Source organism: Pseudomonas sp. R3-52-08 (assembly GCF_003851745.1).
GTDB lineage: Bacteria > Pseudomonadota > Gammaproteobacteria > Pseudomonadales > Pseudomonadaceae > Aquipseudomonas.
In genome coordinates, this window is sequence record NZ_CP027730.1 from 516638 (window position 1) to 631980 (window position 115343).

The 115343-nt window shown below is 61.4% G+C and carries 88 protein-coding genes, 2 tRNA genes, 2 pseudogenes and 1 riboswitch (2 of these 93 running past the window's edge); of the genes and pseudogenes, 59 read left to right on the top strand and 33 right to left on the bottom strand.

Annotation, left to right across the window (positions count from 1 at the left end; genetic code table 11):
- The 4 genes and pseudogenes from mscK to C4J91_RS28045 all read right to left on the bottom strand — a co-directional run.
- Nucleotides 1-317 carry the start of a mechanosensitive channel MscK gene (gene mscK / locus C4J91_RS02235; protein ID WP_124360954.1) on the bottom strand. It extends 3061 nt beyond the left edge of the window, so only the first 317 of its 3378 coding nucleotides appear in the window; its start codon is at nucleotides 315-317; its stop codon lies beyond the left edge, outside the window.
- A 48-nt stretch (nucleotides 318-365) separates the two neighbouring features.
- Nucleotides 366-2108 carry a potassium/proton antiporter gene (locus C4J91_RS02240; protein ID WP_124360955.1) on the bottom strand — a complete coding sequence of 581 codons (1743 nt, stop codon included), beginning with the start codon at nucleotides 2106-2108 and terminating at the stop codon, nucleotides 366-368.
- 227 nt (nucleotides 2109-2335) lie between these two features.
- Entirely contained in the window at nucleotides 2336-3208 is an 873-nt protein-coding gene (locus C4J91_RS28040) for a methyl-accepting chemotaxis protein (protein WP_371850830.1), read from the bottom strand.
- A 30-nt stretch (nucleotides 3209-3238) separates the two neighbouring features.
- Nucleotides 3239-4015, bottom strand: a pseudogene (locus C4J91_RS28045) (MCP four helix bundle domain-containing protein); the annotation flags it as partial.
- Nucleotides 4016-4238: 223 nt separating this feature from the next.
- Between C4J91_RS28045 and C4J91_RS02250 the strand changes: the two are divergent.
- Both C4J91_RS02250 and C4J91_RS02255 read left to right on the top strand, forming a co-directional pair.
- Nucleotides 4239-4469: a hypothetical protein gene (locus C4J91_RS02250; RefSeq protein ID WP_124360957.1), complete on the top strand. Its 231-nt coding sequence runs from the start codon at nucleotides 4239-4241 to the stop codon at nucleotides 4467-4469.
- Entirely contained in the window at nucleotides 4466-4756 is a 291-nt protein-coding gene (locus tag C4J91_RS02255; RefSeq protein WP_057724383.1) for a cell division protein ZapA, read from the top strand. The genes C4J91_RS02250 and C4J91_RS02255 overlap by 4 nt, the downstream gene beginning before the upstream one ends.
- Here the strand turns inward: C4J91_RS02255 and C4J91_RS02260 are convergent.
- Together C4J91_RS02260 and putA are read right to left on the bottom strand one after the other, a co-directional pair.
- Nucleotides 4753-6555 (bottom strand): acyl-CoA dehydrogenase, encoded by a 1803-nt coding sequence (locus C4J91_RS02260; RefSeq protein ID WP_124360958.1) that lies wholly within the window; start codon nucleotides 6553-6555, stop codon nucleotides 4753-4755. The two genes, C4J91_RS02255 and C4J91_RS02260, sit on opposite strands and share 4 nt — an antisense overlap.
- A gap of 287 nt (nucleotides 6556-6842) precedes the next feature.
- A complete protein-coding gene (gene putA, locus C4J91_RS02265; RefSeq protein WP_124360959.1) occupies nucleotides 6843-10796 on the bottom strand; it encodes a trifunctional transcriptional regulator/proline dehydrogenase/L-glutamate gamma-semialdehyde dehydrogenase in 3954 nt (1317 codons plus the stop codon).
- 462 nt (nucleotides 10797-11258) lie between these two features.
- On the opposite strand from putA, the gene putP reads away from it, so the two are divergent.
- The 4 genes from putP to C4J91_RS02285 all read left to right on the top strand — a co-directional run bounded on the left by putP (nucleotide 11259) and on the right by C4J91_RS02285 (nucleotide 16610).
- Nucleotides 11259-12743, top strand: coding sequence for a sodium/proline symporter PutP (gene putP, locus C4J91_RS02270; RefSeq protein ID WP_124360960.1), 1485 nt, complete (start codon nucleotides 11259-11261; stop codon nucleotides 12741-12743).
- Nucleotides 12744-12948: 205 nt separating this feature from the next.
- Nucleotides 12949-14970, top strand: a complete 2022-nt coding sequence (locus tag C4J91_RS02275; RefSeq protein WP_124360961.1) for a type VI secretion system tip protein VgrG — start codon at nucleotides 12949-12951, stop codon at nucleotides 14968-14970.
- Entirely contained in the window at nucleotides 14970-15695 is a 726-nt protein-coding gene (locus C4J91_RS02280) for a DUF4123 domain-containing protein (protein WP_124360962.1), read from the top strand. The genes C4J91_RS02275 and C4J91_RS02280 overlap by 1 nt, the downstream gene beginning before the upstream one ends.
- A 78-nt stretch (nucleotides 15696-15773) precedes the next feature.
- A complete protein-coding gene (locus tag C4J91_RS02285) occupies nucleotides 15774-16610 on the top strand; it encodes a 23S rRNA (adenine(2030)-N(6))-methyltransferase RlmJ (RefSeq protein WP_124360963.1) in 837 nt (278 codons plus the stop codon).
- A gap of 732 nt (nucleotides 16611-17342) precedes the next feature.
- Here the strand turns inward: C4J91_RS02285 and msrA are convergent.
- From msrA to aceE, 4 genes are all read right to left on the bottom strand, one after another.
- Entirely contained in the window at nucleotides 17343-17990 is a 648-nt protein-coding gene (gene msrA, locus C4J91_RS02290) for a peptide-methionine (S)-S-oxide reductase MsrA (RefSeq protein ID WP_124360964.1), read from the bottom strand.
- A gap of 72 nt (nucleotides 17991-18062) precedes the next feature.
- Entirely contained in the window at nucleotides 18063-20756 is a 2694-nt protein-coding gene (locus C4J91_RS02295; RefSeq protein ID WP_124360965.1) for a bifunctional diguanylate cyclase/phosphodiesterase, read from the bottom strand.
- Nucleotides 20757-21059: 303 nt separating this feature from the next.
- The gene (aceF, locus tag C4J91_RS02300; RefSeq protein WP_124360966.1) at nucleotides 21060-22703 is read right to left on the bottom strand and encodes a dihydrolipoyllysine-residue acetyltransferase; all 1644 of its coding nucleotides are present in this window, start codon (nucleotides 22701-22703) and stop codon (nucleotides 21060-21062) included.
- 11 nt (nucleotides 22704-22714) lie between these two features.
- Complete coding sequence (gene aceE / locus C4J91_RS02305) at nucleotides 22715-25360, bottom strand: pyruvate dehydrogenase (acetyl-transferring), homodimeric type (RefSeq protein ID WP_124360967.1); 2646 nt, start codon at nucleotides 25358-25360, stop codon at nucleotides 22715-22717.
- Between the two features lie 383 nt (nucleotides 25361-25743).
- Here aceE and glnE point away from each other — a divergent pair, with 383 nt between their 5' ends.
- Genes glnE through C4J91_RS02345 form a run of 8 tightly spaced genes read left to right on the top strand, consistent with a single transcriptional unit; the run spans nucleotide 25744 to nucleotide 35696 of the window.
- Nucleotides 25744-28683: a bifunctional [glutamate--ammonia ligase]-adenylyl-L-tyrosine phosphorylase/[glutamate--ammonia-ligase] adenylyltransferase gene (glnE, locus tag C4J91_RS02310; RefSeq protein WP_124360968.1), complete on the top strand. Its 2940-nt coding sequence runs from the start codon at nucleotides 25744-25746 to the stop codon at nucleotides 28681-28683.
- Nucleotides 28684-28737: 54 nt separating this feature from the next.
- Complete coding sequence (gene waaF, locus C4J91_RS02315) at nucleotides 28738-29772, top strand: lipopolysaccharide heptosyltransferase II (protein WP_124360969.1); 1035 nt, start codon at nucleotides 28738-28740, stop codon at nucleotides 29770-29772.
- Between the two features lies 1 nt (nucleotide 29773).
- Nucleotides 29774-30835, top strand: coding sequence for a lipopolysaccharide heptosyltransferase I (waaC, locus tag C4J91_RS02320; protein ID WP_124360970.1), 1062 nt, complete (start codon nucleotides 29774-29776; stop codon nucleotides 30833-30835).
- Nucleotides 30835-31959 carry a glycosyltransferase family 4 protein gene (locus C4J91_RS02325; protein ID WP_124360971.1) on the top strand — a complete coding sequence of 375 codons (1125 nt, stop codon included), beginning with the start codon at nucleotides 30835-30837 and terminating at the stop codon, nucleotides 31957-31959. The genes waaC and C4J91_RS02325 overlap by 1 nt, the downstream gene beginning before the upstream one ends.
- Nucleotides 31956-32762 carry a lipopolysaccharide core heptose(I) kinase RfaP gene (rfaP, locus tag C4J91_RS02330; RefSeq protein WP_124360972.1) on the top strand — a complete coding sequence of 269 codons (807 nt, stop codon included), beginning with the start codon at nucleotides 31956-31958 and terminating at the stop codon, nucleotides 32760-32762. Before C4J91_RS02325 ends, rfaP begins: the two co-directional genes overlap by 4 nt.
- On the top strand, nucleotides 32762-33496 hold the full coding sequence (locus tag C4J91_RS02335) for a lipopolysaccharide kinase InaA family protein (protein ID WP_124360973.1): 735 nt from the start codon (nucleotides 32762-32764) through the stop codon (nucleotides 33494-33496). The genes rfaP and C4J91_RS02335 overlap by 1 nt, the downstream gene beginning before the upstream one ends.
- A complete protein-coding gene (locus C4J91_RS02340) occupies nucleotides 33493-34245 on the top strand; it encodes a lipopolysaccharide kinase InaA family protein (RefSeq protein ID WP_124360974.1) in 753 nt (250 codons plus the stop codon). Before C4J91_RS02335 ends, C4J91_RS02340 begins: the two co-directional genes overlap by 4 nt.
- Nucleotides 34245-35696, top strand: a complete 1452-nt coding sequence (locus C4J91_RS02345; protein WP_124360975.1) for a lipopolysaccharide kinase InaA family protein — start codon at nucleotides 34245-34247, stop codon at nucleotides 35694-35696. The genes C4J91_RS02340 and C4J91_RS02345 overlap by 1 nt, the downstream gene beginning before the upstream one ends.
- Before the next feature lie 125 nt (nucleotides 35697-35821).
- Here C4J91_RS02345 and C4J91_RS02350 read toward each other — a convergent pair whose 3' ends face one another.
- Nucleotides 35822-37900: a TonB-dependent receptor gene (locus tag C4J91_RS02350; RefSeq protein ID WP_124360976.1), complete on the bottom strand. Its 2079-nt coding sequence runs from the start codon at nucleotides 37898-37900 to the stop codon at nucleotides 35822-35824.
- 206 nt (nucleotides 37901-38106) lie between these two features.
- Here C4J91_RS02350 and C4J91_RS02355 point away from each other — a divergent pair, with 206 nt between their 5' ends.
- From C4J91_RS02355 to C4J91_RS02380, 6 genes are all read left to right on the top strand, one after another.
- On the top strand, nucleotides 38107-38442 hold the full coding sequence (locus C4J91_RS02355) for a YceK/YidQ family lipoprotein (protein ID WP_124360977.1): 336 nt from the start codon (nucleotides 38107-38109) through the stop codon (nucleotides 38440-38442).
- A gap of 132 nt (nucleotides 38443-38574) precedes the next feature.
- On the top strand, nucleotides 38575-40332 hold the full coding sequence (locus tag C4J91_RS02360) for a carbamoyltransferase (protein ID WP_124360978.1): 1758 nt from the start codon (nucleotides 38575-38577) through the stop codon (nucleotides 40330-40332).
- A complete protein-coding gene (locus C4J91_RS02365) occupies nucleotides 40333-41229 on the top strand; it encodes a GNAT family N-acetyltransferase (RefSeq protein ID WP_124360979.1) in 897 nt (298 codons plus the stop codon).
- Complete coding sequence (locus C4J91_RS02370) at nucleotides 41226-42632, top strand: PIG-L deacetylase family protein (RefSeq protein WP_124360980.1); 1407 nt, start codon at nucleotides 41226-41228, stop codon at nucleotides 42630-42632. The genes C4J91_RS02365 and C4J91_RS02370 overlap by 4 nt, the downstream gene beginning before the upstream one ends.
- Before the next feature lie 86 nt (nucleotides 42633-42718).
- Nucleotides 42719-43867, top strand: a complete 1149-nt coding sequence (locus tag C4J91_RS02375; protein ID WP_124360981.1) for a glycosyltransferase family 4 protein — start codon at nucleotides 42719-42721, stop codon at nucleotides 43865-43867.
- Entirely contained in the window at nucleotides 43864-44745 is an 882-nt protein-coding gene (locus tag C4J91_RS02380; RefSeq protein WP_124360982.1) for a glycosyltransferase, read from the top strand. Before C4J91_RS02375 ends, C4J91_RS02380 begins: the two co-directional genes overlap by 4 nt.
- A gap of 106 nt (nucleotides 44746-44851) precedes the next feature.
- On the opposite strand, the gene C4J91_RS02385 is transcribed toward C4J91_RS02380, so the two are convergent.
- Nucleotides 44852-46717: a bifunctional O-antigen ligase/aminoglycoside phosphotransferase family protein gene (locus tag C4J91_RS02385; protein ID WP_124360983.1), complete on the bottom strand. Its 1866-nt coding sequence runs from the start codon at nucleotides 46715-46717 to the stop codon at nucleotides 44852-44854.
- A 158-nt stretch (nucleotides 46718-46875) separates the two neighbouring features.
- Here C4J91_RS02385 and msbA point away from each other — a divergent pair, with 158 nt between their 5' ends.
- The 3 genes from msbA (at nucleotide 46876) to C4J91_RS02400 (ending at nucleotide 51242) form a co-directional block, all read left to right on the top strand.
- Nucleotides 46876-48681, top strand: coding sequence for a lipid A export permease/ATP-binding protein MsbA (msbA, locus tag C4J91_RS02390; RefSeq protein WP_124360984.1), 1806 nt, complete (start codon nucleotides 46876-46878; stop codon nucleotides 48679-48681).
- A gap of 208 nt (nucleotides 48682-48889) precedes the next feature.
- The gene (hldE, locus tag C4J91_RS02395; RefSeq protein WP_124360985.1) at nucleotides 48890-50314 is read left to right on the top strand and encodes a bifunctional D-glycero-beta-D-manno-heptose-7-phosphate kinase/D-glycero-beta-D-manno-heptose 1-phosphate adenylyltransferase HldE; all 1425 of its coding nucleotides are present in this window, start codon (nucleotides 48890-48892) and stop codon (nucleotides 50312-50314) included.
- On the top strand, nucleotides 50307-51242 hold the full coding sequence (locus C4J91_RS02400; RefSeq protein ID WP_124360986.1) for an NAD-dependent epimerase/dehydratase family protein: 936 nt from the start codon (nucleotides 50307-50309) through the stop codon (nucleotides 51240-51242). The genes hldE and C4J91_RS02400 overlap by 8 nt, the downstream gene beginning before the upstream one ends.
- A 68-nt stretch (nucleotides 51243-51310) precedes the next feature.
- Here the strand turns inward: C4J91_RS02400 and C4J91_RS02405 are convergent, their stop codons facing one another.
- Genes C4J91_RS02405 through C4J91_RS02420 form a run of 4 tightly spaced genes read right to left on the bottom strand, consistent with a single transcriptional unit; the run spans nucleotide 51311 to nucleotide 54696 of the window.
- Nucleotides 51311-52279 carry a metal ABC transporter ATPase gene (locus C4J91_RS02405; protein WP_124360987.1) on the bottom strand — a complete coding sequence of 323 codons (969 nt, stop codon included), beginning with the start codon at nucleotides 52277-52279 and terminating at the stop codon, nucleotides 51311-51313.
- Nucleotides 52280-52320: 41 nt separating this feature from the next.
- Nucleotides 52321-53133, bottom strand: a complete 813-nt coding sequence (locus tag C4J91_RS02410; protein ID WP_124360988.1) for an aldo/keto reductase — start codon at nucleotides 53131-53133, stop codon at nucleotides 52321-52323.
- Entirely contained in the window at nucleotides 53130-54305 is a 1176-nt protein-coding gene (locus C4J91_RS02415) for an FAD-binding oxidoreductase (RefSeq protein ID WP_124360989.1), read from the bottom strand. Before C4J91_RS02415 ends, C4J91_RS02410 begins: the two co-directional genes overlap by 4 nt.
- Before the next feature lie 55 nt (nucleotides 54306-54360).
- Nucleotides 54361-54696 carry a multidrug efflux SMR transporter gene (locus C4J91_RS02420; protein WP_124360990.1) on the bottom strand — a complete coding sequence of 112 codons (336 nt, stop codon included), beginning with the start codon at nucleotides 54694-54696 and terminating at the stop codon, nucleotides 54361-54363.
- A 103-nt stretch (nucleotides 54697-54799) separates the two neighbouring features.
- Between C4J91_RS02420 and C4J91_RS02425 the strand changes: the two genes are divergently transcribed.
- Both C4J91_RS02425 and waaA read left to right on the top strand, forming a co-directional pair.
- Nucleotides 54800-55690, top strand: coding sequence for a LysR family transcriptional regulator (locus tag C4J91_RS02425; protein ID WP_124360991.1), 891 nt, complete (start codon nucleotides 54800-54802; stop codon nucleotides 55688-55690).
- 23 nt (nucleotides 55691-55713) lie between these two features.
- Nucleotides 55714-56991 carry a lipid IV(A) 3-deoxy-D-manno-octulosonic acid transferase gene (gene waaA / locus C4J91_RS02430; RefSeq protein ID WP_124360992.1) on the top strand — a complete coding sequence of 426 codons (1278 nt, stop codon included), beginning with the start codon at nucleotides 55714-55716 and terminating at the stop codon, nucleotides 56989-56991.
- A 123-nt stretch (nucleotides 56992-57114) separates the two neighbouring features.
- Here waaA and C4J91_RS02435 read toward each other — a convergent pair whose 3' ends face one another.
- A complete protein-coding gene (locus tag C4J91_RS02435) occupies nucleotides 57115-58554 on the bottom strand; it encodes a TolC family outer membrane protein (protein ID WP_124360993.1) in 1440 nt (479 codons plus the stop codon).
- A gap of 195 nt (nucleotides 58555-58749) precedes the next feature.
- Nucleotides 58750-58855, top strand: a riboswitch (TPP riboswitch).
- Nucleotides 58856-59003: 148 nt separating this feature from the next.
- Here C4J91_RS02435 and thiC point away from each other — a divergent pair.
- Nucleotides 59004-60908: a phosphomethylpyrimidine synthase ThiC gene (gene thiC, locus C4J91_RS02440; RefSeq protein ID WP_124360994.1), complete on the top strand. Its 1905-nt coding sequence runs from the start codon at nucleotides 59004-59006 to the stop codon at nucleotides 60906-60908.
- A gap of 135 nt (nucleotides 60909-61043) precedes the next feature.
- Entirely contained in the window at nucleotides 61044-62333 is a 1290-nt protein-coding gene (gene cytX, locus C4J91_RS02445; RefSeq protein WP_124360995.1) for a putative hydroxymethylpyrimidine transporter CytX, read from the top strand.
- Here cytX and C4J91_RS02450 read toward each other — a convergent pair.
- On the bottom strand, nucleotides 62302-63048 hold the full coding sequence (locus C4J91_RS02450) for an RsiV family protein (RefSeq protein ID WP_124360996.1): 747 nt from the start codon (nucleotides 63046-63048) through the stop codon (nucleotides 62302-62304). The genes cytX and C4J91_RS02450 overlap by 32 nt on opposite strands.
- A 194-nt stretch (nucleotides 63049-63242) precedes the next feature.
- Between C4J91_RS02450 and C4J91_RS02455 the strand changes: the two genes are divergently transcribed.
- From C4J91_RS02455 to cpdA, 3 genes are all read left to right on the top strand, one after another.
- The gene (locus C4J91_RS02455; RefSeq protein WP_124360997.1) at nucleotides 63243-63860 is read left to right on the top strand and encodes an NUDIX domain-containing protein; all 618 of its coding nucleotides are present in this window, start codon (nucleotides 63243-63245) and stop codon (nucleotides 63858-63860) included.
- Entirely contained in the window at nucleotides 63851-64300 is a 450-nt protein-coding gene (locus tag C4J91_RS02460; protein ID WP_124360998.1) for a DUF1249 domain-containing protein, read from the top strand. The genes C4J91_RS02455 and C4J91_RS02460 overlap by 10 nt, the downstream gene beginning before the upstream one ends.
- A 97-nt stretch (nucleotides 64301-64397) precedes the next feature.
- Nucleotides 64398-65210 carry a 3',5'-cyclic-AMP phosphodiesterase gene (cpdA, locus tag C4J91_RS02465; RefSeq protein ID WP_124360999.1) on the top strand — a complete coding sequence of 271 codons (813 nt, stop codon included), beginning with the start codon at nucleotides 64398-64400 and terminating at the stop codon, nucleotides 65208-65210.
- Nucleotides 65211-65224: 14 nt separating this feature from the next.
- Here cpdA and C4J91_RS02470 read toward each other — a convergent pair whose 3' ends face one another.
- From C4J91_RS02470 to C4J91_RS02480, 3 genes are all read right to left on the bottom strand, one after another.
- The gene (locus C4J91_RS02470; protein WP_124361000.1) at nucleotides 65225-66208 is read right to left on the bottom strand and encodes a M14 family metallopeptidase; all 984 of its coding nucleotides are present in this window, start codon (nucleotides 66206-66208) and stop codon (nucleotides 65225-65227) included.
- An 85-nt stretch (nucleotides 66209-66293) separates the two neighbouring features.
- Complete coding sequence (locus C4J91_RS02475; RefSeq protein WP_124361001.1) at nucleotides 66294-67610, bottom strand: MFS transporter; 1317 nt, start codon at nucleotides 67608-67610, stop codon at nucleotides 66294-66296.
- Nucleotides 67611-67832: 222 nt separating this feature from the next.
- The gene (locus C4J91_RS02480) at nucleotides 67833-68753 is read right to left on the bottom strand and encodes a LysR family transcriptional regulator (protein WP_124361002.1); all 921 of its coding nucleotides are present in this window, start codon (nucleotides 68751-68753) and stop codon (nucleotides 67833-67835) included.
- A 222-nt stretch (nucleotides 68754-68975) separates the two neighbouring features.
- Here C4J91_RS02480 and C4J91_RS02485 point away from each other — a divergent pair, with 222 nt between their 5' ends.
- From C4J91_RS02485 to C4J91_RS02505, 5 genes are all read left to right on the top strand, one after another.
- Complete coding sequence (locus tag C4J91_RS02485) at nucleotides 68976-69584, top strand: YqiA/YcfP family alpha/beta fold hydrolase (RefSeq protein ID WP_124361003.1); 609 nt, start codon at nucleotides 68976-68978, stop codon at nucleotides 69582-69584.
- Between the two features lie 46 nt (nucleotides 69585-69630).
- Nucleotides 69631-71535, top strand: a complete 1905-nt coding sequence (gene parE / locus C4J91_RS02490) for a DNA topoisomerase IV subunit B (RefSeq protein ID WP_124361004.1) — start codon at nucleotides 69631-69633, stop codon at nucleotides 71533-71535.
- Nucleotides 71535-72530, top strand: a complete 996-nt coding sequence (locus C4J91_RS02495) for an esterase-like activity of phytase family protein (protein WP_124361005.1) — start codon at nucleotides 71535-71537, stop codon at nucleotides 72528-72530. The genes parE and C4J91_RS02495 overlap by 1 nt, the downstream gene beginning before the upstream one ends.
- Before the next feature lie 70 nt (nucleotides 72531-72600).
- Nucleotides 72601-74865, top strand: coding sequence for a DNA topoisomerase IV subunit A (gene parC / locus C4J91_RS02500; RefSeq protein WP_124361006.1), 2265 nt, complete (start codon nucleotides 72601-72603; stop codon nucleotides 74863-74865).
- A 173-nt stretch (nucleotides 74866-75038) separates the two neighbouring features.
- Nucleotides 75039-75749, top strand: coding sequence for a membrane integrity-associated transporter subunit PqiC (locus C4J91_RS02505; RefSeq protein ID WP_124361007.1), 711 nt, complete (start codon nucleotides 75039-75041; stop codon nucleotides 75747-75749).
- Nucleotides 75750-75935: 186 nt separating this feature from the next.
- Here the strand turns inward: C4J91_RS02505 and C4J91_RS02510 are convergent, their stop codons facing one another.
- Nucleotides 75936-77462: an AhpA/YtjB family protein gene (locus C4J91_RS02510; RefSeq protein ID WP_124361008.1), complete on the bottom strand. Its 1527-nt coding sequence runs from the start codon at nucleotides 77460-77462 to the stop codon at nucleotides 75936-75938.
- Nucleotides 77463-77595: 133 nt separating this feature from the next.
- Between C4J91_RS02510 and serB the strand changes: the two genes are divergently transcribed.
- Nucleotides 77596-78810, top strand: a complete 1215-nt coding sequence (gene serB, locus C4J91_RS02515) for a phosphoserine phosphatase SerB (RefSeq protein WP_124361009.1) — start codon at nucleotides 77596-77598, stop codon at nucleotides 78808-78810.
- Nucleotides 78811-78926: 116 nt separating this feature from the next.
- On the opposite strand, the gene asd is transcribed toward serB, so the two are convergent.
- From asd to C4J91_RS02530, 3 genes are read right to left on the bottom strand one after another with little or no spacing between them, the layout of a single operon-like run.
- On the bottom strand, nucleotides 78927-79787 hold the full coding sequence (gene asd, locus C4J91_RS02520; protein WP_124361010.1) for an archaetidylserine decarboxylase: 861 nt from the start codon (nucleotides 79785-79787) through the stop codon (nucleotides 78927-78929).
- A gap of 16 nt (nucleotides 79788-79803) precedes the next feature.
- A complete protein-coding gene (locus C4J91_RS02525) occupies nucleotides 79804-80619 on the bottom strand; it encodes a rhodanese-like domain-containing protein (RefSeq protein WP_124361011.1) in 816 nt (271 codons plus the stop codon).
- A 57-nt stretch (nucleotides 80620-80676) separates the two neighbouring features.
- The gene (locus tag C4J91_RS02530) at nucleotides 80677-82212 is read right to left on the bottom strand and encodes an HDOD domain-containing protein (RefSeq protein ID WP_124361012.1); all 1536 of its coding nucleotides are present in this window, start codon (nucleotides 82210-82212) and stop codon (nucleotides 80677-80679) included.
- Between the two features lie 167 nt (nucleotides 82213-82379).
- Here C4J91_RS02530 and motA point away from each other — a divergent pair, with 167 nt between their 5' ends.
- Both motA and motB read left to right on the top strand, forming a co-directional pair.
- Nucleotides 82380-83231, top strand: a complete 852-nt coding sequence (gene motA, locus C4J91_RS02535) for a flagellar motor stator protein MotA (RefSeq protein WP_124361013.1) — start codon at nucleotides 82380-82382, stop codon at nucleotides 83229-83231.
- A gap of 3 nt (nucleotides 83232-83234) precedes the next feature.
- Nucleotides 83235-84254: a flagellar motor protein MotB gene (gene motB / locus C4J91_RS02540; protein ID WP_124361014.1), complete on the top strand. Its 1020-nt coding sequence runs from the start codon at nucleotides 83235-83237 to the stop codon at nucleotides 84252-84254.
- 60 nt (nucleotides 84255-84314) lie between these two features.
- Here motB and C4J91_RS02545 read toward each other — a convergent pair whose 3' ends face one another.
- Together C4J91_RS02545 and rsgA are read right to left on the bottom strand one after the other, a co-directional pair.
- The gene (locus C4J91_RS02545) at nucleotides 84315-84710 is read right to left on the bottom strand and encodes a type II toxin-antitoxin system PemK/MazF family toxin (protein WP_124361015.1); all 396 of its coding nucleotides are present in this window, start codon (nucleotides 84708-84710) and stop codon (nucleotides 84315-84317) included.
- Between the two features lie 285 nt (nucleotides 84711-84995).
- Nucleotides 84996-86027, bottom strand: a complete 1032-nt coding sequence (gene rsgA / locus C4J91_RS02550; RefSeq protein ID WP_005784215.1) for a small ribosomal subunit biogenesis GTPase RsgA — start codon at nucleotides 86025-86027, stop codon at nucleotides 84996-84998.
- A 108-nt stretch (nucleotides 86028-86135) separates the two neighbouring features.
- Between rsgA and orn the strand changes: the two genes are divergently transcribed.
- Complete coding sequence (orn, locus tag C4J91_RS02555) at nucleotides 86136-86678, top strand: oligoribonuclease (protein ID WP_010213620.1); 543 nt, start codon at nucleotides 86136-86138, stop codon at nucleotides 86676-86678.
- Nucleotides 86679-86856: 178 nt separating this feature from the next.
- Entirely contained in the window at nucleotides 86857-87474 is a 618-nt protein-coding gene (locus C4J91_RS02560; protein WP_177412764.1) for a trimeric intracellular cation channel family protein, read from the top strand.
- Here C4J91_RS02560 and queG read toward each other — a convergent pair.
- Nucleotides 87471-88535, bottom strand: a complete 1065-nt coding sequence (queG, locus tag C4J91_RS02565; protein ID WP_124361017.1) for a tRNA epoxyqueuosine(34) reductase QueG — start codon at nucleotides 88533-88535, stop codon at nucleotides 87471-87473. The genes C4J91_RS02560 and queG overlap by 4 nt on opposite strands.
- A gap of 63 nt (nucleotides 88536-88598) precedes the next feature.
- On the opposite strand from queG, the gene C4J91_RS02570 reads away from it, so the two are divergent.
- The 12 genes from C4J91_RS02570 (at nucleotide 88599) to C4J91_RS02625 (ending at nucleotide 102944) form a co-directional block, all read left to right on the top strand.
- Nucleotides 88599-89459, top strand: a complete 861-nt coding sequence (locus tag C4J91_RS02570) for an NAD(P)H-hydrate dehydratase (protein WP_124361018.1) — start codon at nucleotides 88599-88601, stop codon at nucleotides 89457-89459.
- A complete protein-coding gene (gene tsaE / locus C4J91_RS02575) occupies nucleotides 89447-89917 on the top strand; it encodes a tRNA (adenosine(37)-N6)-threonylcarbamoyltransferase complex ATPase subunit type 1 TsaE (protein WP_124361019.1) in 471 nt (156 codons plus the stop codon). Before C4J91_RS02570 ends, tsaE begins: the two co-directional genes overlap by 13 nt.
- Nucleotides 89918-89932: 15 nt before the next feature.
- On the top strand, nucleotides 89933-91354 hold the full coding sequence (locus C4J91_RS02580) for an N-acetylmuramoyl-L-alanine amidase (protein ID WP_124361020.1): 1422 nt from the start codon (nucleotides 89933-89935) through the stop codon (nucleotides 91352-91354).
- Nucleotides 91354-93267 (top strand): DNA mismatch repair endonuclease MutL, encoded by a 1914-nt coding sequence (gene mutL, locus C4J91_RS02585; RefSeq protein ID WP_124361021.1) that lies wholly within the window; start codon nucleotides 91354-91356, stop codon nucleotides 93265-93267. The genes C4J91_RS02580 and mutL overlap by 1 nt, the downstream gene beginning before the upstream one ends.
- Nucleotides 93267-94238, top strand: coding sequence for a tRNA (adenosine(37)-N6)-dimethylallyltransferase MiaA (miaA, locus tag C4J91_RS02590; protein ID WP_124361022.1), 972 nt, complete (start codon nucleotides 93267-93269; stop codon nucleotides 94236-94238). The genes mutL and miaA overlap by 1 nt, the downstream gene beginning before the upstream one ends.
- A gap of 93 nt (nucleotides 94239-94331) precedes the next feature.
- A complete protein-coding gene (gene hfq / locus C4J91_RS02595) occupies nucleotides 94332-94592 on the top strand; it encodes an RNA chaperone Hfq (RefSeq protein ID WP_016976904.1) in 261 nt (86 codons plus the stop codon).
- A gap of 12 nt (nucleotides 94593-94604) precedes the next feature.
- The gene (gene hflX, locus C4J91_RS02600; RefSeq protein WP_124361023.1) at nucleotides 94605-95906 is read left to right on the top strand and encodes a ribosome rescue GTPase HflX; all 1302 of its coding nucleotides are present in this window, start codon (nucleotides 94605-94607) and stop codon (nucleotides 95904-95906) included.
- A 96-nt stretch (nucleotides 95907-96002) separates the two neighbouring features.
- A complete protein-coding gene (hflK, locus tag C4J91_RS02605; RefSeq protein WP_124361024.1) occupies nucleotides 96003-97178 on the top strand; it encodes an FtsH protease activity modulator HflK in 1176 nt (391 codons plus the stop codon).
- Nucleotides 97178-98044 (top strand): protease modulator HflC, encoded by an 867-nt coding sequence (gene hflC, locus C4J91_RS02610; RefSeq protein WP_003188064.1) that lies wholly within the window; start codon nucleotides 97178-97180, stop codon nucleotides 98042-98044. The genes hflK and hflC overlap by 1 nt, the downstream gene beginning before the upstream one ends.
- Before the next feature lie 293 nt (nucleotides 98045-98337).
- Nucleotides 98338-99525: an ATP phosphoribosyltransferase regulatory subunit gene (locus C4J91_RS02615; RefSeq protein ID WP_124361025.1), complete on the top strand. Its 1188-nt coding sequence runs from the start codon at nucleotides 98338-98340 to the stop codon at nucleotides 99523-99525.
- A gap of 54 nt (nucleotides 99526-99579) precedes the next feature.
- On the top strand, nucleotides 99580-100869 hold the full coding sequence (locus C4J91_RS02620; protein WP_124361026.1) for an adenylosuccinate synthase: 1290 nt from the start codon (nucleotides 99580-99582) through the stop codon (nucleotides 100867-100869).
- A gap of 140 nt (nucleotides 100870-101009) precedes the next feature.
- Entirely contained in the window at nucleotides 101010-102944 is a 1935-nt protein-coding gene (locus tag C4J91_RS02625; protein WP_124361027.1) for a methyl-accepting chemotaxis protein, read from the top strand.
- 81 nt (nucleotides 102945-103025) lie between these two features.
- Here the strand turns inward: C4J91_RS02625 and C4J91_RS02630 are convergent, their stop codons facing one another.
- The 4 genes and pseudogenes from C4J91_RS02630 to C4J91_RS02645 form a co-directional block, all read right to left on the bottom strand.
- The gene (locus C4J91_RS02630; RefSeq protein ID WP_124361028.1) at nucleotides 103026-104579 is read right to left on the bottom strand and encodes an iron ABC transporter permease; all 1554 of its coding nucleotides are present in this window, start codon (nucleotides 104577-104579) and stop codon (nucleotides 103026-103028) included.
- Nucleotides 104579-105603, bottom strand: a pseudogene (locus tag C4J91_RS02635) (iron ABC transporter substrate-binding protein). Before C4J91_RS02635 ends, C4J91_RS02630 begins: the two are co-directional and overlap by 1 nt.
- Before the next feature lie 140 nt (nucleotides 105604-105743).
- Nucleotides 105744-105830 (bottom strand) — tRNA-Leu (locus C4J91_RS02640).
- A gap of 153 nt (nucleotides 105831-105983) precedes the next feature.
- A tRNA-Leu gene (locus C4J91_RS02645) sits at nucleotides 105984-106070 on the bottom strand.
- A 225-nt stretch (nucleotides 106071-106295) separates the two neighbouring features.
- Here C4J91_RS02645 and rnr point away from each other — a divergent pair.
- From rnr to dnaB, 7 genes are all read left to right on the top strand, one after another.
- Complete coding sequence (gene rnr / locus C4J91_RS02650; RefSeq protein ID WP_124361029.1) at nucleotides 106296-108929, top strand: ribonuclease R; 2634 nt, start codon at nucleotides 106296-106298, stop codon at nucleotides 108927-108929.
- Nucleotides 108926-109687, top strand: a complete 762-nt coding sequence (gene rlmB, locus C4J91_RS02655; RefSeq protein WP_124361030.1) for a 23S rRNA (guanosine(2251)-2'-O)-methyltransferase RlmB — start codon at nucleotides 108926-108928, stop codon at nucleotides 109685-109687. Before rnr ends, rlmB begins: the two co-directional genes overlap by 4 nt.
- A 307-nt stretch (nucleotides 109688-109994) precedes the next feature.
- Nucleotides 109995-110417, top strand: coding sequence for a 30S ribosomal protein S6 (rpsF, locus tag C4J91_RS02660; RefSeq protein WP_003236224.1), 423 nt, complete (start codon nucleotides 109995-109997; stop codon nucleotides 110415-110417).
- A gap of 28 nt (nucleotides 110418-110445) precedes the next feature.
- The gene (rpsR, locus tag C4J91_RS02665) at nucleotides 110446-110676 is read left to right on the top strand and encodes a 30S ribosomal protein S18 (RefSeq protein ID WP_002551829.1); all 231 of its coding nucleotides are present in this window, start codon (nucleotides 110446-110448) and stop codon (nucleotides 110674-110676) included.
- 36 nt (nucleotides 110677-110712) lie between these two features.
- Complete coding sequence (locus tag C4J91_RS02670) at nucleotides 110713-111606, top strand: hypothetical protein (protein WP_124361031.1); 894 nt, start codon at nucleotides 110713-110715, stop codon at nucleotides 111604-111606.
- Between the two features lie 18 nt (nucleotides 111607-111624).
- Nucleotides 111625-112071, top strand: a complete 447-nt coding sequence (rplI, locus tag C4J91_RS02675; protein WP_003171376.1) for a 50S ribosomal protein L9 — start codon at nucleotides 111625-111627, stop codon at nucleotides 112069-112071.
- 111 nt (nucleotides 112072-112182) lie between these two features.
- Nucleotides 112183-113580 carry a replicative DNA helicase gene (dnaB, locus tag C4J91_RS02680; protein ID WP_003188079.1) on the top strand — a complete coding sequence of 466 codons (1398 nt, stop codon included), beginning with the start codon at nucleotides 112183-112185 and terminating at the stop codon, nucleotides 113578-113580.
- A gap of 6 nt (nucleotides 113581-113586) precedes the next feature.
- Here the strand turns inward: dnaB and C4J91_RS02685 are convergent, their stop codons facing one another.
- A protein-coding gene (locus tag C4J91_RS02685) for a dermonecrotic toxin domain-containing protein (RefSeq protein WP_124361032.1) crosses the window boundary here: on the bottom strand, nucleotides 113587-115343 show its final stretch. 2200 nt of this gene lie beyond the right edge of the window; only the last 1757 of its 3957 coding nucleotides appear in the window; the start codon falls outside the window, past its right edge; its stop codon occupies nucleotides 113587-113589.

A 115343-nucleotide genomic window follows, 5' to 3' on the forward strand; every position in this document is an offset into this window, starting at 1 on the left:
ACCGGAATGATTTTGGTGGCCTTGAGCCGAGTCAGCTCGCGCTGGTTGTCCGTCGTCTGGCGCGGGGCATCTTCCAGCTGGCGCTTCAGGTCTGCCAGGCGCTGCTCGTACTCCTGCTTGTTAGCCAGGAACGTCAGGGTCTGTTGCAGGATGCTCTGCAACGCCTTCATGTCGGCGTCGGGTAGCTTGCGGTCGGGCAGTTTGTCCAGGGTTTGCTGGACAGCGTCGGCGCTGGGTGGGTCGGCCGCGTGAACGGTGCCAACACAAAGAGTCAGGCCCAGCAGGGCAGTGGCGAGAAAAGTGCGCAGGGTTGGCATAGAGACCGGTCGAGCTAGATGAAGAATCGGGGCGTGTGGCCCCGCAGTTTAGAGGAAGAGCCCGGGGCCCGGGCGACTTCCTTCGGGGAATCTGACGCCGACTTTGCCAATCTTGTTCCCGTCCATGACCGCGACGGTCCAGATGGTGTTGTTCCACTCCACCTGGTCGCCCACCACCGGCGCGCCGCCGACTTTCTGAGTGATGAAGCGGCTCAACGGCATGTCCGGGTCGATACCCTCGAGCTTGAGCCCGTACAAGGCCGATACCGCGCCGAGCTGGGCGTCGCCTTCGAGTACGAAGTCGCCGAAGAAGCGCAGGTCGAGGCCGCGTTGCGGCGCCTGGCTGAACAGTTTGCCCAGGGCCGACAAGTTATGTTCATGGCCGATGACGCAGAGCAAATCATCGACTTCCAGCACCGTACTACCCGACGGGTGGAGCAGTTGCTGGCCACGGAACAGTGCCGCGATTCGCGTGCCCTCGGGCATTTTCAACTCGCGCAGGGCGGCGCCGATGCACCATTTCTCTGCGCCCAGGCGGTAGACGAACAGCTCCCACTCGCTGGTGACGTGCACTTCCAGGGCGGCGCGGGAAATCGGCGCCGGGTCCGGCGGTACGGTGACTTTCAGCAACTTGGCCACCCACGGCAGGCTGGTGCCCTGCACCAGCAGCGACACCAGTACGATAAAGAACGCCAGGTTGAAATACAGCTGGGCATGGGGCAGGCCGGCCATCAGCGGGAACACCGCGAGGATGATCGGCACCGCGCCGCGCAGGCCGACCCAGGCGATAAAGGCTTTTTCCCGGCCGTGGAACGCCTTGAAGGGCAACAGGCCGACCATCACCGACAGCGGCCGTGCAAACAGGATCATCCACAGCGCCAAGCCCAGTGCTGGCAGGGCGATCGGCAGCAAGTCATGGGGCGTGACCAAGAGGCCCAGCACCAGGAACATGCCGATCTGCGCCAGCCAGGCCATGCCGTCGAGCATATGCAGGATGCCATGACGGCTGCGCACCGGACGGTTGCCGATCACCAGGCCGCACAGGTACACGGCGAGAAAGCCACTGCCGTGCAAGGCGTTGGTCAGCGCGAAGACGAACAGGCCGCCGGCGATCACCAAGATCGGGTACAGGCCGGTGGCCAGGTTGATGCGGTTGACCATCTGCAGCATCAGCCAGCCGCCGCCCAGGCCGACCAGGCCGCCGATGCCGAACTCGCGGATCAGATGGGTCAGCAGGCTCCAATGCAGGCCGGTCTGGCCGCTGGCGAGCATGTCGATCAGGGTCACGGTGAGGAACACCGCCATCGGGTCGTTGCTGCCGGATTCGATTTCCAGGCTGGCGGTCACCCGTTCGTTCAAGCCCTTGCCGCCCAGCAGCGAGAACACGGCTGCGGCGTCCGTGGAACCAACAATGGCGCCGATCAGCAAGCCCTGCACGATGTTGAGGTCGAACAGCCAGGCCGCGGCCATGCCAGTGAGGCCGGTGGTGATCAACACGCCCACCGTGGCCAGGGACAACGCAGGCCAGAGTGCCACGCGGAAACTCGCCACCCGCGTGCGCAAACCGCCGTCGAGCAGGATCACGGCCAGCGCCAGGTTGCCCACCAGGTAGGCGGTCGGGTAGTTATCGAAGATGATGCCGCCGCCATCGACGCCGGCGATCATGCCCACGGCCAGGATGATCACCAGGATCGGGATGCCCAGGCGCGACGACAGAGAACTCACCAGAATGCTCGCACTCACCAGCAACGCGCCGATCAAGAACAGGCTGTTGATGGTCGTCGCATTCAAAGGCAGTACTCCAGAGCAGGGAAAGACAGGGCGCAAACTGACCATGCAGTCTGCGTGCCAGGGATTCTAACCTGTTGAATTGCTGCGCTGTCAAAAGATCGTTCCCACGCTCAGCGTGGGAACGCCTCATTGGACGCTTCGCGTCCGCTCTTGACGTCGTGACGCAAAGCGTCACCTGAGGCATTCCCACGCGGAGCGTGGGAACGATCAAGCCCCCTCCCACATTTTTACAGCCGGAAGCGGCCCACCATGCCGTTGAGGTCCACTGCCAGGCGCGACAACTCGCTGCTCGCCGCGCTGGTCTGGCTGGCGCCTGTCGCCGATTGCACCGACAGATCGCGGATATTCACCAGGTTACGGTCGACTTCCCGCGCGACCTGCGCCTGTTCTTCCGCTGCACTGGCGATCACCAGGTTGCGCTCGTTGATCTCGACAATTGCCGTGTTGATGGTATCCAGCGACATCCCTGCGCCCTTGGCGATGTTCAGCGTGGATTCGGCGCGCTCAGTGCTGTTGCGCATCGAATCCACCGCATGCTCGGTGCCGGCCTGGATGCTGCCGATCATGCGCTCGATCTCGCTGGTGGACTGCTGGGTGCGATGGGCCAACGCGCGTACCTCGTCCGCCACTACCGCAAAACCACGCCCGGCCTCACCAGCCCGCGCCGCTTCGATGGCCGCGTTGAGGGCCAGCAGGTTGGTCTGGTCGGCCAGGCCACGGATCACGTCCAGCACTTTGCCGATATCGCGGGATTCATTGGCCAACTCACCGATCAAGGTCGCGGTAGCTTGCACGTCGCCGCTCATGCGTTCGATGGCGCTGACGGTTTCCTGTACCAGGTCACGGCCATCACCGGCCGAGGTGGTGGCGTTGCGCGAGGCTTCGGAGGTGCTCACGGCATTGCGCGCGACTTCCTCGACCGCGCTGGTCATTTCGTTCACCGCGGTGGCGGCCTGTTCGATCTCATTGTTCTGCTGGGTCAGGCCACGCGCGCTTTCGTCGGTGACGGCGTTGAGCTCTTCGGCGGCCGACGCCAGTTGCGTGGCGGAGCCGGCGATGCGTTGCAGGGTGTCGCGCAGTTTGTCCTGCATCTTGGCCATGGCGGCGAGCAGGCGGCCGGCCTCATCGTTGCCCTCGACTTTGATCGGGCGCGTGAGGTTGCCTTCGGCCACTTCTTCGGCCGCTTCCAGCGCTTGGGAAATCGGCACGGTGATGCTGCGGGTCAGCAGCCAGGCGAACAACAGGGTCAGCGCGGTGGCGATCACCAGCAGGCCCACGACCATGTTGAAAGCCAGATCGTACTGGTCTTCGGCCTGCTGGTTGGTGTCCAGGGCCATGCTGTTGTTGATTTCCAGCAGGCGGCTGAGCACCGCGTTGACCTGCTCGGAGTTGTTCAGCAGTTCGGTGTTGAGCAGGGCGCGCAATTCGTCGACCTGGTTGGCCCGGGACAGGCTTTTCATGCGCTCTTCGATCTGATGGTACTGGGCCAGTAACCGCACGTATTCATCGTAGGTCGCGCGTTCTTCGCGGCTCTCGATCAGCTTTTCATATACGCCCTGGGCGGTGCGGATCTGCTGGTTGCGCACGTCGAAGGCTTCCAGGGTTTTCTGCTGTACTTCCGGCTCGCGGTTGGTGAGCAAGCGGTACGACAACACGCGCAGGCGCAAGGTCAGCTGAGTGAATTCGTCGAGGGCGCGGATGCTTGGCACGCTGGACAGGGTGATGTCTTCGGTGGCTGAGCGGATCTTGCTCATCTGGTTCAGGGCGAACACGCCCAGAAACAACATCAACGCGCCGATAAACGCGAAGCCGAGGAAAGCCCTCGGGGCGATATTCATATTACGAAGAGACATGCTGGAATCCTGGGGAGAAGCGCGATCCGTGCGGCCATGAGACGGGGTGTGCATCGCGTATCGGCTCTGCGACTAAAGTCTTAAGGGGGCGCGCGCTTTTGTCGCAGCTGACCAGGGGTTGCACGGATTCAGGAACCAGATTGGGTAATTACAGTCACTAAGGCTCGAAAGCGCGGCCCGGCCCTTGAACATCGGGCTGCGCGCCGGGGATAACCCTGGCATCCGAGGTGAATTTTCTTTATCGTCACCGCCCTTTTAAAAAGCCCGAGAAATCAAAATGTTAGAAGCATCCCTCAGCCAACTGGAACAACTGGTCAACGACCTGGTACAGCAGAACCAGGACCTGCTGAGCAGCAACGAATCCCTCAAGGCGCAGCTGGCCCAGGCCAAGGATGAAAACGACAGCCTGCAACTGAACCTGATGGAACAGGAAGAAAAGCATGGCGCCACCGCTGCCCGCATCCAGGCGTTGGTTGAGCGTGTGAGCGCAGGGCCTGTCAGCGCATGAATGAAGGGATAAAGGTCGTTTCGATTCTCGGTGAGGATTACTCGATCAAGGCGCCGGCCGGGGAAGACCAGACCCTGATGCACGCCGTGACCATGCTCAAGGCTTCCCTGGCCACGACCAAGAAAAAGTACCCGACCCTCATTGGTGACAAATTATTGGTATTGGCCGCGCTGAACCTGTGCGCCGAGCAGATCGAAATGCAGCAGGCCCATCAACAGGAACTCGACCGTTACCAAGAGCAAGTCAGCGCCACGGTCGAGGTGATTTCCAAGGCGATCCAGCCTTAGAACCACGCATCCTGCATGCCCAGGCACGTATCGTCGCGTGCCTCCAGAATCGCCAGTTCATGATGGCAGCTTGGTACTTCCCATGTCAGGAAGTACCGGGCGGCCTGGAGCTTGCCTTTATAGAAGGCCACATCGGCCGCGTTGCCCTTGGCCAGCCCTTCTTCGGCGCGAATCGCCTGTTCCAGCCAGCGCCAGCCAATTACCGTGTGCCCGAACACTTTCAGGTACAGCGCCGAGTTCGCCAGGCTGCTGTTGACCTTGCCCTGGGCGAGATCGCTCAGCAGGCCCAGGGTGACCTTTTGCAGGCGATTGACCAATTGCTCCAGCGGTTCCCTCAGCGCGTTGAGCGTTGGGTATGGCTGCGCCCGAGCACCTGTCTCGGCGATCAGTCGAATCAATTGCTTGAGGCCGGCCCCGCCGTTCTGCGCCAACTTACGCCCAAGCAGGTCCAGGGACTGGATGCCATGGGTGCCTTCGTGGATCGGATTCAGGCGGTTATCGCGGTAGTACTGCTCGACCGGGTACTCGCGGGTATAGCCATGGCCGCCGAGAATCTGGATCGCCAGTTCGTTGGCCTTGAGGCAGAACTCCGACGGCCAGGATTTGACGATGGGGGTCAGCAGGTCCAACAACTCGTGGGCTTGTTTGCGTTCGGTTTCACCTGGCAGGGTGGTGGTGTCGTCGAACAGGCGTGCGGCGTACAGGCCCAGGTCGAAGGCGCCTTCCACGTAGGCTTTTTGGGTCAGCAGCATACGTTTGATATCGGCGTGCTGGATGATCGACACCGGTGCGGTGCTTGGGTCTTTGCTGTCCGGCAGGCGGCCTTGCGGACGTTCGCGGGCGTATTCCAACGAGTAGAGATAGCCCGCGTAACCGAGCATCACCGCGCCCATGCCGACGCCGATCCGTGCCTCGTTCATCATCTGGAACATGCAACTCAGGCCCTGGTGCGGTTTGCCCACCAGATAGCCGACACAGTTGCCGTTATCGCCAAAATTGAGTGCTGTGGACGTCGTGCCGCGCCAGCCCATCTTGTGAAACAGCCCGGCCAGCAGTACATCGTTGCGCTCGCCCAGGCTGCCGTCAGCGTTGACCAGGAATTTGGGCACGATAAACAACGAAATGCCCTTCACCCCGGCCGGTGCGTCGGGCAGCTTGGCCAGCACCATATGCACGATGTTTTCCGACAGCGGATGGTCGCCGCCGGAGATGAAGATCTTGTTGCCCTTCAGGCGATAGCTGCCGTCAGCTGCAGGCTCCGCGCGGGTACGAATATCCGACAGGGATGAGCCAGCGTGCGGCTCGGTCAAGGCCATGGTGCCGAAGAAGCGGCCTTCGATCATCGGTTGCAGGAAGCGCTGTTTCTGCTCCTCGGTGCCGAAGCTTTCGATCAGGTTGGCGGCGCCCATGGTCAGGAACGGGTAGGACGTTGATGCCGCGTTGGCGGATTGGAAGTGAGCGAAGCAGGCCTGGGACAGCAGGGTCGGCAACTGCATGCCACCGGCTTCGAAGCTGCGGGCGGCATTGAGGAAACCGGCTTCCAGGAAAGCATCCACCGCCGGTTTCACTTCCGGAATCAGAATCGCCTTACCGTCTTCGTAACGCGGTTCGTTTTCATCGTTCTTGCGGTTGTGAGGCGCGAAGTACTTTTCGGCAATGTTGCGCGCTGTGCTGATGGCGGCGTCGAAGGTTTCGCGATTGTGCTCGGCAAACCGCTCGCGCTGGGTCAGGCCCTCGGCATCGAGGACTTCATATAGCTCGAAAGCCAGATTGCGGGAACTGAGCAGCGTCTCGGACATGGCGGCTTACCTTTGGAGGAATGGCCCGAGTCTAAGTGCGCGAATAGAAGCTGGATAGCAAGATTGATCTGGGTGATGGAGGAGCAAAACGCAGGCAGGGAATTGAAATGAGGCCAAATGTGGGAGGGGGCTTACCCCCGATAGCAGTGTGTTTAAGATCGTTCCCACGCTCTGCGTGGAAACGCCTCTCTTGACGCTCCGCGTCACGCTTCTGGACGCAGAGCGTCCTTGAGCTGCATTCCCACGCGGAGCGTGGGAACGATCAGACTTGAAGCTGCTGTTTGCCGTTAACCGATGGTCATCAGGCTCGCATTACCGCCGGCAGCAGCGGTGTTAACGCTCAACGCCCGCTCGATCACCAACCGCTCCAGGGCAATGGATGTCTCACCTTGGGACAAACCATGCACCCCAACAATCGCCCCACCTCGCTGCGCCACTTGCTGGCACACCGCACGCAGTTGGTCGGAATCACCGTGATGCAGGACAGCGTCGAACACCACGTCGTCCTTGGTCCAGTCGGCCACGCGCTTGATCTTCGCCTGAATATCTCTCGGCAGGCGTAGGAACACGGCCTTGGTCAGCTCGGTTTCCGGCCATACCGCAGAACCGCCTACCGCCAATACCGCAGCGAGTTGGGTCAGCAGGTCACCTTCCACTTCCGCCAGGCACAGCACGTGTTCACGCGGCAGGATCGCATAGCTGTTGCGCTCGCCGGTCGGGCCGGCCAGTTGGCGGGTGATACCGCTTTGCGACTGGGCGGCGAATTGGCTGCACAGGGCGCTCAGTTCGCTGAAGTTGTGGCTGTCGGCCCAGGTTTTCAACGCGGTCAGCGGTTGGCTCATGGCGTCGCGCAGGCGCACGTCCGGTGCAGTCAATGCGTCGCCACGTACGAAGGATTGCTCGATCGCATCGGTAGGACGAGTCGACAGCAGGCGGTACAGGTACAGCGGGCCACCGGCTTTCGGGCCGGTACCCGACAGGCCTTCGCCGCCGAACGGCTGCACGCCCACCACGGCACCCACGATGTTACGGTTGACGTAGACGTTACCTGCATTGACGTTGTCGATCACCTTGGCGATGGTCTCGTCGATGCGGGTGTGCACGCCCAGGGTCAGGCCGTAGCCGGAGGCATTGATCTGGCCGATGAGCTGGTCGATCTCTTTGCGCTTGTAGCGCACTACGTGCAGCACCGGGCCGAAGATTTCGCGTTGCAGCTCGTCGAAGCTTTCCAGCTCGATCAGGGTGGGCATCACGAAGGTGCCACGCTTGATCTCTTCGCCATCGGCAATCGCCACCTGGTAAACGTTGCGGCCTTTGTCGCGCATGGCCTGGATGTGTTTCTCGATACCAGCCTTGGCTTCGGCGTCGATCACCGGGCCGATATCCACCGACAGGCGTTCCGGGTTGCCCAGGCGGCATTCCGCCATGGCGCCCTTGAGCATTTCGATGACACGGTCTGCCGAATCTTCCTGCAGGCACAACACGCGCAGGGCCGAGCAACGTTGGCCGGCGCTGTCGAAGGCCGACGACACCACGTCAATCACCACCTGTTCGGTGAGCGCCGAGGAATCCACGATCATCGCGTTCTGGCCACCGGTTTCGGCGATCAGCGGAATCGGACGGCCCTGGGCATCCAGGCGACCGGCGACATTGCGTTGCAGCAAGCGTGCAACCTCGGTGGAGCCGGTGAACATCACGCCTTTGACGCGTTCATCACCGACCAGGCGGGCACCGACGCTCTCGCCCTGGCCCGGCAGCAATTGCAGCACGCCTTGCGGAATGCCGGCTTCGAGCAGGATGCGCACGGCCTGGGCGGCGACCAACGGGGTTTGTTCGGCGGGTTTGGCCAGCACCGGGTTACCGGCAGCCAATGCCGCCGCCACCTGGCCGCTGAAGATCGCCAGCGGGAAGTTCCACGGGCTGATGCACACCACCGGACCCAATGGGCGGTGGGCGTCGTTGGTGAAATCGTTACGCGCCTGCACCGCGTAGTAGCGCAGGAAGTCCACGGCTTCGCGCACTTCAGCGATGGCGTTGGCGAAGGTCTTGCCGGCTTCACGGGCCAGCAGGCCCATCAGTGGCTGGATCTCGCCTTCCATCAGGTCGGCGGCGCGCTCCAGGATCGCGGCGCGTTCGGCGGGCGGAGTGGCCTGCCAGATCGGCGCGGCGCTGATGGCGCACTGGATGGCGTTGTCGACGTCTTCGACGGTGGCCTCCTGAACGTGACCGACCACATCGCGCACGTCGGACGGGTTCAGCACCGCTGCAGCCGGTTGTTCGCTGGCGGCGCAACCGAGCATCGGCGCGGCTTTCCAGTTGTTGTGAGCGGTGGCCAGCAGGGCGCAGGACAGCGATGCCAGGCGATGCTCGTTGGCCAGGTCGATACCGGCCGAGTTGGCGCGGTCGCTGCCGTACAGGTCACGCGGCAGTGGGATACGCGGGTGCGGCAGGCCGAAGCCGCCTTCCACCGTCGCCATCTGCTCGATGTTCGCCACTGGATCGGCCACCAGCTCCTGAATCGAGATGGAGTGATCGGCGATGCGGTTGACGAACGAGGTGTTCGCACCGTTTTCCAGCAGGCGACGTACCAGGTACGCCAGCAGTGTTTCGTGAGTGCCGACCGGTGCGTACACACGGCACGGACGGTTCAGCTTGCCTTCGGAGACCTTGCCCACCACCTGTTCGTACAGCGGTTCGCCCATGCCGTGCAGGCATTGGAACTCGTACTGGCCGGGGTAATAGTTCTGACCGGCAATGTGATAGATGGCCGACAACGTATGGGCGTTGTGCGTGGCGAACTGCGGGTAGATGGCTTCCGGCACCGACAGCAGTTTGCGTGCGCAGGCAATGTAGGAAACGTCGGTGTACACCTTGCGGGTGTACACAGGGTAGCCTTCCAGGCCTTCAACCTGGGCGCGCTTGATTTCGCTGTCCCAGTACGCGCCTTTGACCAGACGGATCATCAGGCGGTGGCGGCTGCGGCGTGCCAGGTCGATCACGTAGTCGATCACATACGGGCAACGCTTCTGGTAGGCCTGGATCACGAAACCGATACCGTTCCAGCCGGTCAGTTGCGGTTCGAAGCACAGGCGCTCGAGCAGGTCCAGGGACAACTCGAGGCGGTCGGCTTCTTCGGCATCGATGTTCAGGCCGATGTCGTATTGCTTGGCCAACAGGGTCAGCGACAACAGGCGCGGGTACAGCTCGTCCATCACCCGCTCGTACTGCGCGCGGCTGTAACGCGGGTGCAGGGCGGAGAGCTTGATGGAGATGCCTGGGCCTTCATAGATCCCACGGCCGTGGGACGCTTTGCCGATGGAGTGAATGGCTTGTTCATACGAAGCCAGGTACTTCTGGGCGTCGTGTTCGGTGAGGGCGGCTTCCCCGAGCATGTCGTAGGAATAGCGGAAACCCTTGGCTTCGAACTTGCTCGCGTTGGCCAGGGCTTCGGCGATGGTTTCGCCGGTGACGAACTGTTCACCCATCAGGCGCATGGCCATGTCGACGCCCTTGCGGATCATCGGCTCGCCGCTTTTGCCGATGATGCGGCTCAGGGACGAGGTCAAGCCTGCTTCGTTATGGGTCGCGACCAGTTTGCCGGTCAACAGCAGCCCCCAGGTAGCAGCATTGACGAACAGCGACGGGCTGTTGCCCAAGTGCGGGTGCCAGTTGCCGGTGCTGATCTTGTCGCGGATCAGTGCATCGCGCGTGCCTTTGTCCGGGATGCGCAGCAGCGCTTCGGCCAGGCACATCAGCGCCACGCCTTCCTGGGACGACAGGGAAAATTCCTGCAGCAGGCCCTGAACGATACCGGCACGGCCGCCAGCGCTTTTCTGGTTGCGCAATTTTTCGGCAATCGTGGCGGCCAGCTTGTTGGTGGCTTCGGCCATGTCTACCGGCAGGCGCGCCCGCTCGATCAGCATTGGCACCACTTCCGGCTCAGGGCGACGGTAAGCGGCGGTGATCGAGGCGCGCAGTACAGATTGCGGCAGGATGCTCTCGGCGAACTCAAGGAAGCACTGGTGGGCGTGGTCATGCTGGACTTCGCCGGCGTCGTCGGCATCCTTGCTGCCCGAACCGTTAAGCTCGGAAAGGGTTGCACCACCCTCGAGTTTCTCCAGGTAATTGAAAATTGCCTGTTTGATCAGCCAGTGCGGCGTGCGATCAATGGAGGACGCGGCAGCCTTCAGGCGCTCGCGGGTCGGGTCGTCGAGTTTGACCCCAAGGGTGGTCGTAGCCATTTTGTTATCCTCATGGGTGCCACTACCGAGTGGCATCTGCTGGCGGCAAGATTAGCTTTGCCCATGATGAGGTGCAACCGGGTGCAACCTTTTTTGTTCATGAAATTTTCGACGGTTGATCGGAAAAAATCCGGCCTTCTACCGAATCGGCGCTTTGATGGTGCATTTCATTCTGAGATAGAGTGTTCTTGCTCCGAAAAGGAGCAAAAAACCGGTGTTTGTCCTGAAATCCGCGTAGGTGCAACTTATTCGCGAGAAACTGGTTGCACCTTATTTGCTTTGTTGAATAGCATTCGCGCACCAAGGTGCAACCACTTCCACAGGTCGGTTCATCGGCTGGCGGCTTTCCTGGGGAAACGCCAGTCATAAATGCGCGGCAAGCAGCTTCGTTTACCCGGTTAACCACCGGTAGCGGGCTGACAGACCGTCGCTACATAAAAACAAAGCCAGGGCGTCACTTCTATGAGCGTTAGTAATCCCACCCTGATCACGTTCGTGATCTACATCGCAGCAATGGTACTGATCGGCTTGATGGCCTATCGCTCCACCAATAACCTTTCCGATTACATCCTGGGCGGTCGCAGCCTCGGTAGCGTGGTGACCGCTTTGTCCGCCGGCGCTTCCGATATGAGCGGCTGGTTGTTGATGGGCCTGCCGGGCGCGATCTACATGTCGGGCTTGTCGGAAAGCTGGATTGCTATCGGCCTGATCGTCGGTGCCTACCTCAACTGGCTGTTCGTGGCCGGCCGCCTGCGGGTGCAGACCGAACACAACGGCGACGCCCTGACCCTGCCGGATTACTTCTCCAGCCGCTTCGAAGATAAAAGCGGGCTGCTGCGGATCATCTCCGCTGTGGTGATCCTGGTGTTCTTCACCATTTACTGCGCGTCCGGCATCGTGGCCGGTGCCCGTCTGTTCGAAAGCACCTTCGGCATGTCCTACGAGACTGCACTGTGGGCCGGTGCCGCAGCGACCATTGCCTACACCTTTATTGGCGGTTTCCTGGCGGTCAGTTGGACCGATACCGTGCAAGCCACACTGATGATCTTCGCGTTGATCCTGACGCCGATCATCGTACTGCTGGCGACCGGCGGCGTGGACACCACTTTCCTGGCCATCGAAGCCAAGGACCCGACCAGCTTCGACATGCTGAAAAACACCACCTTCATCGGCGTTATCTCGCTGATGGGCTGGGGTCTGGGTTACTTCGGCCAGCCGCACATTCTCGCGCGGTTCATGGCGGCGGATTCGGTGAAGTCGATTGCCAACGCGCGTCGCATCTCCATGACCTGGATGATCCTGTGCCTGGGCGGCACCGTGGCGGTGGGCTTCTTCGGCATCGCTTACTTCTCGGCGCATCCTGAGGTGGCCGGTCCCGTGACCGAAAACCCTGAGCGCGTGTTTATCGAACTGGCCAAGATCCTGTTCAACCCATGGATTGCCGGTGTATTGCTGTCGGCCATCCTGGCGGCTGTCATGAGTACCCTGAGCTGCCAATTGCTGGTGTGCTCCAGCGCCCTGACCGAAGATTTCTACAAGGCATTCCTGCGCAAGGGTGCGTCCCAGCTTGAACTGGTATGGGTCGGTCGGATCATGGTGCTGGCGGTGGCCTTGATCGCCATCGCCCTGGCCGCCAACCCGGAAAACCGTGTACTGGGCCTGGTCAGCTACGCCTGGGCCGGTTTCGGCGCCGCGTTCGGGCCTGTGGTGCTGATCTCGGTGATTTGGAAAAACATGACCCGCAACGGCGCACTGGCCGGCATCCTGGTCGGCGCGATCACCGTAATCGTGTGGAAACACTTCGAAGTGCTGGGCCTGTACGAAATCATCCCAGGCTTCATCTTCGCCAGCCTGGCGATCTACTTCGTGAGCAAGATGGGTGCACCGACTGCCGGTATGGTCGAGCGCTTTGATGCCGCAGAAAAAGATTACAACCTCAATAAGTAATTCACCGGGCGCTGGGCGCTCGATGAGTTAACAAAAAGGCCCGCGTCCTACGGATGGCGGGCCTTTTTTTGCCTGTGATTTACGACGCTCCGAAGAGGATTCCGACGTTCGCGTGTAGGGTTTTACTGATTTTCCTCGGGCCTGCTCAGCAGGGAGCAACAGTGGTGCAGAATCGGTCGCCTATTTTTCTGCAGAGAAACACCGGATGTTCGCTCCTGCCAATCAAACCGCGTTTACCCTGACCCTGGATGGGGTTGCCAGTGACCTCAGGGTCTACAGCTTCAAGGGTAACGAAGCGCTCAGCCAGCCCTATCGTTTTGACCTTGAGTTGGTCTGCGAGCAGCCCGACCTGGACCTTGAGAACCTGCTGCATCACCCGGCGTACCTCGGTTTCGATGATCAGGGCCATGGTGTGCATGGCCTGGTTTACCGGGTAGCACAGGGTGATTCCGGGCGGCGCCTTACGCGCTATCAGTTCAGCCTTGTGCCGCACTTGGCCTACCTGAAACACAGCAGCCACCAACGTATCTTCCAGCACAAGACGGTGCCGCAGATTGTGGCGCTGGTGTTGACGGGGCAGGGCATCCAGAGCGATCAATTCGAGTTTCGCCTGAGCGGTACTTACCCCGAACGCGAGTATTGCGTGCAGTTTGCTGAAACCGACCTGGCATTCGTTCAGCGCCTGTGTGCCGAGCAGGGCATTCACTATCACTTCCAACATTCGGCCGAACAGCACCTGCTGGTGTTTGGCGATGACCAGACTGTGTTCGCCCAAACGGATCAACCGACCCCGTATATGCCGGGTTCCGGAATGGTTGCGCAGACCCCGGCGATCAAGCGGTTTGCCGTGCAGCTGGAAACGCGCACCACATCGGTGAACCTGCGCGATTACGATTTTCGTAAACCGCGCCTTGAGCTGGAAAGTGCAGCTACCGGCGAGCAACTTCCCACTCTTGAGCAGCAATTCTTCCCCGGCCATTTCAGCGAGCGTCCCCATGGCAAATACCTCGCACAGCGTGGGCTGGAGCGCCATCGCAGTGACTATCGGCTGGCGCATGGCTCGGGTGATGAGCCTGGATTGGTCAGCGGCCGCTTCCTCAGACTGAGCGGGCATCAGCGTGAGGACTGGAATGCGTTGTGGTTGGTGACGCAAGTGAGTCATGAAGGTATGCAACCCCAGGTGTTGGAGGAGGCTGTCACAGACCTCGCCGGCGGAGATTTTCGTCAGGGTTATCGCAACACATTCATTGCCGCTCCATGGGATGTCATGTTTCGCCCCCCTTTGCCTGAAATACCCCGCCCAAGTGTGTCCGGCTATCAGAGCGCGGTGGTTACCGGGCCCGTCGACAGCGAAATTCACTGCGATGAATACGGCCGGGTGAAGGTGCAAATGGCCTGGGACCGTGCTGACGAGCGGACTGATCAGTCCAGTTGCTGGCTGCGAGTCGCCAGTGGTTGGGCCCATGACCGTTATGGCACGGTGCTGATTCCCAGGGTCGGCATGGAAGTGCTGGTGGGCTTCATTAATGGCGACCCGGATATGCCGCTGGTGATGGGCTGCCTGCCCAATGCCGCGACATCGGTGCCCCTCGATCTGCCGGCGGACAAGACCCGCAGCATCTTTCGCAGCCAGAGCACGCCCGGCGGTGGCGGCTACAGCGAGCTGCGCATCGAAGACCGCAAGGGCGCCGAAGAAATCTACCTGCGTGCCCAGCGTGATTGGACCCAGCACGTATTGCACGACCAGCAGGTGCAGGTTGATAACAGGCGTCGGGTGAAGGTTGGCGGCGAGTCGCACCATGAGTTGCACGGCGAAGAGCAGCGCATTACTCATGGCAACCGCCTGACCGAGCTCAAGCAGGATGATCATCTGATGGTCGGCGGCTCGCAGCAGATGCGGGCTGGCAGGACCATTCAGATTGGCGCCGGGCAGAGCATCGTCATCGATGCGGGGGCCAGCGTTACGATTCAGGCGGGAGGGCAGTCAATCACGATTTCGGCGGGCGGGATTTTCAGCAGTGTGCCAATCCAGCTCGGCGGGGCGCCAGCACCTGCGGCGGCGCCGTTGACGCCCGGTTTGAAGGAGACGGTACTGGCAGTTATCCCGCTCCCCCTGAGCCCTGTGCAAGTCGCCAGCCTGAAACGCAGCGCGCCGTTTTGCGAAGAGTGCGAGCGTTGTCGGGGCGGGCAGTGCGATATCACCGATCATGCGCGGAGGGCTTCCTGATGCAGGCACTCATGGATCCTGGCACCTGGTTGGCACAGTTTCCCTTGCGCGGCGATGAGCGCATCTTTGCAGTGCTGGGCAATGCCAGCGCCGCCAAACCGCTCGTCGCCTGGCAAACCCTGATGGTAGGGCCGCTGCCGCGAGCGATCTGGGCGGGTACGGCCTACGCCCATTGGGACGAGGTGATGCCTTACGTGGGCATTGTCGAGCCGGGCAGCGCGTTTCTCGATTGGGTAGCCACCGCGCACGCCACCGATTGGGGTTGGTTGGCGGTATCCTCCAGCGCGCTGGACACCGTGATCGCCCATCTGCAAAGCATGACCAAGGTGTTTATGCCCAATGACCAGGCGGTGTTTCTACGCTTCTGGGATGGCGCTCAGTTTCAGCCGATGTGGCAGCAATTGGGTGACGAGGCGGGGAAGGTCTTGCCGGTGTTTGGGCGTTATTTGATCAATGGTCAGCCGCTGACGGTGGCGACTGACCCGATCACCCCTGCCAAGCCCTGGCCCTGGTGGCGAGTGCGTGCGCCATTGCTCGAGCATCTGGCTGAGCAGTCCCCGCAGGTACTGGTCGGCAACCTGTTGCAATGGCTGCAAGAGCAGCGTCCCGATCTGTATGCCGCCTTCACGCCGAGCACGTTGCGGCACAAGCTCACCTGGCTCGCGCGCAGGCCGGGGATCAACCATGCAGCGCTGGCCGATTACCTCGCTACGCAGTTGAGTTAACAAAAACACCAGCCGCCATGCGGCCCTGCACCTTTGCGCCGGTAGAAGGTAAACTTCGCCCCCTGCGCAGGAGCAACCATGAATTATCGTCACGCCTTTCACGCCGGCAACCACGCCGATGTCTTCAAACACCTGACCTTGACCCGTCTCATCGCCTTGATGTCGCGCAAGGAGCAGCCGTTCGCCTACCTCGATACCCATGCCGGCATCGGCCTGTACGACCTGCAGGGTGACCAGGCCAACCGCACCGGTGAATACCTGGAAGGCATCGCCCGCCTGTGGGGCGCAAACGACCTGCCGCCGCTCACGGCCGATTACATGCGCGTGCTCCACGAGATGAATCCGGATGGCCAGTTGCGCTACTACCCAGGCTCGCCGGAGCTGGCGCGGCGCCTGACACGCCCCCAGGACCGCGTATTGCTCAACGAAAAGCACCCGGAAGACGGCGTGTTGCTCAAGGACAACATGAAGGGTGATCGTCGGGTCAAGGTGCACCTGGGCGAAGGCTGGCATGTGCCGCGTGCCTTGTTGCCGGTGCCGGAAAAACGCGCGCTGATGCTGATCGATCCACCGTTTGAAAAGCTCGATGAAATGCAGCGTTGCGCGGCGTCTCTCAAGGAGGCCGTCAGCCGCATGCGCCAGACGGTCGCGGCGATCTGGTATCCGGTGAAAGACCCGCGCATGTTGCGCCGCTTCTACCAGGACCTGGCCGGCACCGGTGCGCCGAAACTGTTGCGCGTAGAGCTGCTGGTGCATCCGCTGGACACGCCCAACACCCTGACCGGCTCAGGCCTGGCAATTGCCAACCCGCCGTGGGGCCTGGAAGAGGAGCTGCGTGAATTGCTGCCGTGGCTGTCCAGGCAACTGGGCCAGACCCAGGGCGGGTGGCAGATGGATTGGCTCATCGCTGAATAGCCTATCTCAAGCCAAACACAGGACCCAATGTGGGAGGGGGCTTGCCCCCGATAGCGGAGTGTCAGTCAGTACATTTGTCACTGATACACCGCATCGGGGCAAGCCCCCTCCCACATTTTGTTTTGTGTCGTTCTTCAGATCGGGCGGGTCTGTCCGGAAGAGGAATTGCGTGGGTTGGATTGGCTCATCGCTGAATAGCTTTATCTCAAGCCAAACACAAAACCAGTGTGGGAGGGGGCTTGCTCCCGATAGCGGAGTGTCAGTCAGTACATTTGTCACTGATACACCGCATCGGGAGCAAGCCCCCTCCCACATTTTGTTTTGTGTCGTTCTTCAGATCGGGCGGGTCTGTCCGGAAGAGGAATTGCGTGGGTTGGATTGGCTCATCGCTGAATAGCTTTATCTCAAGCCAAACACAAAACCAGTGTGGGAGGGGGCTTGCTCCCGATAGCGGAGTGTCAGTCAGTACATTTGTCACTGATACACCGCATCGGGGCAAGCCCCCTCCCACATTTTGTTTTGTGTCGTTCTTCAGATCGGGCGGGTCTGTCCGGAAGAGGAATTGCGTGGGTTGGATTGGCTCATCGCTGAATAGCTTTATCTCAAGCCAAACACAAAACCAGTGTGGGAGGGGGCTTGCCCCCGATAGCGGAGTGTCAGTCAGTACATCTGTCACTGATACACCGCAATCGGGGGCAAGCCCCCTCCCACATTTTGAGCTGTGTTGCCCCTTTATATCGGGCAGGTCACGCCGGTGCCGCCGATGCCGCAATAACCCTGGGGATTCTTCGCCAGGTACTGCTGGTGATACGCCTCGGCGAAGTAAACCGTCGGTGCTTCGTCGATTTCGGTGGTGATCTCGCCCAGGCCGGCCTTGGTCAGCTCTTGCTGATAAGCCTCGGCACTGGCTTTGGCTGCCGCCAACTGCTCCGGCGTGGTGGCATAGATCACCGAGCGGTATTGGCTGCCGATATCGTTGCCCTGGCGCATGCCCTGGGTCGGGTTGTGCAGTTCCCAGAACATCTTCAGCAAGTCTTCGTATTTCACTTTGGCCTGGTCATACACCACCAGCACCACTTCGCTGTGGCCGGTCAGGCCTGAGCAGACTTCTTCGTAGGTCGGGTTCGGCGTGAAGCCGCCAGCATAGCCGACCACGGTGCTGACCACGCCGTCGCGCTGCCAGAACTTGCGCTCTGCGCCCCAGAAGCAGCCGAGGCCGAAGATCGCAAAACCGACGTCGTCGGTAAACGGGCCCAGCAGCGGGTTGCCGTTGACGAAATGCGTCTCCGGCAGGTTCATCGGGGTTTCACGGCCAGGCAGAGCTTGTTCTTGAGTAGGCAGCACGTTTTTGTTCACCAGAATTTCCGAGCGCAAGACCATGATCAGTCCTCTCGTCAGGTTGATTAGCAGTAAATTGTCAGACAGCCAGTGTGCCCGAGTGTTACAGCGCTGTCAGGCGATTGGCCCGCGTGGGTAGCGTTTAAGCTTCTCCAGCAGCTCTGCGCCGGGGATTGGCCGGTCGAACAGGTAGCCCTGGCCCACGTCGCACCGATGCCGGCGCAGGAACGCCAATTGCGCGGCGGTCTCGATGCCTTCGGCCACCACCTTGAGCTTGAGGTTGTGGGCCATGGCGATGACCGCCGAGGTGATTTCCATGTCGTCCTGGTTAGCCGGGATTTCGTGGATAAAGCTCCGGTCGATCTTAATGATGTCGATGGGGAATTTTTTCAAGTAGCTCAGCGACGAATAACCGGTGCCGAAGTCGTCCATGGCCAGGGTCAGGCCAAAGCTCTTCAGTTGGTCCAGTTGCAGGCGCGTGTCTTCGGTGGCCTCCAGCAGCAGGCCTTCGGTCAGCTCCAGCTCCAGGAGATTGGCCGGCAGCTGTTCTTCCTTGAGAATCGTGGCGATCGAGGCCACCAGGTCCGGGTCGGAAAACTGTTTGGGCGACAGATTGATCGCGACCTGCAGATTACCCAGGCCCGCCGCCGTCAACTGCCGACTCATGCGGCACGCCTGGCGCGCGATCCATTTGCCGATGGGGATGATCAAGCCGGTCTCTTCGGCCACGCTGATGAACTGGTCGGGGCGGATCATGCCCTTTTCCGGATGGTTCCAGCGCAACAACGCTTCCATACCCAACAGGCGGCCACTGCGCAGGCACAGCTTGGGCTGGTAGAACACATCAAGCTCGTTCTGGGTCAGGGCGCGGCGCAGGTTGTTTTCCACAAACAGTTTGTAGCTCGCTTCGGCATTCAGGGCTTCGGTAAACACCTGCACCTGGTGTTTGCCGTTGGCCTTGGCCTTGTGCAGGGCCAAACCGGCGTTGCGCATCAGGGTCTGCGGGTCGCGGCCGTGCAGCGGTGCGCAGGCCAGGCCTACGGAGCCGGTCACGCTGATCAATTGGTTGTCGACGAACATCGGCTTGTCGAGGGTGGCCAGCAACTGGCTGGCGACCTGCTGGCCGGTCTCCAGGTCGGCATCGTCCAGCAACACCGCAAACTCGTTACTGGCAAAGCGCGCCAGGCTGCCGCCGCTGCTCAGGCTGTTGCGTAGACGACGGGCCAGGCTGATCAGCAGCTTGTCCCCGGTCTGGTGCCCGAGGCTGTCGTTGATGCGCTTGAAGTTGTCGATGTCCACCAGCAGCAGGCTGATCGGGCTGTCGCTGTCGCGGGCAAAGCGCTCGTCGAGGTTGCGGATGAAGGCCGGGCGGTTGCCCAGGTTGGTCAGGTTGTCGGTGTAGGCCAGGCGTTCGATGCGCTGTTGCGCCAGCTTGGTCTGGGTGATGTCTTCGTAGATGCCGATGTAGTGGGTCAACTCACGGTTGTCGCCATACACCTTGGAAATCGACAGCTGGCCCCAGTAGGGTTCGAGGTTTTTGCGTCGGCTTTTGAATTCACCTTGCCAGCTGTTGCTCTTGGCCAGGCTCGACGGCGCATCGAACAGCAACTCGCTGAGGTTCTCCAGGGCCGGCAACTGCGCCAGGCGGTGGCCGTGCACCTCTTCGGCGCTGTATTGGGTGATCGCGGTAAAACTTGGGTTGACGTACTCCACCACGCCATCGCAATTGACCAGCAGAAAGGCGTTGGCACTTTGTTCCACGGCACGCTGGAACAGGTGCAGAGCGCTGGTGGCGGTGCGGCGGTTGTGGTTGTTGATGACCTGGGCGAACTGGTCCGCCAACTCGCCGGCAAAGGCGATTTCATCGGACTGCCAGGCACGCGAACTGCCGCTTTGCTCCAGGCACAGCACGCCGACGACCTGGCCATCCACCCGGATGCTCGCGTCGAGCATGGCGTGGATATCCTTGGCGAACAGGCTTTCGGCCATTTCCCGCGTACGCGGGTCGCGCAGGGCATTGGTGGCATCGATCGCGCGGCTGCTGTGCAGGGCTTCGAGGTAATCGGGGAAGCAACTGGCGTCAATCGCTTCGGGCAAATGGTATTGCTGATCGGCGCGGTGATAAGCCGAAATCGGCACCAGGCGCTGGCCTTCCAGGTTCCAGATGCTGGCGCAATCAATCTGGTAGATGTCGCAGGCGCTGCGGGTGATCAGTTCGGCGGCTTCTTGCAGCGAATTGGGTGTGGTGTAGCGTTGGCGGGCCAGGAGCAGGATCAACTCCTGCTGGGCGCGCACCCGCTCCAGGTGCTGCAGTTGTTCCTGTTGCGCGCGCTGGTTGAGTTCCAGGGCGATTTGCAGGCGGCTGTTCTGGTTTTCCAGGTCGGCGGTCGGCACCGTGGCGGGAATTTCGCTGAACAGGCCATCAACCACCATCAGGTAGCCGCGCAGCAGGTGGCGATTGTGTTGTTTGTAGGCCTCGCCCATTTCCAGCAGGCTCAGCGGGCCATCGTTGGTGTGCAGGGTGTAGCGCACCAGGTAGTGGGGGCTGAGGGTCAGTTGCTGCTGGATCGCGTCGTGCAGTTGATAGCGTGCCTGGGGCTCCATCAGGCTGGCGTACGGCGTGCCGATGAGGGCACAGAGCTCGACCGCCGGCAGGCCGAATTGGCGTTCGCAATTGGGGTCGAGGTAGAGCAGCGCCCAGCTTGCCTCATTAAGCCGCTCGAAACGCAGCATACCGAGGCGCGAAGGCACCGGTAATTGCGTCACTACCTCGGCCGCCGTTCGGGCGACATCGGGTTGGCTTTTCATGGGGGAAACTCGCTTGGAAAAATGCGCACGGCGCCGGGCTCACGCCCTCTTTACTGTTGCCTGCGGCAAGGTTGCATCATGCGGCACGCACTGACAAGAGAGGATGAAGGCTAAGTGCTATAACCCTGTTATCGGCCACGCAGGGCGTTTCTGCAGTCGAAGTGACGGAAGGTGTACAAGCCTGTCCTATGTATACAACAAACGGGCAAAAAAAGCCCCGCCAAGTGGCGGGGTTGAGGTACGAGCGTGGCGCTCGGAAATCGGTGCGGCAAAGGCCTCCCACTCAGGGGAGGCCGCTGCGGCTTACAGCAGGATGGTGCGGATGTCGTTCAGCAGCTGGCTCAGGCGCTGGGTGAAGCGTGCCGCCGCCGCGCCGTTGATCACGCGGTGATCGTAGGACAGCGACAGTGGCAGCATCAGCTTGGGCTGGAACGCTTTACCGTCCCAGACTGGCTGGATAGTTGCCTTGGACACACCCAGGATCGCCACTTCCGGCGCGTTGACGATTGGCGTGAAGCCAGTACCGCCAATATGCCCGAGGCTGGAGATGGTGAAGCACGCGCCCTGCATGTCGTCCGGGGTGAGCTTCTTGTCGCGGGCCTTGGCGGCCAACGCAGCAGCCTCGGCAGCCAGTTGCAGCAGGCTCTTCTGGTCGACGTTCTTGATGACCGGTACCAGCAGGCCGTCAGGCGTGTCTACCGCAAAGCCGATGTGCACGTACTTCTTGCGAATGATCGCCTTGCCGCTTGGCGCCAGCGAGCTGTTGAAGTCCGGCAGTTCCTTGAGCAGATGCGCACAGGCCTTGAGCAGCAGAGGCAACACGGTCAGTTTCACGCCGGCCTTCTCGGCCACGGCTTTCTGCGCAACGCGGAAAGCTTCCAGGTCGGTGATATCGGCCTGGTCGAACTGAGTCACGTGCGGGATGTTCAGCCAGCTCGCGTGCAGACCTGCCGCGCCGATTTGCATCAGGCGGGTCATCGGCACTTCTTCGATTTCGCCGAAACGGCTGAAATCCACGGTGCGGATCGGCGGAATGCCCGAGCCACCGGTAGCGCCGCCGGCAGCTGGTGCTTCCTTGGCTTTCTGCATCATGGCCTTGACGTAGGCCTGCACGTCTTCCTTCAGTACACGGCCGTGAGGGCCGCTGGCCGAGACGGCGCCCAGCTCGACACCAAACTCACGGGCCAGCTGACGCACGGCAGGGCCGGCATGAACCTTGGCACCGCTTGGCGCGGGTGCGGCGGCAGCAGGAGCCGGTGCAGCTTCGGCTTTGGCAGCAGGCGCAGGCGCGGCAGCGGCCGGAGCAGCTTCAGCCTTGGCCGCAGCCGGAGCGGCAGCCGGTGCCGGAGCAGCAGGCGCAGCGCCCTGTACTTTCAGCTTGAGAATGAAATCGCCAGTGCCGACTTCGTCTTCCAGCTTGACCGCAATGCTTTCCACCACGCCGGCAGCCGGCGATGGGATCTCCATGGAGGCCTTGTCGGACTCCAGGGTGATCAGCGACTGGTCGGCTTCGACGGTGTCGCCGACCTTGACCAGCAGCTCGATGATCTTGGCCTTGCCCGACGAGCCAATGTCCGGGACATGGATGTCCTGGACGGTGGCGGCGGCAGGTGCAGCGGCCGGGGCTGGAGCAGCCTCGGCAGCAGCAGGCTTTTCAGCAGCCGGCGCAGGTGCAGCGGCAGCAGGAGCCGCCGCCGGGGCCGCATCAGCGGCACCTTCGATTTCCAGCTCCAGCAGTTCGTCGCCTTCTTTCAGGCGGTCGCCCAGCTTCACTTTCAGGCTTTTGACCACGCCGGCCTTGGGAGCAGGGATTTCCATGCTCGCCTTGTCCGACTCCAGGGTCAGGATGCTCTGGTCGGCTTCGACGGTGTCGCCAACCTTCACAAACAGCTCGATTACTTCACCTTCACCGCTGCCGATGTCAGGTACGCGAATGAGTTCGCTCACAAAAAATCTCCTCAGCAGTCCAGTGGGTTGCGTTTTTCCGGGTTGATCCCGAACTTGACGATGGCGTCAGCCACCACCTTGGGTTCGATCTCACCACGGTCAGCCAAGGCTTCCAGGGCTGCCAACACCACGAAGTGACGGTCGACTTCGAAGAAGTGACGCAGCTTCTTGCGGCTGTCACTGCGGCCGAAACCGTCGGTGCCCAGGACTTTGAATTCCTTGGACGGGACCCACTGGCGAATTTGTTCAGCAAACAGTTTCATGTAGTCGGTAGAGGCGATGACTGGACCCTTACGGCCGGCCAGGCACTCTTCGACATAGCTCAGTGCAGGCTTCTGACCCGGGTGCAGACGATTGCTGCGCTCCACGGCCAAGCCGTCGCGACGCAGTTCGTTGAAGCTGGTAACGCTCCACACGTCGGCGCCGACGTTGAACTCGTCACGCAGGATCTTCGCCGCTTCACGCACTTCGCGCAGGATGGTGCCGGAGCCCATCAGCTGTACGTGGTGCGCCGCTTCCTTGGTGTCTTCTTCGAGCAGGTACATGCCCTTGATGATGCCTTCCTCGACACCGGCCGGCATGGCTGGCTGCTGGTAGGACTCGTTCATCACGGTGATGTAGTAGAAAACGTCCTGCTGCTCTTCGGTCATCTTCTTCATGCCGTCCTGGATGATCACCGCCAGCTCATAGCCGTAGGTTGGATCAAAGGTGCGGCAGTTCGGGATGGTGGCAGCCAGGATGTGGCTGTGACCGTCTTCGTGTTGCAGGCCTTCGCCGTTGAGCGTGGTACGCCCGGCGGTACCGCCGATCAGGAAGCCACGGGTACGGCTGTCGCCTGCGGCCCAAGCCAGGTCGCCAATGCGCTGGAAGCCGAACATCGAGTAGAAGATGTAGAACGGCAGCATCGGCTGGTTGTGGCTGGAGTACGAAGTACCGGCAGCGATGAAGGAGCTCATGGCGCCCGCTTCGTTGATGCCTTCTTCGAGGATCTGGCCCTTCTTGTCTTCCTTGTAGAACATCACCTGGTCTTTATCGACTGGCTCGTAGAGCTGGCCGACGGAGGAGTAGATGCCCAACTGACGGAACATGCCTTCCATACCGAAGGTACGGGCTTCGTCCGGGATGATCGGCACGATACGCGAGCCGATTTCCTTGTCCTTGACCAGCTGCGCGAGAATCCGCACGAAGGCCATGGTGGTGGAGATTTCGCGGTCGCCCGAGCCGTCCAGGATAGCCTTGAGGGTATCGAGTGGCGGCGTCGGGATGCTCATGCTCTTGGCGCGGCGTTGCGGCACGAAACCGCCCAGTGCAGTGCGACGCTCGCTGAGGTAGCGGGCTTCGGCGCTGTTCGGCTCAGGCTTGAAGAACGGCAGGTTCTCCAGCTCTTCGTCCTTGACCGGGATGTCGAAGCGGTCGCGGAACAGCTTCAGGCTGTCAACGTCGACTTTCTTGGTGTTGTGCGCGGTGTTCTTCGCTTCGCCGGCACCGGTGCCATAACCCTTGATGGTCTTGGCCAGGATGACGGTCGGTTGCTCTTTGTGGTTGACCGCTTCGTGGTACGCCGCGTAGACCTTGTACGGGTCGTGGCCGCCACGGTTGAGCTTCCAGATCTCGTCGTCGGACAGATCAGCAACCATCGCCTTGAGTTCAGGCGTGTTGAAGAAGTGTTCACGCACGAACGCGCCGTCTTTTGCTTTGTAGTTCTGGTACTCGCCGTCGATGACTTCGTCCATGCGACGTTGCAGGATACCGTCGACGTCCTTGGCCAGCAGCGGGTCCCAGAAACGGCCCCAGATGACTTTGGTCACGTTCCAATGCGCACCGCGGAACACGCCTTCGAGTTCCTGGATGATCTTGCCGTTGCCGCGAACCGGGCCGTCGAGGCGCTGCAGGTTGCAGTTGATGACGAAGATCAGGTTGTCCAGCTTCTCGCGGCCGGCCAGGGAGATGGCGCCCAGGGATTCCGGCTCGTCGCACTCGCCGTCGCCCAGGAAGCACCAGACTTTCTGCTTGCCTTCGGGAATGAAGCCACGGGCTTCCAGGTACTTCATGAAGCGTGCCTGGTAGATCGCCTGGATCGGGCCCAGGCCCATGGATACCGTCGGGAACTGCCAGAAATCAGGCATCAGCCAAGGGTGCGGATAGGACGACAGGCCCTGACCGTCGACTTCCTGGCGGAAGTTGTTCATTTGCTCTTCGCTGATGCGACCTTCCATGAACGCACGGGCGTAGACGCCTGGCGAGGTGTGGCCCTGGAAGTAGATCAGGTCGCCGCCGTGTTCGTCGGTCGGGGCCTGGAAGAAGTAGTTGAAGCCGATGTCATACAGGGTTGCGCTGGAGGCGAAGCTGGAGATGTGACCGCCCAGGTCCGAATCCTTCAAGTTCGTGCGCATTACCATCGCCATGGCGTTCCAACGTACCAGCGAGCGAATGCGGCGTTCCATGAACAGGTCGCCAGGCATGCGTGCTTCGTGGGTAACGGGGATGGTGTTGCGGTATGGCGTGGTGATGGCGTAAGGCAATTGCGAGCCGCTGCGGGTCGCGAGTTCCCCCATACGGGTCATCAGGTAGTGAGCACGGTCTTCGCCTTCTTTGTCGAGAACCGATTCCAGGGCGTCCAGCCATTCCTGGGTTTCGACGGGATCGAGGTCTTGCATGGCTTGCTCCAGGGCGGAAAGGCTACCAGAATCGGTTGCCTGAAGTTTGCGACTGGCCTTGTGGGCAGACGACATAAATTCTTGGATGGCCGAAGGTTGCTTCGGCGTCCTGTAGTTTTACTACAAATCGTCGGCCATTTCAGCCTTTCGAATGTATATACGAGTAGTAAAACTACACAAGACTGAGCGTATGGCTCGGTCTGGCTGGTGAGCATAATCGTTATTGTTGGTCTATTGCGAACAAGAAAAGGTGAAAGTTTGATGTTGCCTGCCAAGATTAATTTAATTTCAGCTATTTCTAACTTTTGTTCGACAGTCCTTCATCGAGCATGGCTCCTGCGTTCACAACTACACGCCAATTACACGCCGATCAAGGATAGACCATGAGCCTTCCAACGCTGGCCGAACTGCCGGCCATTCTCTTGCCTTACGCCAGCCGGGCCGAGCAGTCATTTCGTGACGCGGTGGCCGCGCTGGATGACGATCATGGCCTTTCTGGCTGGACGCCGCAACGGTGGGCCGACTTCGCGCGAGTGTGCGCCGCCAGTGATTTTGTCATTGAACAGAGCGTGCGTGACCCTTTGATGTTGCTTGAGTTGGTGGCCTGGGGCGAGCTCGACCGAGGGTTTGCGCCGGGTGAGCTGTGCGGGCAGATTGCCGGTGCCGTGCAACAGGCCGAAACAGAAGACGAAATGGGCCGCGTGCTGCGCCGCCAGCGGAAGCGCCAGCAGGTGCGCATCATCTGGCGCGACCTGACCCGCCAGGCGGATCTGGTGCAAACCTGCCGCGACCTCTCCGACATGGCCGACGCCTGTATCGACCAGGCCTACCAATGGCTGTACCAGCGCCATTGCGTGCAGTTCGGCACGCCAACCGGGCGGCGCAGCGGCGAGGCGCAGCACATGGTCATCCTTGGCATGGGCAAACTCGGGGCGGTGGAGCTGAACCTGTCGTCGGATATCGACCTGATCTTCGCCTACCCCGAAGGCGGCGAGACGGTGGGGGTCAAGCGCTCCCTGGATAACCAGGAGTTTTTCATTCGCCTGGGTCAAAAATTGATCAAGGCCCTCGACCCGATGACGGTCGACGGTTTCGTGTTCCGCGTCGACATGCGCCTGCGTCCCTACGGTTCGGCCGGCGCGCTGGTACTGAGCTTCAACGCGCTGGAGCAGTACTATCAGGACCAAGGCCGTGACTGGGAGCGTTACGCCATGATCAAGGCCCGCGTCGTCGCCGGTGACCAATTGGCCGGCGCGCAGTTGCTCGACATGCTGCGCCCGTTCGTCTATCGCCGTTACCTGGACTTTTCGGCCATCGAAGCGCTGCGCACCATGAAGCAACTGATCCAGCAGGAAGTAAGGCGCAAGGGCATGGCCGAGAATATCAAGCTGGGTTCGGGCGGTATTCGTGAGGTGGAATTTATCGCCCAGGCGTTCCAGCTGATCCACGGTGGCCGCGATCTCAGCCTGCAGCAACGTCCGCTATTGAATGTGCTGGGCACCCTGGAGGGCCAGGGTTACTTGCCGGCCGCCGTGATCAGTGAGTTGCGCAATGGCTACGAGTTTTTGCGCTACACCGAACACGCGATCCAGGCGATCGCCGACCGCCAGACCCAAATGCTCCCGGACAGCCCGGAAGACCAGGCGCGTATCGCCTTCATGCTCGGTTTTACCGACTGGGCCGCGTTCCACGAACGCCTGATGTATTGGCGTGGACGGGTGGACTGGCACTTCCGCCAGGTGATTGCCGACCCTGATGAAGAAGAGGGCGAAGAAAGCGAACTGGTCGTCGGCGGGGAATGGTTGCCGCTGTGGGAAGAATCCCAAGATGACGCCGCCGCTTGCCGCCAGTTGAGCGAAGGCGGCTTCACCGATGCGCCCAAGGCCCTCAAGGCCCTGGCTGGCTTGCGCGGCAGTCCGCAGTTGCGCGCCATGCAGCGCCTCGGCCGCGAGCGGCTGGATGCGTTTATTCCGCGCTTGCTGGCCCAGGCTGTCGAGCACGCCAACCCGGACCTGGTATTGGAGCGCGTATTGCCGCTGGTCGAGGCGGTCGCCCGTCGTTCGGCTTACCTGGTGCTGCTCACTGAAAACCCCGACGCCCTGCGCCGTCTGCTGACCCTGTGCGCTGCGAGCCCGTGGATCGCCGAGCAGATCACGCGTTTCCCGCTGTTGCTCGATGAACTGCTCAACGAAGGGCGCCTGTTCAAGCCGCCGTTGGCGCCGGAGCTGGCCGCCGAGTTGCGCGAGCGCCTCACGCGTATCCCCGAAGACGACCTCGAGCAGCAGATGGAAGCCCTGCGCCATTTCAAGCTGGCGCACCGTCTGCGGGTGGCCGCGTCGGAAATCGCCGGCAGCCTGCCATTGATGAAAGTCAGCGACTACCTCACCTGGCTGGCCGAAGCCATTCTCGAGCAGGTGCTGGCCCTGGCCTGGCGCCAGACCGTTGCCCGCCACGGCTCGCCGCAACGGCTGGACGGCAGCCTGTGCGATCCTGGGTTCATCATTGTCGGTTATGGGAAAGTCGGCGGTATCGAATTGGGGCATGGTTCGGACCTGGACCTGGTGTTTATCCACGACGGCGACCCGCAGGCCGAGACTGACGGTGCCAAGCCGATCGACGGTGCGCAGTTCTTCACGCGCCTGGGCCAGCGCATCATTCACTTGCTGACCACCCAGACCAACTCCGGCCAACTGTATGAGGTGGACATGCGCCTGCGGCCTTCAGGTGCGTCCGGGTTGCTGGTGAGTTCACTGGGCGCGTTCGACCGCTATCAACAAAATGAAGCCTGGACCTGGGAGCATCAGGCGCTGATTCGCGCGCGGGTATTAGTCGGCAGCCAGGATGTGGGCCAGGCGTTCGAGCAGGTCCGCGCCAAGGTATTGGGGCGTGAACGGGACTTGGCGAAGCTGCGCCAGGAGGTCAGCGAGATGCGCGCCAAGATGCGTGACAACCTGGGGACCAGGAGCACAGCGGCCGGTATGGGCGCCAATGCCTTCGAAGCCACGGCGCTGTTCGACCTCAAGCAGGACGCCGGAGGTATCGTCGATATTGAATTTATGGTGCAATACGCCGCTTTGGCGTGGTCTGCGCAACATCCATCGTTGCTGCGCTACACCGACAATATCCGCATTCTGGAAGGCCTGGAGCAGGTCGGGCTGATGCCCGCCGCCGATGCCCATTTGTTGCGGGAGGTGTATAAGGCGTACCGCTCCGCCGCGCACCGCCAAGCCTTGCAGAACGAGGCGGGCACGGTGGCCGGGGACCAATTTGCAGACGAGCGGCGCCAGGTGATGCGAATCTGGCAGGCGCTCGGTTTGAGCTGAAACACTATTAGGGCGGGGAGGCATAAGCCTCCCCGCATCGTTTGTGGAAACTACATGAATATTCTGATCGTTGGGCCCAGTTGGGTCGGTGACATGGTGATGGCACAGACACTGTTCCAGTGCCTGCGGCTGCGCTATCCGGACTGCCAGATCGACGTGCTCGCCCCTGAGTGGAGCCGGCCGATCCTCGAGCGCATGCCCCAGGTGCGCAAGGCCTTGAGCTTTCCGCTCGGCCATGGCGCGCTGGAATTGGCGACCCGTCGGCGCATCGGCAAAGCCATGGCCGGCCAGTACGACCAGGCGATCCTGTTGCCCAACTCGCTGAAGTCGGCGCTGGTGCCGTTTTTTGCCGGCATTCCCAAGCGTACCGGCTGGCGCGGCGAGTTTCGCTATGTGTTGCTTAACGATGTTCGCTCCCTGGACAAGGCGCGCTACCCGTTGATGATCGAGCGTTTCATGGCCCTGGCCTACGAACCCGGCGCCGAGCTGCCCACGCCGTATCCGCGCCCCAGCTTGCAGATCGACCCGCTGACCCGTGATGCGGCGCTGGCCAAGTTCGGCCTGGCGCTGGACCGCCCGGTATTGGCCTTGTGCCCGGGCGCCGAGTTCGGCGAGTCCAAGCGCTGGCCGTCGGAACACTACGCCAAGGTCGCCGAGACCAAGATCCGCGAAGGCTGGCAGGTGTGGCTGTTTGGCTCGAAAAACGATCATTCGGTGGGTGAGGATATTCGCCAGCGCCTGATTCCGGGCCTGCGCGAAGAGGCGGTGAACCTCAGTGGCGAGACGTCCCTGGCCGAAGCCATCGACTTGCTGTCATGCGCCGACGCGGTGGTGTCCAACGACTCCGGCCTGATGCACGTCGCCGCTGCGCTGAATCGCCCGTTGGTGGCGGTGTACGGCTCGACGTCCCCAGGGTTCACGCCACCCTTGGCCGACCAGGTCGAAGTGGTGCGCCTGGGCCTGGATTGCAGCCCCTGTTTTGAGCGCACCTGCCGTTTCGGCCACTACAACTGCCTGCGCCAATTGCTGCCGCAGCCGGTAACCGATGCCTTGCAGCGGTTGCAGGGCGACGTGGTCGAGGTTCACTGAGTTGCGGGTACTGGTAATCAAGACCTCATCCCTGGGCGACGTGATCCACGCCTTGCCGGCACTCACCGACGCGGCGCGGGCGATCCCCGGCATCCGTTTCGATTGGGTGGTGGAAGAAGGCTTTGCCGAAATTCCGACCTGGCACCCGGCGGTGGACAAGGTGATCCCGGTGGCGATTCGTCGCTGGCGCAAGAACCTCTGGCAAACCATCAAGAGCGGCGAATGGCGGCGTTTCAAACAGGCCGTGCAGTCGACCAAGTATGACCTGGTGATCGATGCCCAGGGCCTGCTGAAAAGTGCCTGGCTGACCCGCTACGTGCGGGCGCCGGTCGCCGGCTTCGATAAAACCTCAGCCCGCGAGCCCCTGGCGGCGCGCTTCTATTCCCGACGCCTGGCCGTGGCCCGTGGGCAACATGCGGTGGAGCGGTTGCGCCAACTGTTTGCCGTGGCGCTGGGCTATGACCTGCCCAAGGGCCTGGGCGACTACGGCTTGAGCGTCGAGAAACTGCTTGGCCTGCCGCCGAAGAAACCCTTCGTGCTGCTGCTGCACGGCACCACCTGGGACACCAAGCACTGGCCCGAAGCCTACTGGCGCGAACTGGCCGAACGCATGGCCCGCCTGGGCGTGGACGTGAAGTTGCCGTGGGGCAACGCCGCCGAAAAAGCCCGCGCCGAGCGCCTGGCCCAGGGCTTGCCCAACGCCGAAGTGCTGCCAAAACTGAACCTGGCGGGCGTGGCCCGTGTATTGGCTGGTGCGCGCGCCTGTGTGGCGGTGGACACCGGTCTCGGCCACTTGGCGGCGGCGCTGGATGTGCCGACCATTTCGCTGTTCGGGCCGACCAACCCGGGCCTCACCGGCGCCTACGGCAAAGGCCAGGTCCACTTGGCCAGCGACTGGCCGTGTGCGCCGTGCCTGCAAAAGCACTGCACCTACCAACCCACCGCCGATGACCTGCGGCGGTTCGACATCACGCGCGAGTCGCCCCTGTGCTTCACGCGCCTGAATCCTGAGCGCGTAGCAAGCCGACTGAGCGCGTTGTTACTGGCTGAGGAGCAGCACTGATGCAACTGGCTTTCGTACTGTACAAATACTTTCCCTTCGGTGGGCTGCAGCGTGACTTCATGCGCATCGCCCTGGAATGCCAGCAGCGCGGCCATCAGATTCGTGTCTATACGCTGATCTGGGAGGGCGATATCCCGCCCGGCTTCGAAGTGCTGGTGGCGCCGGTCAAGGCGCTGGTCAACCATCGCCGCAACGAAAAGCTCTACGCCTGGATCCAGGCCGACCTGGCCAGGCGCCCGGTGGACCGAGTGGTGGGCTTCAATAAGATGCCGGGGCTCGACCTGTACTTCGCCGCCGACGGCGTGTTCGAAGACAAGGCCCAGACGCTACGCAACCCGATGTACCGCTGGTTCGGGCGCTACAAGCACTTTGCCGAATACGAGCGTGCGGTGTTCGACAAGAACGCCAAGACCCAGATCATGGTGCTGTCCGAGCATCAACAGCAACTGTTCAGCCAGTATTACGGCACCCAGCCCGAGCGGTTCCACCTGCTGCCGCCGGGCATCGCCCGTGACCGGCGCGCGCCGCCGAACGCCGCCGACATCCGCGCTGAGTTTCGCCGTGAGTTCGGCCTGGCCGAGGATGATTTGCTGCTGGTGCAGATCGGTTCGGGTTTCAAGACCAAGGGCGTCGACCGCAGCCTCAAGGCCGTCGCCGCATTGCCGTCCAAACTGAAAAAACGCACCCGCCTGTTTGTAATCGGCCAGGACGACCCCAAAGTCTTCCAATTGCAGAGCGCCACGCTGGGCCTGGGCGACCAGGTGCAGTTCTTCAAGGGCCGCAACGATATCCCACGCTTCCTGCTCGGGGCGGACCTGTTGATTCACCCTGCCTACAACGAGGCGGCCGGCATGGTGCTGGTCGAAGCGGTGGTCGCCGGCCTCCCGGTACTGGTGAGCCGGGTCTGCGGCTACGCGTTCTACATCGACAAGGCCCAGAGCGGCCGGGTGTTGGACGAGCCGTTCGAACAGGCCCAGCTCAACCAGTACCTGGTGGATATGCTCGAAGATCCACACGCGCGTGCGACCTGGAGTCGCAATGGTCTGGCCTTCGCCGAGACGGCCGACCTGTTTAGCATGCCGCAGTACGCTGCGGACCTGATTCTGGCGGAGCCAAACCGATGAAGTTGATTCTAGCCGAACCCTTCAACACCCTCTGGGCCGGACGCGATGCGTTCGCCGAGGTCGAGAAGCTGCAAGGCCAGGTGTTCCGCGAGCTGGCCGCTCGCCGTACGTTGCGTACGGTGGTGCAGGGCCAACCCTATTTCGTGAAGATCCACCGTGGCATCGGCTGGGGCGAAATCCTCAAGAACCTGGTCACCGCCAAATTGCCGGTGCTGGGCGCAGGCCAGGAGTGGCTGGCGATCCAGCGCTTGCAGGAACTGGGCGTGCCGACCATGACGGCGGTGGCCTTTGGCGAAAAAGGCAGCAACCCGGCCGACCAGCATTCGTTCATCATCACTCAAGAGCTGGCGCCGATCATCAGCCTGGAAGACCTGACCCTCGATTGGGTCAAGCATCCGCCGGTGCCGGCGATCAAGCACGCCTTGACCGTCGAGTTGGCGAACACCGTCGGGGCGATGCACCGGGGCGGCGTCAATCATCGCGATTGCTACCTCTGCCACTTCCTGCTGCACACCGACCGGCCCATTGCGGTCGATACCCTCAAGCTGTCGGTGATCGACCTGCACCGCGCCCAGGTGCGTGCGACGATCCCCGTGCGCTGGCGCAACAAAGACCTGGCCGGGCTGTATTACTCTGCCCTGGAAATCGGCCTGACCCAGCGCGACAAGCTGCGCTTTCTCAAGCATTACTTTCAGCAGCCGTTGCGTCGGATCCTCGCCGAGCAAACCGCGCTGTTGCGCGAACTGGAACGCATGGCCGCCAAGCTCTATGCGCGCAAGCAGCGCTACGGGGATGCGCTCTGATGGCGGGTTGGAATCTGGAACCGGCCTACGCCGCCCTCGCGGACGACTTCGGAAGCCTGGAAGCGGTGTTTGCCCTGCAAGGTGAGCGCCTGACCCGCGACCCACTGTCGGAAGTGATTCGGGTGGAGCGCGGCGGGGTCAATTATTACGTCAAACGCTATGTCGGGGCTGGCAAAGGCCTGCGCCGCTACTTGGGCAAGCCGCGGGTCAAGTCCGAGTGGCAGAACCTCAAGCGCTTTGCCAAGTGGGGCATTCCCACCGCCGAGGTCATCGCCTGGGGCCTGCAACGTAGCGGATTGGCCTACGACCGTGGCGCGATGATCACCCGTGAGCTGCCCAAGACCGAAGACCTGTCGGCGTTGGCAGAGCGCAACGATCCGCGCCTCAAAGACCCCACGTGGGTCGATGCGATCAGCCGCCAGCTCGCTGAATACACGCGCACCATGCACGATCACCGCTTTACTCATAACGACTTGAAGTGGCGCAACCTGCTGGTCGACGACCAGCGCACCCTGTACCTGATCGACTGCCCCAACGGCGATTTCTGGCGCGGTTTCTGGCTCAAGTACCGCATTACCAAAGACCTGGCCTGCCTGGACAAGGTCGCCAAGTATCATCTGTCGGCCACCCAGCGCCTGCGTTTCTACATGCAATACCGCCAACGCACGCACCTGAAGACGTCGGACAAACAACGAATTCGCCATGTGGTGAAGTTTTTCGAGGGACGTGAATGAGTGACTTCCTGGCGGCCGAAGACCGCGCTTTGCTTGAGCGCAACGGCCTGGCTAGCTTCGACGCGCTGTGGGCCCGGCAACTGGATGCGGTGGACGAGCCGAACACCAGCGGCGACGGCTGGAGCAGCGTGTATCGCCTGGAGCTTGAAGGTCAGGGTTACTACCTCAAGCGCCAGAGCAACTACCTGACGCGCACCTTGCACCGGCCGTTTGGCGAACCGAGTTTTGCCCGCGAGTTTCGCAATATCAGCCTGTACCGAAAGCTGGGTATCCCGGCCTTGCAGGCAGCCTTTTTTGGCGAGCGCAAGGTTGCAGGCGAGCGCCGTGCGATGCTGCTCACCCGTGCCCTGGACGGCTGGAACGACCTGGACTCGTTGCTGGAGCAATGGACGCAACTGAGCGACGCCCAGCAGCACGCGATCCTGCTGGCCTGCGGCAAGCTTGCGCGGCATTTGCACAGCGTGGGCCAGGTGCACGGCTGCTTTTATCCCAAGCATATTTTCCTGCAGGGCCGTGGCGACAGCTATGCCGCGCAACTGATCGATCTGGAAAAGACCCGCCCGCTGTTGTTCGGCTGGCGTGACCGGGTCAAGGACCTGGAACCGCTGCTGCGCCGTGCACCGCAGTGGACCGACGCCCAGGTGCGACAGCTGTTGGCGGCTTACCTTGAGCAGCCCGAAGAGAGTGCATTGGTGTCTACCTGGCACCAGCGCCTGACGGCGCGCCGCAGCCACAAGGAGAACCGCTGATGCGTTTGTCCGAGCTGAAAAGTGCCGGTCGTACACCCCGCCTGCCGCTGACCCTCGATCTGGCGGATGCGGCAGGTCCGGGGCAACTGCAACTGCTCAGCCTGTTGCGGGTATTGCCAGGGCAGCGCTACGTCGGCGCTGCCGTGTGGCGCGGTCGCCCGGTGCTGGCCAAGTTGTTGGTGGGCAGCAAGGCGGCGCGGCATTTTCAACGTGAACTCAGCGGTGTGCGGCTGTTGGCCGAGCAAGGCTTGACCACACCGCTGTTGCTCGCCGACGGTTTGCAGGAAGGCGAGGGGGGCTGGCTGCTGTTCGAGTTTCTCGAAGGCGCCCAAAGCCTGGCCGACGCCTGGCTCGCTGTCGAAGGCTTGCCGCCCTTGGCCGATGAACAAACCGCTGTGCTCGCCGAAGCGCTCGGCGCGATTGCGCAGATGCATGCCCAAGGGCTGTGGCAGGAAGACCTGCACTTGGACAACCTGCTGCGCCAGGACGGCAAACTGTATTTGATCGATGGTGCCGGAATCCGTGTCGAAGAGGCGGGCAAGCCGCTGTCGCGCAATCGGGTGCTGGAAAACCTCGGGGTGTTCTTTGCCCAGTTGCCGAAAAACCTCGAGCCGTTTACCGAAGAATTGCTGGTGTACTACCTGCTGGCAAACGGCGAACATGCCTTGCCCCTGGAAGCGCTCGAAAAGCAGGTGCGCAAAGTCAGCGCCTGGCGCTTGAAGGACTATCTGAACAAGGTCGGTCGCGACTGCACGCTGTTCAGCGTGGTGCGCGGGGCCTTCGGCCTGCGCGCGATTCGGCGTGAAGAAGAGGCCGCCATGCTGCCCGTGCTGGAGCAGGCCGATGCGCTGCTCGACCAGGGCCATCTGTACAAGACCGGTGGCGCGGCGAGCGTGGCCAAGGTCGAAGTGGCCGGCCGACCCCTGGTGATCAAACGTTACAACATCAAGGGTTTCGCCCACTGGCTCAAACGCTTCTGGCGCCCCAGCCGTGCCTGGCATTCCTGGCGCGAAGGCAATCGCTTGGCATTCCTAGGCATCGCCACGCCCAAGCCGCTGGCGGTGTTGGAGAAGCGCTTTTTCTGGTTGCGCAGCCGTGCGTATCTGGTCACTGAATACCTGCCTGGACCCGACATCATCGAGCGTTTTGCACCCTATGTTGAAAACGGCGATGCGCCTGAAGATGAGCTGCTGGCGCTGGACCGGTTGTTCGCCGAGTTGATCCGCGAGCGCATCAGCCATGGAGACTTCAAAGGCCACAACCTGTTCTGGAGTGAAGACCGCTGGGCGATGATCGACTTGGATGCCATGTGCCAACACAGTTCTGCTGCCAGCTTCGCTGCAGCGTATGCCAAGGATCGTGCGCGGTTCATGCGTAATTGGTCGCAGGGCAGTGCGTTGTATCAGGTGATTGATCAGCGTTTGCCAAAAGAGGTCAGCGCCGCCGGTTGAAGCGGGCCTTCGGCCCTATCGGGGGCAAGCCCCCTCCCACATTTGACTGTTACACATCTGAAGATGTGAACACAGTCAGTGTGGGAGGGGGCTTGCTCCCGATGGCGCCCGCTCAGGCGCTGCAGTCAGAACTGATACTCCGCCCCCGCCCCCGCATACCATGACCGCCCCGGCGCCGCTTCGTAGTAGCGACCATTGCCGTCCCCCACGATCACCGACCCTACATACTGACGATCCAGCAAGTTATCCAGGCGCAAGGTCTGGTGAAAGGTCCAGTGCTCTGCCTTTTGCTCGAACCGCGCGCGCCAGTTGAATACGCTGTAGCCCGGTGCGGCGTGTTGGCGGTTGGTGTCTTCGACGTAGACTTTGCTGCGGTACATGCCTTCGAGGGCGCTACTGACCCAGTCGCGCGGTTTCCAGTTCAGTTCGGTGAACAGCGTGGTTTGCGGCACGCCGGGCAGGTAGTTGCCTTTGTCGATGGTATTCGCGCCACTGGCAAAATCGCTGTCGTAGGTGGCTTGCAGGCGGGTATAGGCGAGGCTGGTACTCCAGTGCTCGCTAAGCTGGCTTTCCAGGCCCAGCTCGAAGCCGCGACGCAAGGTTCTGCCGGCGTTCTGGTAGCTGGTGCGACCATCGACGGATTGCTGCACCACCAGTTCGTCGTCGGTGGTGATCTGGAACACGGCGGCGTTGACGCGGGTGTTGCCCAGCTGAGCCTTCAAGCCGATTTCGTATTGGGTGCTTTCAGACGGCTTCAAGCCAAAGTTGAAGCCCTCGACATTGCCCGGTGCATAAGCCAACTCGGCCTGGGTGGGCGTTTCGAAGCCTTTGCCTGCGCTGACGTAACCGTGCAGGTCGGGCGTGAACGCGTACATCACGCTCATCGACGGGGTGTTCTTCTGGTAGGTCTTGTTGCCGCTGGCGTCGCCATTGCTCAGGAATTGGTCGTCGACGTCCATCTGCATGGTGCTATGGCGGATGCCGGCTTGCAGGGTCCAGCGGTCGAGGGCCCAGTTGGCCTGGATATAGGGATCGAGGCTGCGAGCGGTGTCGATTTCGTTGCGGCGTAGCTGGCCTTTCACGCCCAGGGTGTTGCCGCTGTAGTTCTGATAGCCGTGGCGGCTGTCTTCGCTCTGGTCGAAGTCCAGGCCGGTGATGATCATCAACTCGCCCGGCGCGCGTTCGATGGGCTGCATCCAGCGCACGCTGCCACCGTAGAACTTGCGGTCGAATTGCACGACGCCACCGCCACGCTCGTTCGCGGGCGTGCCCTTGGGAATCGACAGGTATTGAATCACGCTACGCCGCCCGGTATAGGCGTTGACCTGCAAGGTCGCCTCGCCAAAGTACCGTTCGTAATTCATGCCCAATTGCTGATGATCGATACTTTTACGTGTGTTGTAGGTCAGCGCATTGGTGCTCACCGAGCGTGGATCAGCCTTGTACGCCGCCCAGGTCTGCCCCAGCGGATCTTGCGTGCCATTCTGTTCCAGGCTGCTGTAGATCAAGGCCAGCTTGCTGTCGTCATCCGGCTGGAAATTGAGCTTGGCGAACGTCTGGTCGCGGCGCGCGCTGCTATGGTCGCGATAGCCGTTGGTGTCCATGCGCGAGGCGTCGAGCACGAAGCCGGCGCCGTTGGCCGCACCTTCGGCGGTGAGGTGGTTTTTGTTCAGCCCGTCGCTGCCGACCAGGGTTTCGGCACCGATGCGCGGCGGGCCCTCGCCGTCGCGGGAGAACATCTGGATCACCCCGCCGGCGTTGCTGCCATACAGCGTCGCGGCGGGGCCGCGCAGGACTTCGATGCGTTCGGCGGTGTCGAGGTTGAAGGTCGCTGCCTGGCCCTGGCCGTCCGGGGTGCTGGCGGGAATTCCGTCGGCCAGCAGCTTGATGCCGCGCACGCCGAAGGCTGAACGGGCGCCGAAGCCACGGGAGGAGATTTGCAGGTCCTGCGCGTAGTTCTGGCGGTTCTGCACCACCAGGCCGGGCACACGGGACAAGGCTTCGGAGGCGTTGATGCCGAGTTGGCCGTCGCTGATCTGTTCGCGGCTGATGCCATCGACCGAGTAGGGCAGGTCAAAGGTGGGGCTGGCGCTGCGCGAACCGGTGACCACGCTGGGGTCGAGGATCAGCGGCGCATCGTCAGCCTGGGCGGTATTTACCAGGCCCAGGAGCAGGGCCAGGCAAGCGGGGGTAGATGAGTTCATGAACAGGTCAGGTCCGTGGCGCCACCCGACTCAGGTGCGCGGGTGCAAATATCGCAAGTTTAACGATTCAGCCTGGGAATTGCCGAGTTCCTTGCCGTTGGGCCGAATGAGAGGTTTCCTACGCCAGGCAGCGGCTATGGAAACCTGAGTCGGCGGCTCTAGGGTGCTAGATTTTCGGTCCTCTCAATAAGAAAGAAGTAGCAAATATGTGGACGCTTATCGTGCGGTTATCGGTGCTGCTGGGAATATCTTTGCTGCTGGGCGGCTGCGGTACCGCGACCACTGTGCTGCGAGGTGATGACGTCACTGTTCGCGAGCTCAGGGGCAAGAAAACCTATTGCCAGTCTGTTTCACGCATCTACAGCGGCGTGGCGTATGACCTGTGTGTCCTGCACGGGCCGCCCAATTCCGCAGGCGGACTCTCGCTGAACGGTATTCCGTGGGCCATTCTCGATGTGCCCCTCTCCGGAGTGCTGGATACGCTCGTCCTGCCCTATACCCTCTACCGGCAAAACGCCGACGGTAACCTTGAGCTTCGCTAGCCCTTGGCGCTAACAGCTTCCTAGTGCTTTTAAGCTATAATCCCGCCCTTTAGCTGTTTCCCGCCCGTGCGGGAGGCACACTTTTTTCAGGCGCGACCCGCCTGCATGCAGACTAAAAGAGGCTAGACCCCAGTGGCATTGACGATTCTTGGCCTGTCCGGCGCCCTTAGCCATGATCCTTCCGCGGCCCTGTATATCGACGGCAAGCTGATCGCGGCCGCCGAAGAAGAGCGCTTCGTACGCGACAAACATGCAAAGAACCGCATGCCCTACGAGTCGGCGAAGTTCTGCCTGGAGCAAGCAGGCATCAAGCCTTCCGACGTTGACGTGGTGGCGATTCCGTTCGCTCCGATCAGCTTGTTCGGCGAAGCGCGATGGCACTATGCCAAGCGTTACTGGTACGCCCCGGACCGCGCGCTCGACGCGATCCTGATGGGCAACCGCCGCTACAAGCGCTATCGCAACAAGATCGTCTGGTGCCTGGAGCAACTGGGCTTTGATCCGAAGAAAATCAAGATCGAACCGGTTGAACACCACCTGGCCCACGCCTCCAGTGCCTACCACTGCTCCGGCTTCCAGGAAAAAACCGCGATCCTGGGCATCGACGGCAAAGGTGAATACGCCACCACGTTCTTTGGTTACGGCGAAAACGGCAAGATCCACAAGATCAAGGAATTCTACGATCCGGACTCCCTGGGCGGCCTCTACGGCGCGATCACCGAGTTCCTCGGTTTCGAGATGCTCGACGGTGAGTTCAAGGTCATGGGTATGGCGCCTTATGGCGATGCCAGCAAATACGATTTCTCGCGCCTGGCCTCCTTTGAAAATGGCGAGTTGGTGATCAACACCGATTACGCCAACGTCATCGGCCTGCGTCGCTATAAAGAGAAGGGCAAGGGGTTCTACTTCTCGCCAAAACTGATCGAGTGGCTGGGGCCCAAGCGAGAAGGCGATATTGCCGACGAGCCGTACATCCACTACGCGGCCAGCATGCAGGCACTGTTCGAGAAACTGGCCTTGCAGATGATCGACCATTACCTGGGCGACATCCTCAAGGACACCGGCAAGCTGGCCTTTGCCGGCGGCTGTGCGCTGAACGTAAAGCTGAACCAGAAAATCATTGCCCGCGATGACGTCAAAGAGCTGTTCGTGCAGCCGGCGTCCGGCGATGCCGGCACTGCCGTGGGTGCGGCCGCCTATGTCTCCCACGCCCGTGGTGTGCCGGTTGAGAAGATGGAGCACGTCTATCTCGGCCCGTCCTACAGCAACGAAGATGTCATCGCGGCGTGCGCCAAGCACGCGAGCAAGCCGAGCTGGCGCAAGATCGAAAACATGCCCAAGCGTATCGCCAAAATCATGGTCGATGGCAACCCGGTGGCCTGGTTCCAGGGCCGCATGGAGTTCGGCCCGCGTGCTCTGGGCGGTCGTTCGATCATCGGTTGCCCCAGCGCCACCGGCGTGGCCGACCGTATCAACCACCAGATCAAGTTCCGCGAGCGCTGGAGGCCTTTCTGCCCGTCAATGCTCGACACCGTGGCCCCGCAGATGATCAAGGTCGATCACCCGGCGCCGTTCATGACCTTCACCTTTGAAGTCTCGGAAGAATGGAAAACCCGCGTGCCGGAGGTGGTGCATGAAGACGGCACCTCCCGTGCCCAGGTGCTCAAGCGCGAATACAACCCGCGCTACTACGACATGATGAAGGAGCTGGAAGTCCTGACCGGCAACGGCGTGTCCCTGAACACGTCGCTCAACCGCCGGGGTGAAGCGATGATCTGCTCGCCGACCGACGCGCTGAACATGTTCTTCGGCTCCGACCTGCAGTACCTGATCATGGAAGACATCCTGGTGGTCAAGGATGGCGTGGACCCCTATGACGCCGTGGTTTAAATGCTGAACCGCTTGCGGGGCTGGCGTGAACGTGGCTGGACGCCTGTCGAGGCCGAGGTTTACGCCCAGGCCTGGCAGCGTTACGGCGGCAGTGTGGCGACCCATCCGCAGGTGATCGAACGCCTGGCCGGCCTGGCGCAGCTTCCGGTGCGCTACCTGGGTTGGGAGCAGGACGGCGAACTCAAGGGGGCGATTGCCACCTGGGGGCGCGACCTGGCCTTGTCCAAGGACGTACTCAAGCGCACCGGCAGGAAGGGCCTGTTTGACCTGGGCAATGCCGAGATCATCCTGCCGATTGCCGCCGATGCGCAGGTGCCGCTGCGCCACCGTGGGCGTTACTTGTCAGCGCTGAACGAAGGGCGCATCAGCACCCTCAAGCCCCAGGCCGAGCAATTGGCCATGGCGCGCACCCCTGAAGAACTCTCGAAAAAGTTTCGCTACAACCAGCGGCGTGAGTTGCGCTTGCTGGAAGAAGCGGGTGGCGTGGTGCGGGCGATCAACGAGTTTTCCAGCGTGGAACTGGCGGCGATCTATTGCGACCTGTTCCAGCGTCGCTGGGGTTTCCCGGCGGCCGGCGCGGCGCGCTTGGCCGAGGTGCTGGAGCTGCTCAAGGAGTTTCTGTTCGGCTCGGTGCTGTTTCTCAACGATGCCGCAATCGCTGTGCAGTTGGTGTATCAGGTGCAGTCCCGCGAATGGTTCAGCGCCGAATACGTCAACGGCGGTGTCGACCCTGAAACTCGCGCGTTCAGCCCCGGCAGTGTGTTGAGTTTTCTTAATACCCAAAGCGCCTGGGAGCAGGCGCGTGCGGCCGACAAGTCGCTGCGTTTTTCCTTCGGGCGTGCCGACCGCGAATACAAGGAGCGCTGGTGCAACCCGGTGCCGGTGTTCAGCGTATGAGCCGCAAACAGCAGTTGCTCAAGCGCCATCGGCGCAACAAACGCATTGCGCTGTTGATAGGCTTGCTGGTGCTGATCGCGACCGGTGTGCTGGTGGCCTGGTGGCTGCCGCCGATCCTCGCGGTGCTGCTGTGGGCGGCCCATGAAGCCTGGTTTGCCGACCACCTGTTCTACTCGCCAAAAGACCCTTATGCGTACGCCTTCCCGGCCGGCAGCGAACAGCGCGGTTTGCGTCTGGAGGCAGGACGGCTATTGCTGGACGCGCCGTTGGCGGCCGATGAAACCCTGATCATCGGGGTTGAGTTGAAAAGCTCATGGCTAGGGCGCTTCCTCGACCCAGCGTTGGACGTGCTGGGCCTGGAAACACCGGACCGGCAAGTCTTCGAACGGGGTGTCGCCGGGCGGCGTTATCTCAACCTGACCGGCGCCACTGAAGCACTTGCGGCGGGCAATATCGTCTTGCGCGGACGTTTTTGCCGGATCGAGGGCCAGCCGACGCTATGGCGTTTTCGCCAACCCGACTATCGCCAGCAACGCGTAATGGTGATCGCCCCCCACGCCGACGATGCCGAGCTGGCCGCGTTCAGCCTTTACAGCCAGGCGACACAAAGCTGGATCGTGACCCTGACCGCCGGCGAAATCGAAGCCGAGCATTACCAGCACATGGGTTTGCCCAAGGCTGAGGCGGCGCGGCTCAAAGGCCGCCTGCGCGCCTGGGACAGCGTTGCCGTGCCGCGTTGGGCCGGTGTGCCCGAGGCGCAGTGCGTGCAACTGGGTTATTTCTGCATGCAATTGCAGTCTATGCAGGCCGCGCCGGATCAGCCTCAGGCCTCGCGCGAAGCCGACTTGGCCGATACGCGACTGTTCCGTCAATTCAATAGCTTTGCTTTGCCCGGGGATGTGGACGGCGCGCCGACCTGGCACAACTTGATCGCCGACCTGCGCGCACTGCTGCTCAAGGCGCAGCCCCAGGTGATCGTGTTGCCCACGCCGTTGCTCGACCCGCACGCCGACCATATCTGCGCCCATGCGGCGGTGCTTGAAGCGTTGCAGGGCCTGGCGTGGCAGCCCGACACATTGCTCGGCTACGCCAATCACCTGCATGATAACGACCGCTGGCCGATGGGCGATTCCGGGGCCGGGGTGGCGCTGCCGCCGCATTTCGATGCCGCCGTAGCGCTGGTCCCGTGCAGTTTTACCCTGACCTTGCGCCAGCAACAGGACAAGGCCATGGCGCTGGGCATGATGCATGACCTGCAGCCGCGAGCGCCGTTCAAGCGTCGCGTGCGCAAGTGGTTGCAGCAGGTGCTGGCGGGCCGTAGTCCATCGCCTTATGGCGAGAACGAATTCTTTCGCAAGGCCGTGCGTCGTCACGAGCTGTTGTGGGTCCTTAAGCAGGACTGAGACCCTATCGAAGGCAGGCCGGCATGGGCCTGTCGCTGTTTTTTACCGGGCCGTGCGCCCGTAGCCAGATCGCTGCATGGAGAGTTATGAAGCCGCGTTTCAAGGTTTTGCAGTTACAGCCGGACTACAACGTCAAGACCCATGATTTCGCCGACCTGGGTGAGCAGATCGTCAAATCCCTGCCGGTTGAGCGTTTCGAGGTGACCTCCGGTTTTCTCAGTGGGCGTCCGCAGCCAGGCCAGCCCTTGAGCGTGGCCGAGCACTCCCACTATTTCGAGTTGCCGGAGAAGTCCCTCAAGGGCATCCGCTTTGGCGCCATGTGGCAGATCTACAAGTATTGCCGCGAGCAGAAATTCGACGTGGTCATCTGCAACCGCTTCAAATCGGTGAACATGATGCTGTCGCTCAACCGTTGGCTGAAGATCCCGTTGTGCATCGGCATCTCCCACGGTTTCGGCGAGTATGCCCGTGGCTATCGGCGGCGCCAGACCCAGCGTTGGGTCAGCCCCGCCTGGCGGTTCGTCGGTGTGTCAGAGGCGGTGAAGGATTACCTGGTGAACCTCAACTGCGGGTTTACCCGTGAGAACACGACCTATGTGACCAACGCGATCGATATTCCCCAGGCAGAGGCTTTGCAACTGTCCCGCGAGGACGCCCGCCAAGCCCTGGGCCTGCCGATGGACGCACGCATGATCGGCGCCCTGGGCCGCCTGGTGCCGATCAAGGGCCACACCCATTTGCTGCAAGCCTTTGCCACTCTCAAGGACAAATACCCTGAGGCGCAGGTGGGCATCATTGGTTCCGGGCGTGCCGAAGCCGATCTGCGCGCCGACATCGAGCGCCTGGGCCTGACGGGCCGTGCGCATTTGCTGGGCTTTCGCGAAGACGGCATGAAGTACGTGCGCGGCTTTGACATCTGGACTATGCCATCGCTGTTCGAAGGCCTCGGCCTTGCGCTGCTGGAAGGCATGAGCGGCCACTTGCCGGTGATCGCGTCCAACGGCCCTGCGATGCTGCCCTTGGTGCAGGGCGCGGGCGGTTTGTCCCATGACCCAGGCAACGTCGAGCAGTTGGCCGAGGCCCTGGATACCTATCTGGCGCTGAGTGATGAGCAGCTGCGCGCCAAGGGCGAAGAGGTGTTCCGCTATCTGGAAGCCAACCATACCCTCGACGAGTTCAAGCACAAGTACCTGACCCTGATTGAAACCGGTTTGCGTGAAGTAGGTAGAGCATGAATCAGCAGCAACCCCTGGTCTCGGTGATCATCGCTTCCTATAACCACGCCCGGTATATCGAGCAGAGCATCCTCAGCGTGTTGGGGCAGACCTACCCCAATATCGAGTTGTTGGTGGTCGACGACGGTTCCAAGGATGACAGCGTCGAGCGCATCCGGCGCTTGCAGGCCGAACACGGCTTTGATTTCCAGGTGCAACAGAACCAGGGCCTCAGCGCCACCCTCAACGGCGCGATCGCTCGCGCCAAGGGCAGCCTGATCGCACCGTTCGGCTCGGATGACATCATGTTGCCGGACCGCATCGCGACCCAGGTGGCGTATATGGAGGGCAAGCCGAAGGTGGGCATGTGCGCCGGCAACATCGAGCTGATCGATGGCGATGGCAACCTGCACCCGGAGAAGAAGCAACGTCGCGATGTGCCGTTTCGCAGTCTCGATTTTGACGACATGTTCATGGACCGCAAGCCGTTCCCACCGGCGCCCACCATGCTGATTCGTCGGGACGTGCTGGAGGAGGTCGGCGGTTTCGACCCGCAGATTCCCCTCGAGGACCTGCTGATCCAATTGAAGATCACGGCGGCGGGCTACACCATCGACGCCCTTGACGTGGTGATGGCGCAGTATCGACAGCACGGCAGCAACACCTACAAGAACCACCGCTACATGATCCAGAACATCCTCAAGACCTACGCCAAGTTCAGCGACCACCCGGCCTATGACGCGGTGCGCTACAACTTCCTGAACTCGATGTTCTTAAAGACCGCCCAGCGCGACCGGCCGTTGGCGCGCGAGATTCTCAAGCAGATTCCCCTGAAGTTCTGGGGCCGCAAAACCTTGCGCGGATTGGTGCGGCTCTACCTGGCACCGCTCAAAAGCTGAGGCGCTTCCCCTGTAGGAGCAAGCTTGCTCGCGAAAAAACCGAGGACACTGCAGGCAGTCTGAATGCCTGCGTTATCGTTGACGAGCTTCGCGAGCAAGCTCGCTCCTACAGGGGCTTATCACCTGGACGGGCCAGGCTCTGTACCTGCTCGCGAATTTTCGCAGTGGCCGTTGGGCTCGCAACCATTGCATAGCCCTTCACCAGTTGCTCGAAGTGCGTTTCGAACAGCCAGTTGCGGTCCTGCGGATAGCGTTGCATGTGGCGCAAATTACGCTGGCGCAATGCGTAGCGCAGGGGCGACGGGAAGATGCGCAGGTCGGCGACGTCAATCAGGCCGAACTCACCGTCGTCCATCAGCAACACGTTGCCCAGGTGCAGCGAACGGAAGTACACGCCGCGCTCATGCAATTGCGCCATGAACCGACCAAAACGCTCGACCAGCGATTCGCGCAGGCTGCTGTCCAGGCTTTGCAGGGCCTGGCGCAGTGTCAGGCCGGGCAGGGGCGTGTAGGCCACGGCGCTGCTGGCGTCGGGCAAGGAGTAGAGCCCGAGGATGTGTGGTGCGGGGATGTCCAGGGTGCGCAATTGCTCGCTGTTGCTGGCAAAGCGCTCGGAATACGGGTTGAAGCTACCGGAGGTGTACCAGCGGCGTGGGCGGAACAGCTTGAGGAAGCTGCCATCTTCCAGGCGCAGGACTTTTGGCCCGAGGCCATCGGCTTCGATTACATGGGCATTGCTGCACAGCTGGTCGAATGCCTGGGGCTTGATCGATTGCACAGGCATGCGCAGCAGACTGCGGTGGCGCTGGGCGACGCTCAGGCCGGCAATGATTGCCAGCGGGATCCACAGCAGGAACCAATGCTCCTTGGGTCGCGACAGGATGCCGCCGCCTTCGGTCAGGCCGGCACCGATGCCGTAGGCCAGCAAGGACGATGCAAGGATGAACAGCGGCTGTGCGCGCTCTTTCAGACCTTTATACAGGCCCCATCCGAGCATGAAGGCCCACGGGATGAAGCCAATGATACCGACGTAATAGAGCACGCCGAGGGAGAAGCTGTGGGGCTCGCGAAGTTGGTCGCCAACTGCCAGAGTCAGATACAGCTCGGAATCGTAACTATGACCGATCCACGGATGCTCTGCGATTAGGTGCAACGACATGCGCCACAGCTCAAGGCGGAATGAGCTGCCTCGTTCGGTGATCGATTCAGGGTAAAACACCAGGAGCGCGACAGCACCCAGGATCATGCCGCTGAGAAGCAGTGCCGAGCGCCGGTTACGGCTGAGAAAGCTCATCCACAGGATGGCAAGCGTCAATGCTACAAGCGGCGTGCGTGAACCGGTCGCCAGCACGGCCGTGGCCATGATCGCAAGCGCTGGTACGCTGAACCACAATACCTTCTGTCGCTGGGTGGTCATGCAGGTGTATAGCCAATAAACCGTAAAAAAACCAAAAAGGTGCGAGCTGAGCAACGGGTTGTCGAGGGCGCCAAGACCGCCGATCATGCGCATGCCGGGTTGGAATCCCTTGGCGAACGCCACCAGATTCCACAGGCTTACCACTAGCGCAATGGCAGCGGCACTAAAGAAGATCGGTTTGAACAGTTCATTGCGATAATGCAGCAACAGCCCGCAGCCACCAAACAGCATGAATGTGTTCAGCGGGCGTTTGAACAGGTCGGTGTCGGTACTGGGCTCCGGGCTCCAGAGCAGGCTCGTCAAGGCCCAGGCAGAAAACACCAGGAACGCGAGGGCAATAGGCTCGCGCAACAAATCCTTGAGTTCCTTGGGACGCATGCACAACAGGAACAAGGTGGGCACGCTGAACAGGATGTAGAAAACCCGGTGCAGTACGTTACGGTTGCCGACGAAGAACAGCGCACTCAAGAGCAACAGCAAGCCAACAGGCAAAATCCACAGGACCAGGAAGTCGAAAACGCGATTTGAGCCATAGATAAGGCGCTTTGAGTGCATACGATAAAGCCATTCCAGAAAGAGAAAGCCGACCATCTTAAGGTAGTGGCTATGTAATGTCGCCCGTCTGATCCAACCGGGCTGTGGGTTACGCCGGGTGCAAGTACAACAGAGAAGCTGTGCTAAAGTCAGCCTCCTTTTTCAAAACGCCGCGTGATATGACCGACTCCAGTCCGAGCGCAAGCCCTTCGAGCTTGAAAATATACTTCCGCCTGCTCAGTTACGTTAAGCCTTATATGGGCTTGTTCGCGTTGAGTATCCTTGGATTTCTGATTTTCGCGTCGACCCAACCGATGCTGGGTTACATCCTCAAATACTTCGTCGACGGCCTGTCCAACCCCGAAGCCGTGCTGTTTCCGACCGTGCCGTTCTTGCGCGACCTGCAGCTGCTGCAGGCGGTGCCGCTGCTGATCATTCTGATCGCGGCCTGGCAAGGCCTGGGCTCATTCTTGGGCAACTACCTGTTGGCCAAGGTCTCCCTGGGGCTGGTCCACGATTTGCGCGTGCAGTTGTTCAACAACCTGCTGACGCTGCCAAACCGTTACTTCGACAACCATAACTCCGGCCACCTGATTTCCCGCATCACCTTCAACGTGACCATGGTCACAGGGGCGGCAACCGATGCCATCAAGGTGGTGATCCGCGAAGGCATGACAGTGATCTTCCTGTTCGCCTCGCTGCTGTTCATGAACTGGCGCCTGACGCTGGTGATGATCGCCATCCTACCGTTGATTGCGGTCATGGTCAGCACGGCCAGCAAGAAATTCCGCAAGCAGAGCAAGAAGATTCAGGTGGCCATGGGGGACGTCACCCACGTCGCCTCGGAAACCATCCAGGGCTACCGCGTGGTGCGCAGCTTCGGCGGCGAGGTCTACGAGGAAAAAAGATTCTTCAAGGCCAGCCAGAGCAACACCAACAAGCAATTGCGCATGACCCGTACCGGGGCGATCTACACGCCGGCGCTGCAACTGGTGATCTACTCCGCGATGGCGGTGCTGATGTTCCTAGTGCTGTACCTGCGAGGCGATGCGTCGGCCGGTGACATGGTGGCCTACATCACCTTGGCCGGTTTGTTGCCCAAACCGATTCGCCAACTGTCGGAAGTCAGCTCGACTATTCAGAAAGGCGTGGCCGGTGCCGAAAGCATTTTCGAACAGCTGGACGAAGAGGTGGAGGTCGACCACGGCACCCTCGAGCGTGAAAAAGTCAGCGGCCGCCTGGAAGTGCGCAACCTGAACTTCACCTACCCCGGCACCGAGCGCCATGTGCTCAAGGACATCAGCTTTACCGCCGAGCCTGGGCAGATGATCGCCCTGGTAGGGCGCTCGGGCAGCGGCAAGTCGACCCTGGCCAGCCTGATCCCGCGGTTCTATCACCACGAAAGCGGTGAAATCCTGCTCGATGGCATCGAGATCGAAGACTACAAGCTGCTCAACCTGCGCAAGCACATTGCCCAGGTGACCCAGCACGTGACCCTGTTCAGCGACACCGTGACCAACAATATCGCCTACGGTGACCTGGCCGGCGCGCCACGCGAAGACGTCGAGGCGGCGGCGGCGGATGCCAACGCCAGGGACTTCATCGACCAGTTGCCCAAGGGCTTCGATACCCAGGTCGGCGAGAACGGCGTGCTGTTGTCCGGTGGCCAACGCCAGCGCCTGGCGATTGCCCGTGCCCTGCTCAAGAATGCGCCTGTGTTGATTCTCGACGAGGCCACCTCGGCCCTCGACACCGAGTCCGAGCGGCATATCCAGGCCGCGCTGGACAAGGTTATGCAGGGCCGCACGACGCTGGTGATCGCACACCGCTTGTCCACCATCGAAAAGGCTGACCTGATCCTGGTGATGGACGACGGTCGGATCGTCGAACGTGGCACCCACGGCGAATTGTTGGCGCAGAACGGCTATTACGCCCGCCTGCATGCCATGGGCCTGGATGCGCCGGTAGCGGCCGATATCACCTGATCTGAAATACGCACACATCTACTGTGGGAGGGGGCTTGCCCCCGATAGCGAAGTGTCAGCCTGCACATATGTCAGCTGACCCACCGCCATCGGGGCAAGCCCCCTCCCACATTTGCCCTGCGCTTGATTCGGCGTCGCGCCAGTCGCAAGCCAGCGCAAACCCTGTGCTAATATCGCGCCCCTGTTCATTTTGTATGTGGGTTGCTCCATGAAGTTGTCCATGCCGCGATTCAATCAAGCCCCTGTCTTGGTGGTCGGCGATGTCATGCTCGACCGTTACTGGCATGGTGGTACCTCACGGATTTCCCCTGAGGCGCCGGTACCGGTCGTCAAGGTCGAGCAAATCGAAGACCGTCCGGGTGGCGCTGCCAACGTTGCCCTCAATATTGCCGCGCTCGGCGCCCCGGCCTCCCTCGTGGGTGTGACCGGTGACGACGAAGCGGCCGACAGCCTGGCCAATAGCCTGCGCGGGGCGGGCGTGCGCGCGTTGTTCCAGCGCATCGCGCATCAGCCGACCATCGTCAAGCTGCGGGTCATGAGCCGTCACCAGCAATTGCTGCGCATCGATTTCGAAGAACCCTTCGCCACCGACGCCCTGGCCCTCGGTGGTCAGGTCGAGGCGTTGCTCGAAGGCATCAAGGTGCTGGTGTTGTCCGACTACGGCAAAGGCGCCTTGAAGAACCACCAGGTGCTGATCCAGGCCGCCAAGGCCCGCAACATTCCGGTGCTGGCCGATCCCAAGGGCAAGGACTTCTCGATTTATCGGGGCGCCAGCCTGATCACGCCAAATCTCAGCGAGTTCGAAGCCGTCGTCGGTGGTTGCGCCGATGAGCACGAACTGGTGAGCAAGGGCGCGGCGCTGATGGCCGATCTTGAGCTCGGCGCCCTGCTGGTGACCCGTGGCGAGCACGGCATGACCCTGCTGCGTCCAGGCCATCCGGCGATGCACCTGCCGGCGCGTGCACGGGAAGTGTTCGACGTCACCGGCGCCGGTGACACGGTTATTTCCACCCTGGCCGCGTCCATCGCCGCCGGTGAGGAGCTGCCCCACGCCGTGGCCCTGGCCAACCTGGCGGCGGGCATCGTGGTCGGCAAGCTGGGCACCGCTGCCATCAGCGCACCCGAGTTGCGTCGCGCCATCCAGCGCTCCGAAGGCTCGGAACGCGGGGTGCTGGGGCTCGAGCAATTGCTGTTGGCGATTGACGACGCTCGCGCCCACAACGAAAGCATTGTCTTCACCAACGGTTGCTTCGACATCCTGCACGCCGGCCATGTGACGTATCTTGAGCAAGCGAGCGCCCAGGGCGATCGCCTGATCGTCGCGGTCAACGATGACGCGTCCGTCAGCCGCTTGAAAGGCCCTGGCCGCCCGATCAATAGCGTCGACCGGCGCATGGCGGTACTGGCGGGTTTGGGTGCGGTGGACTGGGTGATCAGTTTTTCTGAAGGCACCCCGGAAAACCTGTTGGCCCAGGTCAAGCCAGACGTGCTGGTCAAGGGCGGTGACTATTCCGTCGGCCAGGTGGTCGGTGCGGACATCGTCAGCGCCTACGGCGGCACGGTCAAAGTGTTGGGCCTAGTTGAAAACAGCTCAACCACAGCTATCGTCGAGAAGATCCGTAATAATGATTGATACTAAAAAGTGGGTTCTGATCACCGGTGGCGCTGGCTTTATCGGTTCGCATTTGGTCGATGCGCTGCTTGCGAGAGGCTATTGGGTGCGCGTGCTGGATAACCTATCCACGGGCAAGCGAAGCAATTTGCCGCTCGATAACCGGCGAGTCGATCTAATTGAAGGTGACGTCGCCAATGCCGAAGAGGTGGAGCGGGCCGCTGTCGGCGTGACTGCGGTGGTGCACTTGGCGGCGGTAGCTTCGGTACAAGCATCGGTGGATGATCCAGTCGGCACGCATCAGAGCAATTTCGTAGGCACCTTGAATGTCTGCGAAGGCATGCGTAAGGCCGGCGTAAAGCGTGTGGTATTTGCTTCCAGCGCAGCTGTGTATGGCAACAATGGGGAAGGTGCTTCGATTGAAGAGGAGACTGCTAAAGCTCCGTTGACACCTTATGCTTCGGACAAGTTGGCAGGTGAGTTCTACTTTGATTTCTATCGCCGTCAGCATGGCCTGGAACCGGTGATTTTTCGCTTTTTCAATATTTTCGGACCACGCCAGGATCCGTCATCACCGTACTCTGGCGTGATCAGCATTTTTAGCGAGCGTGCCCAGCGAGGTTTGCCTATTTCGGTGTTCGGCGACGGTGAGCAGACCCGCGATTTCATGTACGTTGAAGACTTGGTCGAGGTACTGGTGCAAGCCGTCGAAGCGCCAGGCGCACCCTTTGGGGCTATTAACGTCGGCTGGAACCGCACCACCACCCTCAAGCAGGTCCTGCACGCGTTGGAAGAGGCGCTGGGCTCGTTGCCTGCTGTGACGTACGAGCCGGCGCGCCCCGGAGACATTCGGCATTCAAGGGCGAATAACCAAAGGTTGCTGGCCAGTTTCAAGCCGCCTGAGCCTACTCTCTTGAAGGTTGGCCTGGAGCGTTTGTTGAACGGCTGACTTCTCTCCATGTAGGAGCTGGGTGGGTAGAGCCGTCCGGCTTGCTCCTTAGCGATAGCATTAACGCTTCAGTCCCTGGCTTTTTTCTTCGGCACGATCTTGCGCAGCATCTGCTGCGCCTTGCCGGTCAAGCGCTTGAGCTTCGACTCTTTTTCCGGTTCTGCCAGGCCTTGCTGGCGCAGCCAGTCCTTCCAGCGAATCCGCTCATCACGCACCAGCCAGCCCTCCTGCTGGGCGAAGCTTTCGGCCAGGTACAAACCACGCGTGCTCGCCGGGTACAACTGATCTTTCTTGACCGTGTACAGCTCGGCCAGCGGCTCGCCGTCTTTGAGCGGCATCAAGTACAGATCCGGACGCTGTCGATCCAGGCGCGCCACCAGTTGGTCACCTTCCAGGCGCTCATCCACATGAAACAGGCTCAGTGACTTGGCCTCCTTCGGCACTTCCAGGCGCAGATCGTAAATCAGCTGCAGTGACGCCGTCGGCAGGTGCACATAGGCCCGTGGGCGCTCGATCAACTGGGTTGTCGCACAGCGCACCGGGCGCGCGGCGCCAGACAGCGGGCTCAGGCGAAACGGCAGGGCTTCACGGTAATGCAGCGCGGCGGAGTAGGGCGCCGGCAGCCACGTGTCGTTGAAGCGCCCGCCGAGCCAGCCTTCCGGGGTTTCCAGCAAGCACTCTTCGGCAATTTCCTGGATGGCGGTATGCAGCGGCAGGTTCAGTTCATGGGCCGGGACGTAGCCGGAGATCAGCTTGAGCACCACATCGCCGCGATCCTGGCGCCGCTGGCGCACCAGTACCCAGTAATCCTTGTTTTGCCAGTGCAGCGTCAGGCGCACCGAGACGCCGAGGTTCGCCAGCTCCAGGCTGAAGCGTTCGGCGTCGGGCACCTCGACCGGCTTACGCCGTTGCAGGGTCTGGGCGAAGTTGAGCGGCATGCCGACGCTCTGGTAGCTCAGGCCTTCTGGGGTGGCTTCTACGTGCAGCGGCAGTGTCTTGAAGTTGCTCGGGTTCTTTCTTATGAGCGTACGCGGCATGTCGGCTCCTTTTTGCGACGGGGTCGGCCGCGTGGGCGGCATCAGAGTTGACGGATGACTCGGGCAGCGGTTGCCACGTTATGGGCCAGGTGCAGCGGATTAATCGTCCCGACAATAGCACTGGCGACGCCCGTTTGCGCAAACAACAACATGAAACTGGCCTGAATTGGATCCATTCCAGGCTCCAGGCACACATGGCCGCTGGCCAGGGCTTTTTTCACCAGGATGCCCTTGCCATGGGCCGCCGCGTATTCAATGACGGCTTTTTCAGCTTGTTCGTTCAAATTGTAAGTGACCATTGCGCAATCACCCTGTTCCAGCGCCTTAACGCCGCCTTCAACGGTCTTGCCGGAGAAGCCGAAACCGCGAATTTTGCCCTCTTTTTTCAGCGCCGCCAGGGTCTGGTACACCTCGCAATCATTGAGGATATGCAAGTCGTTACCATCAGAGTGCACCAGCACCAGGTCGATAAAATCCGTTTCAAGTCTTTTCAGGCTGCGCTCGATCGACATCCGCGTATGGGCGGCGCTGAAATCGTGGCGGGATACACCCGCTTCGAATTCCTCACCGACCTTGCTGACGATCACCCAATCCTTGCGCTGGCCGCGCAGCAGAGGCCCGAGGCGCTCTTCGCTGCGGCCGTAGGCGGGCGCGGTGTCGATCAGGTTGATGCCCAGCTGGCGCGCCTGGCGCAGCAACATCCGCGCCTCGTCGTCATCCGGAATCTTGAAGCCGTTGGGGTATTTCACCCCTTGGTCGCGGCCCAGCTTGACGGTGCCCAGGCCCAGCGGCGAAACCAGCAAGCCGGTACTGCCCAGGGGGCGATGCAGGTCGTGCAGGGTTGGCAGGCTCATGGCAACAGTTGCTCCCAAGCGGGTTGGCCGATAGCCGGCTTTGGCAGCTCGGGCAGGGGGGCGCTGGCGCTTGGGCGGATGCCATCGCGTTCCAGGCGGGTGATGACTCGGTCGGCGAAGTCCGGTGCCAGGGCCAGCTTGGTCGGCCAGCCCACCAACAGGCGCCCCTGTTCGGCAACGAAGGCATTGTCGGGACGGGTCAGGCCCGATTGCAATGGCTCGGCGCGGTTGACGCGCAGGGTGGCCCACTGGGTCTGGCTCATGTCGATCCACGGCAACAACTGGGCAAGCTCTTTCTGGGCAGTGGCGATCTGCTCTTGCGGCGTGCGAGCCACGCCGTCGGCCTCGGCGATATCACCACCGATGTACCACACCCAGCGACCGTCGGCGGCCGGGTGGGTAGTCACGGTCAGGCGCGGCTTGGTGCCGCCGCCCAGGCAGTGGGCATACAACGGCTTCAAGCCCGGGCCTTTGGCGAGGATCATGTGCAGCGGGCGGGTTTGCATCGCCGGCTGGCTCAAGCCCAGGGCCGCCAGCAGCTCCGCCGTGCCGGCGCCGGCGCTCAGTACGATGCGCTGGGCGCGGATGTCGCGGCCATCAACCTTCAAGCCGACCAGCGTGTCGCCGTCGAGCAGCGGTTCGATCTGCCGGCCTGCGAGCAAACCGTCACCGGCCAGATGCGCCAGGCGTTCAATCAGGCTTGGCACGTCCACTACCAATTCCGCCAGGCGATAGACCTTGCCCTTGAAGCGGCGATCTTGCAGCGCCGGGGGCAGTTCGTCGCCCTTGACCTGATCCACGCGACCACGCACGGCCTTGCTGGCGAAAAAACTGGTGAGATTACCGGCGAGGGTGCCGGGGGACCACAGGTAGTGGGCTTGGGAGAGCAGGCGCACGCCGGACAGGTCCAGCTCGCCAGTGCCGGCCAGCGCTTCACGCCAGCGGCGCGGCATGTCGGCAATCGCTTCGGAGGCGCCGGTGAGGGCGCCGTGCAGGGCGTATTTCGCGCCGCCGTGGATGATTCCCTGAGACTTCACGCTTTGCCCGCCGCCCAGGGTCGCGCTTTCCACCAGCACCGTGGAAAACCCCTGGCGGCGCAGGCGCGCATTGAGCCAGAGGCCGGCAACCCCGGCGCCGACAATCAGAACGTCGGTGGAAATAACGGATGGCATCGGCGACCTCAATGTTCAAGACAAGAGGCGCAGTATACAGGCTGTTGAGTGGCGGTCAGTGACCGGCGGTTTTCGAGAACAGCTGAATCACCACCACGCCCAGCACAATCAGCCCCATCCCCAGCATGGCCGGGATATCCAGCTTCTGCCCGTAGATGAACAACGCTGCAATGCTGACCATCACGATGCCCAACCCTGCCCATACCGCGTACGCCACGCCCACCGGCACCGTGCGCACCACCAGCGTGAGCATCCAGAACGCCACGCCATAACCGACGATCACCAGCAACAGCGGGATAGGCGTGCTCCAGCCCTTGATGGCTTTCATGGAAACGGTCGCGATCACTTCCGAGCAGATGGCGATGGCCAGGTAACAGTAGGCGGCGTTCATGGTGCGTTCCTCAAGGTGAAGCTCGTTTGATAAGGTCGGCATTCTAGAGGTTCAACAGATGGGGTAAAGTCATTACCTATCCGAATTCAAGATAGGTTCAGCCATGAGCGTGCAGTGGGATCTGGAACAGATGCGCCTGTTTGTCAGCGTTGCCGAGCAGCGTTCGTTCTCTGCCGTGGCGCGCGGGCAACGCAAGGCGCAATCGGCCATCAGCAACGCGATCGCGATGCTGGAGGCGGACCTCGGCGTCAGCCTGTTCGAGCGTAGCAGCGGCCGCCAGCCGCGCCTGACCGAAGCCGGCAGTGTGCTGCTGGAGGAGGCGCGCGAAGTGCTGCGCCAGTGCGAGCGCCTGACGGGACGGGCATTGTCGTTGACCCGGGGCGAGGAAGCGTGCCTGCGCCTGGCCCAGGACGAGGCGATGTTGTTCCAGCCGGTGCTCGATAGTCTTGAGGCGCTGGCCATGCGCTATCCGTTGCTTGAAGTGCAGTTGTCCAGTGCCGCTCAGGGCGATGTGGCGCGCAAGTTGGTGGAACGCCAGGCCGACCTGGGCCTGTTGTTCTACCACGACCAGATCCCCGAAGCTCTCGAACGACGGGTGGTGGGCAGTGTGGAAATGGTCACGGTGTGCGGAGTGAACCACCCTTTGGCCAAGGAAAAGTACGTGGATTGCCAACGACTGGCGCAGTTTCGCCAGTTGCTGATGTCGACCCAGACCAGCGTCTACCCCGGCAGCGAAGCCGCCAGCCCGCTGGTGTGGCGGGCCGACAGCTTCTACGTATTGGCCGAATGGCTGATGAGCGGCCTCGGTTGGGCCTGGTTGCCACGGCATATCGTGCAATACCCGACCTACCAGCAACAAATGGTTGAACTGGACAGCGAATGGACCCCGCCGGCGCTGGTGGTGGAACTGGTGTGGCGCCGCGATGAGCCCCTTGGGCCGGCCGCGCGTTTTTTGGCGGAACGTTTTGCCGAGTGCCTGCAGGCGATCGACTGAAAAAGCCGATAAACTCCGCCGCCATGAATAGAACTCTCTACAGCTGTCTGTTTTACCTGGCGCTGCCGTTGGTGGCTTTACGTCTATGGTTACGCGCGCGCAAGGCGCCGGCCTATGCCAAGCGCGTGGGCGAGCGGTTTTCCTATGGCTTGCCGGTGATGCAGCCCGGCGGCATCTGGGTGCATGCGGTGTCGGTGGGCGAAAGCATTGCCGCCGCGCCGATGATCCGCGCCCTGCTGGAGCGTTATCCGCAGTTGCCGATGACCGTCACCTGCATGACGCCCACCGGTTCCGAGCGCATCCAGGCGCTGTTCGCCAATGAGCCGCGCATTCAACATTGTTATCTGCCGTACGACTTGCCCTGCGCCGCCAAGCGTTTCCTCGACCGGGTACAGCCCCGGCTGGCGGTGATCATGGAAACTGAATTGTGGCCCAACCATATTCACGCCTGCGCCCAGCGCGGTATTCCGGTGGCCCTGGCCAATGCGCGGTTGTCGGCGCGCTCGGCCAAGGGCTACGCCCGGTTTGCCAGGCTGACCGCGCCGATGCTGGCGCAAATGAACTTGATTGCGGTGCAGACCGAGACCGAGGCCGAACGCTTTCGCAGCCTCGGCGCGCGTCCTGAAACCGTTGAAGTCACCGGCTCGATCAAGTTCGACCTGACCGTCGACCCGCAACTGCCGGCCCGCGCCGCCGCCCTGCGCGAACAATGGGGTGCCGGTGAGCGGCCGGTGTGGATCGCCGCGAGTACCCACGAAGGCGAGGATGAGGTGGTGCTTGCGGCCCATCGCCAATTGCTCGCCAGCTATCCCAACGCCTTGCTGATCCTGGTACCGCGTCACCAGGAACGCTTTGACCCGGCCTTTGAGCGTTGCGTGCAGCAGGGCTTTTCCACGGTACGTCGTTCCAGTGGCGAGCCGGTCACCGCCCACACCTCAGTGTTGCTCGGCGACACCATGGGCGAGTTGCTGTTTCTCTACGCCTTGGCCGACAGCGCCTTTGTCGGCGGCAGCCTGGTCCCGACCGGTGGGCACAACCCGCTGGAGCCGGCCGCGCTGGGCAAGCCGGTGATCATGGGGCCGCACCTGTTCAACTTCCTGGAAATCACCGCGATGATGCGCGACGCCGGGGCGTTGCGTGAGGTGGATGATGCAGAAGGCTTGGCCGAGGCGGTGCGCCAGCTGTTCGAGTTGCCACAGGATGCGCGCAGGATGGCGCAGGCGGGATTGAAGGTGATGCAGGCCAACCAGGGCGCGCTTAAGCGCTTGCTGGATGGGCTGGACAGACTGATAAGTCACTGACTCAACACTGAACCAACTGTGGGAGGGGGCTTGCTCCCGATAGCGGTCTGTCAGTTCAAGTTGTCTTGACTGACACTCCCTCATCGGGGGCAAGCCCCCTCCCACATTGGTTTTGCAGTGTTCTCAAGAACCTGGGCGGGCCTTCAGTTGCTCGGCGGCGGCTTTGGCCAGGTCCGGTGGCAGGAAGTCCTTGTCCGGGTTGTAGTCGGCCTTGAGGTAGCGCGTCAGGTCCTGCAGATCTCCTGGATTCAACGTGCCCGCAGCCTGCTTCAAGCGCAGGTTGTCGAGGATGTAGTCGTAGCGGCTGTTGTTGTAGTTGCGCACCGACGCGTAGAGCTGGCGCTGGGCGTCGAGCACGTCGACGATATTGCGCGTGCCCACCTGATAGCCGATTTCCGTGGCTTCCACCGCGCTCTGGTTGGAGATGATCGACTGGCGGCGCGCCTGTACCTGCTCCACGTCGGTATTCACCGCGCGGTGCAGGTTGCGGGTGTTTTCCACGACCTGGCGGCGCAGGCCTTCGCGTTGCTGCTCGGTCTGGCCCAGGCGCGAGTAGGACTCACGGACCTGGGAGCTGGTCAGGCCGCCGCTGTAGATCGGAATGTTCAGGCGCAGGCCGATGGTGCGCTGTTCGACGTCACCGCGATAGGGCGTGCCGAACGCATTCGGGTTGCTGAAACCCAGGGCATCGTTATCGCCTTTTTCGTACTGCGCCACTGCGTCCAGGGTGGGCGCGTGGCCGGCCTTGCGCTGCTTGAGGGTTTCCTCGGCGGCAGTGACGGCGTAGTTGCTGGCCAGCAGGTTCAGGTTCTGGCGGCCGGCAGTTTCGACCCAGGCTTTGGCGTCGTTCGGCAGCGGTGGCAACACCGGCAGCGTATGGACAATGCCCTGGATCGAATTGTATTGGCGATTGGTCAGGGTGATCAGCGCCTCGAAGGCGTCTTCCACCTGGCGCTGGGCGAGGATACGGTTGGCCCGTGCCGTGTCATAGCTGGCCTGGGATTGCAGCACGTCGGTCTTGTCCGACAGGCCCACATCGAAGCGTTCATTGGATTGGTCCAACTGACGCTTGAAGGCATTTTCTTCGGCCTTGGTCGAGGCCAGGTTGTCTTGGGCGCGCAGCACGGCGAAGTAGCTTTCGGCGCTCTGCAGGATCAGGTTCTGTTCGGTCGCCGAGAGCTGCAGCGCCGCCTGCTCGTTGGTGGCTTCGGCGGCTTGCAACTGGAACCAGCGGTCGGCACGGAACAGCGGCTGGCTCAGGGTTGCACGCCAGGAGTGCGCATCGCGATTGGCGGTGGCGGCCGGCGTGTCGATCTGGGTGCGGACGTTGTTGATATCAGCGCCGCCGGTCAGGTTCGGCAGCAACCCGGCGCGAGCCTGGGGCACCACTTCTTTCTGCGCGCCGTACTGGGCGCGTGCGGCGGCCAGGTCGGCGTTGTTGTCCACCGCTTCCTGATAGACGCTGACCAGGTCGGTCCTGGCAGACAAGGGCGCTTCAGCTGCCCAGACCATTGTGTGGGTCGCACAAGACACGGCAACTGCCAGTGAAAGTTTGCGCAGCATGAGTCGATCCCTGAATAAATATTACGATGATAATGTGTTGGCCAAGGCTACGGTGACCCAACTGGAGCGTCAAGCCTTGAGGCAGCTCCCGAGTGTAGTGGCCGGACTGCGGCACAACAATCCTGCAATCACGCCATTTATCGTGCCCAATGCGGCGCCATTGGCAATTTGCCCACGCCATGGTCTAGACTGGCCGCGTTCTTGTCGGGGTGCCTTGTTGGAAGGCTGAGATCGGTAAATACCGGATCCCGTTGAACCTGATCAGGTTAACGCCTGCGTAGGGAACAAGATTTCTCGTCACCCGGCGAGTCCTCTTGTGCTTCGTCCGGGAAGTTGTTCGACAATCGAACAGCCCTCGTGCGCCAAGCACAGCACTGGTTCCAGTGCCTCCGTCCGTCACAGGTTCGCTCCGACAAACATCCACCGCCTGGAGAGTTGGAGAGCCCGTGATGAGCACAGAAATAAAAAGTACAAAGCTGAAAAGCACCGTGCACTTGAGTGAATCGGCCAAGGTCGACTCCGGCTCCGTGCAGCCGTTTACCCGCTCGCAGAAAATCTACGTACAAGGCACTCGCCCGGACATTCGTGTGCCGATGCGCGAGGTCAGCCTGGATGTGACGCCCACCGATTTCGGCGGCGAAATCAACGCGCCCGTGGTGGTCTACGACACCTCCGGTCCGTACACCGACCCCAACGTGATCATCGACGTGCGCAAAGGCTTGGGCGATGTGCGCTCGCCCTGGATCGAATCTCGCGGCGACACCGAGCGCCTGTCGGGCCTGAGTTCGCACTTCGGTCAACAGCGCCTGAGCGATGCCGAGTTGACCGCCCTGCGTTTCGCCCATGTAAAGAACCCGCGCCGCGCCAAGGCCGGGGCCAACGTCACGCAAATGCACTACGCGCGCAAAGGCATCATCACCGCCGAGATGGAGTACGTTGCCATCCGCGAAAACATGAAGCTTGAAGAGGCCCGCGCCAGTGGCTTGCTTGACCAGCAGCACGCCGGCCACAGCTTCGGCGCCAGCGTACCGAAGATCATCACCCCTGAATTTGTGCGCGAAGAAATCGCCCGTGGTCGCGCGATCATCCCGGCCAACATCAACCACACCGAATTGGAACCGATGATCATCGGCCGTAACTTCCTGGTGAAGATCAACGGCAACATTGGCAACAGCGCGCTGGGCTCGTCCATTGAAGAAGAAGTGGCGAAACTGACTTGGGGTATTCGCTGGGGTTCGGACACGGTGATGGACCTGTCCACCGGCAAGCACATCCATGAAACCCGCGAGTGGATCATTCGCAACTCGCCGGTGCCGATCGGTACGGTGCCGATCTACCAGGCCCTGGAAAAAGTCGGTGGCGCCGCCGAGGACCTGACCTGGGAGCTGTTCCGTGACACCTTGATCGAACAGGCCGAGCAGGGCGTCGACTACTTCACCATCCACGCCGGCGTGTTGTTGCGCTATGTCCCGCTGACCGCCAAGCGCGTCACCGGCATTGTTTCCCGTGGCGGCTCGATCATGGCCAAGTGGTGCCTGGCCCACCACAAAGAGAACTTCACCTACACGCATTTCGATGAGATCTGCGAAATCATGAAGGCCTATGACGTCAGCTTCTCCCTCGGCGATGGTCTGCGCCCTGGCTCGATTGCCGACGCCAACGACGCCGCGCAATTCGGTGAACTGGAAACCCTTGGCGAGCTGACCAAGATCGCCTGGAAGCACGACGTGCAAACGATGATCGAAGGCCCGGGCCACGTGCCGATGCAGCTGATCAAGGAAAACATGGACAAGCAGCTGGAGTGCTGCGACGAAGCGCCGTTCTACACCCTCGGGCCGCTGACCACCGATATTGCGCCAGGCTATGACCACATCACCTCCGGTATCGGCGCGGCAATGATCGGCTGGTTCGGCTGCGCCATGCTCTGCTACGTCACGCCCAAGGAACACCTGGGCTTGCCGAACAAGGATGACGTGAAGACCGGCATCATTACCTACAAGATCGCGGCGCATGCTGCCGACCTTGCCAAGGGCCATCCGGGTGCGCAGATACGCGACAACGCGCTGAGCAAGGCACGCTTCGAGTTTCGCTGGGAAGACCAGTTCAACCTCGGCCTGGACCCGGACACCGCGCGTTCCTATCACGACGAAACCCTACCGAAGGATTCGGCCAAGGTCGCGCATTTCTGCTCGATGTGCGGGCCGAAATTCTGCTCGATGAAAATTACCCAGGAAGTGCGTGAGTACGCGGCTAACCAGCGCATTGAAGCGGTGGATGTGGACGTGGTCAAGGGCCTGGCCGAGCAGGCGGAGCGGTTCAAGCAGGAAGGCAGTCAGCTGTACAAAAAAGTCTGAAACCCATGATCGTTCCCACGCTCCGCGTGGGAATGCATCCCGTGACGCTCCGCGTCACAAAGGCGGACGCAGAGCGTCCAAAGCGGCATTCCCACGCAGAGCGTGGGAACGATCAGCCCCTCAGAGATGCCCCCCTTGAACATTCAACCGAGTACCTACTCCCCCGACATCGCGGTGCCCACCGACAAGCGCGTCTTCGGCGCCCGCGACCTGTTCTCCCTGTGGTTCTCCCTCGGCATCGGCCTGATGGTGCTGCAGACCGGCGCATTGCTCGCGCCGGGCCTGGGTTTGTCCGGCTCATTGCTGGCCATCTTTCTCGGCACTCTGGTGGGCGTGCTGTTGCTGGCATCCGTCGGTGTGATCGGCAGCGACACCGGCCTGTCCGCCATGGCCGCGCTCAAGCTCAGCCTCGGTGCCAAGGGCGCCAGCCTGCCGGCGCTGTTGAACCTGTTGCAATTGATTGGCTGGGGCTCGTTCGAAATCATCGTAATGCGCGATGCCGCCAGCCTTTTGGGCACAAGAGCGTTCAGCGAAGGCAGCCTGCTGACGAGCCCCTTGCTGTGGACGCTGTTCTTCGGCGGCCTTGCCACCTTGCTGGCGGTGAGCGGCCCGCTGACCTTCGTGCGCCAGGTCCTGCGCAAATGGGGTATCTGGCTGCTGCTTGCGGCCTGCCTGTGGCTGACCTGGAACCTGTTCGCCAAGGCCGACCTCGCTGCCCTGTGGGCCCAGGCCGGTGATGGCTCGATGCCGTTTGCGGTGGGCTTCGACATTGCCATCGCCATGCCGCTGTCCTGGCTGCCGTTGATTGCCGATTACTCACGCTTCGGCAAGCGCACCAAAAGCGTGTTCGGCGGCACTGCGCTGGGGTTCTTTGTGGGTAATTTCTGGCTGATGAGCCTGGGGGTGGCCTACACCCTGGCATTTGCGCCAAGCGGTGAGGTCAATGCATTGCTGCTGGCCCTGGCCGGCGCCGGCCTGGGTATTCCGCTGTTGCTGATCCTGCTGGACGAGTCGGAAAACGCGTTTGCCGATATTCACTCGGCGGCGGTGTCGAGCGCTATTCTGCTGCGCTTGAAAGTCGAGCACCTGGCGTTGGCCATCGGTGTGCTCTGCACCCTGATCGCCTGCTTTGCGCCCTTGGCGCAATACCAGAACTTCCTGTTGCTGATCGGTTCAGTATTTGCACCACTGTTCGGCGTGGTACTGGTGGATCACTTCATCCTGCGCCATCGGCGCCAGGGCGCGGTGACCCAGCTGCACTGGCCAGCGCTGGTGGCCTGGCTGGGCGGCATCGCTACCTATCATCTGCTGGCCAACCTCTATCCGGATATCGGCGCAACCCTGCCGGCATTGCTGCTGGCGGGGCTGCTGCAGTTCATCCTGGGGCGGGCGGTCAGTGGCGCGCGGGCATCAGCTCAGGCTTGATCACACCGGTCAGGCGCGCATAGGGGATGGTGATTTCGATCAACCCCTGTGCATAAGGGGCGATGGTGCTCACGTTGTACTTGAGCACCACGCCGCCACTGGTCAAGGCCACGTTCGGGGTTTTCTGGAACGGCCAGTTCTTCACGAACTCCGGATCGCGGTCCATCTTGGTGTTGATCAACCAACTGTTATGGGCAACTTTTGCCGTATTCCAGAAGGCCTGCTCCTGGCCGGGCAACAGCATGTCGGCCAGGCCCAGCTCTTTATGCAGCACACGTGAATAGTTGATGAACCCGCGGCCAGGCTCACCGTGGGCTACGCCGGTGTCGAGGTAGCTGGACACTTCGACGATCACCAGGGCGTCATGCTGCTCGCGTACCTTGGCCTGCAAATACATGCTGTGGCGGTCGGGGGATTCGCGCAGGAACTTGTCCCGGTAGGCATTCAGGGTTGCCGGAACGCTGGCGCCTGGGCTGGTGCGGGTCATTTGCAGCAAGCGCTGCTCCACCAGGCTGTCGAGTTGCGGGTCGGCGGGGAAATGCACGGTATCGATGTTCACCAGCGGGCAGTCAGGGCTGCCGCAGCCGGGTTTGGTTTGCTCCGACTTGTCGGTGGTAACGTCCAGCGGCTTGAGCTGGCTGGGTTGGAACAGGCTCTGGCAGGCACCCAGGGTCAAGGCAATGCAAGCCACGGAGGCGATTTTTAAAAGCGACATGTGTGTCCTTCGTAAATCGATGGAAAGCGAAAAGAGTAGCGCTTGGACTGCCAACAAGGCCGCCAGTTCGCCACTAGACTGATTAGAGTGAGTTTGACGCCCGCCGTCTATCCCGGCAACCGGAAAGGGGCTGCGCCAACCTGCATGGGCGCGTTAGGATGGCGCCCATTGCACGGCTTATGACGAGGAAGGATATGACGGATTTTACGAAGTCGACGCCGAATAAAATCGAGATTGTTCAGCGCGACTCTGCCTACAAGGGCTTCTACCAGCTCGATCGCGTGCAGTTGCGCCACGAGAAGTTCGACGGCGGCATGAGCCGCGTGATCAATCGTGAAGTCTTCGTGCGCCATGATGCGGTGTGCGTGCTGCCCTACGATCCGCAGCGCGATGAAGTGGTGCTGATCGAGCAGTTCCGCGTGGGCGCCATGGGCCGCACCGACAACCCCTGGCTGGTGGAAATGGTCGCCGGACTGATCGACAAGGACGAGCAGCCGGAGGAGGTTGCACACCGCGAAGCCGAGGAGGAAGCTGGGCTGACGTTCTCCGCGCTGTGGCCGATCACCAAGTATTTCCCCTCGCCTGGCGGCAGCACCGAATTTGTCCACTTGTACCTGGGCCGTTGCGACAGCTCCCAGGCGGGTGGTATCCATGGATTGGAAGAAGAGGCAGAAGACATCCGCGTCACCACCTGGGCATTCGAAGATGCCTTGCAGGCGGTACGCGACGGTAAGATTTCCAACGCAGCCAGCATTATCGCCCTGCAATGGCTTGCGCTTAATCGCGCGGAAGTGAGGGGGTTATGGCAGTAAAGGCACGGGAACGTTATCGGGTCGACCTGATCGGGCTGCAAGCCGCGTGCGAGGCCAACTATGCGCGGCTGATGCGCCTGCTGCCCGACATGCGCCACGCGCCCGAGGCGCGGCGCATTGCCGTGACCCACGGCGACCAGATGCTCGGCGTGCTGGCCCTGGAAGTCATCGTCAATTGCCCGTACACCACCACCCTGCGCGTGCGCCAGGAACACAGCCTGCCGTGGCTGCCGGTGCCGCAGCTGGAAGTGCAGGTGTACCACGATGCGCGCATGGCCGAAGTGATCAGCGCCGAACATGCACGGCGCTTTCGCAGCATCTATCCTTACCCGAATGTGTTCATGCACCAGCCCGATGAGAAAGCACAGCTCAATGTGTTCCTCGGCGAATGGTTGAGCCACTGTCTGGCCTTGGGCCATGAGTTCGAAGTCGTGCGTTAGATGTGAACGGTGTCCGTTTGTCCAGGTTTCCTCTTTGTGTCCTGCCCTAGCATAATTGCCCCAACTATCTATTCCTGTGATTGCTAGGGAGAGCGCCTTGCCGAGCGTATCCGCCGTGAACCCTGACGCTGTGCTGCTGGTGCAGCTGACCGACAGCCATCTGTTTGCCGAGGCCGACGGCACGCTGCTGGGTATGAATACCCGCGAAAGCCTGCAGCGGGTGATCGAATTGGTCCGCGAACAGCAGCCGTCTATCGATCTGGTGCTGGCCACCGGGGATCTTTCCCAGGACGGTACATTGGCGTCATACCAGCAATTTCGCGATATGACCGCGCCGATAGGTGCTCCCGCGCGCTGGATTCCCGGCAACCACGATGAGCCGCAGGTCATGGCCCAGGCTGCCGTGCACAGCGACCTGCTGGAGCCGGTGGTCGATGTCGGCAACTGGCGCATCATCCTGCTGGACTCCGCCGTACCCGGCTCCGTGCCCGGCTACCTGCAAGACCAGCAACTGCAATTACTCGCCCAAGCCTTGAGCGAAGCGCCGAACCGGCATCATCTGGTGTGCTTCCATCATCACCCGGTATCGATCGACTGTGCCTGGATGGAGCCGATTGGCCTGCGCAACCCCGATGCGTTGTTTGCCGTGCTCGACCGCTTCCCGCAGGTCAAGGCGGTGCTTTGGGGCCATGTGCACCAGGAAATCGACCGCGAGCGCAACGGTGTACGTCTGCTGGCTTCGCCGTCCACGTGCATCCAGTTCGCACCCGGCAGTGAGGACTTCAAGGTCAGCGAGCAAGCGCCGGGCTATCGCTGGCTGCGCCTGCATGCCGACGGATGGTTGGAGACCGGCGTAGAAAGGCTCGAAGGCTTCGCGTTCCAGGTGGACTACGGCAGCAACGGCTATTGACCATCGCGGCGCGGCTATAGGTCCAGCACCTTCGCCAACCTGACCACCGTAACGCCTTGCCCCAAGTGCCGCAGCGAGGGTTGGATCAGCACGCAGTTGTCATACGGCGTGAGGATTTCGCGTTCGGCGTCTCTGGCGATCACTGTTCCCGCGTGAGCGATCCGTTTAAGGCCACGGAAGTCATCGGTAAAACTGAAGTCCATGCTGTGCGCGATCACTGGATCGGTGACCTGCAAACAGTGCTGGGCAACGGGCTGTTCACGGCTTAGAAACCTCGAAACGTCGGCCTCGGCGACGGTTTCAGTCGCCATCAGGAAACGAGCGGCTATATCGAGGGCGACGTATTCGCTCTTTTTTGAAAAGTGCTGACCTGTTTCGATGAGCAGCGCGTTTTTGGTGCTTTTGGCGTCACCAAACCCGCCGTAGTCTCGCATGCGTTGTCCATTGGCGTGGCCAGCGTCGGCGACGACGGTGGCCGGTACGCCCAACGATTTGGCAAATGCCAGGCCTTTGGCGCACGCCCCGCACATCATCAAGGGGGGGGATTCTTCGTGCATAGAATGGATATCGAGCAGCAAATCGACAGTGTCGATCAGCGGTCGCAGCTCACGTGCGCGGCGCAACTCGACAGACTCTCGCTCGCCTTCCAGTGCGGATGGCAGCCAGACACGGTTCATGTCCTCGTCGATGAAGCGGGACGCGTCGATGTTTTGCGGGTCGAAGCGTTGATAGGCCTCAACGTTGCCGAACGCCAGTGACAAGCGGCCCTTGCGCGGGCGGATACCGCTGCGTAACAGGGCGTCTACCGCGATGGCTCCGCTGACTTCATTCCCATGGGTCAATGCCATGATCAAAACATGCGGCCCTGGTTCGCCGCTGTCGAAGCTGTAGACGTAGTCAATCCCGCTATTACCGTTTTTCCATGGGCTGAGGTCGGGGAAGTCGACTTCAATCGGGTATGGCTTCAGGGATGCACGCACTTGCTCTAAGGTTTTCATTTCTGTCTCCGACAGACCAACGTTTAGACGTGTCGCCAGATGAGGCACGACAATCAAGAGAAGCTGGCTTTCATAAGTGCTCGGCTCAACTGGCCGAAGGTTGCGTACCGCGCATGCGCCGGCCGAGGCAGACGATCGACACGACACTGATCAAGATGGTCCCCATCACGTAAAAGCTCGGTGCGAGCTTGCTGCCGCTGGCTTCGATCAACGCGGTCACGATCAATGGCGCAAAACCACCAAACAGGGTGACGGAAAAGTTGTAGCTCAGCGCCAGGCCCGTGCCGCGAATGCTGGTCGGAAAAATGTCGGAAAGCATCGCTGGAATCGGCCCCAGGCAGGCTGCGATCAACAAGCCAACAAGGGCTTGCACGATCAGCAGTGTGGTGACGCTGGGGAAGGTGTTGAGCAGCACGAACATCGGGTAAGACGAAAACCCGGTAATCAACAGCGCAATGGTCAGTACCCGGTATCGTCCGTAGCGGTCGGAAAGCCCGCCAAATACCGGCGCCATCAGCATTAACGTAACGCCCGTCATCAGCGCCCCGAGGTAAGAAGACGTGGCGGCGATGTTCAGTTGCTTGAACGCGTAGATCGGCATGTACAACTTATGGACATAATTGAATGCGGTCGCACCGGCCACTACACCGATAGCCAGCAGCAGGCTGACATGCTCCTTGATCAAGACGTCTCGCAGCGGGGTTTTGGCCGTGCTGCTGACCAGCGTTTTCTTGAAGTCCGGGGTTTCATCGATTTGTGTACGAATGTAATAGCCCACCGGCCCGATCAGCAGGCCGAAACCGAATGCGACGCGCCAGCCCCATTCGTTCAACTGCACATCCGACAGTACATAACTGAGGATCGCGCTGACCCCCGCTGCCAGGACGGTTGCCAGCCCTTGGGTGGATAGTTGCCAGCTGGCAAAGAAGCCCCGGCGCTTGGCGTCTGCGTGTTCGACCATAAACGCCGTCGCGGCGCCGAACTCACCGCCTGTGGAGAACCCTTGAAGCATGCGCGCAACGATGATTAACAGCGGCGCGGCCAAGCCAATCTGTTCATAGGTGGGTGCGAAAGTGATTATTGCGGTGCCGAGCAACATGATCATGATCGACAGTGTCAGCGAGGCTTTTCGCCCGGCTTTGTCGGTATAGGAACCCAGCACAATGGCGCCCAGCGGACGCATCAGAAAGGAAATGCCGAATGAACCCACGGCCAGCAACAGTGAGGTGGTTTCGTTATCGGAGGGGAAAAACTGTTTGCCGATGACGACTGCAAAATAGCCGTAGATCAACAAATCATAGAACTCCAGCGCATTGCCGAAACTGGCAGCGATGATTTCCTTCCATGGGCCTCGTCGGGCTGGGGTCGTTGCCGAGGGTAAGGCGGGTGATTGAGCGGTCATGGGTGTGCCCCGGGTGTATTTCACGTTTGGCATTCGGATTCGCCCAAGCTGCTACGCGGCCTGGCGAGATCGAAAGCGTTAATTGTTATGGGTGAAAGCCCGGATGAAAGTGAATCAATAGCGGTGTAGCGGCAATTGCTGATTTGGCACAGGTTTGAGCTGTTTTGGCACGGCCCAGGCCAGTCGCGGCTGGTAGCGGTGGTGAAGCGGAAAAACGGGCGGTCATGAGGGGGGCGGCAGCGTTTCAAACGCTGCCAACGCTTCCCATATCTTCATCACCATCTCGCTCTGGTTATCGCGTAACCGATGCAGCGAGACGTCGAAGCTGACGCAAAACTCAGCGCCGCCTGCAATCAGCAGTTCGCCCGACACCAGCGCATCGTTGACGACCATCTGCGGTAACCACGCAAGGCCCTTGCCACGCTTGGCCATTTCCAGAATCGCATCATAGGAATCGGCCTGGTAAACCATCCGCAACGCCAGGCGCTGTGGCAGTCGCTCCAGGTGCTGCGCCAGCACGCCGCGCAGCGCAAGGGAAGGTGAAAAGGCCAGCCAGGGAATGGAGAGGGCGTTACTGCCTGCGGCTATCTGCTGGCGCGGTTGGCCCTGAGCGTCCGGCGCACTGACCGGTAGCAATTGCTCCTTTGCCAGCACTCGAGAGTCAAAACGCTGCGGGTCGATCAATGACTGGGTCAGCGGGCTGGAAAAGCTCAGCAGCAGATCGACTTCGCCAGCCGACAGCCGGCTGATGGCCTCTTGCGCACCGCTGGTGAGCAGTGACACCGCAAAACTGCCCAATTGCGGGTACAGCGACTCGTACCAGTCGGGGAAGAAGTCACAGGCCAGGGTTCGCCCGGTGGCGATACGCACGGGTTCATCGCGGCTCAGGGGGCCACCTTTGAATTGCGCTCTGACGGCGGTCAGCAGTTCCAGCGATTGGGTTGCAGCATCCAGAAACAGTACGCCGCAAGGGGTCAATGACACCGGTTGTGTACGTTCGATCAATGGCGTGCCGACCCATTCTTCCAGCGCCCGGATACGGCGCCCGAACGCGGGGTGCGTGACGCACCGATTTTCCGCAGCGCGCGACAGGCTGCGGGTGCGGGTCAGTTCAATAAAGTCCTCAAGCCATTCCAGTTGCATGCTGTTTTCCCGCTCGGCAACCTATTTAACGCGCCGCCAGTACCGGCGAATTCCACAAGCAATGAAGAAAGGGTGCGCTGATCAAAAAATGAGCATTTTGCAGCCGATCAGGTGCTTAAGGGTCGTGGAACGGATAGTAACGCCAGCGGCGATGGGCTGCACCCACGACCCCGCTGTTACCTGTAAACTGCGCCTCTTTGGCGCAAGCATGGAGAGCCCGGCATGTCCGCATCAATCTTGTATATCCACGGTTTCAACAGCGCACCGGCGTCCAACAAGGCCAGCCAGTTGATGACCGTGATGGACAGCCTGGGCCTGGCCGACCAGTTGCGTGTACCGGCCCTGCATCACCACCCGCGTCAGGCGATTCCTCAATTGGAGGAAGCCATCGCGCAACTGGGTCGGCCACTGCTGGTGGGAAGCTCACTCGGCGGCTACTATGCAACCCATCTTGCCGAGCGCCATGGCCTCAAGGCGTTGCTGGTCAACCCGGCGGTCAGCCCCCATCGGATGTTTGACGGTTACCTGGGCACCCAGAAGAACCTCTACACCGATGAAACCTGGGAACTGACCCACGACCACGTCACAGCATTGGCCGAGCTGGAAGTGCCGGCTCCTCAAGACGCCGCGCGTTATCAGGTGTGGTTGCAGACCGGGGATGAAACCCTGGATTATCGCCTGGCCCAGCAGTATTACCGGGCCTGTGCCTTGCGCATTCAGGCCGGTGGCGACCATGGTTACCAAGGGTTCGCCCAGCAATTGCCGGCACTGTTGAGCTTTGCCGGCATTGGCGCAGATCAGTATCAATCCTTCGATTTTTCGTCACTGTAAAAATCGCGGGTCACTTTTTTAATCGAACGACTCACGACGAGACCCCATGGCCACTCCCAGCGCTAGCTCTTATAACGCCGACGCCATCGAAGTCCTCTCGGGCCTCGACCCGGTGCGCAAACGCCCCGGCATGTACACCGACACCAGTCGGCCGAACCACCTCGCCCAGGAAGTCATCGACAACAGCGTTGACGAAGCCCTGGCCGGCCACGCCAAGTCGGTGCAGGTCATTCTCCACGCCGATCACTCCCTGGAAGTGTCCGATGACGGTCGCGGCATGCCAGTGGACATCCACCCCGAAGAGGGCGTGTCGGGCGTCGAGCTGATCCTTACCAAGCTGCACGCCGGCGGCAAGTTCTCCAACAAGAACTACCAGTTCTCCGGCGGCCTGCACGGCGTGGGTATTTCGGTGGTCAACGCGCTGTCCACGCAGGTCAGGGTCAAGGTCAAGCGCGATGGCAACGAATACCAGATGACCTTCGCCGATGGCTACAAAGCCACCGACCTGGAAGTGATCGGTACCGTTGGCAAGCGCAATACCGGCACCAGCGTGTACTTCGCGCCGGACCCGAAATACTTCGATTCGCCGAAATTCTCCATCAGCCGCCTCAAGCACGTGCTCAAGGCCAAGGCCGTGCTGTGCCCGGGCCTGCTGGTGAGCTTTGAAGACAAAGGCACGGGCGAGAAGGTCGAGTGGCACTACGAAGACGGCCTGCGCTCCTACCTGGAAGACTCCGTCAGCGACTTCGAACGGCTGCCCAACGCGCCGTTCTGCGGCAGCCTGGCCGGTAACAAGGAAGCCGTCGACTGGGCGCTATTGTGGTTGCCCGAAGGCGGCGACAGCGTGCAGGAAAGCTACGTCAACCTGATCCCCACCGCCCAGGGCGGCACCCACGTCAATGGCTTGCGCCAGGGCCTGCTGGATGCCATGCGCGAATTCTGTGAATACCGCAGCCTGCTTCCGCGCGGCGTGAAGCTGGCGCCGGAAGACGTGTGGGAGCGCATCGCCTTCGTGCTGTCGATGAAAATGCAGGAGCCGCAATTCTCCGGCCAGACCAAGGAACGCCTGTCGTCCCGCGAGGCGGCGGCGTTTGTCTCCGGGGTGGTCAAGGATGCCTTCAGCCTGTGGCTCAACGAGCACCCGGAGCTGGGCCTGGCCCTGGCGGAACTGGCGATCAACAACGCCGGCCGTCGCCTCAAGGCCAGCAAGAAGGTCGAGCGCAAGCGCATCACCCAGGGCCCGGCATTGCCCGGCAAGCTGGCCGATTGCGCCGGGCAGGACCCGATGCGTTCCGAGCTGTTCCTGGTGGAAGGTGATTCCGCCGGTGGTTCCGCCAAGCAAGCGCGGGACAAGGAGTTCCAGGCGATCCTGCCGTTGCGCGGCAAGATCCTCAACACCTGGGAAGTCGACGGCAGCGAAGTCCTGGCCAGCCAGGAAGTGCACAACATTGCCGTGGCCATCGGCGTCGACCCGGGCGCGGCGGACATCAGCCAGTTGCGCTACGGCAAGATCTGCATCCTCGCCGACGCCGACTCCGACGGCCTGCACATCGCAACCCTGCTGTGTGCGTTGTTCGTGCAGCACTTCCGCCCGTTGGTGGATGCCGGTCACGTCTACGTCGCCATGCCACCGCTGTACCGGATCGACCTGGGCAAGGAGATTTTCTACGCTCTGGACGAAGCCGAGCGCGATGGCATTCTCGACCGCCTGGTGGCCGAGAAGAAACGCGGCAAGCCACAGGTCACGCGATTCAAGGGCCTGGGTGAAATGAACCCGCCGCAACTGCGCGAAACCACTATGGACCCGAACACCCGGCGCCTGGTGCAGTTGACCCTGGAAGACTTCGCCGGCACGTCGGAAATGATGGACATGCTGCTGGCGAAAAAGCGCGCACCGGATCGCAAAGCCTGGCTCGAATCCAAAGGCAACCTGGCCGAGGTTCTGGGCTGATGCGCACAGGCGTCGCCCTGGCGATCCTGATGGTGTGCGGGTTGGCGACCTCCGATGGGGTTGCCGCGCCCGTGGCTGAGCTCAAGCTGGTGTCGGAACATCCGGTAGACGGCATGCGCGGCGGAAACCTGTCGGGCCTGGCGCTATGTGGCGAGCAATTGTGGACCGTCTCGGACCGTGATGATGAGCAGATTTATCGCCTGGACACCCGCGCGCCGACCTGGACCGCCGAAGTGGTGGCGATCGACGTACCCCCCGTGCCCGAATCCGGCCTGCCGTGGGGTTTGCGCTCGCGCACCAAGGCGGCTTCGTTCGTTCGCGGTGGCGACCTGGATTTCGAAGGCATCAGCTGTGATGCCGCAGGCAACCGCTACATCGTCAGCGAAGCCCACGCGGCGGTGTTGCAGGTGCCGGTAGCAGGCGCACCCGAGTGGCTGAAAATTGCCCCAGGCATGGTGCGCGAGGCTCGGGCCAGTGGCATGTTGCTGCACTTCAATGCGTTGTTCGAGGGCCTGACGGTGAACCCGCAGGGCGATCGGATCTGGCTGGCGGCCGAGCGTGAGCGCCGCGGCCTGGTCTCGATCAAGCGCGGGCAGAGCGTGTGGGATTGCGACGGTGCTTGCGTGTTGTTGAGCGAGGCCGGCCTGGAAGTGCAACCGGCGCAGTTCCCCAACGCCAAGGCGGTGTCGAAGGACTTTGCCGACCTGGCGCTGTTCAACGGCAAGCTGTTTACCCTGGAGCGTAATGCGTTCCAGATTTGCCGGCGCGATACGGTGACGGCCAAGGTTGAGCTGTGCTGGTCGTTTGCCGACGAAACCCTGAGGCCCGAGCGGCGTTACCCCCAGCCTTACGGCCTGGCCGAAGCCCTGGTGGTGGACGCCGACGGTGCCTGGATTGGCATCGACAATAATTTCGGCGCGCGTGCCGATGGTGAAAAGCGCCCGGTGGTCTATCGTTTCGCCGCCCCGGCCGGTGGCTGGAGTGCCCAGCCATGAGCCGTCACGAATTTGAATTGAATCAGCGCAGCGGCAATTCCGTTGCGCCTTACCCCATGATGAGGCCCGCATGAGTGACATCCTCGCAGACAGCTTAGATGGCGTAGAACGCCGATCGCTGGCTGACTTCACCGAAAATGCCTACCTCAACTACTCCATGTACGTGATCATGGACCGTGCCCTGCCGCATATCGGCGACGGCCTGAAGCCGGTACAACGGCGCATTATCTACGCCATGAGTGAGTTGGGCCTGGACGCCGACTCCAAGCACAAGAAGTCGGCGCGTACCGTCGGTGACGTGCTCGGTAAGTTCCACCCCCACGGCGATTCGGCGTGCTATGAAGCCATGGTGCTGATGGCCCAGCCGTTCAGCTACCGCTACACCCTGGTCGATGGCCAGGGTAACTGGGGTGCGCCGGATGATCCCAAGTCCTTCGCCGCCATGCGTTATACCGAGGCGCGCCTGTCGCGCTACTCGGAAGTACTGCTCAGCGAGCTGGGCCAGGGCACCGCGAACTGGGGGCCGAACTTTGACGGCACCCTCGACGAACCCCTGGTATTGCCGGCACGTTTGCCGAACATCCTGCTCAATGGCACCACCGGCATCGCGGTCGGCATGGCCACCGACGTGCCGCCGCACAACCTGCGCGAAGTCGCCACGGCCTGCGTGCGCCTGTTGGATGAGCCAAAAGCCACGGTCGAGCAGCTGTGTGAGCATATCCAGGGTCCGGACTACCCGACCGAGGCGGAAATCATCACGCCGCGCGCCGACCTGCTGAAGATGTACGAAACCGGCAAGGGCTCGGTGCGCATGCGCGCGGTGTACCACGTCGAAGACGGCGACATTATTGTGACCGCGTTGCCGCATCAGGTATCCGGCGCCAAGGTGCTGGAGCAGATTGCCGCGTTGATGCAGGCAAAACCGTCGAAATTGCCGCAAGTCGCCGACCTGCGGGATGAGTCCGACCACGAAAACCCTTGCCGCATCGTGATCATCCCGACCAATAGCCGGGTTGATCATGAAGTGCTGATGCAGCATTTGTTTGCCAGCACCGACCTTGAGTCCAGCTACCGGGTCAACGTCAACATCATCGGCCTGGACGGCAAGCCACAGCTCAAGAACCTGCGCAATTTGCTGGTGGAATGGCTGGAGTTCCGCGTGCAGACCGTGCGCCGCCGCCTGCAATTCCGCCTGGACAAGGTCGAGCGCCGCTTGCACCTGTTGGACGGCTTGCTGATTGCCTACCTCAACCTGGATGAAGTGATCCATATCATCCGTACCGCCGAGCACCCGAAGGCCGAGCTGATCGCGCGCTTCGAGCTGAGCGAAATCCAGGCTGACTACATCCTCGACACCCGCTTGCGCCAGTTGGCACGCCTGGAAGAAATGAAGCTGCGCGACGAGCAGGACGCGCTGCTCAAGGAGCAAGCCAAGCTGCAGGCGCTGTTGGGCAGCGAAGCCAAGCTCAAGAAGCTGGTGCGCAGTGAACTGATCAAAGACGCCGAAACCTACGGCGATGAGCGCCGCTCGCCGATTGTCGAGCGCGCAGAAGCGAAAGCTCTGACAGAAACCGAGCTGTTGCCTAACGAGAAAATTACCGTCGTTCTGTCGGAAAAGGGTTGGGTTCGTTCCGCCAAAGGGCATGATATTGATGCCACCGGCCTGTCGTACAAGGCCGGTGATGGCTTCAAGACTGCGGCGGCTGGGCGTTCCAACCAATTTGCGGTGTTTATCGACTCGACCGGGCGCAGTTATTCGGTGCCGGCCCACACCCTGCCCTCAGCACGCGGGCAGGGCGAGCCGCTGACCGGGCGCCTCACGCCGCCGCCGGGGGCGAATTTCGAGTGCGTGCTGTTGCCGGACGATGATTCGCTGTACGTCATCGCGTCCGACGCCGGCTATGGTTTCGTGGTCAAGGGTGAAGACCTGCAGGCCAAGAACAAGGCGGGCAAGGCGTTGTTGAGCCTGCCGAACAACGCCAAGGTGATCCTGCCGCGACCGGTGGAGGATCGCGAGCATAACTGGCTGGCCTCGGTGACCACCGAAGGGCGTTTGCTAGTGTTCAAGATCAGCGACCTGCCGCAGTTGGGCAAGGGCAAGGGCAACAAGATCATCGGTATCCCTGGAGAGCGGGTGGCCAGTCGCGAAGAGTACGTGACCGACATCGCCGTCATCCCGGAAGGCTCAACCCTGGTGCTCCAGGCCGGCAAGCGCACGTTGTCCTTGCGCCCTGACGACCTTGAACATTACAAGGGCGAGCGCGGTCGACGCGGTAACAAACTGCCTCGCGGCTTCCAGAGAGTCGATGCTTTGTTGGTAGAAACGCCTGCTTAAGGCGTACTAGAGGCCTCGATCTACGATTTAACGCGTAGATCGACGCTTTGGCGCTGGAGTCATGGCGCATATTCACGGATGATATGGCCTTTCCAGCGCCGGCGTGGCCGAGCGTATTTAGGTTATTTTTAGTATTACATTGTGGTTCGCCGTGCGGCAGCCACCTGGATGGGATGATGACTGCTCCACGCCTTCCTCTATTTTTGATGCTCGCTGGCCTGTTAGGGCTGGCGGGTTGCAGCACGCACCAGCCGGTGTCGCTGTACCAGCTGGACAGCGGAAGTCCGGCTCAGCCAGCACAAACCGCCGGCATGGCCGTTCTGCTGGGGCCGGTAATCGTTGCCGATTACCTGCAACGCGAAACCCTGCTGCAACGTCAGAACGACGGCAGCCTGCAAGGTTCCACCGATGGTCGCTGGGCGGGCAGCCTGTCCTCCGATATCAATCAATTGATGTTGCGTCAGGTGGCCGGTCAGCTGGACAGCCAGCGTGTGGTGCTGGCGCCGGGGCCATCCGGGTTTACCCCGGATGTGCAGGTGCTGCTGACGATCACGCGGCTTGACTCCGGTACCTCGCAACCGGCGATCCTGGATGCACAGTGGCGCCTGATCGACCGTCGCGGCCAGGTGCGGGACAACCGTATCGTGCACCTGCAGGAAGAACATAGCGGCACCACGGCGTCCCAGGTCCAGGCCCAGGGCGTATTGTTGCAGCACTTGGCGCAACAGTTGTCGGTAGCGCTCAAGCCGCTGGCCAACCAGCCGCCAATTGCCGAGGCCCCGCGCAAGCAGGCACCGACACAGGCCAAGCCGGCCACACCGGAAAAGCCCAAGATGCCGATGGCGACACCGATTCGTACGGATTTGGAAGTGTTCAGGTTTTGATCTGAATGGCAGACAAACAAAAGGCCCGCTGAGTAAGCGGGCCTTTTTGTATCTGAAATAGAAGCCATGGCGCAGTCAAATGTGGGAGGGGGCGTGCCCCCGATGGCGGTGGTTCAGTGAGTGATGTGCTGACTGATACTCCGCTATCGGGGGCAAGCCCCCTCCCACAGGGAGCAATTGCGTGCCTTATGTCTTTGTGCGCGTCTCATGCATCCGCGCCAGCTGCCGTTCCAGCATCGACGGGTAGGGTTCCATCAAGCGCTCAACACAGCTGGCGCCCTCAGGGCTGGCAATCGGGCGGATGCGTGCGCGTTGGCGGATCAACGTGTCTTCACTGATCTTGCGCTCCACCAGCAGCAGGTTGCGGCTGTGTTGCGACAAGGCCAAGGCATCCTGGGCGATCTCGGTCAGCAGCAGGTCGATCTGGCTGATGCCGAACAGGTCATCACCCACTGTCAAACCCAGCTGCAGTTGCAACGTGATGCCGCTATCTGCCACTTCAATCTGTAAAGCATGACCCAGGGCGCGCAGCAACTCGCCGCAGCAGATGGCGTTGGTCAGGTAGTCCTCGCCGCTGTCTTCGCTGTGGAACAGCATCAGCGTGCTGCCGTCGTTCAGGGTGTGCAGTTCGCTCTGGTAGAGCGAGGCGGCCTGGTCGAGACAGTCGCGGTAGCGTTCCAGCAGTTCCGTCAAGCGAGCGCGGGGCAGGCGGCGCAGTTGGTCCTGGGCACCCAGTTGCACGGCGAGTACGGCGCTGTACTGAGGTTCGGTGCTTTTGGCGGGAAGCGGCTTCGGCGCTGCGACGGGCGCGGCTTCTGCGGTATCGCGCAGGTCGGCGAACGGGTCTTCGTCGTCAAGCTCGTCTTCTTCGGCCTTGATTACATGCCGCGGCGCAGGCTTCAAGCCCGCCACCGGAGCGCTTTCGTCGAAGCCTGGGTCGCGCAGGTCGCGTACTTCAAACTCAGGCTCGTCGGTGTAGTCGGCGTCGTCGTACTCGGGTTCGACTTCAGGCACGGTCGGCTCCGGGGCGAAGCTGGCATGCAGCTGGCGCGCAAGGTCGCCGATTTCGTCCTGGCGGTCGGTGGCCGGGGTGTGTTCGTCGATATCGCGCAGCCAGATGCGCAGTTGCATCAACGGCGTGGAAATATGCCGTCCCAGGCGCAGGCTCAACGCCAGGGCCAGGGCCAGCAGGATCGCGCTCAAGATGCCCATGCTCTGCAGGCTGATGGTCATCGGCTGCTGGAATTGCTGCATGTCCAGGCTGATGCGCAATTGGCCGGCTTTTACATCCTGAAACGTGATATTGCTCTGATACAGGCCCTCGGCTTCGCCCAGCAGGCCGTTTTTCGGGCGCTGCCCGGCTTCGGCCATGATCCGGTTGTCCACGCTATAAATGGCGGCGTGGGCCACCAGCGGGTTCTTGGTCAGGTTGTTGAGCAATACATTGAGGCTGAGGATGTCGTTGGACACCAACAACTCAGTCGCCGAGGTGGCGGTCTGGGTGGTCAGGCTCTCGCCGAGGGCGTCGGCCTGCTCGTGCATGGCCTGCTTGAACTGCAAACCCATTACGCAGGCGTAGATCACCAGGGCCAGGGCGACCAGGATCACGTTATGGCTGGCGATGCGTAATGCGATCGGTACACGGCGGTGGCGCAGTGCCCGGAAGATCAGCAGGAAGAAGTTATCGGTTTTTACTGGCGTGGGCCGGTTCACTTGCGCTCGGCTCTTGGTCCGTGAAGTTGACGCGCAGTATAGCGACAGGCCCATGACCGGCAAAGCGCTGGCTGTGCCCGATGGTCACTGAAAGTGGGTAGAATGCGGTTTTTTTCCAGCCTGGGGGTGCGCTTTGCGCGAAATCGTCCTGATCAACATCACAGGTCTTGACCGACCGGGTCTCACCGCTGCCATTACCGGCGTTCTGGCCCAGGGTGGTGTGAACATTCTCGACATCGGCCAGGCGGTGATCCACGACACGCTGTCGTTCGGCATCCTGGTGGAAATCCCCAGCAACGAGCAGGCTTCGTCGGTACTCAAGGACATCCTGTTTACGGCCTACAAGCTGGATCAGCAGGTGCGCTTCACGCCGGTGTCTGAAGCCGATTACCAGCATTGGGTCGAAGGCCAGGGCAAAAAACGCCATATCGTGACGTTGCTCACCCGCAAGGTCACGGCCGAACAGTTGCAGCGCGTCAGTTCGATCACCGCGCACTACGGCTTGAACATCGACCATATCGACCGTCTGTCGGGTCGCATGCCCTTGGACACGCCCGCAGACAAAGGCAAGGGCTGCATCGAGTTCTCCGTTCGGGGTGAGCCGGCCGATGCGCAAGCGCTGCGCGCTGAATTCCTGAGCGTGGCCCAGGAGCTGAATGTCGACATCGCCTTCCAGGAAGATTCGCTGTTCCGGCGCAACCGTCGCTTGGCGGTGTTCGACATGGACTCCACGCTGATCGAAGCCGAAGTCATCGACGAACTGGCCAAGGCCGCCGGTGTGGGCGAGCAAGTCTCGGCCATTACCGAGCGCGCGATGGCCGGCGAGCTGGATTTTCGCGCCAGCTTCAAGGAGCGCCTGGCGCTGCTCAAAGGCCTGGATGTGAGCGTGCTCGATTCAATCGGCGCGTCCCTGCGTCTGACCGAAGGCGCCGAAACCCTGTTCGCCGAACTCAAGCGCCTGGGCTACAAGACGGCCATCCTGTCTGGTGGCTTCACCTACTTTGCCAAGCAGCTGCAAGCCAAGCTGGGCATTGACTATGTATTCGCCAACGAGCTGGAAGTAGTGGATGGCAAAGTGACCGGCGTGGCGGTGGAGCCGATTGTCGATGCACAACGCAAGGCGGACCTGCTCAAGGAGCTGGCGCACAAGGAAGGTTTGCGTTTGGAGCAGACCATTGCGGTCGGCGACGGCGCGAACGACTTGCCGATGCTGGCGATTGCGGGATTGGGTGTGGCGTTTCGCGCCAAGCCATTGGTCAAGCAATCGGCCAAGCAGGCAATTTCGACCTTGGGGTTGGATGGGGTGCTGTATCTGCTGGGCTTGCGCGATCGCGACGGTCAGCTCTAACTCGACAGATCATTCCCACGCTCCGCGTGGGAATGCCTTCTGTGACGCTCTGCGTCAGGCTTTGGGGGCGCAGAGTGCCCTGCGCTGCATTCCCACGCAGAGCGTGGGAACGATCATCAGGCTTTAGGTGAGCCGATACCCAGGCCCATCTGCACCGGCGTGCCCGCCGCCAGTTCCTGCGCCCACTGCACCTGGCCCGGCCCGAACAGCACGATCGCGGTAGAACCCAGCTTGAAGCGACCCAACTCCGCACCTTTCTCCAGGTGAATCGGTGCGCGAGCAGCTTCGTCATAGCGGAAGGTTTTCAGCTCGCGCTTCGGTGGTGTTACCAGCCCGGCCCACACCGTCTCGATCGAGGCTACGATCATCGCGCCCACCAATACCACGGCCATCGGGCCGCGTTCGGTGTCGAACAGGCAGACAACCCGCTCGTTACGCGCAAACAGTTCCGGTACGTTTTCGGCGGTGGTCTGGTTCACCGAGAAAATCCGCCCCGGTACGTACACCATTTCACGCAAGGTACCGGCCAGCGGCATATGTACGCGGTGATAGTCCTTGGGCGACAGGTAGATGGTGGCGAAGTCACCGCCCATGAACGGCGCAGCCAGCGCGGCGTCGCCACCGAGCAATTCCAGCACGCTGAAACTGTGGCCCTTGGCCTGGAACACGCGGCCATGCTCGATCGGGCCGAGCTGGCTGACCGCGCCATCGGCCGGGCTCAGTACGGCGCCTGGGGCTTGGTCCAGTGGGCGGGCACCGTCTTTCAGCGCGCGGGTGAAGAACGCGTTGAAGTGCTCGTAGGCGGTCACGTCTTCAACCAGCGCCTGGGACATATCCACCTGGTAACGCTTGGCGAACCAGCGGGTGAAGGCGTTCTTGAACCAGCGCACGCGGCACTCGGCAATGCAGCCGGCCAAGCGCGACAGCAGGTGGTGCGGCAGCAAGTACTGACTGAGGATAAACAACTGCTTTTTCATTAAGTGTCCTTAAGCTTCAAATCTCGACGGGGGTGTCGGGGTGGTTGCCCCATTCGCCCCAGGAACCGGCATAACCTTTGACTCGCGGATAACCGAGCGCCTTGGCCACCAGGTAGGTGAAGCCAGAGCGGTGGTGGGTCTGGCAGTGGGTGATGATTTCTTTATCGCGGGTCAGCCCGAGGTCTTCGAGGATTTGCGGCATGTCGCGGCGGATGCGCAGGCTACGCGCCTTGTCCATGCCAGCGGTCCATTCGAAGTTCACCGCGCCGGGAATGTGCCCGGCTTTGGCCGCGAGCACTTTTTCGCCGGAATACTCCAGCGGGCCGCGTGCGTCCCAGATACCCAGGTCGGCTGCGCCCAGCCGGCTTTGCAGGTATTCGCGGGTGGCGGTGGGGCCGTCGTGCAGCGTAAGGCTGACCGGGCCACCGGCGGGCGCGGGCACCTCGGTGGAAACCGGGTGTTTTTCCTCCAGCCACGCCAGAAGGCCGCCGTCGAGGTAGTGATACTTCTGGTGGCCGATGACGTCGAGCATCCAGATAAAGCGCCCGGCCCAGCCGCCGCCTTCGTCGTCATAGACCACATAGGTGGCGTCGGGGGTGTGGCCCAGCTCGCCGAACAGTTTTTCCAGGTCGACCTTGTGCGGCAGCAGGCCTGGCGCGGGTGGTTGGCCCAATTGGGTGCGCTTGGGGTCAACGAAATGCGCGCCGGGGATATGCCCTTCGGCGTAGCGGGCGGCACTGGTGAGGTCCACCAGAATCAGGTGGTCGGCATCCAGGCGACCTTGCAGGTCGCTGGATTCGATCACCAGCGGCAAGCCAGAGAAGTCAGGCATGTGAGGTCTCCTGGGCACAAATGTTGGCGATAAAGGAGGGCGATTGTAGCGCAAGCATCAGGCGCTGCGGTTGGTAAAGCTGTGCAGGGCTTTTTCAATGCATTGCGCGGTTTTACCGAAGGCCTGCACGGTGGTTTCCGAGAACGGCCCGCCACCCTGGTCCGCCACCATCAGCATCACCACGCGGCCATTGCAGCTCAGCGAGCGCAACAGCAGGTGCTCGCCGGTAAACAGGCGGCGCAGGATCGGTGGCAGCAGAGCGGAGAATTGCGCATGGTTGTCAGGGCCGAGACGCACCTGGGCGGACTTTTCCAGCAGGCGTTGCAGCAATGTACTGTTGACCACATCCAGGCTCAGGTTGGCAGCGTCCCTGGGCAAGCCATCGGCCTGATGCGCACGCAAGGTGCTCAAGGCGCGATCCGCCATGAACAGCAACACGCGCTGCATGCCGCTGGCGACCAGGGCTTCCTTGGCGCAAGTGGTCAGGTGCATCGCGTTGGCAAAGCGGCTCGGCTCGACCAACAGCTCGGTGCAGCGGCTGCGCCACAGTGCCAGTGCTTCGGCCGTGGGCGGCGGCGCGGGCAACAGGCCACGATGGACTTTTTGCACATGCCACGGCCAGATCAACGACAGGGCCGGGTGCCAGAGGTCAGGCATCAAGGTGCTGCGCGCGCTGGTCACCGCTTGCTGGTGCACCTGCTGCTGCACATCGCCCAGTGGCTCCTGCAGGTACAGCGCAGTGAGGTATTGCCAGCGCTCGGTGTGCGGGCAGGTCCAGGACTCCTGCGCCGACATCGCCAGGCCGTTGGCCAGCAGTACGGTGTTGGCCGGCTGGTTCAGCCAGCGGCGCAGATTGGGGTCGGCGTCGAGTAGTTGTTGGTGGCGCAGAGGGTCGTCTTCGCGCGCGATGCGCAGTGCCTTGACCAGCAGGCGACGCTCGCCCAGCAGCAGGTGATAGCCCTGGGACACCCAGATCGGCAAGTGCCAGGCTGCCGTCAAAGCAAGGCACAGGTCCAGCAGGCGCACGCCGAATAATTGCTGCTCGACCTGGCGCGCCGACTCGCCTTTGTGGATCACCCGCAGTTCCCATTCCTCCAGGAGCTTGGGGTAGGCGACGGCCATCGGCCACAACGGTGACAGAAACAACAGGCTGCCCCAATGAATGTCTTGCCACAGACGCGCCAGGCGGTTGCCGAACAAGCCGTTGGCCTGCTGCGAGGCATGCTGGCTGATCAACAGCAGCTGGCGCAGCGCTACGGGAATTTCAAGGGCCGGCACCGAAGGCAGGCGTGCCAGCAGTTCCTCGGCGCGCTTGAGACCGAGGCGGTTGAGCGCCACTTCGAGGTTTTCCGCCGGTTCCGCCAGGCTGCCGTGAGTGTGGCTGTTGGCCTCGCGCATCACGCTGAGCACCAGGGCCGGGCTGTCTTGCATCAGTTCGGCAATGTCTCTTAACGAGCTGCGGCTGTCGCGGATGGCTTTGCACACGCGCTCGTGGCTGGCCTGGGGAACTGGCAGCAGCACGTCGTCCAGGCACTTGATCCAGGCGGCGAGTGTGGCGGGTTTTGCAGTTGGGACTGTCGTTTCATTAGCCATGATTGGGGCGCGATCGTCACTTGTGTTCAACACGCCCGGAACGGGCTGAATTGGCTTTTCGCCTTAACGGGCTATAGTCTGGCGCAGTTTTGCCGATAAGTAGAACAAGAGTTTTCCAGCTGCACCCACTATGTCCATGAACCCGACGGCGCAAGTACAGATCCCCTATGGCTAAAATTATCGGCATCATTGTCGTCATCGCAAGTGTGCTCGGTGGGTACGTCCTGTCCCACGGTAAAATTGCCGCGCTGATTCAGCCTTTCGAAGTGTTGATCATTGGCGGCGCCGCCTTTGGCGCCTTCCTGCAGGCCAACCCCGGCTACATGACCATGCATGTGATCAAGAAGTCGCTGGGCATGTTCAGCTCGCGCTTCTCGCATACGTTCTATCTGGAAGTGCTGGGGCTGGTCTACGAGATCCTCAACAAGAGCCGCCGCGAAGGCATGATGGCCATTGAAGGGGATATCGAAGACGCCGCCGCCAGCCCGATCTTCGCCAAGTACCCCGCCGTGCTCAAGGACGAGCGCATGACCGCGTATATCTGCGATTACCTGCGCATCATGTCCTCCGGCAACATGGCTCCCCATGAGCTTGAAGGCCTTTTCGACATGGAGCTGTTCAGCCTCAAGGAAGAGCTGGAGCATCCTTCCCACGCGGTGACCGGCATTGCCGACGGCATGCCCGGTTTCGGTATTGTCGCGGCGGTGCTGGGTATCGTGGTGACCATGGCTTCCCTGGGCGAGGGCGACCAGGCGGCCATCGGCATGCACGTCGGCGCGGCGTTGGTCGGGACCTTCTTCGGTATTCTCGCGGCCTACGGCTTCTTCGGCCCGCTCGCCACGTCGCTGGCCCACGATGCCAAGGAAGAGATTAACCTCTACGAAGCGATCAAGGCGTGCCTCGTGGCTTCGGCATCCGGCATGCCGCCGTCGCTGGCGGTAGAGTTCGGACGCAAAGTGCTGTACCCGAAACATCGCCCAAGTTTCGCCGAGCTGGAACAAGCGGTTCGCGGTCGCTAAGCCATGGAAAACAACCAGCCGATCATCATCAAGCGCGTCAAGCGCTTCGCCGCGGGGCACCATGGCGGCGCCTGGAAAATCGCCTTTGCCGACTTCGCGACGGCAATGATGGCGTTCTTCCTGGTGCTGTGGCTGATGTCCACCGCTACCCCTGAACAGAAGATCGCCATCGCGGGTTACTTCAAGGACCCGATTGGTTTTTCGGAAAGTGGTACGCCCTTCGTGATCGACCTGGGTGGCTCGCCGCAGTTGGCGCCGGAGCGCACCATCAACCCGGAAGTGCAGACCGAATCGCCCCAGGAAAAAATCCCGATCGAGCGCGATAAGGTCGAAACCATGGCCGAACAGGTCGAGAAAGAACGCCTCGAGCTGCTGTTGCAGGAGCTGCAGACCAAGGTTGAGGAAAACCCGCAACTGCTGAAGTTCAAGGATCAGATTTCCTTCGAGATCACCCCGGAAGGCTTGCGCATCCAGATCACCGATGCCGCCAACCGGCCGATGTTCGATTCCGGCAGCGCACGCTTGAAGCCGTACTTCGAAGACATCCTGCTGGCCATGGCCGACACCATCAAGGCGGTGCCGAACAAGATCAGTATCAGCGGCCACACCGATGCCAAGCCCTACGCGGGGCAGGGCGACTTCGGCAACTGGGAACTCTCGGCCAACCGCGCCAACGCCGCCCGCCGTGCGCTGGTGGCTGGCAGCTACCCGGACCCGCAAGTGGCGCGGGTGGTGGGCTTTGCGTCATCGCAGCTGTTTGACCCCAAGGAACCGTTCAACCCGATCAACCGTCGGATCGACATCGTCGTGCTGACCAAAAAGGCCCAGCGTGCGATCGAGGGCGATCAACCGCCACCGCCACAGCCGGCTCAGGGTGAAGGCGCCCCCGGTGAAGTACCGGCGGACCCGAATGCGCTCCCACCAGGGCAGGAGCCGCTGCCGGCCCATGAACTGCGCCAGAAGCTGAACCTGTTTGATGATGGCGGCGTGAAGGACCCGACGGCGCCTGCGCCGGGGTCGTAAGCGGTCTCTATAAGCCAGAAATGAAAACGCCCCGATCAGCCGGGGCGTTTTCATTTGCGGTCAGAGTGGCAGGTACGCTTTGACGCCACCGATTACGCCTCGCATATCATCCTCGCACAGGCGCGGTACGAAGTACTCTCGCCCCTTGGAGCGGGTCTTTCTGTGCAGTTTGTCGAGGCGTTCGAAGCTGACGGTGTAAATCATGTCGCACTTTACCCATAGCTCTTTGTAACCGTCGGATTGAAGTGGGTTGGTGCGTAGCAGATGGTGCCAGTCGTGCCGGATATCTGGTGCAGTAGAGGAAATCGGCACCACGGTGCACAGTTTGCGAGTGTGTGTAGAGGTTGGGGATATCACTACGACCTTACGGATCTTCAGCATCTCCGGAGCCACAAAGCCCCGCGTGAAGTCGCACAGCAGTACATCGCCCTGTTTGGGGTGATAGTAGAGAGCCAAATGTTAATTCCCCACAAAAAGCAAAGCCGCCCGAAGGCGGCTTCATTCGACACGCAGCGGAGCTTGCTTCGCCCCTTCTGCGCCGCTGGATCAACTCCGAAAAGGATCCAGACTCCTGCCAGCTTTCGCTGGTGACGGAGCAATTATGGGCATCAGAAAATCCGAATACAAGCCAGCTTGTGTTGTAAGCCACCGAGTTGGCCTGAATTCTTGATGCCTGCACCTATTAAATCAATGGATTATGAGGATTATCGTCCTGATTTATGTGTATCAAGAAATTGACCGTCAGTAACTGCTCTCAGGCAAACTCGCAATAATCGACCGATAGCTGTTCATCCGTTGCTGCTGCACGCGGCCATCTTCAAGGGCCTTGAGCAATGCACAGCCCGGCTCGCGGTCGTGTTTGCAGTCGCGGAAGCGGCAGGTGCCGATCAGGTCGTTGAACTCGATGAAGCCCGCTTCCACGTCGCTGCGGCTGACATGACCGAGGCCGAATTCACGAATGCCTGGGGAATCGATCAGCTCGCCGCCTCCGGGGAAGTGGAACAGCCGTGCGGTGGTGGTGGTGTGGGTGCCCTGGCCGGACAGCTCCGACAGCGGGCCGACACGGGTGTCGACTTCCGGCAGCAGGCTGTTGACCAGCGATGACTTGCCCACGCCGGACTGGCCGACAAACACGCTGATGCGCCCGTCCAACTGCTGTTGCAGCTGTTCCATGCCGTTGCCATGGTGTGCCGAGACTTCCAGTACCGGATAACCCAGGGTGCGGTAGACCGCCAGTAATGCGTTAAGCGCCGGTGCGTTCTGCTCGTCGATCAAGTCGAATTTGTTCAGCAGCAGCAGCGGGCGGATACCGGCATGCTCGGCAGCGACCAGATAGCGGTCGATCAGGTTGGCGTGGGGCTCGGGCAGCGGCGCGAAAACAATTACGATCATGTCGACGTTGGCCGCCACTGGCTTGAGCTGGCCGCGGCTGTCGGGGCGGCGCAGTTCGGTGCTGCGGGGCAACTGGGCGACGATCACGCCGATGCCCTGGTTGCCGGCGCGCCAGACCACCTTGTCGCCGGTCACCAGCGCAGGCAGGTTGGCGCGCAAATGGCAGCGGGATACCGAGCCGGCGAGCTCGCCTTCCAGCGCCTCGACTTCGACCTGCACGCCGAAGTGCGCGATCACCAGGCCCGTTTGTTCGGGACCCAGGTCGCCGCCCTCAAGCGCTTCCACGGCGGAGGACTCTCGTTTGGCGGCGCGCGCTGCGCGTTCACCTTGAATCTTTTCGATGCGCCAGTTTTGGCGACGATTGAGCTGGCGTTTGGCCATTGGTGTTCCGTGTCGATAATGCAAAAGTTGGGTGAAACGGTCGCGAGTCTAGCACGGCGCCGCCTGCTAAACTGCCCGGCTACGCCAAGGTGCCAAGAGAATCAAGCCATGCAAAACCCACAGAACCTGATTTGGATCGATCTGGAAATGACCGGTCTGAACCCCGACACCGACGTCATCATCGAGATGGCGACGATCGTCACCGACAGCAACCTCAACACCTTGGCCGAAGGTCCGGTGATCGCCATCCATCACAGCGACGCGGTGCTCGCCACCATGGACGAATGGAATACCCGCACCCACGGCAACTCCGGCCTGACCCAGCGAGTACGCGACAGCCGCATCAGCATGGCCGAAGCCGAAGCCGAAACCATCGCGTTCCTGGAAAAATGGGTGCCCAAGGGCAAATCGCCGATCTGCGGTAACAGTATCTGCCAGGACCGTCGCTTCCTTTATACGCATATGAAGGCGCTGGAGAGCTACTTCCATTATCGCAACCTGGACGTGTCCACCTTGAAAGAGCTGGCTGCACGCTGGGCGCCGGAGGTCAAAGACAGCTTCCACAAAGGCAGCACGCACTTGGCGCTGGATGATATTCGCGAGTCGATCGCCGAGTTGCAGCATTACCGCAAGCATTTCATCAAGGCTTGAAGACCTTCCGCCTTGGATCGTTCCCACGCTCCGCGTGGGAATGCAGCCCAGGACGCTCTGCGTCCCAATGTGGGAGGGGGCTTGCCCCCGATAGCCGGCGACTCGGTTTATCGCCAAGCGCCCCCTTTTGGTGCCATCAGCAAATGATTAGACTGCCGGCCTCTCTGCAAGGATCGCCATCATGCTGCTGATGCTCTACCTCATCGCCATCACCGCCGAAGCCATGACGGGTGCCTTGTCCGCCGGCCGGCGCGGCATGGACTGGTTTGGCGTGGTGCTGATCGCGTGCGTGACGGCGCTGGGTGGCGGTTCTGTGCGCGATATGTTGCTGGGGCATTACCCGCTGACCTGGGTCAAGCACCCTGAATACCTGGTACTGACCTCCGTCGCCGCGCTGGTGACTATCTTTATCGCACCGCTGATGCGCCATCTGCGCTCGCTGTTCCTGGCGCTGGATGCCGTGGGGTTGGTGGCGTTCACCTTGATCGGCTGCATGACCGCCCTGGAGATGGGGCATGGCATGCTGGTCGCCTCGGTCAGTGGCGTGATCACCGGCGTATTCGGCGGCATCCTGCGGGATATTTTCTGTAATGACATCCCACTGATCTTCCGCCGTGAGCTGTACGCCAGCGTGTCGTTCCTTGCCGCCTGGTTTTACTTGCTGTGCCTGTATCTGGAATTGCCCAGCGAACAGGCGATCCTGTTGACCTTGTTCAGCGGCTTTCTACTGCGCCTGCTGGCGATACGGTTTCATTGGGAAATGCCTAAGTTCGTCTATAACGACGACGTCCACTAGCGGGCGGCGTGCTGGTTCAACGCCCATTGCACATGCTCACGCACCAGTTCCGACGGGTAGTCGCGCCGCGCCTTCAAGGCTTCCAGCACCGGAATGCTCGAGGGGGCATTGCCCAGGCCCACCGCCAGGTTGCGCAGCCAGCGCTCGTATCCGGCACGGCGCAAGGGTGAGCCTTCGGTGCTGCTGAGGAATTTATCCTCGTCCCACATAAACAGTTCGGCCAGGGTCGCGTTATCCAGATTGTGCCGTGGCTTGAAATCGCTTTCGCCAGTGGGTCGGGCGAAACGATTCCACGGGCAAACGATCTGACAGTCATCGCAACCGAATACCCGGTTGCCGATCAGTGGGCGCAGGTCCTCGGGAATGGCGCTCTTGAGCTCGATGGTCAGGTAGGAAATGCAGCGCCGGGCATCCAGCACGTAAGGGCCGACGAACGCGTTGGTGGGGCAGATGTCCAGGCAAGCCGTACAGCGGCCACAGTGTTCGGTGGCATGGGGTGGGTCGACCGGTAACGGCAAATCGACAAACAGTTCGCTCAGGAAGAAATAGCTGCCGGCCTTGCGGTTGAGTACCAGGGTGTTCTTGCCGATCCAGCCGAGGCCGGCCTGTTCGGCGATGGCTTTTTCCAGTACGGGTGCGCTGTCGACAAAGGCCCGAAAGCCGAACGGCCCGATTTGCGCCTGAATACGGTCAGCCAGTTGCTGCACGCGCTTGCGGATCAGCTTGTGATAGTCGCGGCCCAGGGCGTAACGCGAGACATAGGCTTTTTCCGGCTCGGCCAGTAGCTGTGCCATTTGCGTGTCGCCGGGCAGGTAATCCATGCGCAGTGACACCACGCGCAAGGTACCGGGCACCAGCTCTTCGGGGTGGGAGCGTTTGCTGCCATGGGCGCCCATGTAGTCCATCTCGCCGTGGTAGCCCGCGTCGAGCCAGCGTTGCAGGTGCTGTTCATGCTCAGCCAGGTCGAGACCGCTGATGCCGACTTGTTGGAAACCCAGCTCGCGGCCCCAGTCTTTGATCGATTGGGCGAGGGCGGGCAGATCGGAGGTAATAGCGGGCATGAGACACGGGAAACCACAGGTTAGATGCGTATAATTCTGCCAGACATCGGAGCTTGAAGACGCATGCCTCAGACAAAACACGAAATAACCGACGTGCAGCCGCTGTTGCCCGGCCACTTGCCGCAACTGGCTGCGCGCTCCCCGGACGCTCATAAAGGGCAGTTTGGCCATCTATTGGTGATTGGCGGCGACCGAGGCTTTGGCGGCGCCGCGCTGCTCAGTGCCGAGAGCGCGTTGCGCAGTGGCGCCGGCATGGTGTCCCTGGCGACCCGCGTGGAACATGTTCCCGCCGCGTTGGCGCGCTTGCCGGAAGTGATGACCGTGGGCGTGAGTTCGGCCAATCAACTGATGGGCTTGCTGGAAAAAATCTCGGTCATTGTGATCGGCCCCGGTCTCGGGGATGCGTCCTGGGGTAAAAGCCTGCTGTCCGTCGCCGCCAACGCGCACCTGCCGCAAGTCTGGGATGCCGATGCCTTGAATCAGCTCGCGACCGGCAGCGTCAGCCTGCCTGCCAACTGCGTGATCACTCCGCATCCAGGCGAAGCCGCGCGGCTGTTGGGCATTTCGACAGCCGAGGTTCAGGCCGACCGCCTTAAGGTGGCGCGCGCGTTGAGCCGTAAATTCGACTCAGTGGCTATCCTCAAGGGTGCTGGCAGTTTGATTGCAAGCCCGGACGGGCGCGTTTCACGTTGTGACCAAGGCCATCCCGCCATGGCGACGGCGGGGCTCGGTGACGTATTGGCCGGCCTCGTGGGCGCATTGCTCGCCCAAGGCATGCCGGCGTATGAGGCAGCTTGCCTGGCCGTGTGGTTGCACGCCACGGCAGGGGATCGCCAGGGCACCTTCGGTCGCGGGCTGGCAGCGAGCGACCTGATACCTGCCATTCGTCAATTGCTGGAGGAGCAGTCGCCGTGCCTGAAGTAAATCTTTTCCTGGCCGATGAAGACGCGATGGTCGCGTTCGGTCACGCTATTGCACGGGTGACGGGCGGGGCGGGGCTCGTCTTTCTCGAAGGTGACCTGGGGGCGGGCAAGACTACGCTGTCTCGGGGCATCATTCGCGGGTTGGGCCATACCGGTGCGGTAAAAAGCCCGACGTTCACCCTGGTCGAACCCTACGAGATCGGTGACGTGCGTGCGTTCCACTTCGACCTCTATCGCCTGGTCGACCCTGAAGAGCTGGAGTTCATGGGCATTCGTGATTACTTCGACGAAGACGCGCTGTGCCTGATCGAGTGGCCAGATAAAGGCACAGGCTTTTTGCCAAAGCCTGACATGACCATTACCATTACGCCGCACGAGCACGGACGTCAGCTGAAGTTGTTGCCCCAGAGCCCGCGCGGTGAAGCGTGGCGTGATGCTCTGGCATTGGAATTCAAATAATTGGTGGGGTTAGGTATGCGCTTTCGCGCGTTGGTTGCTGTCGTGGGGGTGTTGCTTGCGGCAATGACTGTCAATGCTGTGGCTGCTTCACAGGTCAAGAGTGTCCGCCTGTGGCGAGCGCCGGATAACACGCGACTGGTGTTCGACCTGTCGGGCCCGGTCCAGCACAGCGTCTTTACCCTCACGGCGCCTGACCGCCTGGTGATCGACATCAACGGTGCGACCCTGGCCGCGCCGCTGAAGGTCTCCACCGCCAACACCCCGATTACGATGATGCGTTCGGCCCAGCGTACGCCGACCGATTTGCGCGTGGTCATCGACCTGAAAAAGGCGGTCACCCCCAAAAGCTTCTCCCTGGCGCCCAACGCCCAATATGGCAACCGCCTGGTGGTCGACCTGTTCGACAACCCCGCCGATGCCGCACCGCCGCCTGCGCCGACGCCCAGCGTGGCGACGGTGCCGGCGGTGCCGGTCAATCCATCGCAGCCGCAGGTCAAGCTGCCACCGCCGCCGCCCGCTCCGGCAGGCAAGCGCGACATTATCGTGGTGATCGATGCCGGCCACGGTGGCGAAGACCCGGGCGCGTCCGGCTCGCGCGGCCAGCATGAAAAAGACGTGGTGCTGGCCATCGCCCGCGAACTGCAACGCCAGGTCAACGGCATGAAAGGCTATCGCGCCGAACTGACCCGTACCGGCGACTATTTCATCCCGTTGCGTGGGCGTACCGAAATCGCCCGCAAGAAGGGCGCGGACCTGTTCGTATCGATCCACGCCGACGCTGCCCCTTCCTCCGCTGCGTTCGGTGCGTCGGTGTTTGCCTTGTCCGATCGTGGCGCCACGTCCGAGACCGCCCGTTGGCTGGCCGACAGCGAAAACCGTTCCGACTTGATCGGCGGGGCCGGCAACGTCTCCCTCGATGACAAAGACAAAATGCTCGCCGGCGTATTGCTCGACCTGTCGATGACCGCCTCGCTGACCTCCAGCCTGAACGTCGGCCAGAAAGTCCTGAGTAACATCGGCCGGGTCACGTCGCTGCACAAACAGCGCGTGGAGCAGGCCGGGTTCATGGTGTTGAAGTCGCCGGACATCCCGTCGATCCTGGTCGAAACCGGCTTCATTTCCAACGCCAACGAGGCCTCGAAGCTGGCCAGTGCCAGCCACCAGCAAGCGTTGGCGCGCTCGATCAGCGCCGGCGTGCGCCAGTTCTTCCAACAGAACCCGCCACCGGGCACTTACATCGCCTGGTTGCGTGACTCCGGCAAAATTGCCCAGGGCCCGCGCGACCACCGCGTGCAGCCTGGCGACACCGTGGCCATGCTGGCCGTACGTTTCCAGGTCACGCCCGCCGCCTTGCGCAGCGCCAACAACCTGAAAACCGACGAGTTGAAAATTGGCCAGGTGTTGACCATTCCTGGCACCGAATTGGCGGCGCAGTAATGAGTGAATCTGTGTTGAATAGTGGCTCGCGCATCGAACTGCTCAGCCCGCGCCTGGCTAACCAGATCGCCGCAGGTGAGGTGGTTGAGCGCCCGGCGTCAGTGATCAAGGAACTGCTGGAAAACAGTATCGATTCCGGCGCCAAGCGCATTGACGTAGACGTGGAACAAGGCGGCGTCAAGCTGCTGCGGGTACGTGACGATGGCAGCGGGATCTCTTCAGATGACCTGCCGCTGGCCCTGGCCCGTCACGCCACCAGCAAGATTCGCGACCTGGAAGACCTTGAAAGGGTCATGAGCCTGGGCTTTCGCGGTGAGGCCCTGGCCTCCATCAGCTCCGTGGCCCGCCTGACCCTGACGTCCCGCACGCGCGGCGCCGAACAGGCCTGGCAAGTGGAAACCGAAGGCCGCGACATGGCGCCTCGGGTCCAGCCGGCGGCCCATCCGGTGGGCACCTCGGTGGAAGTGCGCGACCTGTTCTTCAACACCCCGGCGCGGCGCAAATTCCTCAAGGCCGAGAAAACCGAATTCGACCACCTGCAGGAAGTGATCAAGCGCCTGGCCCTGGCGCGCTTCGATGTGGCGTTCCATCTGCGCCACAACGGCAAGACCATTCTCAGCCTGCACGAAGCCAATGATGACGCCGCGCGCGCTCGGCGAGTGGCGGCCGTGTGCGGTGCCGGGTTCCTGGAGCAGGCGCTGCCGATTGAAATCGAACGCAATGGCTTGCGCCTATGGGGCTGGGTCGGTTTGCCGACCTTCTCCCGCAGCCAGGCCGATTTGCAGTATTTCTTCGTCAACGGCCGGGCGGTGCGCGACAAACTGGTGGCCCATGCGGTGCGCCAGGCGTACCGCGACGTACTGTTCAACGGTCGGCATCCGACGTTTGTGCTGTTTTTCGAGGTCGACCCCTCGGTGGTCGACGTCAATGTGCACCCGACCAAGCACGAAGTGCGCTTCCGTGACGGGCGCATGGTGCATGACTTCTTGTACGGCACCTTGCACCGTGCCTTGGGCGATGTGCGCCCGGATGACCAGTTGTCCGCGCCAATCGTAACGGCGGTGGTCCGCCCGAGCGGCCCTGAGGCCGGCGAGTTCGGCCCCCAGGGCGAAATGAGCCTCGCCGGTAACCTGTTGCAATCATCGCAGCCGCAGCCGAGTTACACCGCGCCCAACTCGGGCGCCGGCGCGGGTTATCAATATCAATACACCCCACGGCCGCAGTCGACCGTGCCGGTGGCTGAGGCCCAGGCGGCTTACCGTGAATTCTTCGCGCCGTTGCCGGGTGCCGAGCCGGGCATTGTTGCCTTGCCCGAGGGCGGCGGTGATATTCCGCCGCTGGGCTACGCGCTGGCGCAACTCAAGGGCATCTACATCCTTGCGGAAAATGCCCACGGCCTGGTGCTGGTAGACATGCACGCCGCCCACGAGCGGATCATGTACGAGCGCCTGAAGATCGCCATGGCCAGTGAAGGTCTCAGTGGCCAGCCGCTGCTGGTGCCGGAATCCCTGGCAGTCAGCCAGCGGGAAGCCGATTGTGCCGAGGAACACCATGGAGTGTTCCAGAAGCTGGGCTTCGAACTGCAACGCCTGGGCCCGGAGACCCTGGCGATCCGTCAGATTCCCGCGCTGCTCAAGCAGGCCGAGGCCAATCGCCTGGTGTCCGACGTACTGGCGGACCTGATGGAATACGGCACCAGCGACCGTATCCAGGCGCATATCAACGAACTGCTCGGCACCATGGCCTGCCACGGCGCCATCCGTGCTAACCGCCGACTGGCCCTGCCGGAAATGAACGGCCTGCTGCGCGACATGGAAAACACCGAGCGCAGTGGCCAATGCAACCATGGCCGACCGACCTGGACCCAGATGGGCCTGGATGATCTGGACAAACTGTTCCTGCGCGGTCGCTGATGAGTGCTTTGCCCCCCGCGATCTTCCTGATGGGCCCGACGGCCGCGGGCAAGACCGACCTGGCCATCGAACTGACCAAGGTCTTGCCGTGCGAGCTGATCAGCGTCGACTCTGCCCTGGTTTACCGGGACATGGACATCGGCACGGCGAAGCCTTCGAAAGAGCTGTTGGCCCGGCATCCGCATCGGTTGATCGACATTATCGACCCGTCCGAAAGCTATTCGGCCGCAGATTTCCGTACCGACGCCCTGGCCGCCATGGCTGAAATCACCGCGCGGGGCAACATCCCGCTGTTGGTCGGCGGCACGATGCTCTACTACAAGGCTTTGCAGGAGGGCCTGGCGGACATGCCCCCCGCTGACGCCCAGGTGCGCGCCGAGCTTGAAGATCAAGCCGCGCGCCTCGGCTGGCAGGCCCTGCACGACCAGCTGGCGGCGGTAGACCCGGTGTCTGCGGCGCGCATCCACCCCAACGACCCCCAGCGACTTACCCGTGCGCTGGAAGTCTGGCGCGTCAGCGGCCAGACCATGACTGAACACAGGCTGAAACAAACTGCGCAAAGTGCTGATGCAGACGCATCTGGTCAGTCACAATTGCCCTATACTGTGGCGAATCTGGCCATCGCTCCGGCAAATCGCCAGGTGCTGCATGAACGAATTGCACAAAGATTCACAATTATGTTGGAACAGGGGTTTGTGGAGGAGGTCGTAGCACTGCGTTCCCGAGGTGATTTGCATCCAGGATTGCCTTCGATACGCGCTGTAGGCTACCGCCAAGTCTGGGATCATCTGGATGGCAAGCTGACGTCAGCCGAAATGCAGGAGCGCGGCATCATCGCCACGCGCCAATTGGCGAAGCGCCAGTTCACCTGGCTGCGCAGCTGGAGCGATTTGCACTGGCTGGACAGCCTGGACAGCGACAATCTGTCACGCGCCTTGAAATACTTGGGAACGGTCTCCATATTGAGCTGAGTCCTTGCAATTGCCGTCTATCCTTGGGGGTGTGACGGCCATGAGCTATTTATTTTCCGATTTTTATTATTGATCCTTAAAGGAGTGCGGCACATGTCAAAAGGGCATTCGCTACAAGACCCTTACTTGAATACTTTACGTAAAGAGAAAGTGGGGGTTTCCATCTATCTGGTCAACGGTATCAAGTTGCAAGGTACGATCGAGTCGTTCGACCAGTTCGTGATCCTGCTGAAAAACACCGTCAGCCAGATGGTTTACAAACACGCTATCTCGACAGTCGTCCCTGTTCGTCCGATCCGTCTGCCTAGCGCAGCAGGTGATGAAGCAGCTGACGCTGAGCCAGGTAACGCCTGATAGGAGTCTCCTTTGTTCTTTGAGCGCCACGGTGGTGGTGAGCGAGTGATCCTCGTTCACTTGGATGGACAGGACCCTGAGGCGCGCGAAGATCCGCAGGAGTTTCAGGAGTTGGCAAATTCGGCCGGCGCCGAGACCGTTGCGTTTTTTAACGTGCCGCGTCATCGGCCAACCGCCAAATACCTGATCGGCAGCGGCAAGGTCGAGGAATTGCGCGACCTGGTCCACGCTGAAGAAGCCGATCTGGTGATCTTCAATCACACCCTCACGCCCAGTCAGGAACGTAACCTCGAACGTGTCTTCGAGTGTCGCGTGATCGACCGCACCGGTCTGATTCTCGATATCTTCGCCCAACGCGCGCGTACCCATGAAGGCAAACTGCAGGTCGAACTGGCCCAGCTTGACCACATGAGCACCCGCCTGGTGCGCGGCTGGACTCACCTTGAGCGCCAGGGCGGCGGCATCGGCATGCGTGGCCCGGGTGAAACCCAGTTGGAAACCGACCGACGCCTGTTGCGGGTTCGCCTGCGCCAGATCAAGGGACGCCTGGAGAAAGTGCGCAGCCAGCGCGAGCAATCGCGTCGAGGCCGTTCGCGTGCGGATATCCCTACCGTGTCCCTGGTGGGGTACACCAACGCCGGCAAATCCACACTCTTCAACAACGTGACGAAATCGGACGTGTACGCGGCAGACCAACTGTTCGCCACGCTCGACCCGACCCTGCGCCGCCTGGATATCGGCGACCTGGGGCCGATCGTCCTGGCCGATACCGTGGGTTTCATCCGCCACTTGCCGCACAAGCTGGTCGAGGCATTTCGGTCTACGCTCGAAGAATCGAGCAATTCCGACCTGCTGTTGCACGTAATTGATGCGGCTGAACCGGATCGCATGCTGCAGATCGAGCAGGTGATGGTAGTGCTGGGCGAGATTGGTGCGCAGGACTTGCCGATCCTCGAGGTCTATAACAAACTCGATTTGCTTGAAGGCGTTGAGCCACAAATTCAGCGCGACGAGAACGGCAAGCCCCAGCGGGTCTGGCTGTCGGCGCGTGATGGCAGCGGCCTGGAGCTGCTTGAACAAGCCATTGCCGAGTTACTCGGCAGCGATTTGTTCGTGGGCACCTTGCGCTTGCCGCAGCGTTTTGCTCGACTGCGTGCACAGTTTTTCGAGCTGGGCGCGGTACAGAAAGAAGAACACGACGAAGAAGGTGTCAGCTTGCTGGACGTTCGATTGCCGCGCTCGGAGCTCAATCGACTGGTCAGTCGCGAGGGTGTTGTACCGGCAGAGTTCATCGAGCAACACACTTTGCAATAAAAGCCTGAGAAAGCGGTTGTGCCGCGGTGGCAGGCATTCTGTAGCATTGGTCGGCGCGCCGTGGGTGCGTCTTTGCTTTATCAGATGGAGAGCGCTATGGCTTGGAATGAGCCGGGTGGCAACTCGAATAATCAGGATCCTTGGGGTGGTAAGCGCCGCAATAATGGCGACCGCAAGGGGCCACCGGATCTCGACGAGGCCTTCCGAAAGCTGCAGGAAAGCCTGAATGGGTTGTTCGGTGGTGGAAAAAAACGCGGTAGTGACGAGGGTGGTCGCACGAGCAAGGGCGGTGGCTATGGCCTGCTGGGCCTGGGCCTTGTCGTGCTTGCGGCCGTCTGGCTGTACAGCGCGGTCTATGTAGTGGACGAGCAGGAGCAAGCCGTGGTGCTGCGCTTCGGCAAGTACTACGAGACCGTCGGGCCAGGCCTGAACATCTATTTCCCGCCGATCGACAAGAAGTACATGGAGAACGTCACGCGTGAGCGTGCCTACACCAAGCAGGGCCAGATGCTGACCGAAGACGAGAACATCGTCGAAGTGCCGCTGACCGTGCAGTACAAGATCACCAACCTGCAGGACTTCGTGCTGAACGTCGACCAGCCGGAAACCAGCCTGCAACACGCAACCGAAAGTGCCTTGCGCCATGTGGTGGGTTCCACCGCTATGGACCAGGTGCTGACCGAAGGGCGTGAATTGATGGCCAGCGAAATCAAGGAGCGCCTGCAACGGTTCCTCGATACCTATCGCACCGGTATCACGGTCACCCAGGTCAACGTACAGAGCGCTGCCGCACCGCGTGAAGTGCAGGAAGCCTTTGACGACGTGATCCGTGCCCGTGAAGACGAGCAGCGTTCGCGCAACCAGGCTGAAACCTACGCCAATGGCGTGGTGCCGGAAGCCCGTGGTCAAGCCCAGCGCATCCTTGAAGATGCCAACGGTTACCGCGACGAAGTGGTCTCCCGTGCCAAGGGTGAGGCAGACCGCTTTACCAAACTGGTTGCCGAGTACCGCAAGGCACCTGAAGTGACCCGTGAGCGTCTGTACCTGGACACCATGCAGGAAGTCTTCAGCAATACCAGCAAGGTTCTCGTGACCGGCAGCAAGGGTGGGCAGAACAACCTGCTGTACCTGCCGCTGGACAAGATGATCGAAGGTGGTCGTAGCGGCGCCAGCGCGCCGTCCACCGGTTCGAATGCTGCTGCCAACGAAGCGAGCGCCCGTGCGGCCGCTGACTTGCTGCAACAGCAAACACGTACCAGGGAGAGCCGTTGATGAGCAATAAATCGCTGACCGCCCTGATTGTGGGCGTCGTCGTGGTCATCGCTGCCTGGAACTGCTTCTACATCGTGGCTCAGACCGAGCGTGCGGTGCTGCTGCAATTCGGTCGCGTGGTCCAGGCGGATGTCCAGCCGGGCCTGCATGTGAAAGTCCCCTACGTCAACCAGGTGCGCAAGTTCGACGCCCGCCTGATGACCCTGGATGCACCGACACAGCGCTTCCTGACCCTGGAAAAGAAAGCCGTGATGGTTGACGCCTACGCCAAGTGGCGCGTCAAGGACGCCGAGCGCTTCTACACCGCGACTTCCGGCCTCAAGCAGATTGCCGACGAGCGTTTGTCGCGCCGTCTGGAATCGGGCCTGCGCGACCAGTTTGGTAAGCGCACCCTGCATGAGGTGGTATCCGGTGAACGTGATGCGCTGATGGCTGACATCACCCGTTCGCTGAACACCATGGCGGAGAAAGAGCTGGGTATCGAAGTGGTCGATGTGCGGGTCAAGGCCATTGACCTGCCGAAGGAAGTGAACCGCAGCGTGTTCGAACGCATGAGCACTGAGCGTGAGCGTGAGGCCCGTGAGCACCGCGCCAAGGGTAACGAGCTGGCCGAAGGTATCCGTGCGGATGCCGATCGTCAGCGCCGTGTACTGCTGGCAGAAGCCTATCGCGAGTCTGAAGAGGCCCGTGGTGATGGTGATGCTCAAGCCGCGGCGATCTACGCCAAGGCTTACGGCCAGGACCAGGAGTTCTACGCGTTCTACCGTAGCCTGCGTGCCTACCGTGAAAGCTTCGCGAACAAGACCGACGTGCTGGTGCTGGACCCAAGCAGCGACTTCTTCCGCTACCTGGAAAAGTCCAAGTAACAGGCCTGTGATTCGGTAGGAACCACTCCGTCGGGCGGCTAAAATGCCTGGCGGGGTGATCCTTTCAGAAAACGGGTGTATGATGCGGCAGCCGGGAAATTCCCGGCTTTTTTGCGTCTGCATGTTCGATTCGGCAGGCGTGACAGGTTTATCGAGGAAAGTGCCCGACGAGGCCGGTTACAGGTCGTTCGTCACGTCGCTCTTGCGCGTGGTTTATGCAGGCGGCGGGTATTTTCTGCTTCACTCAAGGCTCGGCCGAAGGCTGGCCGCCCGGATCATAGGGGAATGGCGTAATGGCAACGGTAGACCGCTGGCTGCTGCCAGATGGCATCGAAGAAGTACTGCCACCAGAAGCTGCGCGCATTGAAGTAGCGCGTCGCCAGGTGTTGGATCTGTTCCAGAGCTGGGGTTACGAGTTTGTCGTGACTCCCCATATCGAGTACCTGGAATCTCTGCTGACCGGCGCGGGCCAGGACCTGGATCTGCGCACCTTCAAGGTTATCGACCCACAATCGGGCCGGCAGATGGGGTTCCGTGCCGACATCACGCCGCAAGTGGCGCGTATCGATGCGCACACCCTGCGCCGCGAAGGCCCGAGCCGCCTGTGCTACGCCGGCAGCGTGCTGCACGCCCAGCCGCGAGCCTTGTCATCGTCCCGCAGCCCGATCCAGTTGGGCGCCGAGCTGTATGGCGATGCGAGCCCGAGCAGCGACGTCGAAGTGATCAGCCTGATGCTGGCCATGCTGCAACTGGCTGACGTGCCGGATGTGCACATGGACCTGGGCCACGTCGGTATCTACCGTGGCCTCGCTCGTGCCGCTGGTTTGTCCGGTGAAGCCGAGCAACAGTTGTTTGACGCCCTGCAGCGCAAGGCGATTGACGAAGTGATCGCCCTCACCGAAGGCGTGCCGGCTGACCTCGCGCAGATGTTGCGCGCGTTGGTCAACCTGTGCGGCGGCCGTGAAGTGCTGGTGGCTGCGCGTGAGCGCCTGGCCAATGCGCCAGCGCCGGTGTTGGCGGCGTTGGACGATGTGCTGGCGATTGCCGAGCAGTTGTCGGCGCGCTTCCCGCAATTGCCGCTGTATTTTGACCTAGGCGAGTTGCGCGGCTACCACTACCACACCGGTGTGGTGTTCGCGGTGTTCGTTCCGGGTGTTGGCCAGGCCATCGCCCAGGGTGGTCGCTACGACGATATCGGCGCCGACTTCGGTCGCGCCCGTCCGGCCACTGGCTTTTCCACCGATTTGAAAACCCTGGTGACCCTGGGGCGTGCTGAGGTCGAGCTGCCGTCTGGTGGCATCTGGATGCCCGACAGTACGGACGCGGCACTCTGGCAGCAGGTTTGCCAGTTGCGCAGTGAGGGTCAGCGTGTCGTCCAGGCCTTGCCTGGGCAGCCATTGGCCGCCGCCCGTGAAGCGGACTGCGACCGGCAATTGATTCAGCAGAACGGGCTTTGGCAAGTATCGCCACTGGCTTCTTGAGTTTTCCTGCCGGCCATCGCCGGCACCAAGTTTGCGTGAATGAGGACAAGTGTTATGGGTAAGAATGTCGTAGTCCTGGGCACCCAATGGGGTGATGAGGGCAAAGGCAAGATCGTTGATCTGCTGACCGAACATGCTGCCGCCGTAGTGCGCTACCAAGGTGGCCACAACGCGGGTCACACCCTGGTCATCGATGGCGAAAAAACCGTCTTGCACCTGATCCCGTCGGGCGTACTGCGCGAAGGCGTGCAGTGCCTGATCGGCAACGGCGTGGTGGTTGCACCGGACGCCCTGTTGCGCGAGATCACCAAGCTGGAAGAGAAAGGCGTACCGGTGCGTGAGCGCCTGCGTATCAGCCCATCCTGCCCGCTGATCCTGTCCTTCCACGTGGCGCTGGACCAGGCCCGTGAAAAGGCCCGTGGCGAGCTGAAGATCGGCACCACCGGTCGCGGCATCGGCCCGGCCTACGAAGACAAGGTGGCGCGCCGTGGCCTGCGTGTGGGCGACCTGCTCAACATGCCGCGCTTTGAAGACAAGCTGCGTGAGCTGGTGGATTACCACAACTTCATGCTGGTGGGTTACTACAAAGAACCGGCCATCGAGTTCGAAAAGACGCTGGCCGAGTGCAAGGAATACGCTGAGCTGCTCAAGCCGCTGATGCTGGATGTGACGGCCGAGCTGCACGACCTGCGTCGCGCCGGCAAAGACATCATGTTCGAAGGCGCCCAGGGTTCGTTGCTCGACATCGACCACGGCACCTACCCGTACGTGACCAGTTCCAACACCACCGCTGGCGGCGTTGCTACCGGTTCGGGCGTTGGCCCGATGTTCCTGGACTACATCCTGGGCATTACCAAGGCTTACACCACCCGTGTAGGTTCGGGCCCGTTCCCGACTGAGCTGTTCGACGCAGTCGGCGCGCACCTGGCCAAGCAAGGTCATGAGTTCGGCGCAACCACTGGCCGCGCCCGTCGTTGTGGCTGGTTCGACGCCGTTATCCTGCGTCGCGCTATCGACGTGAACAGCATCTCGGGCATCTGCCTGACCAAGCTGGACGTACTCGACGGTCTGGAAGCCATCAACATCTGCACCGGTTACAAAGACGCCGAGGGTAATGACGTCGCTCCAACTGACGCCGACAGCTACGTGGGCCTGCAGCCTGTGTACGAAGAAGTGCCGGGCTGGACCGAGTCGACCGTGGGCGCCAAGACCCTGGAAGAGCTGCCAGCCAATGCCCGTGCTTATATCAAGCGCGTTGAAGAGCTGATTGGCGCACCGATCGACATTATTTCGACGGGCCCGGACCGCAACGAGACCATCGTTCTGCGTCATCCGTTCGCTTAATAAGCTGTTGATGTAAAAAGCAAAGGGCTCCTTCGGGAGCCCTTTGTCGTTTGTGTCTGGCAAGCGGCACGACCCTTGCTGTGTTTCCTTCTTTCCGAGGTGCTATCAATTTAATGGCACCCGTGGTGGAGGGATTCCCAGTGTCTGCCGTTCTCTCGTTGTTACAAAGTCGTCTGTTGCGGCCAGTGTTCGTTACCCTAGGTATCGCTCTTTTGGTGCAAGTGCTGGTCGCCGTCGCGCTGACGCGGAGCACTGTCACCGCCCTGGAGGCAGATTTGGGTAATCGCCTGGGCATCGACAGCCAGAAGCTGTCCGGCGAATTGGCCCAGGCCGGCAAGGAAGTCACGTCCAGCCTGGACAGTTTGTCCACCAGCACCCGTCAGCGTCTGACCGCAGGGCTTTCCACGCGCCTTCAGCAAGAGCAGAAGCAATTGCGTGCGACCCTGGAAAAAGACTTGCAGGACTCTGCCAATGACATGGCGCAGTTGCTGGCGTCGGTGGCGCCGCGAGCCATGTGGGACAGCGATGTGCCGACCTTGTCGGAGTTCGCCCGGCGAGCGCAGCGCAATCCCAACGTGTTGTTCGTGGTGTATGACGACGCGGCGGGCGAGCACCTGACCCGTTACCTGAACCGTGAAAACCCGATCAACCAGGCCCTGTTGGCAAAGGGCGCGGGGGAGCGGGCCCTGGATAAAGTGTTGGACGCGGCCAAGACTGATCCTGCGGTGTATTACGTCGAAGCCTCGATCAGCCCCAACGGCGTGGAGATCGGCAAGGTCCGCATGGGGGTTTCCACCGCGTCGGTCGAGGCCGATCTGCAAGCACTGGACAAGCGTTTCGCTGCGCTGATTGCCAGCGGTGATCAACTGGTCGGTGACAGCCTCAAAGGCGCAGCGGCCGATAGCGCCGCCGCCATGGGCGCGCGCCTGCAATCGGCGCAAGCCACGGCCACCCAGATGACCGCCAACACCACCAGCGCGGTTCAAGAGGCTGCCGGCACCCTGCGCTGGCGCATCGGCATGGGCTTGGCGCTGGTCGGTCTTGGCGTATTACTGCTGATCGCCATCGTGCTCGGTCGCCGCGTCGTCAACCGCTTGAAGCTGCTGATCGCTGCCATGGATGATTTGGCGGCGGGCGAGGGCGACCTTACCAAGCGGGTGCAAATCAGCAGCAAGGATGAGATCGGCGACATGGCTTCGGCGGTCAATCGCTTTGTGGATAAGTTGCAGCCCATCGTGCGCGAAGCGGGGGAGGTGGCCCAGCGCACCGGTGTGGAAATCGGTGCGATGACCTTGCGCAATGCCGGCGCCGACAAGGCTGCCGGTTTGCAGCGTGATGAAGTCGCCGAGAGCCTGCGCGCACTGTCGCAAATGGCCGATGAGGCCCAGGCCGAAAGCCATGCCATGCAGGCGGCGCTGCAACAGGTGGTGGAGATTCGCCACGCGACGGATGAGAACTCACGCACGTCGGCCGAAGTTGGCAGTTTGATCGAAGCGTTGGCGGGGCAGGTGCAGGCGGGGTCCCAGGTTATTGAGCGTCTGGCCCAACAGAGTGAGCAGATTGAAGTGGTGCTGACGGTGATCCATGGTATCGCCGAGCAAACCAACCTGCTCGCCCTGAACGCCGCCATCGAAGCGGCGCGCGCCGGTGAAACGGGGCGCGGTTTTGCGGTGGTTGCAGACGAGGTGCGCGCACTGGCCAGTAAAACCCAAAGCTCCACCGGTGATATCCAGGCGCATATCGTGGCGTTGCAACAGGGCGCGCGTGAGGCGGTGGACACCATCGGCAAAGCCGGGCGCCAGGCCAGTGAGGGCTTGCTGGTACTGCGCGAGAGCGTACGTTTGCAGCAGACGGTGCAGGCTTCGGTGGAGCAGGTGCATGCGGCAATCGGCCTGGCGACCCGCGCGGCCGAGCATCAGGCCCAGGGCGCGCATGCGGTGCGTGGGCGCGTCGAGGTGATCCACGCCCAGGCCGAGCGTGCTGCGCAGGCGGTGGTGGAAACCACGGCCAGTGGCAAGGTGCTGGACGGGTTGGCGGCGCAGTTGAAGGCGAGTTTGGGGCAGTTCAGGGCTTAGTGTTGCCTGTTCTGGCCAGACCCCCTCCTACAGGTGAAATGCATTCAAAATGTGGGAGGGGGCTTGCCCCCGATAGCGGTCTCAGCGACTCAGATACATCCGCGTCGTCAGCAGATAAACCGGCAACCCCGACACCAGGATCAACAACGCCGCATAAGGCGCCGCCGCCGCAAACTCCACATTCGACGTATGCGCCCACACGGCAGTCGCCAAGGTATTCAGCCCGGTCGGACTCAGCAGCAAGGTCGCCGTCAATTCCTTCATCGCATCCAGAAACACCAGGGCAAACGCCGCACCCAGAGCCGGGAAGATGATCGGCAGTGTCACCCGGCAAAACGCACTGAAGGGCGATGCCCCCAGCGTCCGCGCAGCCTCTTCCAGCTGGGGCGCGGCCTTGTTCAATGCCGTGCGTATCGGCGCCTGGGCCAGCGGCAGAAACAACAGCGCGTAGGCGATCAGCAGCAGCGCCGACGTTTGGTACAGCGCCGGCACGTAATGCAGGGCGAAATACACCAGGGTCAGTGCAATCACCAGGCCGGGCAGGGCGTGCAGCAGGTAGGGCAGGCGTTCAGCCCAGATCGCCAGTCGGCCTTTATAGCGCACCACCAGCAATCCCACCGGCACCGCCAACGCCAGGCACACCGCTGCGCCACCCAGGGACAGCGCCAGGGACGATAACAACGCTTCACTGATCTCGGCCACCGGAAACGCCGCCGACGAACCCACGGCCAGCCAATAACCGAGCATCCCCAGCGGAATGCCGCTGCCGATGACTGCCAGCGCCAGGCAATACAGCTGACCGAGCGGCGCCCACTTGCCCAATTTCACTTGTTCGGCATGCCGCGCCGCGCCCTGGCCGATACGCACATGGCGGCCCTTGCCACGCATGCGCAGCTCAAGCCACAACAGGGTCAGGCACATCGCCAGCAGCACCGCCGAGAGCATCGCCGCATTGGCGTTGCTGAACTCCAGTTCGAATTGCTGATAGATCGCGGTCGTGAAGGTCTGCAAGCCGATGATCGACAAAGCGCCGAATTCCACCAGCATGTGCAGCGCAATCAGCAGAGCGCCCGCCACCAGCGAGGGCCACAGCAGCGGCAAGGTAATGCGCCGGAATACGCCCCAGCGGTTCAGGCCCAGGGTACGCGCCGATTCTTCCAGGGCGGGATCAAGATTGCGCAGTGTCGCGGCCACCGGCAGAAACACCAGCGGGTATTTGGACAGGCTCATCACCAGGATCGCGCCGCCGAGGCCTTCGAAGTCGGCGCTCAGCGACACCCAGGTGAAGCTGCTGACAAACGCCGGCACCGCAAACGGTAGACACAGGACCACCCCCCAGAGGCGTCGCCCAGGCAGGTTGCTGCGCTCCAGCAACCAGGCCAGGGACAGGCCGACCACGCCGCACACCACCGTCACGCCCACCATCAGCGCCAGGGTGTTGCGCAGCAGCCCGAAGACATAAGGTCGCCACAGCAGATGCACCGCCTGCGCCCAACCGGCCTGCCAGGTCTTGAGCCCGACATAGGCCAGCGGCAACAGGCTCAGGCCAACCAGCAACAGCACCGGCAACAGCAGCCAGATCGAAGGGCGTTTGCGCCGGGGGCGAAAACCTGCGGCGCTGAGCGATGGGTTCATCAGTTCAAGCCAACGTCACGTTCCAGGTCCAGGGCCTCTTCGGCATTGCCCAGGTCGGCGGGGGTGACTTTCGGCGGCTGCAGTTCGTTGAAAGGCTTGAGGCCACGATTGGACTGCATGCCTTTGCGCAGCGGATACTCAGCCGAGGTGTTGGTGATCACGCGCTGGCCTTCTTCACTGGCCATGAACGCCAGCAGTTGCTGGGCTTCCTTGGGGTGTTTGCTGGATTTCAGCGCTGCAGCCGAAGACACGGTAATCAGACCGCCCGCATCGCCGTCGGTGAAGTAGTGCAATTGGGAGTCGAGGTTGGTTTTCTCTTTTTCAGGGCAAACCAGTAATAGTTGTTCACCAGTACCGTAGCCACTTCGCCGTTTTCCACGGCTTTGAGCGCAACCATATTGTTGCTGTACACCTTGCCGAATGCGCGCAGGCCGGTCAGCCATTCTTCTGCGGCTTCACGCCCGTGCAGCTTGATGATCGCCACCGCCTGTTCCTGGAACGCACCGCTGGTGGGCACGAAGCCAACCTTGCCTTGCCACTCGGGACCGGCGAAATCCAGCACCGATTTGGGCAGGTCTTTTTCGGCAATCAGCTTGGGATTGAAAGCGACGACGCGGGTGCGTGCGGTCACGCCCATCCAGTCACCGTTACTGCCGACGTAGTCCTTGGGCAATACATCGAGGGTGCTGGCGTCGATCCTGGCCAGCAGGCCTTGCTCGCCCAACTTGTTCAGCGGCGGTGATTCTTCGGTGTAGATCACGTCGGCAGGCGAGCGGTCGCCTTCTTCGACGATTTGGCTGGCCAGTTGATTGCTGCTGCCTTTGCGGACATTGACGTGAATGCCGGTCTTGGCTTCGAAGGCTTTGGCGAGCTCATCGCCGACTTCCTTGTGCTGGCCGTTGTACAGGGTCAGGGAGATCTTTTCGGCGCTATGGGCGGCGGGCGAGAGCAGGGTCAGGCCGAGCAGAGTGATGGTCAGGCCACGCAGAAGGGAGGTCTTGAGACGGGTATCGCGGATCATCATCCGGGGTTTTCCTCACTTGTAAGCTACAAATTCTTACAAGGATAAACGATAAACCTTCTCAAGTGCGCATGAGCAGCCCCGATCACCAAGTTTAAACCCCAGAAACGAAAAAACCCGCTTTCGCGGGTTTGATCTGAATTTGGTGCCCAGGAGAAGACTCGAACTTCCACGACCTTGCGATCACCAGCACCTGAAGCTGGCGTGTCTACCAATTTCACCACCTGGGCATTATCAAGCAACGTTGCCGCTGTTGATGGGGCGAACTATACGGCGGGCTTTTTGATCTGTAAACCCCTGATTCGAAAAAATAAATCAGGTTTTACGTTAAGAATCAAAGGCCTGAAACGAAAAAACCCGCTTTCGCGGGTTTGATCTGAATTTGGTGCCCAGGAGAAGACTCGAACTTCCACGACCTTGCGATCACCAGCACCTGAAGCTGGCGTGTCTACCAATTTCACCACCTGGGCAGCATCAACAACGTTGCCGTCGTCGATGGCGCGCACTATACGGAGCCCTTTTTAAGCTGTAAACCCCTGGTATGAAAAAAGCCTGGAAAATTCCCTCAGTGGTCGTGCAAGGTATGCGTTGGTGGGCTACAAAGGGCTTTTAAACACTTGTTGATGCCTGAAATTTCCCGTTTCAATACGCGTATGCCAAACTAACCCGCATATAGACAAGGTGAAAACTCTCTAATGGCCGATTGGCAGTCCCTCGATCCCGAGGCCGCTCGTGAAGCGGAAAAATATGAAAACCCTATTCCTAGCCGCGAACTGATCCTGGCGCACCTCGCCGATCGTGGTTCGCCTGCTAGCCGTGAGCAGCTGGTTGAAGAATTCGGCCTGACCACCGAAGACCAGCTCGAAGCCCTGCGCCGCCGTTTGCGTGCGATGGAGCGCGACGCTCAGCTGATCTACACCCGCCGTGGCACCTATGCGCCGGTCGACAAGCTCGACCTGATCCTCGGCCGCATCGCCGGTCACCGGGACGGCTTCGGCTTCCTGATCCCGGATGACGGCAGCGACGACCTGTTCATGAGCCCCGCGCAAATGCGCCTGGTGTTCGACGGCGACCGTGCCCTCGCGCGTGTTTCCGGCCTGGACCGTCGTGGTCGTCGTGAAGGCGTGATCGTCGAAGTGGTGTCCCGTGCCCACGAGTCCATCGTCGGCCGTTACTTCGAAGAAGGCGGTATCGGCTTCGTCGTGCCGGATAACCCGAAGGTTCAGCAGGAAGTGCTGATCACCCCGGGCCGCAATGGCGCCGCCAAGGTTGGCCAGTTCGTCGAGGTGAAAATCACCCACTGGCCAACTGCGCGCTTCCAGCCCCAGGGCGATATCGTTGAAGTGGTCGGTAACTACATGGCGCCGGGCATGGAAATCGACGTCGCGCTGCGCACCTACGATATTCCTCACGTCTGGCCCGACGCTGTGCTCAAGGAAGCCGCCAAGCTCAAGCCGGAAGTTGAAGACAAGGACAAAGAGAAGCGCATCGACTTGCGCCATCTGCCGTTCGTCACCATCGACGGCGAAGACGCCCGCGACTTCGACGATGCGGTCTACTGCGAAGCCAAGCCTGGCAAACTGCGCCTGTTCTCCGGCGGCTGGAAGTTGTACGTCGCGATTGCCGACGTGTCCAGCTACGTGAAGATCGGTTCGGCCCTGGATAACGAAGCCCAGGTGCGCGGCAACTCCGTGTACTTCCCTGAGCGCGTGATCCCGATGCTGCCCGAGCAGCTGTCCAACGGCCTGTGCTCCCTGAACCCGAAAGTCGACCGTTTGGCCATGGTGTGCGAGATGACCATCTCGAAAACCGGCGAAATGACCGACTACCAGTTCTACGAAGCGGTGATCCATTCCCAGGCGCGCCTGACCTACAACAAGGTCAGCACCATCCTGGAAACGCCGAAGACCAGCGAAGCCAAAGCCCTGCGTACCGAGTACGCCGACGTGGTGCCGCACCTCAAGCAGCTGTACTCGTTGTACAAAGTGTTGCTGGGTGCTCGTCATGTGCGTGGCGCGATCGATTTTGAAACCCAGGAAACCCGGATTGTCTTCGGTTCCGAGCGCAAGATCGCCGCGATCACCCCGACGACGCGTAACGATGCGCACAAGTTGATCGAGGAATGCATGCTGGCCGCCAACGTGGCCACCGCTGAATTCCTGAAAAAGCACGAGATTCCTGCCCTGTACCGGGTGCACGACGGCCCGCCGCCGGAGCGCCTGGAAAAACTGCGCGCCTTCCTCGGTGAGCTCGGCCTGTCCCTGCACAAAGGCAAGGACGGCCCGACGCCGAAGGACTACCAAGCTCTGTTGGCCAGCATCAAGGACCGTCCGGATTATCATGTGATCCAGACCGTCATGCTGCGCTCGTTGAGCCAGGCGGTGTACAGCGCCGACAACCAGGGCCACTTCGGCCTGAATTACGAAGCGTACACCCACTTCACTTCGCCGATCCGTCGTTACCCGGACCTGCTCACGCACCGCGCGATCCGCAGTGTGATCCATTCCAAGCAGAACACCCCGCACGTCAAGCGCGCCGGTGCCATGACCATTCCGAAGGCACGGATCTATCCGTACGACGAAGCGGCCCTGGAACAGTTGGGCGAGCAGTGCTCCATGAGCGAGCGCCGTGCCGATGAAGCCACCCGCGATGTGGTGAATTGGCTCAAGTGCGAATTCATGAAGGATCGCGTGGGCGAGTCGTTCCCGGGTGTGATCACCGCCGTGACCGGTTTCGGCCTGTTCGTTGAACTGACCGACATCTACGTTGAGGGTCTGGTGCACGTCACCGCCTTGCCGGGCGACTACTATCACTTCGACCCTGTGCATCACCGCTTGGCGGGCGAGCGCACCGGGCGCAGTTTCCGCCTGGGTGACACGGTGGAAGTGCAGGTCATGCGCGTCGACCTCGACGAACGCAAGATCGACTTCGGTATGCCTGACAAGCCGGCTGAGCCTGCGGGTCGCAAAAAGCGTGGCGGCGAAACCACCGCGCCGGCCAGCAAAGGCAAAGGGGCTCCTGCGAAAGCGTCCGCCGCCGAGCCTGCGCCGGCCAAGGCTGGTCGTCGTTCTTCGGCCAAGGAAAAGGCCCCGGAAGCCTATCGCCCAAGCGACGCCGCGGCGAAAAATGCCGAGCTGCGCAAGAGTCGCGAGTTGAAGCAGCAGTTGCTCAACGAAGCCAAAAGCGGTGGTAAAGCGGCGTCTGGGGGAAAGTCCCAAGGGGCGGAAAAACCGTCGAGCAAACCCAGTAAACACCGTAAAGGCCCGCCCAAAGCGGGTTCGGCCCCCGCAAAAAGCGGCGGGTCGCGCAAACCTAAGGCCAAGCCATGAGTCTGGAAAAAATCTACGGCGTGCATGCCGTAGAAGCACTGCTGCGTCACCACCCCAAGCGCGTCAAGCAAGTGTGGTTGGCGGAAGGTCGCAGCGAGCCACGCGTGCAGGCGCTGGTCGAGCTGGCCAACCAGAACAAGGTTGCCATCGGCCAGGCTGAACGCCGTGAAATGGACGTATGGGTAGAAGGCGTTCACCAAGGCGTGGTTGCCGACGTCAGCCCGAGCCAGGTATGGGGCGAGGCCATGCTCGACGAGCTGCTCGACCGTACCGAAGGCGCGCCGTTGCTGCTGGTGCTGGACGGCGTGACCGACCCGCACAACCTCGGCGCCTGCCTGCGTTCGGCGGATGCCGCCGGCGCGCTGGCGGTGATCGTGCCTAAAGACAAGTCGGCGACCCTCACGCCGGTCGTGCGTAAAGTGGCCTGCGGCGCGGCGGAAGTGATTCCGCTGGTGGCCGTGACCAACCTGGCGCGCACCCTGGAAAAGCTCCAGCAACGTGGCTTGTGGATTGTCGGCACGGCGGGGGAGGCTGAAGTCAGCATCTATGACCAGGACCTCACCGGCCCGACCATCCTGATCATGGGCGCCGAAGGCAAGGGCATGCGTCGCTTGACCCGTGAGCATTGCGATTACCTGGTGCACTTGCCGATGGCCGGTAGCGTCAGCAGCCTGAACGTTTCGGTGGCAACGGGCGTGTGTCTGTTCGAAGCCCAGCGTCAGCGCGGTACCAAGGCGAAGGCCAAGCCCAAGAAGTAAGCCAGGCCTGGCCTGGATCAAAATGTGGGAGGGGGCTTGCCCCCGATAGCGGTAGATCAGTTACAGATTATGTGGCTGACCCACCGCATCGGGGGCAAGCCCCCTCCCACATTTGTTTGGGGTGCCGGCAAGGATTGTTCAAATAATCACCAATCACCTTGCGCCGCTCCTTCCCCTTCTCTACAATTGCGCCCCTTGCCCACCTGGCAGGCACGCATGTGCCTCCCCTGCGGCAAGATCCATAAGTGTCATTCACTCCTTGTCTGACCGTTTTTGAGCGGCAGGCTACAACCCGTAAGGAGCATTCATGCGTCATTACGAAATCATCTTTTTGGTCCACCCGGATCAAAGCGAGCAAGTCGGCGGCATGGTTGAGCGTTACACCAAGCTGATCGAAGAAGACGGCGGCAAAATCCACCGTCTGGAAGATTGGGGCCGTCGTCAACTGGCCTACGCAATCAACAATGTTCACAAGGCTCACTACGTGATGCTGAACGTTGAGTGCACTGGCAAGGCCCTGGCCGAGCTGGAAGACAACTTCCGCTACAACGATGCAGTGATCCGTAACCTGGTCATCCGTCGCGAAGAAGCCGTTACCGGCCAATCCGAGATGCTCAAGGCTGAAGAAAACCGCAGTGAGCGCCGTGAGCGTCGCGACCGTCCTGAGCACGAAGGCGCTGATAGCGCTGATAGTGATGACAGCGACAACAGCGATAACGCTGACGAGTAATCCACGGACCTTTTAAGGAGCCTATCAAATGGCACGTTTCTTCCGTCGTCGTAAATTCTGCCGCTTCACCGCTGAAGACGTGAAAGAGATCGATTACAAAGATCTCAACACTCTGAAAGCCTACGTATCCGAGACCGGCAAAATCGTTCCAAGCCGTATCACCGGTACCAAAGCACGTTATCAGCGTCAGCTGGCCACCGCTATCAAGCGCGCCCGCTTCCTGGCCCTGCTGGCCTACACCGACAGCCACGGCCGCTGAGACCGGGCAGTCGACAAGTAGTAAGGGATTGAATGCATGCGCGCCTTAGCTGAGTTCATCATGCGCGGTCGTATGCAGGCCACTCTGGTAGTGGCTGGCTGTGCGGCATTGCCGTTGCTTTATTGGTTGGGTGCTGCCGCAGGTTGCCTTGTGCTCCTGCGGCGCGGTTTGAAGGACGCTCTTGGCGTTCTTGCCCTGGGTTTGTTGCCGGCCTTGATCTGGTGGCTGCAAATGGGTGATCCACGGGTACTTCTGGTACTGCTGGGGTCATCGAGCCTTGCGTTGGTTTTACGCGCAAGTGAGTCCTGGGTCCGCACGCTGCTGGTCAGCGTGGCATTGGGGTTGGTGTACTCAGTGATGCTTGGCGCGGCTTTCCGCCCGCAAATCGAGGCGCTGGCGCAGGAAATCGTCAAGATCCTGCCGCTGGCCCTCGGGGATCTCTACCAGCAGTTGTCGGTAGATGAGCGAGCGCGGTTTGCGTCACTGATTGCGCCGGTCCTGACCGGCCTGATTGCGGCTTTGTTGCAGGTTGTCAGCGTGCTGAGCCTGATTCTTGGGCGTTATTGGCAGGCGTTGTTGTACAACCCGGGTGGTTTTGGTCGCGAGTTTCGCAGTATCAGAATTCCTGCGGGGCCGGCGATGTTGCTGCTGGCGTGCATGGTTGTCGGGCCGAACTTCGGTCCACAGATGGCCTTGCTTGCGCCGATTTGCAGTGTACCGCTGGTGTTTGCCGGGCTGGCCCTGATTCATGGACTGGTTGCGCGCAAGCGCCTGGCCAGGTTCTGGCTGGTGGGGTTGTACGTCACGCTGTTGCTGTTCATGCAGCTGATCTATCCGCTACTCGTGGTTTTGGCCATTGTCGACGGCCTGATTGATTTTCGCGGACGTCTGGCGTCGAAAGATGCCGATAGCGCGAACGGTGAAGGTTAAAAGTTAGAGGATTTTCACATGCAACTGATCCTTCTGGAAAAAGTCGCCAACCTGGGCAACCTGGGCGACAAAGTGAACGTTAAGGCCGGCTACGGTCGTAACTACCTGCTGCCATACGGCAAAGCCACCGCTGCAACCGCTGCCAACCTGGCTGCGTTTGAAGAGCGTCGTGCCGAGCTTGAAAAAGCAGCAGCGGACAAAAAAGCTTCGGCCGAAACTCGCGCTGCCCAACTGGCTGAGCTGGAAGTGACTATCACTGCCACCGCCGGTGACGAAGGCAAGCTGTTCGGTTCGATCGGCACCCACGACATCGCTGATGCACTGACCGCCTCCGGCGTTGAAGTGCAGAAGAGCGAAGTTCGTCTGCCGAACGGCACCATCCGCAACGTAGGTGAATTCGACGTAGCCGTGCACCTGCACGCCGAAGTTGAAGCCACCGTACGCGTTGTCGTGGTAGCAGCTTAAGCCGCACCTAACTGACTGGCACCTCGCGTGTCAGCCAGTTAACATCGGGCACGATCCTGTTTACAGGTCGTGCCTTTTGTTTTTCTACACACCCTTAAATTCCAAGTGGCCATGAACGAAATCTCCGCTCCTGAGCAATACGATCTGCAAACCGCTGCCCTGAAGGTGCCGCCGCATTCCATCGAGGCCGAACAGGCCGTGCTCGGTGGCTTGATGCTGGACAACAACGCCTGGGAACGCGTGCTGGATCAAGTCTCGGACGGGGATTTCTATCGTCATGACCACCGCCTGATCTTCCGTGCCATCGCCAAGCTGGCCGACCAGAACTCACCGATCGACGTGGTGACCCTGGCCGAGCAACTGGACAAGGAAGGCCAGACCTCCCAAGTCGGCGGCCTGGGTTACCTCGGCGAACTGGCGAAAAACACGCCGTCCGTCGCCAACATCAAGGCCTATGCGCAGATCGTCCGCGAGCGCGCCACCCTGCGTCAGTTGATCGGCATCAGCACCGAAATCGCCGACAGCGCCTTCAACCCCGAAGGCCGCACCGCCGCCGAGATCCTCGACGAAGCCGAGCGCCAGATCTTCCAGATCGCCGAAGCCCGCCCGAAAACCGGCGGCCCGGTCAGCGTCAACGACCTGCTGACCAAGGCCATCGACCGCATCGATACCTTGTTCAACACCGATGCGGCGATTACCGGTATTTCCACCGGCTACACCGACCTCGACGAAAAGACCAGCGGCCTGCAGCCGTCCGACTTGATCATCGTGGCCGGCCGTCCGTCGATGGGCAAGACCACCTTTGCGATGAACCTGGTGGAAAACGCCGTACTGCGCAGTGACAAGGCGGTGCTGGTGTATTCCCTCGAGATGCCAGGCGAATCGCTGATCATGCGTATGCTTTCTTCCCTTGGCCGCATCGACCAGACCAAGGTGCGTTCCGGCCAGCTTGAGGATGACGATTGGCCGCGCCTGACCTCGGCGGTCAACCTGCTCAACGACCGCAAGCTGTTCATCGATGACACCGCCGGTATCAGCCCGTCCGAAATGCGCGCGCGTACCCGTCGCCTGGTGCGTGAGCACGGCGACATCGCGCTGATCATGATCGACTACCTGCAGTTGATGCAGATTCCGGGTTCCAGCGGCGACAACCGCACCAACGAGATTTCCGAAATCTCCCGGTCCCTCAAGGCCCTGGCCAAGGAATTCAACTGCCCGGTGGTGGCGCTGTCCCAGCTCAACCGTTCCCTGGAACAACGTCCCAACAAGCGTCCGGTGAACTCCGACTTGCGTGAATCCGGAGCGATCGAGCAGGATGCCGACGTGATCATGTTCGTGTACCGCGACGAGGTCTATCACCCCGAAACCGAGCACAAGGGCATTGCCGAAATCATCATCGGCAAGCAGCGGAACGGGCCGATCGGCTTTATCCGCCTGGCGTTCATCGGCAAGTACACGCGCTTCGAGAACCTCGCGCCGGGCAGCTACAACTTCGATGACGATGAGTAATCGGCTTCAGGCGTTTGCCTGAGGGAGCGCACCGAACAGCGCCCTCACCGTGGGCTCGTTGTATTGGTAATTCCAACGCAACTCGGTACCGGCAGGGATATCTTCACTGGCAAAGAATGCACTGAGGAAAAAGTTGTCCCTGGGTTGCTCAGCAATCTGTGTCGTGACGTTGAACCGCGCAACCTCTACGTTATAGCCCGTGGATGCCTGCCTGACCGGCAGATTTGCTTCGTACTCAAAAATCGTATTTATTCGCGAAAGTACGTTGTCACCCGACAAAATGACCGGCTGTGGTGCAGCGGGAATGGGTTCAAAAGGTTTGACGTCGATCAAATAGGGATCCTGCCGATAAGCCGCCACATAATACGGCACCAGTTCCCCGCCATAGACGCCGAGCGCCTCACCTTTTATCAACGGCTTCCTGCTTATGACGGTCTGCTCGCCGATCATCACTGCCTCCTGCACACACTTTTGGTGGGCCGCAGTGAAGGGTGTCACTTCTAGTTTGTCTTCATAGAGGCGTGCAACCCGTTCATACCCTTCCCACTGCAAAAAAGGCAGGATCAATTCCTTGCTGAAAGTTTGATCGGACGTAAGCGATTTGCTGCGGATTTGTATGCTTCTGATCCGCAATGGGCGACCTGTTAAATCGCGCAGGGGGTAGCGGCCATTGTTGGCGCGATCATAAATGCGTCGATAGTTCTGGCTGTGTTGATAGCTTCGTGTGGACCGCATGGTCTCCATCTCCTTCGGCGTATACAGGCTGTTGACCGTGCCTTCTTCTGCTGAGTCGTATTCGCTGGATGAGTGCGCCGACTCAAACTCGTCGCTAAGCTCCATCGGCTCTCCCGATGGCAAAGCAGCCGCTTGCATGCCACCCATCAACCCCTGGCTGCTCGGATCGATATCCCAGCCACCGGAGGTTTTTGCGCGCAGGTAGGGCCGGTAAGCCCTGAACGGGCTGCGGGCATCGATCAGTCGCCATTTCTGCCCTTCGGCTTTGACCTGAAAGTAGTTCCCGCCCTCCAGGACGTAATAGTGATAGCCACCGTTGGGCAGCGGGGCTGACTGATGGATACCATCAGCGCGCAGCGTCAGGCCTGCCGGGGCGGTTTGCGTGGCGAACAGTGGATCAAGCGCAATCCCGGGGGCCTGCACGGGCGCCGTTGGGGCTAGCCTGGCGAGCGGCGGCAGCGGCGGTTTGGCGATCATTGCCAGGCTATGCTGATGGATGGCTTGTTTGAGCGTGCCTGCATTCGACTCACGCAAAAGCGCGCTGCGCTCGGCCTCGGTCAGCGTATGTTCCAGCGCGCTGAACAGCGTGCTCGGTGCATGCAGCTCTGTCGCCTCGGCGTCCTGCACGGCGTACTGTTCGCCCTGGCGGATCAGGATGTGACGCAGGCTGTCCTGTTCGCTGCCAATATGTCCCAGCAGCGGGCCGCTGTTATCATTTTCGTACACCTCGATGCGGCGTGCGCCTGGCCAGCCTGGCAACTGTTCCAGAGTGTGCAACACCAGTGGCACGCTCTCATGACTGCTCATCGAATCGAGAAAAATGCCTTCGTGGATGCGTGCGCTGCGCGCCACGTCGCGGTATTGGGTGGCTTCCCACTCTTGTGTTGACGGCAGTTTTTTCTCCTGGTGCAGGTGTTGCCGTTCCTGCGGGCTGAGGGTGGTTTCCATTTCTTCAAGGTGACGCTTGGACAGTTCGGGCATGGTTGGGCGAAGGTCCTGTTCAACCTGGCTAACGGGTTCCTCGCCGT

Excerpts from the sequence above, each read along its gene's own strand:
- msbA (WP_124360984.1), top strand. The coding sequence starts at position 46,876 with ATGACCGACTCCAGTCCGAGCGCAAGCCCTTCGAGCTTGAAAATATAC.
- C4J91_RS02335 (WP_124360973.1), top strand. The coding sequence starts at position 32,762 with ATGGCGGGTTGGAATCTGGAACCGGCCTACGCCGCCCTCGCGGACGAC.
- C4J91_RS02280 (WP_124360962.1), top strand. The coding sequence starts at position 14,970 with ATGCAGGCACTCATGGATCCTGGCACCTGGTTGGCACAGTTTCCCTTG.
- C4J91_RS02410 (WP_124360988.1), bottom strand. The coding sequence starts at position 53,133 with ATGAGCCTGCCAACCCTGCACGACCTGCATCGCCCCCTGGGCAGTACC.
- C4J91_RS02365 (WP_124360979.1), top strand. The coding sequence starts at position 40,333 with ATGCTGAACCGCTTGCGGGGCTGGCGTGAACGTGGCTGGACGCCTGTC.
- C4J91_RS02435 (WP_124360993.1), bottom strand. The coding sequence starts at position 58,554 with ATGCTGCGCAAACTTTCACTGGCAGTTGCCGTGTCTTGTGCGACCCAC.
- asd (WP_124361010.1), bottom strand. The coding sequence starts at position 79,787 with ATGAAAAAGCAGTTGTTTATCCTCAGTCAGTACTTGCTGCCGCACCAC.
- C4J91_RS02345 (WP_124360975.1), top strand. The coding sequence starts at position 34,245 with ATGCGTTTGTCCGAGCTGAAAAGTGCCGGTCGTACACCCCGCCTGCCG.
- C4J91_RS02355 (WP_124360977.1), top strand. The coding sequence starts at position 38,107 with ATGTGGACGCTTATCGTGCGGTTATCGGTGCTGCTGGGAATATCTTTG.
- dnaB (WP_003188079.1), top strand. The coding sequence starts at position 112,183 with ATGAACGAAATCTCCGCTCCTGAGCAATACGATCTGCAAACCGCTGCC.
- C4J91_RS02340 (WP_124360974.1), top strand. The coding sequence starts at position 33,493 with ATGAGTGACTTCCTGGCGGCCGAAGACCGCGCTTTGCTTGAGCGCAAC.
- C4J91_RS02420 (WP_124360990.1), bottom strand. The coding sequence starts at position 54,696 with ATGAACGCCGCCTACTGTTACCTGGCCATCGCCATCTGCTCGGAAGTG.
- C4J91_RS02615 (WP_124361025.1), top strand. The coding sequence starts at position 98,338 with ATGGCAACGGTAGACCGCTGGCTGCTGCCAGATGGCATCGAAGAAGTA.
- rlmB (WP_124361030.1), top strand. The coding sequence starts at position 108,926 with ATGAGTCTGGAAAAAATCTACGGCGTGCATGCCGTAGAAGCACTGCTG.
- C4J91_RS02450 (WP_124360996.1), bottom strand. The coding sequence starts at position 63,048 with ATGTCGCTTTTAAAAATCGCCTCCGTGGCTTGCATTGCCTTGACCCTG.
- rsgA (WP_005784215.1), bottom strand. The coding sequence starts at position 86,027 with ATGGCCAAACGCCAGCTCAATCGTCGCCAAAACTGGCGCATCGAAAAG.
- miaA (WP_124361022.1), top strand. The coding sequence starts at position 93,267 with ATGAGTGCTTTGCCCCCCGCGATCTTCCTGATGGGCCCGACGGCCGCG.
- C4J91_RS02425 (WP_124360991.1), top strand. The coding sequence starts at position 54,800 with ATGAGCGTGCAGTGGGATCTGGAACAGATGCGCCTGTTTGTCAGCGTT.
- C4J91_RS02580 (WP_124361020.1), top strand. The coding sequence starts at position 89,933 with ATGCGCTTTCGCGCGTTGGTTGCTGTCGTGGGGGTGTTGCTTGCGGCA.
- rpsF (WP_003236224.1), top strand. The coding sequence starts at position 109,995 with ATGCGTCATTACGAAATCATCTTTTTGGTCCACCCGGATCAAAGCGAG.
- C4J91_RS02670 (WP_124361031.1), top strand. The coding sequence starts at position 110,713 with ATGCGCGCCTTAGCTGAGTTCATCATGCGCGGTCGTATGCAGGCCACT.
- hflC (WP_003188064.1), top strand. The coding sequence starts at position 97,178 with ATGAGCAATAAATCGCTGACCGCCCTGATTGTGGGCGTCGTCGTGGTC.
- C4J91_RS02620 (WP_124361026.1), top strand. The coding sequence starts at position 99,580 with ATGGGTAAGAATGTCGTAGTCCTGGGCACCCAATGGGGTGATGAGGGC.
- rfaP (WP_124360972.1), top strand. The coding sequence starts at position 31,956 with ATGAAGTTGATTCTAGCCGAACCCTTCAACACCCTCTGGGCCGGACGC.
- C4J91_RS02375 (WP_124360981.1), top strand. The coding sequence starts at position 42,719 with ATGAAGCCGCGTTTCAAGGTTTTGCAGTTACAGCCGGACTACAACGTC.
- motB (WP_124361014.1), top strand. The coding sequence starts at position 83,235 with ATGGAAAACAACCAGCCGATCATCATCAAGCGCGTCAAGCGCTTCGCC.
- motA (WP_124361013.1), top strand. The coding sequence starts at position 82,380 with ATGGCTAAAATTATCGGCATCATTGTCGTCATCGCAAGTGTGCTCGGT.
- rpsR (WP_002551829.1), top strand. The coding sequence starts at position 110,446 with ATGGCACGTTTCTTCCGTCGTCGTAAATTCTGCCGCTTCACCGCTGAA.
- C4J91_RS02370 (WP_124360980.1), top strand. The coding sequence starts at position 41,226 with ATGAGCCGCAAACAGCAGTTGCTCAAGCGCCATCGGCGCAACAAACGC.
- C4J91_RS02415 (WP_124360989.1), bottom strand. The coding sequence starts at position 54,305 with ATGCCATCCGTTATTTCCACCGACGTTCTGATTGTCGGCGCCGGGGTT.
- queG (WP_124361017.1), bottom strand. The coding sequence starts at position 88,535 with ATGCCCGCTATTACCTCCGATCTGCCCGCCCTCGCCCAATCGATCAAA.
- C4J91_RS02530 (WP_124361012.1), bottom strand. The coding sequence starts at position 82,212 with ATGGCTAATGAAACGACAGTCCCAACTGCAAAACCCGCCACACTCGCC.
- parC (WP_124361006.1), top strand. The coding sequence starts at position 72,601 with ATGAGTGACATCCTCGCAGACAGCTTAGATGGCGTAGAACGCCGATCG.
- C4J91_RS02255 (WP_057724383.1), top strand. The coding sequence starts at position 4,466 with ATGAATGAAGGGATAAAGGTCGTTTCGATTCTCGGTGAGGATTACTCG.
- C4J91_RS02325 (WP_124360971.1), top strand. The coding sequence starts at position 30,835 with ATGCAACTGGCTTTCGTACTGTACAAATACTTTCCCTTCGGTGGGCTG.
- C4J91_RS02400 (WP_124360986.1), top strand. The coding sequence starts at position 50,307 with ATGATTGATACTAAAAAGTGGGTTCTGATCACCGGTGGCGCTGGCTTT.
- parE (WP_124361004.1), top strand. The coding sequence starts at position 69,631 with ATGGCCACTCCCAGCGCTAGCTCTTATAACGCCGACGCCATCGAAGTC.
- rnr (WP_124361029.1), top strand. The coding sequence starts at position 106,296 with ATGGCCGATTGGCAGTCCCTCGATCCCGAGGCCGCTCGTGAAGCGGAA.
- C4J91_RS02455 (WP_124360997.1), top strand. The coding sequence starts at position 63,243 with ATGACGGATTTTACGAAGTCGACGCCGAATAAAATCGAGATTGTTCAG.
- C4J91_RS02630 (WP_124361028.1), bottom strand. The coding sequence starts at position 104,579 with ATGAACCCATCGCTCAGCGCCGCAGGTTTTCGCCCCCGGCGCAAACGC.
- mutL (WP_124361021.1), top strand. The coding sequence starts at position 91,354 with ATGAGTGAATCTGTGTTGAATAGTGGCTCGCGCATCGAACTGCTCAGC.
- thiC (WP_124360994.1), top strand. The coding sequence starts at position 59,004 with ATGAGCACAGAAATAAAAAGTACAAAGCTGAAAAGCACCGTGCACTTG.
- C4J91_RS02295 (WP_124360965.1), bottom strand. The coding sequence starts at position 20,756 with ATGAAAAGCCAACCCGATGTCGCCCGAACGGCGGCCGAGGTAGTGACG.
- C4J91_RS02570 (WP_124361018.1), top strand. The coding sequence starts at position 88,599 with ATGCCTCAGACAAAACACGAAATAACCGACGTGCAGCCGCTGTTGCCC.
- C4J91_RS02495 (WP_124361005.1), top strand. The coding sequence starts at position 71,535 with ATGCGCACAGGCGTCGCCCTGGCGATCCTGATGGTGTGCGGGTTGGCG.
- putP (WP_124360960.1), top strand. The coding sequence starts at position 11,259 with ATGAGCGTTAGTAATCCCACCCTGATCACGTTCGTGATCTACATCGCA.
- C4J91_RS02505 (WP_124361007.1), top strand. The coding sequence starts at position 75,039 with ATGATGACTGCTCCACGCCTTCCTCTATTTTTGATGCTCGCTGGCCTG.
- C4J91_RS02475 (WP_124361001.1), bottom strand. The coding sequence starts at position 67,610 with ATGACCGCTCAATCACCCGCCTTACCCTCGGCAACGACCCCAGCCCGA.
- C4J91_RS02480 (WP_124361002.1), bottom strand. The coding sequence starts at position 68,753 with ATGCAACTGGAATGGCTTGAGGACTTTATTGAACTGACCCGCACCCGC.
- aceE (WP_124360967.1), bottom strand. The coding sequence starts at position 25,360 with ATGCAAGACCTCGATCCCGTCGAAACCCAGGAATGGCTGGACGCCCTG.
- C4J91_RS02385 (WP_124360983.1), bottom strand. The coding sequence starts at position 46,717 with ATGCACTCAAAGCGCCTTATCTATGGCTCAAATCGCGTTTTCGACTTC.
- C4J91_RS02405 (WP_124360987.1), bottom strand. The coding sequence starts at position 52,279 with ATGCCGCGTACGCTCATAAGAAAGAACCCGAGCAACTTCAAGACACTG.
- C4J91_RS28040 (WP_371850830.1), bottom strand. The coding sequence starts at position 3,208 with ATGGCCAAGATGCAGGACAAACTGCGCGACACCCTGCAACGCATCGCC.
- hldE (WP_124360985.1), top strand. The coding sequence starts at position 48,890 with ATGAAGTTGTCCATGCCGCGATTCAATCAAGCCCCTGTCTTGGTGGTC.
- C4J91_RS02350 (WP_124360976.1), bottom strand. The coding sequence starts at position 37,900 with ATGAACTCATCTACCCCCGCTTGCCTGGCCCTGCTCCTGGGCCTGGTA.
- C4J91_RS02285 (WP_124360963.1), top strand. The coding sequence starts at position 15,774 with ATGAATTATCGTCACGCCTTTCACGCCGGCAACCACGCCGATGTCTTC.
- C4J91_RS02380 (WP_124360982.1), top strand. The coding sequence starts at position 43,864 with ATGAATCAGCAGCAACCCCTGGTCTCGGTGATCATCGCTTCCTATAAC.
- waaF (WP_124360969.1), top strand. The coding sequence starts at position 28,738 with ATGAATATTCTGATCGTTGGGCCCAGTTGGGTCGGTGACATGGTGATG.
- rplI (WP_003171376.1), top strand. The coding sequence starts at position 111,625 with ATGCAACTGATCCTTCTGGAAAAAGTCGCCAACCTGGGCAACCTGGGC.
- C4J91_RS02525 (WP_124361011.1), bottom strand. The coding sequence starts at position 80,619 with ATGCCTGACTTCTCTGGCTTGCCGCTGGTGATCGAATCCAGCGACCTG.
- C4J91_RS02485 (WP_124361003.1), top strand. The coding sequence starts at position 68,976 with ATGTCCGCATCAATCTTGTATATCCACGGTTTCAACAGCGCACCGGCG.
- C4J91_RS02250 (WP_124360957.1), top strand. The coding sequence starts at position 4,239 with ATGTTAGAAGCATCCCTCAGCCAACTGGAACAACTGGTCAACGACCTG.
- glnE (WP_124360968.1), top strand. The coding sequence starts at position 25,744 with ATGAGCCTTCCAACGCTGGCCGAACTGCCGGCCATTCTCTTGCCTTAC.
- putA (WP_124360959.1), bottom strand. The coding sequence starts at position 10,796 with ATGGCTACGACCACCCTTGGGGTCAAACTCGACGACCCGACCCGCGAG.
- C4J91_RS02470 (WP_124361000.1), bottom strand. The coding sequence starts at position 66,208 with ATGAAAACCTTAGAGCAAGTGCGTGCATCCCTGAAGCCATACCCGATT.
- hfq (WP_016976904.1), top strand. The coding sequence starts at position 94,332 with ATGTCAAAAGGGCATTCGCTACAAGACCCTTACTTGAATACTTTACGT.
- waaA (WP_124360992.1), top strand. The coding sequence starts at position 55,714 with ATGAATAGAACTCTCTACAGCTGTCTGTTTTACCTGGCGCTGCCGTTG.
- hflK (WP_124361024.1), top strand. The coding sequence starts at position 96,003 with ATGGCTTGGAATGAGCCGGGTGGCAACTCGAATAATCAGGATCCTTGG.
- orn (WP_010213620.1), top strand. The coding sequence starts at position 86,136 with ATGCAAAACCCACAGAACCTGATTTGGATCGATCTGGAAATGACCGGT.
- C4J91_RS02260 (WP_124360958.1), bottom strand. The coding sequence starts at position 6,555 with ATGTCCGAGACGCTGCTCAGTTCCCGCAATCTGGCTTTCGAGCTATAT.
- msrA (WP_124360964.1), bottom strand. The coding sequence starts at position 17,990 with ATGGTCTTGCGCTCGGAAATTCTGGTGAACAAAAACGTGCTGCCTACT.
- C4J91_RS02460 (WP_124360998.1), top strand. The coding sequence starts at position 63,851 with ATGGCAGTAAAGGCACGGGAACGTTATCGGGTCGACCTGATCGGGCTG.
- C4J91_RS02275 (WP_124360961.1), top strand. The coding sequence starts at position 12,949 with ATGTTCGCTCCTGCCAATCAAACCGCGTTTACCCTGACCCTGGATGGG.